Raw genomic sequence first — 110,183 nt, 5'->3', positions numbered from 1 at the left:
ATGCTGCCGACGTTCAGGTAGGGGTGCTTGATACCTGCCACGTTTGAAGTGATCTGCTCATACAGCGTGTTTTGCGCATACAGCGCGGTCAGGATCTTGTTGGCACCTTGCAGCGCGTCAATGCCGGTTTCGGGAATGGCCGCGTGCGCCATCTTGCCGTGTACCGTGACTTGCATTTGGAGGCAACCGTTGTGTGCAGTCACCACTTGGTAGCTGAAACCCGCGGCAATCATCAGGTCGGGCTTTGTGAGCTTGTTTTGCAGCAACCAGGCCGGGCCCACTTCACCACCAAACTCTTCGTCGTAGGTAAACAGCAGCTCCACATTGCCATGCAGGGCAATGCCCAGCGATTCCAGCGCACGCACGGCAAAGGCGTAAGTGGAGAAGTCGCACTTGCTCACCGCCGCCGCGCGGCCGTAAATTTTTCCGTTTTCAATCTCACCCCCGTAGGGGCCGTGCACCCAGCCTTCACCGGGAGGCACTACATCGCCGTGGGCGTTGAGCGCAATGGTGCGACCTACGCCGTATTGGCGGCGCACGACCAGATTGGTAATGGTTTGCAGACCGGCGGCCTTGACCAACTCGTGGGGAACGGCGTGGCGCTCGGTTGTCAGTCCCATGGCGTCCAGCAAGTCGGCAGCGCGCTCGGCGTGTGGTGTGTTGTTGCCTGGAGGGGTATCGGTGGGAACCTGAATGAGTTGCTGCAGGAACTTCACCTGCTCGTCAAAGTGCGTGTCAATCCAGGCGTCGAGTTGTTCGTGGTGGTTCATGGGTGTTCCAGTCAAAAGCAAAGGGCTGAAGGCACAGGCCTCAGCTTAGCTCTTGCGCCAGAGAGTTGAGAAGGTGTTCAAACGCTTGCACGGCAAGCTGCATGTCGTCGCTGCTGGTGGACTCCAGCGGGTTGTGGCTGATGCCTGCGTTCTCACCGCGTACAAACAGCATGGCCTGGGGCAGAAGGTCGTGCAGCTTCATGGCGTCATGGCCCGCGCCGCTGGGCATGCGGTGCAGCGGCAGGCCCAGCGCTGCGACCGCAGCTTCCCAGCGTTGCTGCCAGGCGGGAGCGCTGGGGGCGGCGCTGGCACGCAGGGTCTCGGTCAGGTGGTAATGCAGGCCGCGTGCCTTGGCTATTTGCTCAATTCTTGCCAGCACATCGCTGGCCATGGCATCGCGTTGCGCATCGGTGGGTGCGCGCAAGTCCAGCGAGAACTGGCAGCGCCCGGGCACCACGTTGATGGAGCCGCCAGGCACATTCAGGATACCTACGGTGCCCACCGAATCGCTGTCGGCAGCGGCACGGCTTTCGACGTAGAGCATCAGCTCGGCGACACCTGCAGCCGCATCGCGGCGGCGGTCCATTGGCGTGGTTCCAGCATGGCTGGTCATGCCCAGCATTTCGCCGGTATGGCGCACGCTGGCGTTGATAGAGGTGACGATGCCCAGCGGCAAGTTCAACTCGCTCAGCACCGGCCCTTGCTCGATATGCACTTCCACAAAGCCCATGTAGTCAGAGGCAATGCGCTTGAGCTTGGGGATGTCGTCAATGCAGAGCCCCGCCTGTTTCATGGCCTGGCGCATGCTGATGCCATCGGCATCCACCTGATCGAGCCAATCGGGCTTGAAGTCACCGGTGAGCGCGCCGGAGCCGAGAAAAGTGGCTTTGTAGCGCTGGCCCTCTTCTTCAGCAAAGGCAATGATTTCCAGATCGAAGGGCAGGCGCTTGTTGGCTCTTTTAAGCCCTTGCACGCAAGCCAGCGGCACAAAGATACCCAGGCGTCCGTCATACTTACCTCCATTGCGCACGGTGTCATAGTGACTGCCGGTCATCAGGGCCTTGGGGCTTGCGCCCGTGCCCTTGTAGCGCCCCACCACATTCCCTACAGCGTCGATATGCACTTTGTCGCATCCGGCCTCACGCATGTTGTTGCTGATGCGCTGTGCGCAGGCGCGGTGGGCGTCGGTGAGGTAGGTGACGGTGAGCTGGCCCAGTTCGGCGTAGCCGGGGTCGCTGTACTGCGCCAGGGCTTCCTGCCAGTCCCATACCAAATTGCCACGCTCAATCGACCTACCGAACCTGTCGTTGAGGCGAATCTCGGCCATGCGGTGCACATTTCGCAAGCCTTCCTGAAACTCATGGTCAGGGTGACTCTGCAGTCGCCGCTCAAAGGTGGCCATGATCTCGGCTTTTTGCAACCCCAGACCGCGCGGCCCACGCAGCGCGAGAATAAAGGGAAAACCAAACCTGGCGTTGTAGTCACTGTTGAGCTGCTGGATCTTTTCAAATTCAGCGGGCGTGCAGTGCGTGAGACCTGCCTTGTTCGGCTCATGGGTGGATTCGACGGTGAGGCTCTTGTCCGCCAAGGCCCTGCCCGCCAGCTCAGGGTGGGCGCGCAGAAGTGCGAGTTGTGCGTCCTTGCCGGCATTCGTCGCCACCTGGCAGAGCGCATATTTGAACTGCGCCAGCGACCGGAAGGGACGCTGCTGCAGGGCCGCGCGGGCAATCCAGGGGGAGTGCTCGTACAGGCCGGCGACCATGGCGCGGGCGTCGTCCAGCGAGGCTGCGTTAAGTTGGTCCAAAGTCAAAGGTGGAGTTGCCATGGCATGAATTTTCGATTGGCATCCACGGTCGCAGCCGACACTTCTCGGGATCAGTCGCGTAAAGCCGACAGAAACTGCCGCAGCTCGGGTGTCTGCGGCCGGTTAAAAATCTCGTCCGGCGTGCCCGCTTCGTGGATCAGCCCCTGGTGCATGAACACCACGCGGTCGCTGACCTTGCGGGCAAAGGCCATCTCATGGGTGACCAGAATCAGGGTCATGCCATCAACGGCCAGCATCTCCACCACCTGCAGCACTTCGCCCACCAGTTCCGGATCCAGCGCCGACGTAATTTCATCGCACAGCAGCACGGTGGGTGCCATGGCCAGCGCACGGGCAATGGCCACGCGCTGCTGCTGCCCGCCCGAGAGTTGATCGGGCATGCGGTCAAACAGGCTGCCCAATCCCACGCGCTCCAGCAGCGCTTGGGCGCGGGCTTTGGCCTCCTCCTTGGGCAAGTCCTTGACCAGGGTCGGGGCCAGCATCACGTTGCGCCCGGCGCTCAGGTGCGGGAACAGGTTGAAGCTCTGAAAAATCATGCCCACCTGCTGGCGCAGCTCGCGCATGGCGTTGGCATCGCCGTGTTGCAAGGCCTGGCCGTCCACGGTCAGCGTGCCACGCTCAAAGGTCTCCAGGCCGTTGATACAACGCAATAGCGTGCTCTTGCCCGAGCCGCTCTTGCCGATGATGCTGACCACTTCCTTGCGGCCCACCTGCAGGTCAATGCCCTTGAGCACTTCGGTGGCGCCAAAACTCTTGTGCAGGCCACGAATGTCAACCAGCGCAAACGGGGAATTCGGTGATGTAGTCATAGCTCAGGCCAAACGGCGGTTTTCCAGCCGCTGGCTCCACCACGACAGCGGGTAGCACAGGGCAAAGTACAGAAGACCCACAAAGATGTAGGCCAGAAACGGTTGGTAGGTGGCGTTGGAGATCATCTGCCCGGCCTTGGTCAGCTCCACAAAGCCGATCACCGAGGCCAGCGCCGTGCCCTTGATGATCTGCACCAGAAAGCCCACCGTGGGTGCAATCGCCACGTGCAGCGCCTGCGGCAGGATCACATGGCGCATCTGCTGGGTAAAGTTCAGCGCCAGGCTGGTGGAGGCTTCCCACTGGCCTTTTGGAATGGCGTTGACGCAACCGCGCCAGATTTCGGTCAGGTAGGCACTGGCATACAAGGTGAGGCAAATCGCCGCCGCCACCAATGGCGAGGTGTCCATGCCCAGCAGGGCTAGACCAAAGTAGACCAGAAAGAGCTGCATCAAGAGCGGCGTGCCCTGAAAGATTTGCACATACCAGGCTACCGCCGTGGCCGCGCCGCGCAGCTTGGCAAAGCGCAGCATGAGCAGGCCCAGGCCAACCAGGCCACCGCCAATGAAGGCAATCAGCGAGAGCGCCGCCGTCCAGCGCAGCGCCCCCAGCAAAAAGGTGAAGATGTCCCAGAGAGAAAACTGAACCATGTGGCCCCCGTTAACGGCTGGAAAAGATGAAGCGCGGACCGACCCAGTACAGCAACTGCCGCAGCGCAATGGCCAGCAGCAGATAGATGCCGGTCACGATGATGTAGGACTCAAAACTGCGGAAAGTGCGGCTGGAAATCAGGTTCGCCGCCTGCGAGAGTTCTTCCGCCGAGATTTGCCCGCACACCGCCGAGCCCAACATGACGATGATGATCTGGCTCACCAGCGCCGGCCAGATACGCGCCAATGCTGGCGGCAACACCACGCGCGAGAAGGTTTGCCACGGGGTCAGCGCCAGGCTCATGGCCGCTTCCAACTGGCCCCTGGGGGTGGTCTGCAAACCGGCGCGCACGATCTCGCACGCATAGGCCCCCAGGTTCAACACCATGGCCAGCACGCTCGCCATTTCCACCGACAGCCGCAGCCCCAGCGAAGGCAGGCCAAAGAAGATGAAGAACAGCTGGATGATGAACGGCGTGTTGCGCACCAGTTCCACGTAGGCACCCACCACCCGTTTCAGCATCGGGCCGCCATGCAGACGCGCCCAGGCACAGGCCGTGCCCGCCAGCGTGCCCAGCAGCGCCGAGAAGGCGGTCAGCGTCACCGTCAGGCCCAACCCGCGCAAGAGCATGGGCCACTGTGCCAGCACGGTGCCAAAGTTGAATTCAATCATGGCGACTCAAAAGTGTGGTGCGCGTGCTGTTGCGACTTACTCAGGCAACACGCCGGTACCGCGGCCCAGCCATTTTTGTGAGTATTTCTCCAGCGTACCGTCGGCCTTGGCCGCCAGCAGGATTTCGTTCACCTTGGTCATCAGCGCGGTTTCGCCCTTGCGCACGCCGATGAAGTTGGGCGAGTCTTTCAGCAGCAGCTTGTATTCGGCCTGCACCTGCGGGTTCTTCTGCACGGCAGCGGCAGCCACGGCCGCGCCGGTGGCCAGCAACTGGGTTTGTTGCGAGATGAAGGCGGCCACGGTGGTGGCATCGTCTTCAAAGCGCTGGATCTTGAGCGTGGGCGGGGCCACCTTTTGCAGCACGTCGTCCTGAATGGTGCCGCGGGTCACGGCAATGCTTTTGCCCGCCAGATCGTCAAAGCTCTTGATGCTCAATGCCTTGGGGCCAAACACGGCCTGGAAGAACGGTGCGTAGGCCACGGTGAAGTCGATCACCTTCTCGCGCTCGGGGTTCTTGCCCAGGGCCGAGACGATCAAGTCGATCTTCTTGGTCTGCAGGTAGGGAATGCGGTTGGGCGTGCTCACCGGCACAAGTTCGGCCTTCACGCCCAGCTTGTCGGCAATCAACTGCGCCGTGGCCACGTCCACGCCGGTGAGTTTGAAGTCCGGGCCCATGTAGCCATAGGGCGGAAAGTCGGAGGCCACGCCCAGCGCGATGGACTTCTTGGCCAGGATCGAACTCAGCGAATCATCCGCCGCATGGGCCGGTGTGGCCAAAGACAAAACGGCGCTGGCAAACACACCAGCCAATGTAGAAAGCAGTTTGAATTTCATGGAAGGTTCCTGTTCAAGATAAGTGGATAAATGGGACATGCCAAGCCTTGCGCAAGATGTGTGCCACCTGTTTGGCCTGGCATTGCCCTTGCAAACAGATGGTGGACAATATGAAATATCTGTTTCTCAAGCATTAATTCATGAAAAATGTGTTTCTACTTGGTGCAAACGCCCCGTTTTGGGGAAGTCAGCACCAAAACCAACCGGTCGCCTTGTCATGACCCAGATCATCACCCTGCGCGAGCGCATCCAGGCCCACTACGAGGCGCTGTCCCTGGTGGACCGCAAGCTGGCCGACGTGGTGCTGGTCCATGAAAAAGACCTGCTGGCCTACAGCGCCACCGAGCTGGCGGCGCTGGCCGGTGTCTCCAAGGCCAGCACGGCGCGCTTCTTCAAGCGCCTGGGCTTTGCCGACTTTCTGGCGTTTCGCCAGCATCAGCGCAAGAGCGCTCCTCAGCCCTCGCCTTTGGGTCGCGTGGCGCAGCAAGGCCTGCGCGCCAACCCCTTGCAGCAGCACGTTGCGCAGGATGCACAGCAGTTACAGGCGCTGGCCGACGCCGTAACCGATCAAAGCGTGCAGCAGGCGGCCAAGTTGCTGGCGGGTGCGCGTCGCGTCTGGGTGGTCGGTTACCGCAACGGCTACATGACCGCGTCCTATGCGCGGGCGCTGCTGTCGCAGGTGCGCGCCGAAGTCCACCTGCTCAACGAAGGCGCTGGTGAAGATGCCGAGCTGCTGGCCGAAATCCAGCGCGGCGACGTGCTGCTGGCCATGGACTTTCGCCGGCGCACCCGCCGTCTAAGCCAGGTGGTGGGCATTGCCTGTGATGCCGGTGCCGCGCTGGTGCTGGTCAGCGATGCGCGTGTCTCCACGCTGGCGGCACGCGCCCAGGCCCTGTTCATCTGCCCGCCGCAGGGTGAGGCCATTTTTGACTCCTATGTGGGAGTCATCAGCCTCATCAACTACCTGGCCACCGCCACGCTGGCCCACCTGCCCCAAAAAGCCCGCGCCCGCATGGCCGCCATCGAACAAGTCCATGCCCAACTGGACGACCTGGAACCCTCTCTTTAAACCAAAGCACGCCCATGCCACAACTTGCAAAACACCCGTTCACTCTGCTGCCCAATGCTCGCTTCCAGCAAGCCGAGCCCTATGGCGCACATCGCAGCACCCTACTCAGCGCAAGCGCCCTGGCGCAAGCGCAGACCGTCATCACTTCATGGCCGGGTTACACCGTGACCCGCCTGTGCTCGCTGCCTGTGCTTGCCCGCACGGCAGGCGTGGCCAGCATCCACTACAAGGACGAAGCTACCCGCTTTGGCCTGGGCAGCTTCAAAGGGCTGGGCGGGGCCTATGCCGTGGCGCGCCTGCTGTGCCGTGAGCTGGGCCAGCGCCTGGGCCGCCCGGTGAGCCATGCCGATCTGCAGAGTGACCCCGCGCTGCGCCAGGCCTGCGGCGACATCACCGTCACCTGCGCCACCGACGGCAACCATGGCCGCTCGGTGGCCTGGGGCGCGCAGATGCTGGGCTGCCGCTGCGTCATCTACATCCACGCCACCGTGAGCGAGGGGCGCAAGGACGCGATTGCCCGCTACGGCGCGCAGGTGGTGCGCACCGCGGGCAATTACGACGACTCGGTGCAGCAGGCCGACCGCGACGCAAAAACCAATGGCTGGTTTGTGATCTCTGACACCTCCTACCCCGGTTACATGGACATTCCCCGCGACGTGATGCAGGGCTACCAGTTGATGGTGCACGAGGCGGTGAGCGCCCTGCCGCAGTGGCCTACGCACGTGTTTGTGCAAGCCGGCGTCGGCGGTTTTGCGGCGGCGGTCTGCGCCTATTTCTGGGAACGCAGCGCCGAGCAGCGCCCGGTGTTCGTGGTGGTGGAGCCCGAGCGGGCCGACTGCCTGCTACAAAGCGCGCGCGCCGGTGCCGTGGTCGCTGTCAAGGGCGACCTGGACACACTGATGGCCGGCCTGGCCTGCGGCGAAGTCTCGCTGCTGGCTTGGGACATTCTGGCCACCGGTGCCAACGCCTTTTGCACCATCCCCGATGCCGCCGCCGTGGACACCATGCGCCTGCTGGCCAGCCCGCAGGGCGGTGACCCGGTCATCGTCGCCGGTGAGTCCGCCGTGGCGGGCCTGGCCGCGGCCCTGCTCGCCGCGCACGACAGCACTGCCCGCGCGTCACTCGGCCTGGGGGTAGAGAGCCGCGTGCTGCTGTTTGGCAGCGAGGGCGATACCGACCCCGCCCTGTACCAGCAACTGGTGGGCCGCAGTGCAGCCCAGGTGCTGCAGGATGGGGCCTCTGTATGACATCACCACAGATCAACGCAGGGCGCCTACTAGCCAGCCTGCACGCGCTGGGCCAGATCGGTGCGCTGCCCGGCGGCGGTGTCAACCGCCTGGCCCTGAGTGATGCCGACCGCGAGGGGCGCGACTGGACCGTGGCACGCATGCGTGAGCTGAGCATGCGCGTCGACATCGACGCCATCGGCAACATCGTCGGCACCTTCCCCGGCACCGAAGACCTGCCCCCGGTGATGGTGGGCTCGCATATCGACACCGTGCGCACCGGCGGCCTGTATGACGGCAACTACGGCGTGCTGTCTGGCCTGGAAGTGGTGACCGCGCTGCGCGAGGCGGGCGTCCAGCCCCGCCGCCCGCTGGCCGTGGCCGTGTTCACCAACGAAGAAGGCGCACGCTTCCAGCCCGACATGATGGGCAGCCTGGTCTATGTCGGCGGCCTGCCCCTACCAGACGCGCTAGCCACCTGCGATGCCGACGGTGTGTCGGTGCAGGCCGAGCTGCAACGCATCGGCTACCAGGGCACAGCCCCGGTTGGCGCACCGCTGGTGGATAGCTATGTGGAGTTGCACATCGAGCAAGGTCCGGTGCTGGAACAACTGGGCTTGCAGATCGGTGTGGTCGAAGGTGTGCAAGGTATCTCATGGACCGAGTTCACCGTGGAGGGCCAGTCCAACCACGCTGGCACCACGCCCATGGCGCTGCGCCACGATGCCGCGCTGGTGGCCGCACAGGTGGCGGTGTTTATGCGCGCACTGAGCGCACGCCTGGGTGGCCGCCAACTGGCCACCGTGGGTGCGGTGCGGCTCAGTCCGAACCTGGTCAACGTCATCGCGCAAAAGGCCGTGTTCACCGTGGACCTGCGCAACACCGACAGCGCCGCGCTGGCCCAAGCCGAAAGCGATTTACACGCCTACGCCCAGCAAGCCGCGCAGGCCGAGGGTGTGCGCATCACCAGCCGCACGCTGGCCCGCTTTGAGCCCGTGGCCTTTGACCCCATGGTGGTCAATCTGGTGGAGCAGCAAACCCAAGCCCTGGGCTGCACTTACCAGCGTATGCCCAGCGGCGCCGGGCACGACGCGCAAATGCTGGCCCGCGTCTGCCCCAGCGCCATGGTCTTTGTGCCCAGCGTGGGCGGCCTCAGCCACAACGTGCGCGAGCACACAGCACCCGCCGACCTGCAACGCGGCGCGCAAGTGCTGCTGCAAGTGGTGCTGGCGCTGGCCAACCGACCTTCCCAACTTCTACCCTTGAACTTCTATGCCCCGCTACCTTAACGTCGCCCTTGGCCAACTCGGCCCCATCCAACGTGCCGACTCCCGCACCCAGGTGGTGGCGCGCCTGTGTGAGCTGATGCGCCAGGCCCACGCCGTGGGTGCACAACTCATCGTCTTCCCCGAGCTGGCGCTCACCACCTTCTTTCCGCGCTGGTACATCGAAGACGAAGCCGAGATCAACAGCTTCTTTGAGCAATCCATGCCCAACGCCGCCACGCAGCCGCTGTTTGATTTATCCAAAGCGCTGGGCGTAGGCTTCTACCTGGGCTACGCCGAGCTGGCGCAAGAGGCCACGGGCGCGGTGCGCTACAACACCTCCATCCTGGTGGACCGCAGCGGCCAGATCGTGGCCAAGTACCGCAAGGTGCACTTGCCCGGCCACAAGGAACACGAGCCCTGGCGGCGCTTCCAGCATCTGGAGAAGCGCTACTTCACTGCCGGAGACGGCTGGGAGGTAACGCAGGCCTTTGGCGGCGTCGTGGGCATGGCCATCTGCAACGACCGGCGCTGGGCCGAGACCTACCGCGTGATGGGCCTGCAAGGCGTGGAGATGGTGCTGATCGGCTACAACACCCCGGTGCACAACGCCCCGGCGCCAGAGCATGACGACCTGTCACTGTTCCACAACCAGCTCTCCATGCAGGCCGGTGCCTACCAGAACGGCACCTGGGTCGTGGGCGTGGCCAAGGCCGGTGTGGAAGAAGGCGTGGACAGCATCGGCGGCAGCTGCATCATCGCCCCATCCGGCGAGGTGGTGGCGCGCTGCCTGACCAAGGGCGACGAGATGGCGATTGCCCGCTGCGACCTGGACTTTTGCGCCATCTACAAACGCACCACCTTCAACTTCGACCTGCACCGCCAGCCGCAGGCCTATGGGCTAATCACGCAGCGCAAGGGGGAGACGTTGGGGGCGGATGGGACGGTGTGGGCTGCACCGTCTGGGGTTTGAGGGTGCTATTGATTGTGTAGCTGCTTGCGCAGTGTTGACGGGGGCTAGAGACTTATTTTGTTTGAATGATCCCGCTGTGGTGGGGCTGGCGGATCGGGTATCCGTTCTCTGGCCCACGCTCGCGGGCGGGCGCTCTGGGTATGCCAGCGTGCTGGTGTCAACGCGGTTGCAGGTGTGCCAGCGTTGCGGCCACCGCGAATGGGGCCGCCGAACGGACACCCAATCCACCAGCCGAGTGGCGGTGTGGGTGGAACCCCGCTTGTAAGCTGTTGCGGAGTTGAATTTATTTGGTCGGATAAACTGGGTTGACCAGGATATCAGCCGGTCACGTTAGTCGGCAAAGCCTGTCACATGTCATGAACTTGCTTCCACCCTTTGACTCAAGTGCGCTAAGCAGACTCGCTGAACGCACGGAATACGAAACATGGTTTCTCGAGGCTGTGTACACACTGGTCGAGCAGGAACTGTTTCCAACCTGGCCTGATGCGGTGGTGTACCCCGTAGACAAGTCGAAGGCTCAGTTCCTTGCGTATCTACGCGGCAACATTATCTTGGGTGATTGGCGGTCCGGTTTTTTGAACGCAGGCGCGCCTCTTGTCTTCGTTTCGACCTTCAAGCTTCTCGACATGCTCATCGAGTGGATCCTTGAAGAAAATGGGATACCTCCAACGTTTCGCTTTCAGCAGAAACTGCAAAACCTCAAGAGTTCACTCATCTTCCCGCAATTCATTGAATCCCGCCCTTGGCTGAAGGAACGCCTCACAGGCCTTTACAGCACCCTCGAACCGCTTCGCGGAACGATCATTCATGACAGACACTTCACTGCAACAGACGGTGCGGTTCGAGTGTCCAGTTCGAGGAAGGGCATCATAGGGTCGGCCATCGACATTAGTGCTACTCAGCTCAGGAAGCTCACAGTTACCATCATGAGTGTTCTCAGGTATGTTGACGGTACTTGGCAACTCGATGAGTTTCGGGAAAAGATATTGCGCCACGAGTTGGATGAACTTGTGACGCTACATGGATTGCCTCTTATTGGCCAGAAGCTTCCCTTCCACACGTGCGTGCGGGTGTATTTGAAAGGCTCAGATCCGTTTGATGTCGATCCGATGGTCATACGAAGAGATATCGCTACGAGATATGTCGATCAGGACTGCTCTTTTGACTTGCGCGTACTAATGGTCAAGGGCCACGAAGTAGTTGATGCCTACCTTTTCCCCTGGACTCTCGTTGCAACTGCACGCTCCGACTGGCACCAAGGAATTGATGCTCAACACTTCAGAACCACAATACCCGAAGACATCAAGCCTGACCATTTTGATACCGGTTAACCCACGCATGCACCGAACAGTCGAAAGCTGTGGGGAAAGGGGTCAGGCTCAGGCATTCGGCGGCATCCTGGGCATGGCCATCTGCAACGACCGCCGCTGGGCCGAGACCTACCGCGTGATGGGCCTGCAAGGTGTGGAGATGGTGCTGATCGGCTACAACACCCCGGTGCACAACGCCCCCGCGCCGGAGCATGACGACCTGTCGCTGTTCCACAACCAGCTCTCCATGCAAGCCGGTGCCTACCAGAACGGCACCTGGGTCGTGGGCGTGGCCAAGGCTGGTGTGGAAGAGGGCGTGGACAGCATAGCCGGCAGCTGCATCATCGCCCAGTCCGGCGAGGTAGTGGCGCGCTGCCTGAGCAAGGGCGACGAAGTAGCCATTGCCCGCTGCGACCTGGACTTCTGCGCTGTCTACAAACGCAGCACCTTCAACTTCGACCTGCACCGGCAGCCGCAGGCCTATGGGCTGATCACCGAGCGCAAGGGAGAGACGTTGGCGGCGGATGGGACGTTGTGGGCTGCCTCGTCCGGGGTTTGAAGGTGCTATTGATTGTGTAGCTGCTTGCGAAGTATCGACGGGGGCTAGAGGCTGATTTTGTTTGAATGATCCCGCTGTGGTGGGGCTGGCGTCAACGCGGTTGCCGGTATGCCAGCGTTGCGGTCACCGCGAATGGGGCCGCCGAACGGACACCCAATCCACCAGCCGAGCGGCGGTGTGGGTGGAACCCCGTTTGTAAGCTGTTGCGGAGTTGAATTTATTTGGTCGAATAAACTGGATCAGCCTGAATACCTGACGATCTACATCTCGTCTTCGACCTGCCAACTTCCATCGCAACACATCCATGTCTCAGAAAATTCTCTCATCCCTTTTCGCTCAGAAGTCTTGGGCCAATCGCGAACTGTTTGACGTATTGGCCTCGATGACGTCCACGGATCAAGCGGCTTCGTTGCACACGGCGATCAGGACGCTCAACCACATCTACGTTGTCGATCGAATCTTTCGCGCCCACTTGGCTGGCGAGAAGCACCCGTACACGGCGACGAATACGCCAGAGACACCCGCACTTGGTGAGCTTCATATCGCTGTCGCCGAAACCGACCTCTGGTTCGAAGACTATGCCTCCAAGATCACTGGCCAAGCACTGGCGGAGAGTCTTTCATTTCAGTTCACGGATGGTGACTCGGGAAGCATGACGCGAGAGGAAATGCTGTTCCATGTGCTCACCCACGGGTCTTACCATCGCGGCAACGTTGGCCAAATACTCAAAGGCATCTCGGTCGCGCCACCGCGTGATTTGTACACCAAGTTCTTGCATGTCCACGAGCCAGCACGCCGGGAGGCCGAATAAACTACGTGGATGCACCAGGCAATACGCATAACCCTTTCGGGGTGGCATTTTGTTGCTGTCGATCATTACCCTGACGAGGTGCTGCTTGTTGAGGTTGACTCAGCTCCATTCATCCATTGAGGACGCCTCCAGCCACCATGCACTACGCCGCCTTCTTCCGCAACCTGAACCTCGGCCGCCCCAACGCGCCAACCAAGGTCCAGTTGGAACAAGCCTTCCTTGACGCAGGCGCGCAGGAAGCGGCCTCGTTCCTGACCAACGGCACGCTGGTGTTTTCCGTGGGTGCAAGACGCAGTCCGGATCGCGTGCTCGCCAAGGCCAGCAAACTTCTCAACTCCGTCTGCGGCCTGGTTGAGCCAGGTTTTTTGCGTTCGGTGCCGTACCTGGCTGGGCTGGTGGCGGCCGACCCGTTCGCCACCGTGGTCGATGCGTCCGTGTACGAGTACTGCGTGACCTTTCTGCACCCCGCTGCGGAAGTGCCGGCCACGCTGTCGTTGCGTTCTCGACGCGGGGACGTGGAGGTGTTCCGCTTCACCGGCACCGAGGCCTTGAGCCTGAGCCGCAAGATCGGCAACACCGCCGGGAGCCCGAATGCCTTGCTGGAAAAGCAGCTCGGCCTGCCGGCCACCACGCGCAACTGGAACACGGTGCGGCGCTTGGCTCTCGCACACTCCTGACAGGAACTGACAGTGGCGCTCCTTACGCTTGCGCTTGTGCATGTCGCACAAACAATCTAAAAAAAATGGAGTTACCTATGATCAAGACTGTTGAAGCATTCACCTACAAGCTCGCGGTTGGCACTGTCCCGTCCGCCTTTGTGGCTGCGAATGGGAAAGTCAACGAGTGGTTGAAAAAACAGCCCGGATTCCTGAAACGAGAGCTGTCGCAGTTGGAAGATGACAGTTGGCTGGATATCGCTCACTGGAAGTCGGCTGCTGAAGCCAAGCAAGCCGGCGAGAAGTTCATGACCGAACTCAGTGACTGCGAGTGCATGAGCATGATTGACCCCGATTCGAACAAGATGTCACACGGCGAACTTCACCTCGCAATTTAGCCACACTGTCATGAGCAAAGCCGAGCGCCTGTTTCACCTCTATGCATTGCTGCGTTCGCGGCGTACCGCCATGACGGCGGAAGCCATTGCGGCCGTCCTGGAGGTAAGCGTTCGCACGGTGTACCGGGATGTGCAGGCGCTCTCGCAATCCGGCGCTCCCATCGATGGAGAGGCGGGCGTTGGTTATCTGCTGCGCCCGGGCTTTGATCTGCCGCCGCTCATGTTTACGCCTGAGGAACTGCTCGCGCTGATGGTGGGCGCGCGCATGGTGCAGGCCTTTACCGATCCTGACCTGGCGCGCTCGGCACGCCAGTCCGAGCAAAAAATCCGCTCCATCCTGACCGATTCGCTGAAGTTGAACGCCGAGCGCCAGCCCTACCGCATACCCATACTCGACAGCGATGACGGGCTCAGAGAGGTGCACCGTACCTTGCGCCTGGCCTGCGAGGGACGCAAGAAGGTGCGCGCTGTCTATTGCGACGAACAACAGCAGAGGACCGAGCGCGTCCTGTGGCCCTTGGGCATCATCGGCTGGACGGGGCGTTGGACGCTGCTGGCGTGGTGCGAGACCAGAAGCGACTACCGCAACTTCCGCTTCGACCGCTTTGATGCGGTCGCGTGCCTGGATGAGAGGTTCCCGCCCAGGCCCGATGTGAACATCACGCACTATTTCGAGACCGTCCTGGGCGTGCCCGACAAGGACTGATGCAAGCACAAGCATGGCTGAACCACTCAAAACCCAATTCGGCACGGAGGTCCCCGTGCGGATCGCCGCAATGATCTCGCGCGCATGGCACGCCTTCGACCAGGATGCGTTCCTCAAGGATGCGCTGGACGGATACACATCGCTTGAGCTGATGCCGCGCGGGCGCTGGATTGCGCAGGCGCTGCATCGGCATCTGCCGCAGGACTATGAGGTCGCGCTTGCGGTCTTGATGGACTCCATCGGGCCAAAGCTGGACGGCACGGAAGACTTTGGGATGGCCTCTTTTTTCTACCTCCCGCACACCTGTTTTGTGGCGGCCTTTGGGCTGGATCACTTTGAGGTTTCGATGCGCGCCCAGTACGAGTTGACGCAGCGCTTCACTGCCGAGTTCAGCATTCGCCCGTTTCTGGAGCGGCATCCGCAGGCCACCCTGTCGCGCTTGAAGGACTGGGCCAGCGACCCGAGCCCGCATGTGCGCCGCCTGGTGTCGGAGGGCACGCGCCCTCGCTTGCCGTGGGCACTCCGCCTGCGCGCCTTTCAGCAAGACCCGCAGCCCGTGCTGGCGCTGCTGGAGCTGTTGAAAGACGATCCTGAACTCTATGTGCGTCGTTCTGTTGCCAACAGCTTGAACGACATCGGCAAAGACCATCCCTTGTTGCTGGTGGAGACGGCACGCCGCTGGCTGGTGGATGCGCCGGATGAACGGCGCTGGCTGGTGCAGCATGCGCTGCGCTCGGCCGTGAAACGTGGCGAGGCTGGTGCGCTTGGCGTGCTGGGCTTCGGGGTTAGCGCGATGGTGTCGGTCAGCGGGGCACGCATCGCCCCCCAGCGCGTGGTGATGGGGGGAGCAGTGACCATTGCCTTTGACGTGTGCAACACAGAATCACGTCCGCAGCGGGCGCTGGTGGACTTGCGCGTTCACTTCGTCAAGGCCAACGGCAAGAGCAGTCCCAAGGTATTCAAGTTGAAGGTGCTTGACCTCCAGCAGCAGACCACCGTACGGCTGAGCAAAACGATTTCCTTGGTAGTGATGACAACGCGAAAACACTACCCAGGCGTGCACCAGGTGGATGTCGTCATCAACGGAACCACTCAGGCGCTGGGGCAATTTGAACTCGCCCATGATTGACCGTGATAACCCAAGCTGCCCTCGGTATCAGTGGGCCATCTGCAACGACAGCCTCTGGGCCGAAACCTTCCGCGTGATGGGCCTGCAAGGCGTGGAGATGGTGCTGATCGGCTACAACACCCCGGTGCACAACGCCCCGGCGCCAGAGCATGACGACCTGTCACTGTTTCACAACCAGCTCTCCATGCAAGCCAGTGTCTACCAGAACGGCACCTGGGTGGTGGGTGTGGCCAAGGCTGGCATGGAAGAAGGCGTGGACAGCATCGGCGGCAGCTGCATCATCGCCCCGTCCGGCGAGGTGGTGGCGCGCTGCCTGACCAAGGGCGACGAGATGGCGATTGCCCGCTGCGACCTGGACTTTTGCGCCATCTACAAACGCACCACCTTCAACTTCGACCTGCACCGGCAACCGCAGGCTTATGGGTTGATTACGCAGCGCAAGGGGGAGACGCTGGCGGCGGATGGGACGCAAACGAGCTGACTTGCTACATTGCCAACTTAGCTGCCGATCACCACGAACTGCAGCTGACGTACGACATCGTCAGCGCCAGGCAGACGACAAGGCGCCAGCCACCAGGTAGTCCACCAGCTGGCGGCCGGCATCCGCCAGCGCGCCCTGGTTGAGAATGGTGTGGTCGGCGCGCAGGTCTTTGAAAAGCGCATTGCGCGCCAGCCGCCGGCTGACCTCATGGGGCGCATCGCGCCCGCGCTGTTCCAGCCGGCTCGCCAGCTGTGCGGCGTCGGCGACGATTTGCACCACCCGCACCTGCGCGGTTGCGTCCAGACCGCTCGCATGCGCGCGCGAGCCGTTGACCACCACAATCTTCCCGGCGGCGACCTGCGCGGCATAACGCGCCTCAATGCCGTAGTGGAATCCATGCGCCTCCCAGCGCCAGACCAGGCCACCGGCAGCCATCGAATGCTCAAATTGCCGCACGGTCACCGGGTCATGGTCCGAGCCTGGCAGTGCGGGGCGGGTGACCATGCGCCGGGCAAAAACAATGTCCTGCCGCGCGGCCAGCTGCGTTGCGGCCCAGCCCATCACGCTGTCCTTGCCGGCACCCGAGGGGCCGCACACAAACACCCACAGGCCGCTCATGCGCTTAAAGCCACATCGGCCATTCGCTGGAACGGCTGGCCCGGCGCCGGTTCCACAAACAGGCACAAGCGGTCCAGCACCAAGGGAGCCGTCGCATTGAGCTGTGCCACGGGGGCGGCCACCGCCTGCAACACCCGTTGCGCCGTGGGCCGTGCCAGGGGTCCGCTCAGGGTCAAGTGAAATCGGAAACATTCCAGCACGTAGGGGTAGCCGTACTGCTGCAGCAGTTCCTGTTCACGCGCGTCGAGCTGTTCGACCCGGCGGCGCGCCAGATCAGCCTCGGACAAGGGTCTGCGCAAGTCATCGAGCGTGGTGACACAGGCTGCGGCCAGCGCCATCAGTTCGTCAGACCCCAGGGCGGGCACCAGTGCCACAAAGTCGCCCAGCATGACCGCCTGCATCGGCCCCAGCAGCACCGGCTTGCGCGTGGCCGCCAGCGCACGCAGACGCGCTGTCAAGTCGGCTGCGTTGTGGCTGCCGCTCAAGCTGAACGGCGCCTTCAAGGTGGCATGAAAGCCATAGCGGCGTGGCTGCGCGGTGATCTCCCGCAGCTCGACCGGCCCGATCTCGGCCAGTGCATGCTGGACTTTGTTGACATCCTCGCACTCGTCGCGGCCCAACCAGCGGCTGCCGAACTCCCACCACGGCGAGCCCTGTTCCGGCGCGAAATAAACGGCGTAGCGCGGCTTCATGCGGTGCCTCCCGCGTTCACCACCAGTTGCACCCGATCACCACAAAAAACCGTCTCGCCATATTTGATCGGCGTGCCGTCCATGTCCACGTCAAGGCATTCCACACACAGCAGCGGCCGGGTGCCGGGCTGCCTGAGCAGGCGCGCCGTCTCGTCGTTGGGCATCTGCGTGGTGATGCGGCTTTGCTCGCGCACATAGTCCTGCACGCCAAAATGTTTGAGGATGTCAGTGGTGCGGGTGCCCTCGGCCAGCATCTCCAGCAAGCCCGCAAAGCGCAATGCCGGGTAGTAGGCGGTGGCCAGGCCGATGGGCGCGTCGTTGGCCTCGTCGAGCATCTCCACCATCAGAACTTTGGCCCCCTTGTCCAGCTTGAGTTCTCGCGCTGCACGCTCGGGCGCCGGCATCTCGCGCGCGGTCAGCAACTGTTTGCTGGGCAACAGGCCCTGGCGCAGCAGGTTTTCACTGAAGCGGGTGCGCCTTGAGAGCGCATAGTCCATCAACTCGTGCTGCACAAACATACCCCGCCCCGGCTCGATACGCAGCAGGCCTTCGCTTTGCAGCGCGGCCACGGCCTGGCGCAGCGTGTGGCGGTTGACGGCAAAGCGGGCAGACAGCTCGACCTCGCCGGGCAGGCGGCCGGTGCCCGCATAGGCACGGTCACGAATTTCGGTCGTCAGGGTGTCCGCAATCTGTCGCCACACGGCCACGCCGCTGCGCCGCCCGGGGCTGCTGGTGGTGAGTTGTTCGAATGTCATACGTCTTCTTTGTCCATGAAGTGAACTACTTGCAGGGTCATCCTGCTGCGATGGGCCTGCGCTGATTCCCCACTTTAGTGACTGATTTAGACATCTGTATGACAAACGCGGTCGTCGCAAGAAAATATATAAAAAAACAGGCTCTAGCCGCCGTCAATCATGCATAAGTAGCTACTGAATATATAGCAGATTGAGCGCCAGTGGCAAGTCAGCATTCGTAGTTTGACTGTCATAAATCTTTCATGTTGACGAAGTCAACTACCTGGGTTGCACATCGTATTCAAGCCCATGTGCCCCGGCTCCCAACTTGACTGACTGCTCTAGACATCTGTATGACAAGCAACATCCTAACAAGCGACTACCCGACGCGACTGGCATGGCTGGCGGTGCTGGCGCGCGCCACCCTGACTCAACTCGAAGACATGCTGCCTGCAGCGGGCGAGCTGCCTGAGCTCAAGCCCGTGCGAGCGCCGGAAATCGGCATGGTGATGCTGCGTGGCCGCGTGGGTGGCACCGGCAACCCCTTCAACCTGGGCGAGGCCAGCGTGGTGCGCTGCGCCGTGCGCCTGGGGAACGGCCCGCTGGGCGTGTCCTATGCGCTGGGCCGCGACAAGCGCCGCGCTGAACTGGCGGCGCTGTTTGACGCCCTGCTGCAAGACCCGCAGCATCACGACGACTTGCAGCGCGACCTCATTGCGCCACTGGCCTTGGGGCAGGCCCAGGCCCGGGCACAAAAGCAGCGCGACGGGGCCGGCTCCAAAGTCGAGTTTTTCACCTTCGTGCGAGGTGAGGCATGAACGGCGCACAGACCCTGGCGCCCGGTCTGCTTGATGGCGTGCATGACAGCCAGCAGGCCTTTCGGGCGGTGCTGGACGCGCTGGCCCGACCGGGGCAAGTCCGCCGCATCGGTCCCGCTCTGCCCGATGTGGCGCTGGGTGGGGCCATGGCCCGCTTGCTGCTGAGCCTGAGCGACGACGAAACGCCCGTGTGGTGGCAGCGCGCCGATGCGGGCCTGCAGCACTGGCTGCGCTTTCACACCGGTGCGGGGCTCGCCGAGCGGCCGGAGGCGGCCAGTTTTGCGGTGTTCACCGGCATCCATCAGGGGTTCGCGCTGAGCGACTTTGCATCCGGCACAGCGGCGGCGCCCGAGTTTTCCAGCACCCTGCTGATCGAACTGCCTGGCCTGGCCGATGGCCCGGCGCTGGAATGGCGCGGCCCCGGCATTCGGGACGTGCAGTGCGTTGGTCTGCAAGGCTTGCCCGATGACTTCTGGGCGCAGTGGCAAGCCAACCACGCGGCTTTCCCGCGGGGTGTTGACATTGTTTTTACCTGCGGCGAAGACGCGCTGGGCCTGCCCCGCACGACGCGGGTGCGTCGATTGGAAGGAGTCTAGGATGAAACCCCCACGCTCATCACTTCGTGTATTCACTGCCCCCCGAGGGGGCGCAGGCTTCCCTTGGGGCGGCCCGGCGGGAGCCTGATATGTATGTTGCAGTAAAAGGCGGCGCCGCCGCGATTGAAAGTTCCTGGCGCCTGCTGGAGGCCCAGCGCCGGGGCGACACCGCCATTGCCGAGTTGTCGGTGGCGCAGATCCGCGCGCAGCTCTCGCTGGCGGTGGACCGGGTCATGAGCGAAGGCTCGCTGTACGACCCCGAACTGGCGGCGCTGGCCATCAAGCAGGCCAGCGGCGACCTGATGGAAGCGATCTTCCTGCTGCGCGCCTACCGCACCACCTTGCCGCGCCTGGGTTACAGCGAGCCGCTGGACACCGCGCGCATTGCGCTGGTGCGGCGCATCTCGGCCACGTTCAAGGAGGTGCCGGGCGGCCAGCTGCTGGGGCCGACCTACGACTACACCCAGCGCCTGCTGGACTTTGCCTTGCTGGCCGAAGGCGAAAACACCGGCCACTCGCCCGCTGCCAGCGACACCGCGCCGGACTGCCTTGCCAAGGCGTTCACAGACCCGTTGGAAAAGTACCTCGCCATTGAGACGCCATCGGCCACCGTGCCCCGCATCAACGAGCTGCTGGCGCGCGAGGGCCTGCTGGAAACACCGCAACCGTTTGACGCCGCCCCACCGGGCGACCTGACCCGTGATCCCTTGATGTTCCCCGCCGACCGCGCCCTGCGCCTGCAGGCGCTGGCGCGTGGTGACGAAGGCTGGCTGCTGGCCATGGGCTACTCGACCCAGCGCGGCTACGCCAACTCACACCCGTTTGCCGGCGAAATCCGGCGTGGCTTTGTCAGTGTGGAACTGGTGCCGGATGAGCTGGGTTTTGCCCTCGACATTGGTGAGCTAGAGATCACCGAGTGCCAGATGATCAACCAGTTCAGCGGCAGCCGCGAGGTGCCGCCGCAGTTCACCCAGGGTTACGGCCTGGCTTTTGGCGGTGCCGAGCGCAAGGCCATGGCCATGGCGCTGGTGGACCGGGCCCTGCGCGCCGACGAACTGGGCGAGCCGCGCGTGGCCCCGGCGCAGGACGAGGAGTTTGTGCTGTCACACGCCGACAACGTCGAGGCATCCGGTTTTGTGCAGCACCTCAAATTGCCACACTACGTGGACTTTCAGGCCGAACTGGAGCTGGTGCGCAAGCTGCGCGCCGCCCATGCCGCGCCGGCACGTGACAGCGCCAGCGCTTTCAACCCCACCCAGCAAGAGGCGGCATGATGGATCAACACTACAACTTTGCCTTTCTGGACGAGCGCACCAAGAAGCACATTCGCCGCGCCCTGCTCAAGGCGGTGGCGGTGCCGGGCTACCAGGTGCCCTTCGGTTCGCGCGAGATGCCTTTTGCCTATGGCTGGGGAACCGGTGGCGTGCAGATCACGGCCAGCATCATCGGGAGCAGCGACGTGCTCAAGGTGATCGACCAGGGCTCGGACGACACCACCAACGCGGTCAACATCCGGCGCTTCTTTGCCCGCACCACCGGCGTGACGACAACCGAGAAAACGCGGGAGGCCACGTTGATCCAGACGCGCCACCGCATCCCGGAGGCGCCGCTCACCGAGTCGCAAACGCTTGTCTACCAAGTGCCCATGCCCGAGCCACTGTCCAAGCTGGAACCCCGTCGGCGTGAGACCATCAAGATGCACGCTTTAAGCGAATACGGCCTGATGCATGTGCGCCTGTACGAGGACATTGCGCAGCTCGGTGCCATCTCGCACGCCTATGACTATCCCGTCATGGTGAACGAGCGCTACCTGATGTCGCCCTCACCCATCCCCAAATTCGATAACCCCAAGATGCACATGAACCCGGCCCTGCAACTCTTTGGCGCCGGTCGCGAAAAACGCCTCTACGCCATCCCGCCCTACACGCCGGTGCGCAGCCTGGACTTTGAGGACCACCCGTTTGAGGTGCAGCGCTGGGACCATGCCTGCGCCCTGTGCGGCGCCAGCGAGAGCTACCTGGACGAGATGATCGTGGACGACGCCGGCAGCCGCCTGTTTGTATGTTCGGACAGCGACTACTGCGAGGAGCGGCGCGATGCCGGGCAGGTGGGCACCCAGCAGGCCGTGACTTTGCATGATGCCTTGGCCACGCCCTCTGAGGCGGTGACGCCAAGTGAACAGGAGGCCGCATGAGCGCCGCGCCGGGCCGTCCCCAAGCAAGCTCGCACCGCAGTGCGCAGCACGAAGGTACGCCAGTGATCCCGCCGGTGTTGTTGTCGGCGCGCCAGGTCGGCAAGGCCTTTGTGCACCAGGGCCAGCCGCGCTGGGCCTGCCGTGGCGTGAGTTTTGATCTCTACCCCGGCGAGGTGCTGGCGGTGGTGGGAGAGTCCGGTTCGGGCAAAAGCACGCTGCTGCGCCTGCTGGCGGCGCGCCTGGCTTGCGACGAAGGATCGGTGCATTACGACGTGCGGGCCGAGTCCCCCAACGAATCCGGGAGCGAGTCCACGGGCCTGGTGGATCTGGCCGAACTATCGGAAGCACGCCTGCGCTGGCTGGCCCGCACCGATTGGGGTTTTGTCGAGCAGCATGCGCGCGACGGCCTGCGTATGAACGTCTCGGGTGGCGCCAATGTGGGAGAGCGCCTGATGGCCCTGGGGGCCAGGCACTACGGCCATCTGCGCAGCGAGGCGAGCTCGTGGATGCAACGCGTGGAACTCGACGCCGGCCGCATGGACGACCTGCCCGCCACCTACTCGGGCGGCATGCAGCAGCGCCTGCAGATTGCCCGCAACCTGGTGACGCATCCGCGCCTGGTGTTCATGGACGAGCCCACCACGGGTCTGGACGTCTCCGTGCAAGCCCGCCTGCTGGACCTGCTGCGTGAGCTGGTGGACGAGTTGCAGCTGGCCGCCGTGGTGGTCACGCACGACCTGGCGGTGGCGCGCTTGCTGGCGCAGCGCATGCTGGTCATGAAAGACGGTTGCGTGGTGGAACAAGGCCTGACCGATCGCGTGCTGGACGACCCCCAGCATCCCTATACCCAATTGCTTGTTTCCTCGGTACTGACGCCATGACCGCTCTCATAGAAACTCTTTGCCTGTCCAAAACCTTCACGCTGCACGGGCGCGGCGGGCTGCAACTGCCGGTATTTGCCGGCATTGATTTGAGCGTGCACCCCGGCGAATGCCTGGCCCTGACCGGCCACTCCGGCAGCGGCAAAAGCTCCTTGCTGCGCTGCCTGTACGGCAACTACGGCGCCAGCAGTGGCGAGGTGCGCATTCGCCATTCAGGCGATTGGGTCAGCCTGTCCAGCGCCGCGCCGCGTGAGGTGTTTGAGGTGCGTCGCCGCACGCTGGGTTATGTCTCGCAGTTCCTGCGCGTCATTCCGCGCGTCTCGACGCTCGACATCGTGGCCGACCCGCTGCGTCGGCTCGGCGTCGGTGCCGAGGAGGCCCGCGCACAGGCCGCACAATGGCTCAAACGCCTGAACCTGCACGAGCATTTGTGGCATCTGCCACCGGCCACCTTTTCCGGCGGCGAGCAGCAGCGCGTCAACATCGCCCACGGCATGATCACCGCCCCGCCGGTGCTGCTGCTCGATGAGCCCACCGCCTCGCTGGACGCCGACAACCGGCACGTGGTGGTGGAACTGATTCATGCCGCCCGCGCACAGGGCAGTGCCATCGTTGGCATCTTTCACGACGACGAAGTCCGCGCGGCCGTGGCCACGCGCTGCTTTGACGTCGAGCAACACCGAAACCCGGTTTGATATTCAAGGAACACATTTTATGAAGCAACGCATTTTCCGCAACGCCCGCATCGTCACCCCCGACAACGAATTTACCGGTTGCTTGGTGGTTGAAGACGGCATCATCCGCAGCATGGACAGCGGCAACACGTCCGTACCCGGCGCCCAAGACTGGGCTGGCGACTGGCTGCTGCCCGGCCTGGTGGAGGTGCACACCGACAACCTGGAGAAGCATCTGTCACCCCGCCCCGGCGTGTTGTGGAACGCCCACTCGGCCATGACGGTGCACGATGCACAGTGCGCGGCGGCGGGCATCACCACCGTGCTGGACTCGGTGGTGATCGGCGACCTGGACGACGACGGCACGCGCAGCCAGACGCAGCACACGTCCATCGCCGCGCTGCACCAATGCCATGAAGAAGGCCTGATGCGGGTCGAGCACCTGCTGCACCTGCGCTGCGAACTCTCCGCGCCCGACATGCTGGAGGTGTTTCACGAATACGCCGACGACTCGCTGCTGGCACTGGTCAGCATGATGGACCACACGCCGGGCCAGCGCCAGTGGCGCGACCTGAAAAGCTACCGCCGCTACACCGAGCGCAATGGCAGCTACAACGACGCCGAGTTCGCGGCCATGATTGCGCAGCGCAAGGCGGACCAGCAGGCCTTCTCGCTGCCACACCGGGTGGAAATTGTGCGTGAGTGCCAGGCCCGCGGCCTGCCTTTGGCCAGCCACGACGACACCTTGCTCAGCGACATTGCCCAAGCCGTTGCAGAAGGCGTGGCGATGTCGGAGTTCCCGACCACGGTGGCGGCGGCGCAGGCGGCGCGTGCGGCGGGCATGGCCATCATCATGGGCGGGCCCAATATGGTCAAGGGCGGCTCGCACTCGGGCAACGTGTCGGCCGCCGAGCTGGCGCAGCTCGATTTGCTGGACATTTTTTCGTCCGACTACGTGCCCAGCAGCCTGCTGCTGGGCACTTTCATGCTCGGGCAGCTGGAGGGCTGGACGCTGCCCAAGGCGGTGCGCACCGTCACGGTCAATCCGGCGCGGGCGATTCGCCTGCAAGACCGTGGCGACGTGGCGCCGGGCCAGCGTGCCGACCTGCTGCGCGTGCGCATGAACCGCGTCGGCATGCCTGTCGTGCTGGAAGCCTGGCTGGCTGGCAAACGGGCTTTCTGAAACCTTGCGGGACAGACCGCAGCTCGCGCGTTGTGAGCCAGCTCTGTCCTCAACTGATCAAAGGTATTCACCATGCACTACACCCACATAGCCGCCCATAACCTGCCACCCCCTGCCAGCTTGGGGCTGGCGCCGACCCTGTCGGCCAGCGCCATCGTGCGCGACTGCCGTTTCGGCCGCTACACGCAGGTCGGCGAACAGACGCGCATGGGAGACTGCTTGCTCGACGATTACGCCTACGTTCAGCACAACTGCGACCTGATGTCGACCGATATAGGAAAGTTCGCCAACATTGCGAACATGGTGCGCATCAACCCCGGCTTTCACCCGATGGAGCGGCCCACGCTGCACCACTTCACCTACCGGCCCACGATGTACGGCATGGACACGCAGGACGATGCCGACTTCTTTGCCTGGCGTTTGCGCCAACGGGTGGTCATCGGCCACGACACCTGGATCGGCCACGGTGCGGTGATCATGCCGGGGGTGCACATTGGCAACGGGGCCGTGGTCGGCAGCAACTCGGTGGTGACCAGGGATGTGGCGTCATATGCCATCGTCGCCGGTGCGCCGGCCACGGTGATCCGCCAGCGTTTCCCCCGCGCCATTGCCCAAGCCCTGGAAGCCACCGCCTGGTGGGACTGGGACCACGACACGCTGACCGAGCGCATGCCCGATTTCAAGGACATGCGGTGTTTCCTGGCGAAATACGCGCCTTGAGATAGTGCCCCGAGAACCCGGGCACCGGTGCCGGGCTCGGAAGAAGGTCAAAGATTCATTTAACTTATTGCATTTTTGGGTGTTCCCGATTACATTAAAGAGGCATAATTAATACTTCTTTAAAGGACAAACCATGTCTGCATGCTTCGCTACCACCATTGACCTGCGCCGGGTCGCGCCGCCCGCGCGACATTCGCTGATATTCAGCAGCTTTTCAGATTTGCTGCCGGGCCAGTCACTGGAACTGATCAACGACCACGACCCGCAGCCCCTGAATGAGCAGTTTCAGATGCGTTCCCCAGGTGTTTTTAGCTGGAGCTACCTTGAAAAAGGTCCGCAAGTGTGGCGGGTTCAAATCGGCAAGAATGCCGCCAGCGCTGCGTCCGGCGCGTCCGACAGCTGCTGCTCTGGTGGCGCCTGCTGCGGCTGAGCCCCACAAGGCGCCTCATACCCAGTGCAGTCGGCCTAAGGCCCACCCAATTGACCTACATCATTGGACTTGGCAGCAAGGTCTGATACCCTTGTGTCTTTAGATTTGTCGGCCTTTTGGGGCGGACAGCGATGCACCGGTCAAAGGTGGTCCACAATCCCACAACCATGATGAATACCATTTTGGACAACTCCCTTGTTCCCCCGCTGGCTGTGCCTGTCGCCGCGTCGATGGAGCTGGTCTGCCCGGCTGGCAGCCTACCCGCGCTCAAAGCGGCGGTTGACAACGGCGCAGACTGTGTTTACCTCGGCTTTCGCGATGCCACCAACGCGCGCAATTTTGCCGGTCTGAACTTTGACGAAGCCGCCATTGAGACCGGCATTCGCTACGCCCATGACCGGGGCCGCAAGGTGTTTGTGGCGCTTAACACCTACCCACAGGCCGCCAAAGCCGAGCTCTGGCAACGCGCGGTCGACCGCGCCGCGCACAGCGGGGTCGATGCCGTGATCTTGGCCGACCCCGGCATGATGGCTTACGCTGTCAAACACCAGCCGCAACTGCGCCTGCATTTGTCGGTGCAGGGCTCGGCCACCAACTACGAGGCGCTTGATTTTTATTACCAGCACTTTGGTATTGCGCGCGCCGTGCTGCCGCGCGTGCTCTCGCTCACGCAAGTCGAGCAGGTGCTTGAAAAAACCTCGGTCGAGATCGAGGTTTTTGGCTTCGGCAGTCTGTGCGTGATGGTGGAGGGGCGCTGTGCGCTCTCAAGCTACGTGACCGGCGAAGCCCCCAATACCAATGGTGTGTGCTCACCGCCCAAAGCGGTGCGTTGGGTGGAAACGCCGCAGGGCCGCGAGTCGCGCCTGAACGGCGTCCTGATTGACCGCTACGCCACGGGCGAAAACGCCGGTTACCCCACGCTGTGCAAAGGCCGTTTTGATGTCGGTGATGAAAAAAACTATTACGCCATTGAAGAGCCCACGAGCTTGAACACCCTGTCCTTGTTGCCCGAGCTGATGCGTATCGGCGTGCGTGCCATCAAGATCGAGGGCCGCCAGCGCAGTCCCGCCTACGTGGCGCAAGTCACCAAAGTGTGGCGCGAGGCGATTGACAGTTGCCGCACCAACCCACAGCTTTATGCCGCCAAACCCGCCTGGATGAGCAGCCTGGACAAAGTGGCCGAAGGCCAACAGCACACGCTAGGCGCCTACCACCGGCCATGGAAATGAAGGACGCACGAAAAGCCACCCCAGCGTCGTTGCGCTGTCTTGTCGTACGTTCCGTACTGTCTGCGGCAGCGCGCCTGGCTGGGACGGCGTTGCGTACGTCCTCAACATATTGAACTTCAAGATGAAATTAGCTTTAGGTCCGATCCTGTACTACTGGCCGCGCGACGAGGTGCTGGCTTTTTATGACGCCGTGGCGCAGTCGCCGGTGGACATCGTCTACCTGGGTGAAGCGGTGTGTTCGCGCCGCCACGAGGTGCGGCTCAATGACTGGCTGGACATTGCCGCCGCTTTGCGCGATGCGGGTAAAGAAGTGGTGCTGTCGACCCAGGTGCTGATCGAGTCCGGCGCCGATGTGACGGTGTTGCACAAAATTGCTGCCAACGGTCAATTCATGGTCGAGGCCAACGACATGGGTGCAGTGCACTGCCTGGAAGGCAAAGTGCCTTTTGTCGCCGGGCCGCACCTGAACATCTACAACGTGCCGACGCTGCAATGGATGGCGGCTCTGGGCATCAAGCGCTGGGTGATGCCGCTGGAGATGGGGCGCGATGATCTGGCGCTGCTGCTGGCCGGTTGCCCGCCGGGTGTGCAAACCGAGGTGTTTGCCTATGGCCGCATGCCGCTGGCCTTTTCTGCCCGCTGTTTCACCGCGCGCCACTGCAATTTGCCCAAGGACGATTGCCAGTTCAAATGTATTGAGCACCCGGATGGTTTGGTGATGCGCACGCGCGAGAGCGAAGAGTTTCTGGTGCTCAACGGCATCCAGACCCAATCGGCCCGCGTCCACAACCTGCTGGCGGAGTTGCCGGCCATGCGGGACATGGGCGTGGATGTGGTGCGTATCAGCCCGCAGTCGCGGCATACGGTGCGCATTGTCGAGCTGTTCCAAGCGGTGATCCAGGGCCGGATGGGCGTGACTGCGGCCAGCACTGAACTGGCCGCGCTGATGCCGGAAAAAGCCTGCAATGGCTACTGGTACGGCCAGCCGGGGCTGGAGCAGGTCGCTGCAAGCCCGGAACAGGTGTCCTAGCTATTCAAGGAATTCAAGATGAGCGCAAAACCGTTGCTGATTCCCACCCCGCTGGGGGCCATGTTGGGGCGCTTGCCAGCCTACCCCGGCTCCCTGTTCTTTGTGACCGGGCTCAATCTGGCGCTGAGCAAACAATTGGCCCCTGACGTCACGCAGATGTTGCTGGGCAAAAAACTGCGCCTGCGCGTGACCGACGCGCATTGGGCCTTTGACTTTGAGTGGCGCAACAAGCACTTTGCGGCGTGCCAGAACGTGGGCGAGGCCGATCTCACCATCAGCGCCAGCGCGCATGACTTCGTGCTGCTGGCCCGGCGCCAGGAAGACCCCGACACGCTGTTTTTCAGCCGCCGCCTGGCCATGGAAGGCGATACCGAGCTGGGCCTGCTGGTCAAAAACACCATTGATGCCATCGAGCTGCCGATGGTGAATCTGGAGCCCTTCAAGCCGGCACAGGTGCTGGCACGACTGCGCGCCCGCTGGACGCTACGGCAATCCCATTGAAGCGCGTCATCGTCGCCATCTCGGGTGCCAGCGGCGCCGTTTATGGTGTGCGCTTGTTGCAGATGTTGCGTGGCATGCAGGGCGTGCAAACCCACTTGACGGTGTCCGAGGCCGGTTGGCTCAACGTGCAACAGGAGCTGGACATGGCGCGCGCCGAGGTGGAGGCCCTGGCCGACGTGGTTTACCCGGTGCAAAACGTGGGTGCAGCGATTGCCAGCGGCTCGTTTCAATGTGACGGCATGGTGGTGGCGCCCTGCGCCATGCGCACGCTGGCCGCCGTGGCGCTCGGCCTGTCCGACAACCTGATCACGCGCGCGGCTGACGTGATGCTCAAAGAACGGCGCCGTTTGATTTTGATGGTGCGTGAAACCCCCCTGAACCTGGCGCACCTGCGCAACATGACCAGCGTGACCGAGATGGGCGGCATCATCTTCCCACCCGTGCCCGGCTTCTATCACCGCCCACAGTCAATCAACGAGATGGTGGATCACAGCGTGAGCCGGGTCATTGATTTGCTGGGTCTGCCGCAACCCGACGCGACGCGCTGGACGGGCCTGGCCTCGTAGACCGACAATTCCTCCGCTCCGTTTCACCGCCCTCAACACCATGGCCTACCGCGACCTCAGAGACTTCATCACCCAACTGGAACACCTGGGCGAACTCAAGCGCGTCCAGGCCGAGGTTTCGCCTTATCTGGAGATGACCGCCCTGTGCGACCGCACCTTGCGCGCGGGCGGCCCGGCCTTGCTGTTTGAAAACCCCACCGGCCACAACACGCCGGTGCTGGGCAACCTGTTTGGCACGACACGCCGCGTCGCTTTGGGCATGGGCGTAAACGACGTGAGTGAGCTGCGCCAGTTTGGCCACGTGCTGGCCAGTCTCAAGGAGCCCGAAGCCCCCAAAGGTTTCAAGGAGCTGATGGGCCTGGGCAGCCTGGTCAAAACCCTGTGGGCCATGGCTCCCAAAGAACTGCGTAGCGCACCGTGCCAGGAAATTATCTGGGAAGGGGCGGACGTCGATTTGGCAAGGCTGCCGATTCAACATTGCTGGCCCGGCGATGTAGCCCCGCTGATCACCTGGGGCCTGGTGATCACCCAAGGCCCGCACAAGGCACGACAAAACCTGGGCATTTACCGCCAACAGGTACTGGCCCGCAACAAGGTCATCATGCGCTGGTTGGCCCAGCGCGGTGGCGCGCTGGATTTCAAAGAGCACGCGGCCCTGAACCCCGGCCAGCCCTACCCGGTCTGCGTGGCCCTGGGTGCCGACCCGGCCACGATTCTGGGAGCGGTCACGCCGGTGCCCGACTCTTTGAGCGAATACCAGTTTGCCGGGTTGCTGCGTGGCAGCCGCACCGAGCTGGTCAAAGCCCTGGGCAGCGAGCTGCGCGTACCCGCCTTTGCCGAAATCGTGCTCGAAGGCCACATCTACCCGGACGCCACGCACGCCAGCGGTTTCGAGCACGCGCTGGAAGGCCCGTTTGGCGACCACACCGGTTATTACAACGAACAGGACTGGTTTCCGGTCTTCACCATCGACCGCATCACGCAGCGTCGCGACCCCATTTACCACTCGACTTACACCGGCAAACCGCCCGATGAGCCCGCCATGCTGGCGCTGGCTTTGAACGAGCTGTTTGTGCCGTTGCTGCAACGCCAATACCCCGAGATCACCGACTTCTATCTGCCGCCCGAGGGCTGCAGTTACCGCCTGGCCGTGGTGCAGATCAAGAAGTCCTACCCCGGCCACGCGCGCCGTGTCATGTTTGGCATCTGGAGCTTTCTGCGCCAGTTCATGTACACCAAGTTCATCGTGGTGGTCGATGACGACGTCAACATCCGTGACTGGAAGGACGTGATCTGGGCCATCACCACCCGGGTCGACCCGACACGCGACACGCTCCTGGCCGACAGCACACCGATTGACTACCTGGACTTTGCCTCACCGGTGAGCGGCCTGGGCAGCAAGATGGGGCTGGATGCCACCAACAAATGGCCGGGCGAGACCAGCCGGGAATGGGGCCGGCCATTGACCATGAGTGCCGACGTCACGGCCAGGGTGGAGCAGGTTTGGCAGACGCTGGGACTGTGAATCAAATTGGGCTCTGGCACAGGCCCGCTGTGGGTGGGGTCCTGATTCAACGATGCGATGAGCCGTGCGGATTTTGCGGATCCAGGTAGCGTTGCTTGAAGTACTGCCGAACGGTATTCATGGCAGGACTCATGCTTGCGTCGGCGCGCCACGCCAAGCCCACATTCATACTGGGAATGCTCTCGACCGGCTTGATCGTCTCGATCCGCTTGCCTTCCAGGGACCAGGGGCGATAGACCATGTCGGACAAAATTGCCACCCCCAGATCGTTGGCAACCAGGCTACGCACGGCTTCTATCGACTTGGTGTTCAAGGCGACGTTGGGCTCAAAGCCATGCAGATGCCAATAGCGAAGAGCCGAGTCGGCAGCCTCATCCACCGTCAGCATGATGAAGGGCTCTTGCGCAATGTCGGCAAAGCTGACCTGTCGTTTTGCAGCAAAACGATGCTGCGGCGAAACCCACAAGCGGCGCTGTGAGCTGAACAAAGTCTCGGTCTGAATGGCTGGGTTGCGTACATTGGACGTGAGCAGCATCGCCATGTCGTAGTTTTGCGCCAGCAAACCAGATTCAATCGTGTCCCGGTCAAGCTCGAGCATGCGAATGCGCAGCGCCGGATACAGCAACGACAAACGCTGCAGATGATCCGGCAAAAAGTAACCCATCACGGTGTAGGTGGCGGCAAGTGTCAGTTCCCCACTGACGGGCGCAATTTCCTGCGGCATGTTTCGCGCATCGTCCACGGCCGCCAAAATGGCGTAGGCGCGGGTCAAAAAATGCCTGCCGTTGTCGGTCAGCTCCATGCCGTGAGATTGACGAATAAAAAGCTTGTACCCCAAGCCTTCCTCCAGGTCGCGTATTGAGATGGTGACGGCCGATTGCGACACCGACAACTCAACGGCAGCACGGGAGATTTGCCCCAGCTCAGCCGTTGCCGCAAAGTATTTGATTTGTCGCAGTGAAAAACGCATCTCAAATCAACCGTAACGTTGTAGGGAGAGGAACAAGCATGATATATAAAAAACTAATACTAGCACCTTAAAAAATAAAATTATCTTTTCTTGTCACAAACTCGTAACTTTGCGTACCTGAACAAGGGCTTGTCATGAACAAGCGGCAATTCAAGCCAAGTACACGAACAAAGATGGGCGAAACAATGAAAAGAGTGATGGATTTGAATTCGGACATGGGGGAGGGCTTTGGCCCATGGAGTATCGGAGAGGGTGCAGACGAAGCCATCATGAGTCAGATCAGTTCCGCCAACATCGCAACCGGTTTTCACGCTGGCGACCCGAACATCATGCAGCGAATGGTGTCCTATGCCAAACAATATGGGGTGGGTATTGGTGCACACCCAGGTTTTCGTGATTTGGTTGGATTTGGCCGGCGCGACATAAAGGCATCCAGCAGCGAACTGCTCAACGACGTCATTTACCAAACGGGCGCATTGCGCGAATTTGCGCACTGGCAAGGCGTGCGCTTGCAGCACGTCAAATTGCATGGCGCACTCTACATGCGCGCAGCAGTCGATGAAGAGTTTTCAATTGCCCTGATCAAAGCCCTGCAAGAGATTGAACCCAGCTTGTATCTGTACTGCATGGAAGCCTCGGTCACTTACCAAGTGGCCAAAAGAATGGGGCACCCGGTTGTGCGCGAGTTCTATGGCGACCGTAACTACGACAAAACCGGCTCCATTGTGTTCACGCGTCAGGTTGGACAACTTGACCCGGCCACCGTCGCCGCCAGGGCGCTGCGCGCCTGCACCCACGGGGTAGTTCGAACGGTTGAAGGCGAAGACATCGCCATAGATTTTGACTCCATCTGCATTCACAGTGACACACCAGGTGCGCTGGCCCTGATCAAGGCCACAAAAAATGCATTGACCAGCAACGGCATAAAGATTGCGTCGTTGTCAGAAGTTGTGCCACGCTGAATGAGCCGGCACTCAAAGGCCTATTGACCACCATCTGATTTGTTTGAACTGCACAGCACAACTTAGGAGCGCACAGCATGGCTGAAATTATTTCCCCTCTCCCCGGCACGTTCTATAGGCGACCCGCCCCGGATGCACCCAACTACAAACAAGTCGGAGACAGCGTTGCAATCGATGAGGTGATCGGCTTGGTTGAGGTGATGAAGATGTTCAACGAAGTTCGCGCTGAAGTCAGCGGCAAGGTGGTGCGCTACACGATTGACAACGAAGACCCGGTTGAAGCCGGACAAGTCTTGATGATCATTGAATAGCGGATCGAAATTGGGCCTGCCCACAACTCATCGCAAAGTCCATTTGATGACAACGACGCACAAAGTACTGATAGCCAATCGCGGTGAAATCGCCGTTCGCATTGCGCGGGCGGCACAGGAACTTGGACTGCAGACCGTTGCGGTAGTGAGTGACGCCGACACCACCAGTCTGGTCGCACAGATGGCCGATCAGGTGGTCAACATTGGCCCTGCGCATCCCGCCAAAAGTTATTTGAATGCCGATGCCATTTTGCAGGCAGCACAGTCGACCGGCGCCACCATGGTGCATCCCGGCTATGGTTTCCTGTCGGAAAACGCCGCGTTTGCGCGCCAAGTCACTCAAGCCGGACTCATTTTTGTTGGACCCAGCGCAGAAACCATCGAGTGCATGGGCAACAAATCCGTGGCACGTGAGACGGCTCAAAGAGCCGGGGTACCCACAGTTCCCGGAAGCGCCGGCACGGTCGATGATGCGGAAATGGCGGCCAAAGTTGCAGCCGAGGTGGGTTACTCCGTGATGATCAAAGCGTCAGCGGGAGGCGGTGGCCGTGGCATTCGTGTGGCGCACAGTGAGCCTGAACTTCGTCATCAGCTGCCCCTGGCGCGGAGCGAGGCGCGTGCGGCCTTTGGAGACGACGCCGTTTATCTGGAACGCTTCATCGCCAGGGCCCGGCATATCGAGGTTCAGGTCCTGGGCGATGGAAATCGGGTTGTGCATTGCTATGAGCGCGAATGCTCACTTCAAAGAAGACGACAAAAAATTGTCGAAGAAGCGCCGTCTCCGGCACTGTCGCAGATGACACGCGACGCCCTGTGTGAATCAGCTGTTCGCCTGGCGATCGCGGTGGGCTATAGCGGCGCGGGGACGTTGGAATTTCTATATGACGACGACAGTGGTGAGTTCTTCTTTATTGAAATGAATACCCGTATTCAAGTTGAACATCCGGTCAGCGAATTGGTGACCGGGGTTGATTTGGTGCGTGAAATGCTGCGAATTGCGATGGGAGAGCCGCTCAGGTTCAAACAGGAACAGATCGTCCTCAAAGGGGCTGCGATCGAATGCCGCCTGAACGCGGAAGATCCAGAGCGCAACTTCATGCCCAGCCCGGGAAGGCTGAGCGCGCTGCGCTGGCCAGGCGGACCAGGTGTGCGGGTAGATACCCATGTACACCATCCCGCCGTTTTACGATTCTCTGTTGGCAAAACTGGCCGTCTGGGACGAGGACAGGCCTGCCGCCCTGCAACGCATGCAACGAGCCCTGGCTGAAACAAGCATCGAGGGTGTCCACAACACCATTGCACTCCACCAGCAATTGCTGGCAGATCCGGCGGTCCAGAATGGGCAATTTCACACCGGCTACCTTGAGCAGTGGATGGCCCGGCGTGCGGCCGAAAAAGCCCTGGCACTGACGTCCGAGCCGACAGCTGGATTGACTGTTTAACCCACCTTCGAGCCTTTACCTAAGGAACATCAATGTCACTCCCTCCTGCACGATATTCATTTGGCGGCGACGAACACATTTTCGTGGAACTCAACCACGAGATGTCGCTGGAAGCGTTCTTCAAAGGCATGTCAATCACCAATGCCATTGCGCAGCGAAAGATTGCCGGCGTGACTGAAATTTGTCCGGCCAATGCTTCCTATCAGGTCCGTTTTGACCCCGATCTGATGGCACCTGACAAGTTGATGGAGATTTTGAAATCAATTGAAATCGAGTTGGGCGACGGTGCGCTGGAACTCAATACCCGCATCATCGAGATTCCCGTCTTTTACAACGACCCCTGGACCAACGAAACGCAACAGCGTTTTCGTGAAAGGCATCAGGACCCCACTTCAACCGACCTCGAATATGGCGCACGCGTCAATGGCTACGCGAATGTAGACGCGTTCATCGCGGCGCATGCGGCATCGCCCTGGTTTGTCTCCATGGTTGGCTTTGTGGCGGGGCTGCCATTCATGTTTCAGATGGTTGAACGTACCAAGCAGATTCAGGTTCCCAAATATCTCAGACCACGCACCGACACACCCAAACTCACGATTGGGCACGGCGGCTGCTTTGGCTGTATCTATTCTGTGCGCGGTGCGGGGGGCTATCAAATGTTTGGCATCACCCCGGCGCCCATTTTTGATCCGCAGCAAAGCCTGCCGTATGTCAAAGACTTCATGGTGTTTTTCCGCCCTGGAGACATTGTCAAATTCAAGCCCATCAACCGGTCTGAGTACGACGCTGCACTGACAAAAGTGCAGGACGGAAGCTTCGACTTGCGCATCCGTGAGGTGAAGTTTTCACTGCAGGACTTTGTTAAAGATCCGAGCGCTTACAACCAACAATTGACGGAGACTTTGTATGGCAATTAAGGTACTACAACCTGGACTTGCAACCACCGTACAGGATGCCGGTCGAATTGGTTATTACCACTTGGGCATTCCGCTTTCAGGCGCGCTTGATCAGTACTCGTTTCGTGCTGCCAATCTCCTGGTCGGAAATTCGGAAGATGCCGCCACACTCGAGATAACGATGCTCGGCCCCAAGCTGGAGTTCATGCATGATGCCGCCATCGCACTGACTGGTGCGAACTTGCCGGCCAAGCTTGACGGCGTTCCCATACCCAACAACCAAGTTGTCGCGGTCAAGGCGGGCAGCGTGCTTAGTTTTGATTTTCTGAAAGACGGCGTGCGCGCCTACCTCGCCGTGGCCGGTGGCATTGATGTGCCGGAGGTGCTTGGCAGCCGTTCAACTTACACCTTGGGGGCCATCGGTGGTTTTTGTGGAAGAAAACTCCAAGCCGGTGATGTGTTGCCCGTGGGGGCTTTTCAGGGGCCATCGCACGTAGGCAAAAAGCTGCCAGATCATTTGAAGCAAGCCTTGCCCAAGCAGGTGCAGGTTCGCGTTCTTCCCGGCTTGTATTTTCACTGGTTGACGCAGGCCTCTGGAAAGTCGTTTTTTGAAGATACATGGCAGGTGGGCCCCGAAGCGGACCGCATCGGCTATCGATTCAAGCATGGCCGTCCGCTGGAATTTGAACCCCGCGAACGCCCCTTTGGGGCTGGTTCCGACCCCTCCAACATCGTCGATGCGGGGTATCCCATTGGCTCGATTCAAGTACCTGGCGGTCTGGAGCCCATCGTTTTGCATCGCGATGCCGTGTCCGGCGGTGGCTACGCCATGATTGGCACGGTCATCAGTGCGGATATGGATGTTGTAGCGCAGCTGCAGCCAAATTTTCAAACCCAATTTGTCGCGGTTGACATGGCGCAGGCCTTGAGTGCGCGCGCCAAACGCAATCAGCGCCTGGCTGATTTGCGACAGGCTCTATTGAATTGAATTGGGTTCTTTGACATGTTCCGGCAAGTGATGACCTTACTTGTCTTCCCCGCCTTCGCACTGGTGCGAAGTTTTTTCAACCTTGGCTTTTACTTATTGGAGACTTCATGAAAAAAATATCCGCACCCACCCTGTTCGCCGGTGTCTTGTTGACGGCCTCCTTCGCGGCCCCAGCGGCGAATTGGTACCCCTATGCGGCAGAGCAGACAGAGCCCGCGTTCTCTGACACAGGTGTGAAAAAACCGATCGACTACAGCCCGCTGCCCAAAGCATCAAAAAAATGGAAGCTCTGCGTTTCATTTCCCCACATGAAAGATGCCTACTGGCTGGGTGTTGACTACGGTGTGGTTGAGGAAGCCAAGCGTCTTGGTGTGTCGGCTCAGGTACTCGAAGCCGGTGGTTATACCAACTTGAACAAGCAAATTTCGCAAATTGAGGATTGCGTCGCCGGCGGCGGTCAGGCCGTGGTTATTGGCGGTATTTCTGCGGACGGCCTGGTCAATCTGGTCAAGTCACTCAAAGCCAAAAACATCCCAACCGTCGATGTCATCAACGGCATCAATTCTCCCGACCTGACCGCAAAGTCGCTTGTGTCCTTCTACACGATGGGACAAGAGGCGGGCGCCTATTTGGCCAAAAAGCATCCCGCCGGAAGCGCCAAGGCTGTCGTCGCGTGGTTTCCTGGACCCGCTGGCGCTGGTTGGGTGGAAGCCGCCAACAAAGGTTTCGCTGAGGCTGTCAAGGGCAGTTCCCTGGAAGTGATGGCCCCGATCTATGGTGATACAGGCAAGGAAGTCCAAGCCAAGTTGGTTGAGGACGCCTTGCAGTCGAACCCCGCCATCCGCTATATCGCAGGCACAGCAGTCACCGCCGAAGTGAGCCAAGGCATCGTGCGCGCGCGCAACCTGAAAGACAAAGTGCAAGTGATTTCGTTTTATTTGACCCCCGACGTCTACGCCGGCATTGAAAAGGGCACGATCATGGCGTCTCCCGCTGACGCCATGGTGATTCAAGGGCGCATAGCGATCGATCAAGCGGTGCGTGCCCTGGAAGGCAAGGACCTGATCAAGCACGTGGGGCCCAAGATTGTCACGATCGACAAAGCCAACTTGAAGCAGATTCGCCGTGATGATGTCTTGCCACCGGCATCGTTCAAGCCATTGTTTGAAGTCAAATAGTGGAAACCTGCCGTGTGGGCAAGGTGCTTGTTGAGTTCACGTTTCCGGTGACATCAAAAATGACTTTGTTCAAGCAGCAGGTTAACGTGAGATGAGCGATGTTTTATTATCCATTGAAGGACTGTCCAAGAAGTTTCCAGGTGTGCGCGCGCTGGACGGGGTGGATTTTGAGTTGCTTGCAGGCGAGGTTCATGCCATATTTGGTGAGAACGGTGCTGGCAAGTCCACCCTGATTTCCATTATTGCCGGAGCACAGCCGCAAGGCAGTGGAATCATTCGGATGCACGGCGAGGAACTTCGATTTTCCTCCGTCGCTGATGCCAGGCGACATGGCATCAGCGCCGTTTTTCAAGAGTTCTCTTTGGCGCCTCATCTGACGGTTGAAGAAAATTTGTGTCTGGGGGAAGAGCGACTTCATCAACGCTTCGGCCTGCTGCAGTTGTCAGCCATGTCGCGTCATGCAAGCGCGCTCCTGCAGCGACTGAATTTTGATATTGATCCTCAGAGAGTCGTTGCCACTCTGTCGCGCGCAGAGCAGCAAATGGTCGAAATCGCCAAGGCTTTGCGCGCAAAACTGTCCGTGTTGATCCTCGACGAGCCAACGGCATCGCTGACAGAAAGAGAAAGTGAGCAGTTGTTTGCAACGGTGCGAAGTTTGAAGCAACAAGGCGTAGGCATTATCTACATCACCCATCGAATTCAGGAGATCAAACGCCTGGCTGATCGCGTCACCGTACTGCGTGACGGGAAACACATTGGTGTCGTCGATGCTGCGACGACCACTGAAGCCAAACTCATTGAAATGATGGCTGGACGCACCGTCGAGAAGATTTATCCCTCCATTGCGGCAAATCCGGGACGCACTATTCTGGAACTTTCGCAAATGCGTGGCGGCGTCGGCATTGACGTGGACCACTTCGTTGCACGCGAAGGTGAAGTCGTTGGCGTTGCCGGCTTGGTCGGTTGCGGGAAATCAGAATTGCTGCGCATGGCTTTTGGTATTGAGCCGATGAAGTCTGGCGTCGTCAAACTCGATGGTCAGACCATCAAGAAGCCGACGCCACGGCGCATGCTCGACGCCGGTGTTTTTTATCTTCCACCGGACCGTCGGGAAGAGGGCTTGATGCTGTCGGCCAGCACGGCCGACAACATCTCGCTCAACGCATTGACGCAGCAACCGATCCATTTCCGGTCCGGGTTTTTATCACTTTCCGCGGAGAGAACGGTAACGCGCGACATCGGCCGGCGGGTAGACATTCATCCGTCAAATATGCCCCGTGCCACCGCGCTTCTATCCGGCGGAAATCAACAGAAAGTCTTGTTCGGCCGGGGTTTGACACGGTCCATCAAACTGTACATTTTTGATGAGCCAACCGTGGGTGTTGATGTGGGTACGCGCAGCGCAATTTATTACCTGATCAAAGAGTTGTGCGAAAAGGGCGCCGCGGTGATCCTGATTTCATCTGATTTACCTGAAATTTTGCACCTGTCGCACCGCGCCTACGTCATGCGCTCCGGTCGTATAGCAGCTGAAATCGATCGCAGTTGTCTTACCGAAGCGGCAGTGCTGCAGCATTTTTTTTAGCCGGCCACGTCAATTAAGGTCATTCAGAATGAGTTCAATCGTTCCCGAGAACAATCCGAGTTCAGCGCACAAGTCCTCAGCTCGTGACTGGATCATGAAGATATTCTTGCACTGGGGTGTCATGCCCTTCCTGCTCGTGATAGCAGTCGTCACCTTCAGTCTGATGTCGTCCCGTTTTCTGACGACCGACAATTTGATCAATTTGTTTCGCCAATCGGTGTATCTTGTATTGGTTTCCCTGGGTCAAATGCTGGCGCTGATTTCGGGCGGGTTTGACCTGTCTGTCGGCACCATTGTTGCCGTTTCATCCGTCGTATCCGCTTTGACCATGGGCGCTTTGGCCCTCAGTTTTCCTGACGCCATCTGGCTGGTGATCACTTTGGGGTGTCTGGCAGGCTTGGGGGCAGCCATGTTGATTGGAATGGTCAACGGCGCAGGCGTGGCGGTGTTCGGCGTCTCGCCTTTCATCATGACACTTGGCATGCAGTCCATTGGTTTTGGCATCGCCTTGTTTTTGACGGCCGGTGTTCCTGTCTCGAACCTGCCGGATACCCTGGGAGATGTTTTCGGCTTTGGCGTGCTGCTTGGGGTTCCTGTGCCAATCTTGATGATGCTGCTGATTCTGGCCTTGATGTTTGTTCTGCTGAATTACTCTGCGTGGGGCAGGCATCTGTATGCCGTGGGTAGCAATCCAAAAGCAGCTTTGCTGTCCGGCATTCGGGTCAAGCCAGTCCTCATCAGCGCTTATGTTTTGTGTGCCTTGATCGCCGGCGTATCAGGTTTGCTGCTAACGGCAAGAACGGCGTCCGGCGATGCCAACCTGGGTGGTTCGATGGCACTTGAATCCATTGCCGCCTGTGTCATCGGTGGGGTTTCACTGCGGGGCGGCATTGGTCGGCTGGAAAACGTCGTGTTGGGTGCGATATTTATTGGCCTGGTGCAAAACGGAATGAATTTGGCGCAAATCGGCTCGTACCTGCAAATTGTCGTGCTCGGCGTGCTGCTGATTATTGCCGTCGTCTTTGATCGCATCCGTCAGAAACGCCTGTACCGGCTTTAGCCTGATGTGGGCTTATGAACCAAATTGGCCTCTAGCCCCCGTGAAATATCGAAATGTAGCTACCAAATAGGTAGCAATAGATCGCCGCACCAAAGTCTTCGAGTCAGCTCGAGCGCGGCGCCAGCAAAGTCTGCGCGTGATGCGCCAGATGATCGGCCATGAAGGTCGAGATGAAGTAATAACCGTGGTCGTAACCGGCATGGCGGCGCAGCGTCAAGGGTTGCCCCGCCTTGGCGCAGGCGGCTTCAAACAGATGCGGATTCAATTGCGTGGGCAAGAACTTGTCGGCCAGCCCCTGGTCGATCAGGATGCCCGCCGGGTAAGGCGCAGTGCTGCACTCGCTCATCAGTGCGCTGGCATCGTGTGCCGCCCATTGGGTCGTGTCGGCACCCAGGTAAGCCGCAAACGCCTTGTGCCCCCAAGGGCACTGGGTGGGCGCGCAGATCGGCGCAAAGGCGGATACCGACTTGAACAGGCCAGGGTGCCGGAGGGCCAGGGTCAAGGCACCATGGCCACCCATGGAGTGACCCGAAATGCCCAGGCGCTGGGCGTCCACCGGCAACGCTGGCGCCAGCAGCGGCAGCAGCTCCGAGATGAGGCAAGTCTCCATGCGGTAGTGCCGGGACCAGGGCGCTTGCGTGGCATCCAGATAAAACCCGGCACCCACGCCGAAGTCCCAACTCTCGGCCTCGCCGGGCACACCGGCGCCGCGCGGGCTGGTGTCCGGCGCAATCAGCGCCAGGCCCAGCTCAGCGGCCACGCGCTGCGCACCGGCCTTGGCCATGAAGGTTTCTTCGGTGCAGGTCAGCCCGGCCAAATACATGACCGCGGGCACGGTTTGGCTGCGGGCTTGCGGCGGCAGGTAGACCGAGAAGCGCATGGGCAAGCCAATCACCGTGGAGACGTGCCGGTAAAAACGCTGCACGCCGCCAAAGCAGGCGTGCTCGCTCAACAGTTCCAGCGCTGCCATCAGAACAGCACCACGCCGCGGATCGATTCGCCGCTCTTCATCAAGTCAAAGCCTTTGTTGATGTCTTCCAGCGGCATGGTGTGGGTGATCAGGTCGTCGATGTTGATCTTGCCTTCCATGTACCAGTCCACAATCTTCGGCACGTCGGTGCGCCCGCGCGCGCCGCCAAAGGCCGAGCCTTCCCATTTGCGGCCGGTCACCAGCTGGAATGGCCGGGTGCTGATCTCGGCACCGGCTTCGGCCACGCCAATGATGATGCTGCGGCCCCAGCCCTTGTGCGTGCACTCCAGCGCCTGGCGCATGACCTTGGTATTGCCGATGCATTCAAAGCTGTAGTCGGCGCCGCCGTCGGTGAGCTGCACTATTGTCTCAACCACGTTGTCGACTTCCTTCGGGTTGATGAAGTGCGTCATGCCGAACTTGCGCGCCATCTCCTGGCGGGCCGGGTTGATGTCGACGCCGATGATCTTGTCGGCGCCCACCATCTTCGCGCCCTGAATCACGTTCAGGCCGATGCCGCCCAGGCCAAACACCACCACATTGGCACCGACTTCCACCTTGGCGGTGAACAACACGGCACCAATGCCGGTGGTGACGCCGCAGCCGATGTAGCAGACCTTGTCGAACGGCGCGTCCTTGCGGATCTTGGCCAGCGCAATTTCAGGGACAACGGTGTAGTTGCTGAAGGTGGAGGTGCCCATGTAGTGAAAGATGGGTTTGCCGTCCAGGCTGAAACGGCTGCTGGCATCGGGCATCAGCCCTTGGCCCTGGGTGCCGCGAATCAGCTGGCACAAATTGGTCTTGCGGCTCAGGCAGTACTTGCACCGGCGGCACTCGGGCGTGTAAAGCGGAATGACGTGGTCACCCTTTTGCAGCGAGGTGACGCCCGGCCCCACATCGACCACGATGCCCGCGCCCTCGTGGCCCAGGATCGCCGGGAAGATGCCTTCCGGATCGGCGCCCGAGAGCGTGTAGTAGTCGGTGTGGCAAATGCCGGTGGCTTTGATTTCGACCAGCACTTCGCCGAATTTGGGCCCCTGCAGGTCCACGGTTTCAATGCTCAGGGGGGCGCCGGCTTTCCAGGCGACCGCAGCTCTTGTTTTCATGGGAATGTTCTCAATATGAAATAGAAATACTGTAACGCCGATGGCGGCCGCCGAAAGTCGGCGCGAACCATGCCAGATTCGCCGCCCCGCTTTCCCATTTGAGCTGCCACATACGCTCGAAAGGAACCGCGCATGCGCATGAACCTCCCAGTCACCCAGCGGGAATTTGATTACCCTGCTGAACACATGCTTGTCTCCACGACAGATAGCAAGGGTTTCATCACGCACTGCAACCGCGCGTTCGTCGCCGTCAGCGGCTATACCTACGATGAGTTGATCGGGCAAAACCACAATTTGATACGCCACCCCGACATGCCCGCAGCAGCTTTCAAAGACTTGTGGAGCAGCGTCGGGCGGGGCCGGCCCTGGACCGGCATGGTCAAAAACCGTCGCGCGGATGGCGACCATTACTGGGTGCAGGCCAACGTCACGCCGATCATGGAAAACGGCAAGCCCCGAGGCTACATGTCGGTGCGGATCAAGCCCTCACGCCAGGAAATCAAGGCCGCCGAGGGTCTGTATGCGCAGATGAATGCCGCCCAAGAATCGGGCAAGCTGCCGTTCCACCTGCAGGGCGGCCAGGTGCACTACAAGGGCGTGCGGGGCATGGCCGGGCGCATCCGGCGCATGACGCTGACCAGCCGCCTGGGCCTGGCGCTGGGCTTCATGATCGCACTGGGCATGCTGCCGCAATGGCTGGACCTTCAGGGCATGTCGGGCCTGGGCCTGAAGTTGGGCAGTTTGCTGGCCGGCGCCGCGCTGGTGCTGCTCTGGTTCCACAAAAACTTTGACACCGCGATGGGCGAAGCCGGGCGTTTTGCCGACGATCTGGCGGGCTGCAATCTGACCACGTCCGTTGCCACCCACTTTCCGCCGCCCCTGGATTCCCTGATCCGCAGCTTGCGCCAAATCCAGGCCAACCTGCAAGCCGTGGTGGGCGACGTGCGGGGCGAGATTGCGAGCTTCACCCGGTCGGCGGCAGAAATTGCGGCCGGCAGCCTCAATCTCTCGGCGCGCACCGAGTCGCAGGCCAGCAGCCTGCAGCAGACCGCTGCCTCCATGGAGGAAATCTCCAGTACCGTCAGGCAGACGGCGGACACGGCCGCGCAAGTTTCGGCACAAAGCGCCATCAGCACCCGTGTGGCCACGCGAGGCGGTGAAGCCATGCACCAGGTCGGACTGGCCATGCAGGCCATTGAGTCCTCGTCGACCGAGGTGCGCGAAATTGTTGACGTGATTGAGGGCATTGCCTTTCAAACCAATATCCTGGCACTCAATGCCGCGGTGGAGGCCGCCCGTGCCGGCGAGCAAGGGCGAGGTTTTGCCGTGGTGGCCGCCGAGGTGCGGGCGCTGGCCACGCGCAGCGCCGTGGCAGCCAAGGAGATCCGGACCCTGATCGCCCAATCGGTCGACCAGATTTCACAGGTTACCCAGCAGATGACCGGCGCCGGCGACACCATTGATGAGGTGGTGCAATCGGTCCGGCAGGTGGGTGAACTCATCCAGCAGATCAGCAACACCACGCAGGAGCAATCCTTGGGCATTTCGCAGGTCAACGAAGCGGTCATACAGCTCGATGCGGTGACCCAGCAAAATGCAGCGCTGGTGGAAGAATCGGCGGCCTCGGCCAACGGACTCAGTGACAGCGCCGTCACGCTGGCGCGCTCGGTGCAGGTGTTCCGCCTGGGTTGACCCGCTGTGTTTTCCTGGCCCCGGCGGGCAGGGAATCACGGCCGCGCCGTGTGAGTGTTTTGGGCTTCGGCATCAATGTCATTTGCTATTAATAACATAGCTGCTTGCGTTTATTCGACGGGGGCTAGAGGTCTATTTGACCTATAGACTTGCTGACCCGACCGGGGGCTGTTCCAGCTGCGAGGCTGAACTCAGCAGCTCCTGCTGCAGCCAGTCGCGCAAGGCGACCAGCGGCGGCCAATCCTGGAGCTCGGGTGGATGCAGCAACCAAAAGGTGTCTGCACCCTGGTCCGCCAGCGCAATCGGCGACAGCTGCACCAGCCGCCCGTCGCGCAAGGCATCGGCGGCCAACAGTTGGCGGCCCAGCGCCACCCCCAAACCCTGCTCGGCCGCCAGCAGCAGCATGCCCATGTCGTTGAACACCGCCACCGGCTTGATGCGGCAGCGCTGCCCGGCCAGGGCGAACCAGCGGTTCCACCGCTGGGCCTCGCCCAGCAAAGGCTCATGCACCAAGGCCGCCGGGTCGCCACCCGCCAGGCGCCGCGCCACCTCGGGGGACGCCACCACGATCAGCGGCGAGTCGATCAGGCAGGTAGCCGTCAGCCCCTGCCAGGGGCCTTTGCCCTGCCGCAAAGCGGCGTGATAACCCTCGCGCTGAAGATCGATCACCTGGAGCGAGGTGTGCAAATCGATCGCGATGCCGGGATGCTGCTCACGCCAGCGCGCCATGCGCGGCAACAGCCAGTGCTGCGCGAAGGACGGCAAGGTGGTGAGGCGCAAGCTTTGTTCCGTGCCACTGGCCGCCAGCGCGGCCGCGCGCACGCCCGCATCGATTTGTTCCAGCGCCGGCTCCACCGCGCCCAGCAGCGCCGCCCCGGCGGCATTGAGCACCACGCGGCGGCCACGCCGGTCAAACAGGGCAAACCCGAGCTGCTGCTCCAGCACACGCATCTGTTGACTGATGGCGCTGTGTGTCAAATGCAACTGCTCGGCCGCCGCGCGCAGATTGGACAGCCGGGCAACAGCCCGGAACGTGGGCAAGGTTTGAAGTGGGATACGAGGCATGCTGGTAAGTATATCTAACCATATTCACCACAATTTATCGCTTTTATTGCGGTTGCTGGGTAGCTATGCTTACCTGACATTCAACGAGGAGTCCAACATGAACCTATCCAGCTCCTGCACAACGCTGCCCTTGGCGCCAGCCGAAGACCCCTGGCTGGCCCGGCTCCTGCGGCGCACCGCACGTACCAGCGGGCGCTACCTGGCCACGTTTTGGAACCTGCGCCTGGGCCGGCCCGCAGTCGAAGGCCGGCGCCTGCCAGTGCGCGAGATGAGCACCGACATGCTTCGCGACCTCAACCTGCAACACTGCTTTCATGCGCAGCGTGAACTGGATCGCTACGAGCAAACCAGGGCGGGCTTGCCGCTCTCGCATTTTTAGTCAAACCACCTTCGCCTCGAAGCTGCGAATCTGATACAGCGCCTCACTCAGGCTCATCTCACCCGCTTCCAGGAGCTTGCCGACCAGATGCTCGGTCAGCGGCTTGAGCCGTGCCAGCACGGCCTTGGTTTCGCCGTACAGGCGCTCGCTCTGGGCTTCCATGATGCTGCGTGTCTCCTCGTCCACCTCCCCGCTGCGACGGCTATCCTTGGCGAGCGAGCCGAAATTCAGGCGGGTCTTGCGGTACATGCCCATCTCACCCACGGCGTGGTGCAGCAACTGCGTCACGCGGGTGATGTCGTTGTGTGCGCCGTTGGTCGTGCCTTCTTCGCCAAAGAACAGTTCCTCGTTGGCCATGCCGCCCAGCAGCACGCGCACGTCGTGTTCGATGTCGCTCTTGGTCTTGAGCAGGTTGGACCCCTGCTTGTGAAAGACGAAGCCCAAGGCGTTGGTGCGTGGGTTGGCCTTGAGGGAAATCTTGATGGTTTTCATGTCGGCCAGGATCTGCTCCCAGTTGCTGTTGGGCAGCTGGCGCTCGTGCTCCAGGTCGACCAGGAAGTGGCCCCATTCGTGCACGGCAATGATGCGGCGATCGCGCGCGCGTTCCTGGGTGGTGTTGGTGTTGACGTTGCCCACCAGCACGCGTTCCGCGGCCTGCATCAGGGTCGCGGCGTCGATCATCTCGCCCGCCTGCACGGCCGCGATGCCAGCCTGATTGACGATGGTTTCCAGGTCGGCCGGGCTGCGGCCCTCGGTCACGTCCACCAGGTGACGCAGGTCAAGGTCGGGCAGCACCTTGCCGGCGCGCTGGCTCAGGTAGTGACCGATGATCGCCAGCCGCTCTTCCCGGTTGGGCATGCGAAAGTCGACCTTCATCTGGAAGCGCCGCAGCATGGCCTCGTCCATCTCCATGGTTTCGCTGTTGAAGTTGCTGGCCACGATCCAGATGATCTCGGCGTCGTTCTTGCTGCGCACGCCATCGAGCACGGACAGCAGCGTGTTGGCGGTGTCATCGTCGAATTTGCGGCGACCGCCGCGCTTCATGAAAAGGTCCTGCGCCTCGTCCAGGAAAACGATGCAGTGCTTGCGCCGCTTGGCCATGGCCATGATGCGGCTGAGCGTGTTCGAGCCACCGGCCACGAAGCCCGTTTCCAGGTTGGCGGCGGAATGAAACAGGATGGGCAGGCGCAGCTCCTTGGCCAGGTAGCTGGCCAGCTTGGTCTTGCCGGTACCGGCCGGGCCGCTGAACATCACATTGAAAGGCTTGCTGATCCCGTACTCGGCATACGCCGCGCCGCGCTCATACTGGTCCTTGATCTGGGCCACCTCGGCCTTGATGTCATCCATGCCCACCAGGTCGTCGATGGAGCCGTGCACCTGCGCCGGCTCGATGAACTTGAGCGACTTGAACTGACCCTTGAGCTGGAGATACAGGAAGGCCAGCACGCCGAGCATCAGCGTGGCCGACAAGACGCCGCTGACACCTGCTTTCCAGCTGTCCTTGCCAGCCTGTGGGCGGGCGCCGGCAAAGCGCTGGTCCAGACGTTCGAACAATGCAACACCGCCGGGCTTGAGCTCGCTGCGCGGAATAAAGGCCAGCTTGGCGCCCCACGGCGCGGTGACGGCCTTGTCGGTGAAGATTCGGGTCTCCATGTCGCTGGGGTAATAGGCGTACTGCCGGCCCTGCGATTCGATCAGGATGATGCGCTCCGATGCGTTCCACAGCAGCGGCTCGTAGACCACCGTGATGCGCTCGACCGGCTTGCTTTCCAGGAAGCTCGGCAGCGAGCCGCTGCCGAAGACCACGGGTAGCTTGTCATTGAGTTCCCACACCCCCTCGCCCGCCTGCCCGGCAACAGTCATGGTCTTGACCTGCTCGGCCATGGCGGCCTGCTTCTGGATGAGGGTGAACGAATAGATGGCGGTGGCCGGAATCAGGACGGCCAGGACCAGCACAGTCAACTTGACGATCACCGGTTGGATCACGAACCAGTCCAGCAGTCGACCGGCGGTCTTCTTGATGACGGGCCAAGAACCCGTCGAGTCCGCCGCAGCGTCGCTGGGTTTCGATAAATCTGACATGGGACAGTCCTTCGTGGTCGGCGCCACGCCAAGTTCCGGGGCCGCAACACAGGTTTCACGGTCACGCCGGACTGAAGCCTCTTTGACGGTGCGGCTGGGGAAAGAGTCTCAAAGAACCACCGGCTGACGATTGGCGTCTGATTCAGGCATCAAGATTCCGATCGCTATGCTACGCCCAAATTTGTCGGCCCGTGTGTGCGCTGGCATACCGACAGCTCCGGCCGGGGACGGTACAACACTTACGCGTGTGCAGTGGATTACCTTCAGGCACGCGAATCGTTTCTTTCACTCCGTCAGCCCTCAAGAAAGGGGAATTTTTATGAACAGCATCATCTACATCGTCGGACTGGTCGTCGTCGTTCTCGTCATCATGTCGTTTTTCGGACTGCGCTAAAGCTTCTGATCGGTCACCGCCAGAGTGGAGCAGGGGGGGCTGGCACCCGTTGCATTCGAACTGTCCTGGCCCCGACTCCTCGTCTACGGGCGGCGCGGCCAGCGGTGCTTCGGGGACTGGAGGCGACCACTTTGGGTTTGAGAGCTCAAGTCGCTTTCAGGACAAGGAGGACGGCTGGGTTCGAGGTGTGTTGTCGTCGATCTCCCAGTCGGCCTGGTCAGCCACTTCGTAGTGCGCTCGCCCGCTGGACTTGGCACGGTACATGGCGGCGTCGGCCGCATTGACCAGGGAAGCGGGGTCGTCCAGCATGGCGTCAGGCAGCGCACACGCCACGCCTATGCTCAACGTGACATACACCGAGGTGGGTGAGGCGGCGTGCGCCACACACTCCTGCTGCATCAGGTCCAGGCACATTTGGGCGATCTCGCAAGCATGGGCCATGTCGGCGCCGGGCAGTAACAGCACAAATTCCTCACCGCCGTAGCGCGCGACCAGTTCGCCAGCCCGGCGCACGCAACGGCTGAGCACGCTGGACACCCGCCGCAGGCACTGGTCGCCGGCCAGATGCCCATAGTTGTCGTTGTAATTCTTGAAGTGATCAATATCCACCATCAAGAGGCTCAAAGGCGTGCGGCCGCGAGCGGCACGCTGCCATTCGACGGTCAGGGCTTCGTCAAAACGCCTGCGGTTGGCCAGACCGGTCAAGCCGTCCATGGCGGTTTGTTGGGCCAGGCGCTGGTTGTTGGCCTCCAGCACCTTGCCTTTGAGGACCAGTTCCGTGACGTCGACCCAGGCAGCCACCAGATAGCCCTCGGATGTTCGGGTTTCGTAGAAATTGACCCACTGGTTGCGCGTGAGTTCTTTCAAGGTGTGCGCCTTGTGCGTCCCACGCGACGCCAGACGCTGGGCCAGCCACTCTTGCTCGCAGCCGATGGCCGCCGGGATCGCCTGTCGTTTCAGCTTGGCGCGCATCAGGGCTTCAAAGGTCTGACCGATGTCTGCTGGCGTGTGGAAGCCCTTGTAGATCAGGTTGATTTTTTTGTTGTAGAGCACCAGTCGGTCGTGCTCGTCCCAAATCTCCAGGCCCACGTCCAGCGTGTCCAGGCTGGAGGCCAGCAATTGGCGGGCTCGTCGAGTTGCACGCGTCGCGGTCCGTAGTTGGCGCCACAGCAAGACGGCGGCTGCCAGCCCACACAGTGCTGCGCCCAGTCCGAGCCAGATCGGCCCCTGCAGCGACGAGGCGCGCGGTGTCTGGCTGGCCCACCACCACGCCGCCGTTTCAAACACGAACGCCAACATCAGGGCCAGCAACACCAGCCACAGGGACTTGTTAGGATTGCGCGAGGATTTCATCGATGGTCACAGGGACGATCAAATTATCTGGTCAGTTCGCTGTCACTTCATGTTATTTATCAAACGGAATCGAGTTCAAGTTCTATTTTGATGCGGCAGGCTGGGGCTGGATGTTCCCAACAGGCGACCGAGCGAAACCAGCGATTTGTTTGATGAGCCAAATCGGCTGCCAGCCCCCGCCAGACAAGTGTTGACAACTATGGAATATATAGCTTCTCGTCGGTTGGCTGTGGCCCGCTGCTTCAGTTTCCGCGGACGGGCCAACACGGACAGCAAGGTTTTCAGCTTGTCAGGACAATGCGACTTTCAACGACAACACACCAGGCTCGCATCATGTCCCGTCCCCTGAAAATCGATTTCGTCTCCGACATTTCCTGCCCGTGGTGCGCCATCGGTTTGTCGGCACTGGAGCAGGCGCTGGACCGGCTGCAGAACGAGGTTGCCGCTGAACTGCATTTCCAGCCGTTCGAACTCAACCCCCAAATGCCCGCCGGTGGTCAAGACATCGGCGAGCATCTGGCGCAGAAGTACGGCTCCACGCCCGAGCAGCAGACGCAGATTCGCGACACCATTCGCCAGCGCGGGGCCGAGGTCGGTTTCAGTTTCAACCCCGCCGGGCGCGGCCGCATCTACAACACCTTTGACGCGCACCGCTTGCTGCACTGGGCCGGACTCGAAACACCGAGCCGGCAACCCGCGCTGAAGAAAGCGCTGCTGGTGGCCTGCCATAGCCAGGGCCAAAATATGGAGTCGCACGAGGTTTTGCTGGCTGCGGTGGCGCAGGCGGGTCTGGACGTGGCGCGCGCACGCGCCATTCTGGCCAGCGACGAATTCGCCCCCGAGGTGCGCGAGCGCGAAGCGTTCTACACCAGCCAGGGCATCCACTCGGTGCCGACGGTCATCATCAACGATCGGCATCTGATCTCCGGTGGTCAGCCGGTAGCGGTGTTCGAGCAGGCGCTGCGCCAGATCGCGGCGAATCAGCCGGGCGACTGAGGCTTGCGATGCCACCCTTCATTTCCGGGCGTAGTTAACCAGGACTACCGTCGCATTTGCTCAAAGGTTTTCGGCAGATCCATCGCGCCTGAACGGATTGCGCCGCGCCAGTTCCTCCAAGTAGCCGTGGATGCCTTCGTCTTCACGCGCCAGGAAACGCCCGACTGCGGCCGCAAAGGCCGGATGCGCCAGCCAGTGGGCGCTGTTGGTTTTCACCGGCATCAGGGCCCGCGCCATTTTGTGCTCACCCTGCGCGCCGCCTTCGAAACGCTGGTAGCCGTGTTCTATGCACCAAGCCAGCGGCTGGTAGTAGCAGGCCTCAAAGTGCAGGCAATCGACCTGCTCCAGCGCCCCCCAGTAACGGCCATAGGCAATTTTCGCCCGCGTTTTTTTACCAAAGTCGCCGTTAACCCCTTTAATTACGCCACTTAGTGCTATCAAACTAGAAGCAATAGGACGGCCATTGCGCTCGGCCACAAAAAGCAGCCAGTGCTCTGCCATGGTGTCAGCCATGCGCTGGAAGAAGTCGCGACTGAGGTAGGGCGCGTTGCCGTGTTCGTCATAGGTATGTTCGTAACAACGGTAGAAAAAATCCCAGTCGACGCTGGCGATCGCTGTGCCCTGCGACCAACGAAAGCTGACGCCGGCATCACGCACCTTGCGGCGCTCCTGGCCTATCTTCTTGCGTTTTTCCCGGCTCAGCGACCGCAGGAAATCGTCGAAGTCAAGGTAACCGCCAGTGCCAGCCACGCTCATGGCTGGCGCTGGCGCCACGGTGGGAGCCCTGTTCGTCCAATGAAACTGCACGTTGTGCCGCAGCATCAAGCCGGCCGCTTCGCAGGCGCGGACATCGGCGTCGCTGGCAAACAGCAGGTGCAGTGAAGACAGTCCTTGCTCACCACACCAGGCCAGCAGGGCTTTGACCAGCAGCGTGCGGGTGTCGGCGTCCCGCGCCAGCAGGCGCGCGCCGGGCACCGGCGTGAAAGGCGAGGCGACGACGGCCTTTGGATAGTAGGCCAGGCCGAGCTGCTGGTAGGCGTTGGCCCAGGCGTGGTCGAACACATATTCGCCGTAGGATTGGTCTTTCAGGTACAGCGCGCACGCGCCAACCAACTGGCCGTGTTGCCACAGCGTGACAAAACGCGCGGTCCAGCCGGTTGCCGGCGTGGCGCTGCCACTCTCCAGCATGGCCGCGAGGTACTCGTGGCGCATGAAGGGGCTGGGTTCGTCAGCCAGATCCTGCGCGGCGAGCAGTGTGTTCCAGGCGACGGCGTCAACCTTCAGCGGCGAGTCCAGCACGCGGATGACAAAGTCCTGGTCAGGCACACCATCCTCCTTGGCGCCGGCCCAGCGTAGGTTGCCATGGACAGGCCCGGGCGACGGCCAGTTCAGGCCGAACGGTATTGCTCTTTTTCATGACTCTCAACATCAGCATGGCCCCATTGAACGAGGGTATTGGCGACAGGCCGGGCCACACGCGAAGACCTGGCTTTTGCGCTGGTCCTCTGCGCCAGCCCGTGATGATGCCGTGAATCACGTAGCCCGCGCGCCGGTCGGGTCAATGCGTGACAAGAAAACCGCCGGAGAACTTGCCCGATCACGGTTGGAGCCGCTTTTGCCATTGCCACCTGTTCGAATCGGCGGGTCTCGTTGTCAGACTGAATATTGACGAAATTCTGTCCTCCGCAAGCAAGGCAGGCGCGCAGGCGCCGAAAATCCTCTGGTTTCTACTTATAATCTAAAGCTTTGTGGCGAACGTCGCGTGTAACCTGCGTGTAATTTGAGAGCTCAATAATCATGCCGCTCTTCGAATTTGACACAGATGCCTCGGACGAACCGGGGTTCAAGCAGTTGAATGCCGAAGAGGCGCAGGCCTTGCGTGAACGCCACCCATCACTGTCACCCTGGCGGGTTGTAGTCTGGCAGGCGGCAGTGGGTTTGCTGGTGGCGTTGGGGACCTGGGGTCTGACGCAGAACCTGGTGGCTGGTGCATCTGCGGCTTACGGTGCGATGGCGGTGATACTCCCTGCTGCACTGTTTGCACGGGGTCTGTCGCGGCAGCGGAGAGCCGCCAATGCGGGCTCGGCGCTGACTGGTTTTTTTGTGTGGGAAATGGTCAAGATTGCCTTGACAGTGGCGATGTTGATCGTTGCGCCAAGGCTGATTTTGGGGTTGAACTGGCTGGCGCTGCTGGCTGGTTTTGTGGTGACGATGAAGGTGTACTGGGTGGCCGTGTGGCTGCGCCCGGTGTCTCGACAGTCACTTAATAAGAATTGACATACTGGTGAAATATGGCTGCTGAACACGCTGAAGTACACGCCCAAACGGCTGGAGAGTACATCCAGCACCACCTGCATCATCTGCAAAAGAACTTTTCTTTTGAAAATGTTGAGCAGCACAGCATTGTCGATTTCAGTGTCTTCAACTTCGACTCGCTGATCTATTCGATCCTGCTGGGTGCAATGGCCTGTTACTTTCTGTGGCGCGCGGCAAGCAAGGCAACCTCCGGTGTACCGGGGCGTTTCCAGGCTGCGGTCGAGATTCTTTCCGAGATGGTGGACACCCAGGCCAAGGGTGTGATTCATAACGCCACCAGCCGCAAGCTGGTCGCGCCGCTGGCGCTGACCGTGTTTGTCTGGATTTTCCTGATGAACGCGATGGACATGTTGCCGGTGGACGCCATTCCGGCCCTTTGGCATACGGCAGGTCCGGCCATGGGCTACATGAATTACATGCGCGTTGTGCCCACCGCCGACCTCTCGACCACCTTGGGCATGTCAGTCAGTGTGCTGTTGGTCTGCCTGGTCTACAACGTCAAGATCAAGGGCCTGGGCGGCTGGATTCACGAGTTGTTGTCGGCACCGTTCGGTGATAAATTCTTCTTGTATCCGGTTAATCTGCTCATGCAATTGATCGAATTTGCCGCCAAGACCGTGTCGCACGGTATGCGACTTTTTGGCAACATGTTTGCCGGTGAGCTGATTTTCATGTTGATCGCCTTGATGGGCGGCACATGGGCCTGGCAGTTCAACCCCTTGTCGGGTTGGTTCTGGCTGGGATTTGGGCATGTGATTGCGGGAACTGCCTGGAGCATTTTCCACATTCTGGTGATCACGCTGCAAGCCTTCATCTTCATGATGTTGACGCTGATTTATGTGGGACAGGCCCACAGCTCACACTGATCGTTTTAACGCTTTCTTTTCTTTCTTTTTTTCTTTTCTGTACTTTAGGAGCAATCATGGAAAACATTCTCGGCCTCGTCGCACTGGCTTGCGGCATCATCGTTGGTCTGGGCGCATTGGGCGCCTCTATCGGCATCGCGCTGATGGGCGGCAAATTTCTCGAGTCCTCAGCACGTCAGCCTGAACTCATGAATGAGTTGCAAACCAAGATGTTCATTTTGGCTGGTCTGATCGATGCCGCCTTCCTGATCGGTGTGGCGATTGCCCTGCTGTTTGCCTTTGCCAAGCCTTTCGCCATCTAATCTTGCTTCAACTTTCACGCTTGAAAGGGAATAAGCAGTGAATATCAATTCAACCCTGTTCCTGCAGGCCATCGTTTTTGCGATCCTGGTGTGGTTCACGATGAAATTCGTGTGGCCGCCGATCACAAAAGCATTGGACGAGCGGGCACAGAAAATAGCCGATGGCCTCGCGGCCGCCGACAAAGCCAAGTCCGAGCTTTCTTCGGCCAACAAGCGTGTGGAAGCCGAGTTGGCATTGTCACGCACCGAGACCACCGCGCGCCTAGCCGATGCGGACCGTCGCGGTCAGAGCATCGTCGAAGAAGCCAAATCAAAAGCAACCGAAGAAGCCAACAAGATCATTGCGGCTGCCAAGGTTGAAGCCGAGCAGCAAAGCAACAAGGCGCGCGAAGTTTTGCGTGAGCAGGTGGCGGCGCTGGCGGTCAAGGGCGCCGAGCAGATTCTGCGCAAGGAAGTCAATGCCAGTGTCCATGCTGATTTGCTTGGCCGTTTGAAGTTGGAACTGTAAGAGGGCAACCATGGCTGAACTCGCCACTATTGCCCGCCCCTACGCCGAAGCCTTGTTCAAGGCTTCGTTATCCGACCTCAATGGTGCGGCGGTTTGGGTAGAAGAACTGGAAACAATTGCCAAAAATCCGCAATTGCTCCAGTTTGCCGACAACCCGAACGTCACAGCGGCCCAGGTGTATGAATTGATTGCCGGCATCGCCCAAGGGGCTTTGCCAGCGATGGCGCAAAACTTTCTGCGCACCGTGATTGAAAACGGACGCTTGAGTGCTTTGCCCGAAATTGCGGCACAGTTTCGTGTCATGAAGAACGCCCAAAGTGGTTCATCGGACGCTGTGGTGTACAGCGCGTTTGCCATTGACAGCACGGCCCTGGCCGAACTGGCAGCAACGCTGGAACAGCGCTTCGCGCGCAAGCTCAATGTGTCGGTTCAATTGCAGCCTGAATTGATCGGCGGCATTCGCGTGGTGGTGGGGGATGAGGTTCTTGACTCTTCTGTCAAGGCCCGTCTGGAACAAATGAAAATGGCATTGACCGCTTGAGGCACACGCCTCTCGTTGTCGGGCCTAATTAACGAAAGAAGGAAAGAGTCATGCAACTCAATCCCGCAGAAATTTCTGAACTGATCAAGAGCCGTATTGAAGGCCTGACAGCCGGTGCGAACATTCGCAATCAGGGCACCGTCGTGTCGGTGACCGACGGCATTGTCCGCATTCATGGACTGTCGGACGTGATGCAGGGCGAAATGCTCGAATTCCCGGCCGACGCCGAGGGTCAGCCCAGCTACGGTCTGGCGCTGAACCTGGAGCGTGATTCGGTCGGCGCCGTGATTTTGGGCGCTTACGAGCACATCTCGGAAGGTAATACCGTCAAGTGCACGGGCCGTATCCTGGAAGTGCCGGTGGGCCCCGAGCTCAAAGGCCGCGTCGTCAACGCCCTGGGGCAACCGATTGATGGCAAAGGCCCGATCGACGCCAAGATGACCGACGTGATTGAAAAAGTGGCGCCGGGCGTGATCGCCCGTCAATCCGTGAGCCAGCCGATGCAAACCGGCTTGAAGTCCATTGACTCCATGGTGCCGGTCGGCCGTGGCCAGCGCGAACTGATCATTGGTGACCGTCAGACCGGCAAGACCGCGGTCGCGATTGACGCCATCATCAACCAAAAGGGTCAGAACATGACCTGCGTTTATGTCGCGATTGGCCAGAAGGCCTCCAGCGTCAAGAACGTGGTGCGCTCGCTGGAGCAAGCGGGTGCCATGGAATACACCATTGTGGTGGCAGCCACCGCGTCCGAGTCGGCCGCCATGCAGTATGTAGCCGCCTACTCTGGCTGCACCATGGGTGAGTATTTCCGCGATCGCGGCGAAGACGCGCTGATTGTGTATGACGATCTGTCCAAACAAGCCGTGGCTTACCGTCAGGTCTCCTTGCTGTTGCGTCGCCCGCCAGGCCGTGAAGCCTACCCCGGCGACGTGTTCTACCTGCACAGCCGTCTGCTGGAACGTGCCGCTCGCGTGAACGAGAAATACGTTGAAGACTTCACCAAAGGCGCCGTCAAGGGCAAGACCGGTTCTCTGACCGCCTTGCCGATCATTGAAACGCAAGCCGGCGACGTGTCGGCTTTCGTGCCGACCAACGTGATCTCGATCACCGACGGCCAGATCTTTTTGGAAACCTCACTGTTCAACGCCGGTATCCGCCCCGCCATCAACGCCGGTATCTCGGTGTCGCGCGTCGGTGGTGCCGCCCAGACCAAGCTGATCAAGAACCTGTCGGGCGGCATCCGTACCGACTTGGCCCAGTACCGTGAGTTGGCGGCGTTCGCGCAGTTCGCCTCTGATCTGGACGAAGCCACCCGCAAGCAGCTGGAGCGCGGTGCCCGCGTGACTGAATTGCTCAAGCAAGCCCAATACAGTCCGCTGCCGATTTCCTTGATGGGCGCCACGCTGTTTGCCGTGAACAAGGGCTACCTGGACGATATCGCAGTCAACAAGCTGCTGTCGTTTGAGCACGGCCTGCATGGCTACCTGAAAGACAAACACGCTGCGCTGCTGGCCAAGCTGGAAGCCGACAAGGCCATGGACAAAGACGCCGAAGCCGAACTGAACGCCGCGACAGCAGCCTTCAAGAAGTCCTTCGCTTAAGACCCCCTGTAACAAGCGAAGGAGTCTTTATGGCAACAGGCAAGGAAATACGCGGCAAGATCAAGAACTTCGAGAGCACGAAGAAGATCACCAAGGCCATGGAAATGATCTCCGTGTCCAAGATGCGTAAGGCTCAGGAGCGCATGCGCGCGGCCCGGCCGTATGCGGACAAGGTGCGCAACATCGCTGCCAATTTGGGCCAGGCCAACCCCGAGTACATTCATGCCTTCATGAAGACCAACGAAGCCCCCGTCGTTGGCATGATTGTGGTCACGACCGACAAGGGTTTGTGCGGCGGCCTGAATACCAACGTGCTGCGCAGCGTGACCAACAAGCTGCGTGATCTGCAGTCAGCGGGCATGTCGGCGCAGACGGTCGCCATCGGCAACAAGGGCTTTGGTTTCCTCAACCGCATTGGCGCCAAGGTGGTGTCACATGTGACCCAGTTGGGCGACAAGCCGCATCTGGAGCGCCTGATCGGCCCGGTCAAGGTGCTGCTCGATGCCTACGCCCGGGGTGAGATCAGCGCGGTCTATCTGTCCTACACCAAGTTCATCAACACCATGAAACAGGAAGTGGTGCTGGAGCAATTGTTGCCCTTGTCGGCAGCCCGGATGCAGGCTGAAACCGAGGCCAGTGAGACCGCCTCTGGTGCCAAGCATGGCTGGGACTATATCTACGAACCTGATGCACAGTCGGTCATTGATGACCTGCTGGTGCGTTATGTCGAAGCGCTGGTTTACCAGTCCGTCGCCGAGAACATGGCCTCGGAACATGCTGCCCGCATGGTCGCCATGAAGGCAGCGACCGATAACGCGGGCAACGTGATTGGCGAGTTGAAACTGGTCTACAACAAGACCCGGCAAGCCGCGATCACCAAGGAATTGTCCGAGATCGTCTCCGGGGCTGCCGCGATCGGGGCCTAGGCCCGCAACGCAGTCCGATAGCAAGATTCAAACTGATTGGAGCAAAGCCAAATGGCTCAAGATACACAAACGAACACAGCAGTTCAGGGAAAAATTGTCCAATGTATTGGCGCGGTGGTTGACGTGGAATTTCCACGCGATCAGATGCCCAAGATCTATGACGCCCTCAAGCTTGAAGGCTCGGCATTGACCCTGGAAGTCCAGCAGCAGCTCGGCGACGGCATTGTGCGCACCATTGCGCTGGGTTCCTCCGACGGCCTGCGCCGCGGGCTGATGGTGTCCAACACCGCCAACCCGATCATGGTGCCGGTCGGTACCGCCACACTGGGTCGCATCATGGACGTGCTGGGCACGCCGATTGACGAGCGTGGCCCGGTGAGCACTGAAAAATATGCCTCGATTCACCGCAAGGCGCCAACCTATGACGAACTCAGCCCGTCACAGGAACTGCTGGAAACCGGTATCAAGGTGATTGACCTGGTGTGTCCGTTTGCCAAAGGCGGCAAGGTCGGTTTGTTCGGCGGCGCTGGCGTGGGCAAGACCGTGAACATGATGGAACTCATCAACAACATCGCCAAGGCACACTCCGGCTTGTCGGTATTTGCCGGTGTCGGTGAACGTACCCGCGAAGGCAATGACTTTTATCACGAAATGGCCGATTCCGGCGTCGTGAACCTGGAGAACCTAGGCGAGTCGAAAGTGGCCATGGTGTACGGCCAGATGAATGAGCCGCCGGGCAATCGTCTGCGCGTGGCGCTGACCGGTCTGACCATCGCCGAGTCCTTCCGCGATGAAGGCAAGGACGTGCTGTTCTTCGTCGACAACATTTACCGCTTCACACTGGCCGGTACCGAAGTGTCGGCCCTGCTGGGCCGGATGCCTTCCGCCGTGGGTTACCAGCCAACGCTGGCCGAAGAAATGGGCCGTTTGCAGGAACGCATTACCTCCACCAAGGTGGGTTCCATCACCTCCATCCAGGCCGTTTACGTGCCCGCCGATGACTTGACCGACCCGTCCCCCGCCACCACCTTTGCCCACCTGGATTCCACCGTGGTGCTGAGTCGTGACATTGCTTCGCTGGGTATTTACCCGGCTGTGGATCCGCTGGACTCCACCAGCCGCCAGCTCGACCCCAATGTGGTCGGCCAGGACCATTACGAAACCGCACGCGCCGTGCAGGGCACCTTGCAGCGCTACAAAGAGTTGCGTGACATCATTGCCATTCTCGGCATGGACGAGCTGGCCCCGGAAGACAAGCTGACGGTGGCCCGTGCCCGCAAAATCCAGCGCTTCCTGTCGCAACCGTTCCACGTGGCTGAAGTGTTCACCGGTTCGCCCGGCAAGTACGTCAGCCTGGCGGAAACCATTCGCGGTTTCAAAATGATTGTGGCGGGCGAGTGCGATCATCTGCCGGAACAAGCCTTCTACATGGTCGGTACCATCGACGAAGCGTTCGAAAAAGCCAAGAAGATCTGATATGAACACCATCCACGTTGATGTGGTCAGTGCCGAAGAGTCCATCTTCTCCGGTGAGGCGCGCTTTGTCGCCTTGCCGGGGGAAGTCGGCGAGCTCGGCATCTACCCGCGCCACACCCCGTTGATATCGCGCATCAAGGCGGGCTCGGTGCGCATTGAAAAAGCCGATGGGAGCGAAGAGTTTGTCTTTGTTGCCGGCGGTCTGCTCGAAGTGCAGCCCAACTGTGTGACGGTCTTGTCAGACACCGCCATTCGCGGCAAGGATCTGGACGAGGAAAAGGCCAACGCTGCCAAACTGGCCGCTGAAGAAGCCATGAAAAATGCCAAGACCGATATTGATCTGGCACGGGCAACCTCCGAACTGGCGGTGATGGCAGCGCAGATTGCGGCGTTACGCAAGTACCGTCAGAAAAAATAGCTGGAATTCGACAACCACCAGGCGCTTGGCTCATTCAGGCGACGTGAGAGGCCCGGATCTGAAAAGACCCGGGCTTTTCTGCTTTTGGGGCCGAATCAATTCAATATCGGCGCATCCGGCAGTTCGTTCGGATTGACCTCGTTGGCGCCTAACGGAAAGTGCTGCACCAGCAGCGCGGACACTTCGGCCAAGGCGTTCGTCAGGCCATCTTCAAACTGCGCTTGTTTGAAAGCGGCGCTCATGCGCGTCACCAAGGCGGGCCAAACCGATGGATGAACACGCCCGTTGACTCCGCGATCCGCCACAACCTCAATCGCGTGCTCGGCCAGCAACAGGTAGATCAGCACGCCATTGTTGGCGGCGGTATCCCAGACGCCGAGTTGGCTAAAAAGGTCCAGGGCGCGCTGGCGGGCGATTTGCCGCGTTGGTGCATTGGTCCACAGGTAGCTCAGTGGCAGCCCCGCTTCGATATAAATCCTGACTTCGCCTGAATGGCGTTGCTCGCTCGCAGCCACCCGCTGCTGCAGCCGCTGCAGCATGTCGGGCGCACTGGCGTGCTGCGTGGCCGACTCATCGACCCAGCGATGTCTGAAAATGCGCTTGATTCGGTTCAACATCACCAGCGTCCCGAGGCACCACCGCCACCAAAGTCACCACCGCCGCCGGAGCCAAAGCCTCCGCCGCCAAAACCACCCCCAAACCCGCCACCGCCAGCACCCCAGCCCCCATGGCGACCAACGCCGCGTCCGCCGCCGGGCATCAAACCCGAGAAAAGAGCGAACACAAACCCGACCAGCGCCGCCAGTGCTGCGATTGCCAGGCTGGCGGTGACGAGCAGGGCAATGCCCCCGACGAGCCCACCGGTTGCCAGAGACCCCAGCTTGGTACCGAAAATGCTGCGCGCCACGGCGCCCACCACCGGGACGGCAAAGAACATGAAGATGGCAAGGTCCGTCCATTGAAAACCGTTTTTCACGCCGCGGACAGCCGCCACGGGCACGGGCAGGGCCTCACCCTTGATGAGCGCCATCAGTTGATCCACCGCCGCGTCGAGTCCACCGGCGAAGTCCCCCTGCTTGAAACGCGGGGTGATGGCCTGGTCAATGACGCGCTTGGCCGCCAGGTCGGGAATGGCGCCCTCCAGCGTCTTGGCAACTTCAATGCGGACCCGCCGGTCGTCTTTGGCCACCACCAGCAAGAGTCCGTCGCCGATCTCCTTGCGGCCTATTTTCCAGCTGTTGGCGACCCGGTTGCTGTAACTGGCGATGTCCTCGGGCTGCGTCGTTGGCACCAGCAGCAGCACCATTTGCGTGCCCCGGCTCTGCTCAAAGGCGGTGAGTTTGGCCTCCAGCTGCTGCACTTGCACGGCGTTCAGCGTGCCGGTGGCGTCCATGACATGGGCAACCAGCGTCGGCACCGCCAATTGCGCCTGCGCCTGTGACAGCAAAAGCAGCAGGCCCACGCTTGCTACGGCCAGCCAGCGGCCGAGGCGGCGCAGTTGTGCCGGCCAGCGTTGCAGCAGAAACAGGGGTCTCATCGGTGTGACAGACGCCGGCCTACTTCTTGTTGAAGTCGACCACCGGCGGCGTTGTGATCGCCGCTTCATTTTGCACGGTAAAGCTGGGTTTTGGCTGGTAGCTAAAGACCATCGCCGTCAGGTTGCTGGGGAAACTTCGCACCAGCACGTTGTACGCCTGGACGGCCTGGATATACCGGTTGCGCGCCACCGTGACGCGGTTTTCGGTGCCTTCGAGCTGCACCCGCAAATCCGAAAAGCCCTGGTTGGCTTTGAGACTGGGGTACTGTTCGGACACCGCCATCAAGCGGCTCAAGGCCGAGCCCAGCTCGCCTTGTGCCGCCTGAAACTTGTTGAAGGCTTCCGGGTTGTTCAAGGTTTCTGGCGTCACCTGGATCGAGGTCGCCTTGGCGCGCGCCTCAATCACCTTGGTCAGCGTCTCCTGCTCAAACGCGGCCTCGCCTTTGACGGTTGCCACAATGTTGGGCACCAGGTCAGCGCGGCGCTGGTATTGATTGAGCACCTCGCTCCAGGCCGACTTGGTCTGTTCGTCCAGGCGTTGAAAATCGTTATAGCCACAGCCGGTCAGGGACAGGGCAGTCAACAGAATCAGGAGCCAGCGTGTCATATAAATCTCCAGCGTGAAGAACGCAACCTTAGCATAAACACGCATTGCAATCTGGCCCTGACTGTGCATGCTGAGCCAGGCAAATGCTCACGCCGTCAATACGCGGCGAAAGCACGGCAAAATCATCCCCCACCGCCACAGAAATCCATCATGTCCAAAGCCAAAAAACAAGCCGCCTCCGTGGGCGGTAGCGCCGACGAAATCGAGGCCAGTTTTTACGAGGCACTGCAAACCGCCGACATCGATAAGCTCATGGCCTGCTGGGCCGATGAGGATGAAATTGTGTGCGTCCATCCAGGTGGGCCACGACTGGTGGGCCTGGGCGCCATCCGGGCTGCTTTTGATGCCATTTTCAACAATGGCAGTATCCGGGTGCAGCCACAAGCGGTACGCAAGATTGAGTCGCTGGCCAGCGTGGTGCACAACGTGCGCGAGCGCATTGAGGTCCTGACCGAGGACGGCCTGGTGCAGGCCTTTGTCATTGCCACCAACGTCTACCACCGAACGGCGCAGGGCTGGCGCATGGTGGCCCACCATGCCAGTCCGGGGTCGCAACAGGAAGCGCAAGACGGCAGTGAGATACCGCCCGTGTTTCACTGACAACTGAGCTTCCAGTCCAAAACCGCCATGTGCAACTTGGCCATGCCGACACAAATTCACACCACCTGACGCAGGGACTTTCTCCATGGATGACATTGTCAAACAAGCCTTGCTCAAATGGCCCAACGTGCCCGACTGCTACGGCTGGCTCGGCCTGGATGCGCGCGGCAACTGGTTCATGCGCGACGAACGCGCCCAGGCGCAGGGACCGTTTGCAGGCGGCAGCGCGGCCGGCAAGGGCTCAGAGCTGAAACACGACAAACTGATCGAGTTCATCCAGCGCAATTACCAGCCCACTACAGAAGGGCAGTGGTTTTTCCAGAACGGACCGCAGCGCGTCTACGTCGAACTAGAAGCCACGCCGCTGATCTGGCGCGTCAACCATGACCTGTCAATTCAAGATCATTGCGGCAGAGCAGCCTCAGTGCAGCACTGCCTGCTGGACGAGTTGGGGCATGTCTACCTTGACACTTCGACCGGCTTTGGCCTGGTGCACAGCATGGACATGGACTACGTGGCGGACGCCGTGCTGCAGGGCCTGTGGCAGCCACAGGATGTGCTCCACGCTGATTTACCGAGCCGCTTCAACTATGTGCCGAGTCCATATTCACTTCAAAAAGCATAGCTGCTTAGGCATATTCGACGGGGGCTAGGGCCTTATTTTTCTTAAATCCTGCCAAAGGCATAGCCGTCGGCCACGACCAGACCCTCGATGCGCTCAATCAAGCGCAGCAAGGGCTTGAGCTCGCGGTAGCGCGCGCAGGTGGCGCGAATGTAACTGATGAAGCGAGGCGTGTCGGCCAAGTACTGGGGTTTGCCATCGCGCAGCGTCAGGCGGGCAAAGATGCCGGCGACTTTCAGGTGGCGTTGCAAGCCCATCCATTCCACCCCCCGGTAAAACTCGCCAAAGTCGTCACCCACCGCAAGCCCGGCCTTGCGCGCTTTCTCCCAGTAACGGATGGTGATGTCGAGGCAGAAATCTTCCTCCCAGCTCAGGAAGGCATCACGCATCAAGCTGGCAATGTCATAGGTGATGGGGCCATAAACCGCATCCTGGAAGTCCAGCACGCCCATCCGCTGACCCGCACCCGCGGGGGCCACCATCAAATTTCTCGGCATGAAGTCGCGGTGCACATAAACGCTGGGCCAAGCCAGGTTGTGCGCCATGATTTGCGCAAACGCCTGGTCCAGCGTGCGCCGCACCTCGCCTTCGACCGCTACACCGCGGTGGCGGGCCAGATACCAGTCAGGGAACAGTTCCAGCTCACGGCGCAGCAGCGCTTCATCGTAGGGCGGCAAAACGCCCGGCTTGGAGGCGCTTTGCCAGGCAATCAGTGCGTCAACCGCCTGCAGGTACAGGCCCTGATTGGCCTGCGGGTCGTCCCGCTTGATCACCTGCATCATGGTCTGGGCTCCCAGATCGGTCAGCAGCATAAAACCGTGGGCTGCGTCCCACGCCAGCACCTCGGGCGCATGCACCTGCGCCTGGTGCAGCAACTGGGCGACTTTGACAAAAGGCTGGCAGTCCTCCTTGTCGGGCGGCGCGTCCATGATGATGTAGCTGCCCTGAGTGCCATCCACGCGCAAGTAGCGCCGGAAGCTGGCGTCGGCGGAGGCCGTGCGCAAGGAATCAATGACCAGGCCGTGCGCGGGCGCCAGTCCGGCCAGCCAGACGCTGAAATCGGCTGCGCGCTGCGCGTCAGGCCAGATGGGTGCGGTGGCCGGGGTGGTTTCGGGTGGGAAGGCTGTGCTCATGGATAATCCATTCTACAAAGTCGAATGCTCCCGCTTCGTTTCCAACCTGTTTTCACCCCCGTTACTGCCCCTGCCTGATACGCTTCTTGATGCACGAACTTGACCTCAGGCCACACTTGGCCCGTTTTGCCCAGCGCCCGCTTGCCCTGCTGGCTTGGGCTTTGCTGCAGGGAACAAGCGTCAATGCACAGGTGGCCCAGGTCGCGCCCGACGAGCCGCCACTGCCGCTAAAGACAAGCCCTTTGCTGCAAGAGCAGGTGGCCCCCGCGCTGCGCAGCAGCCTGCCAACCTTCATCTCGGCTGAGCACATCTTCGGGCGTCCGGACCTGGAAACCGTGCTGGAGGGCCGCGCCGAGTTGCGCCGCGGCGACCTCGTGATCAAGGCCGACCGGCTGGAATATGACCAACCGAGCGACCTGGCCACAGCCAGTGGCAATGTCCTGATTAACCGCGCCGGCAACGTGTATGAAGGGCCGCTGCTGGAACTCAAGCTCGATACGTTCGAGGGTTTTTTCAACCAGCCGCGTTATTATTTTCTCAAGAATGACGCGCATGGCCAAGCCGATCGTGTCGACTTCATTGATGACCAACGGGCCGTCATCCACAACGCCACCTTCACCACCTGCCGGCGCTTGCCGGGCCCGAGCTGGCTGCCGGACTGGATTTTGCGGGCCGCCAGCATCAGCCTGGACAACGAGGAAGACGTGGGCACGGCAAAGGGCGCCTTGCTGAGCTTCAAAGGGGTGCCGCTGCTGCCGATTCCCTACCTCAGTTTTCCGCTGAGTGACAAACGCAAGTCAGGCGTCCTGCCACCGATCCTGGGGCTGGACAATGTCAATGGGGCCGAAGTGAGCGTGCCCTACTACTGGAACATCGCGCCGAACCGGGATGCCACTTTCACGCCGACGCTCATGAGCAAGCGTGGCGTCAATCTGAGCAGCGAGCTGCGCTATCTTGAGGCGGACTATGCGGGTCAAGTGCAGCTGGACTTGATGCCGTCTGACCAGTTGCGTGACAGCACTCGCTGGGGTTTGACTTACACGCATCAGGCCACATTGCAGAACAGTTGGACGCGGCCGTTCACCGCCGGCGGTGTGGCCTTGAACCTCAACCTGAACCGGGTCAGTGACGACAATTACTGGCGTGACTTCACCCGCGCCTCAACCGGATCGCTGACCCAGCGTCTGCTCACCAACGACGCCAGCCTGTCCTGGACCGAGGGCAATTTTTCCAACACGGTGCGCACGCTCAAATGGCAAACCCTGCAGGACGTGAGCGCCCCCATCACGCCACCCTATGACCGTTTGCCGCAGTTGGCCACGCGTTATGCCCGCAGCAATGTCGGCGGATTTGATTATTCAGTGGATGCGGATTACACCCGGTTTCAGTCTGAACGCAGTCTCACCCTGCAGCCCAATGCCCAACGCGTCTTCTCCGTGTTGCAGCTCAGCCGACCTTGGGTGACTGCCGCCGGCTTCATCACCCCCAAGCTGCAGCTGAACGTCAGCAACTATCAATTTGACACGCCACTGAGTAACGGGGCTAGGGCGGCGAGCCGCGTCGTGCCGACCCTCAGTGTGGACAGTGGCCTGGTGTTTGAACGCGATGCCCGCTATTTCGGCATGAATTTTCGCCAGACCCTGGAGCCCCGTGCGTTTTACGTCAACACACCGTTTCGCGACCAGCGCCTGTTGCCCAACTATGACTCGGGCGCTGTCGATTTCAACTTTGCCACCATCTACACCGACAACGCCTTTGTCGGCAACGACCGCATTTCTGACAGCGATTTACTGACGCTGGGCGTGAGCACACGCCTGCTGGATCCAGCCACCGGAGCGCAGGTTGCACGTTTTGGTGTCGCACAACGCTTGCGCTTTAGAGACCAGAACGTCACCTTATTACCGACTGACGCGCCAGTGACCGACCGGATCAGCGATTTGCTGCTGGGAGCAGCGGTCAACTGGGATCCGAAATGGGCTTTCGACTCGACCGTGCAATTCAACCCCACCACCAAGCAGTCGGTACGTTCCACCATCGGCGCGCGCTACAGCGCGGGCCACTACCGAACCGTGAGCGCGGCTTACCGCTACCAGCGCGAGTCCAGCGAACAACTCGACATCGGCTGGCAGTGGCCGATCAATGACTTGTGGGGCGAGCGCGGGCAGGAGTTGGGCGCTGGCCGGGGTCAAGGCGAGGGGCGCTGGTACAGCGTCGGGCGCCTCAACTACAGTATGCAAGAACGCAAGCTGGTCGATGCCGTGCTCGGTTTTGAGTACGATGCGGGTTGTTGGCTGGGTCGTATTGTGTTGGAGCAACTGCAAACCAGTACCGCATCGGCCAATCAGCGCATCATGTTCCAGCTTGAGTTTGTCGGCTTGACCCGCTTGGGCGTGAACCCATTGAAGTCCTTGAAAGACAATATTCCCGGTTACCAGTATCTGCGAGAGCAAACCAGCCCTCCCAGTCGTTTCAGCAACTACGATTAATCCATCATGAACCATCGCCTTGTGGCCCTTAGTGTGGCCAGCCTTGCCCTTCTTGCTCCCTTGACTGTACCGGCGCAGGGCTTGCGGCCATCCTCGGCAACTGTCGGCGCCGGTGTTCTTGCGCCCGCGAGGGTACCCGCTGCTACCGGGCTGGCGGCCGACTACATCGTGGCGGTGGTCAACTCCGAGCCCATTACCAACAACGAGGTGCGCGCCGCCCTGCAACGCGTGCTGCAGCAGTTGGCCCAGCAGGGCAACCCACAAGTCGATAGCAAAACCTTGGTGCGCCAGGTACTGGAGCGCCTCATCAACGAAAAAGCCCAGCTGCAACTGGCCCGGGAGTCCGGTATTGCGGCGGACGAAGCAGCCATTGACCAGGCCGAGCAGAACATCGCCCGGCAAAATCAGCTCACGGTAGCCGAGTTGCGCCGACGCCTGACACAGGAAGGCGGCGTGCCCGGCCAGTTCCGTAACCAGCTGCGCGATCAGATCCTGCTGACCCGCCTGCGTGAGCGTGAGGTCGAACCGCGCGCGCGGGTGTCGGAGCTGGAGATCGATCAATTCCTGCGCGAGCAACAAAGCAGCACCCCTGCGGTGCAGCAAATCAATCTGGCTCAAGTCCTGGTGTCGGTCCCTGATACCGCCACCCCGGTGCAAGTGACCGCCTTGCAGGCCCGGGCGCAACGTGCGCTGGCACGCGCACGCGCGGGTGAAGACTTTGTGACCCTGGTGCGAGAGTTCTCCGACGCCTCAGACAAGGCCAGCCTCGCCAATGGCGGCGAGCTCGGCCTGCGCACGGCAGATCGCTATCCGCCGCTTTTCCTTGAGGCGACACACAACCTGGCTGTCGGTGAAATCTCGGCGCTGGTACGTTCAGGCGCGGGCTTTCACATCCTCAAAGTACTGGAAAAGAAAAGTGCGGCACTGCCCGCCATGACGGTCACGCAGAGCCGGGCCCGCCATATCTTGTTGCGGGTCAGCCCGCAGCTCACCGAGAGCGCAGCCCGTGACAAGCTCAATGAATTCAAAAAAAGGGTTGCCGCAGGGCAAGCTGATTTTGCCGCGCTGGCCCGCGACCATTCGCAGGATGGCAGTGCCGCGCAGGGCGGCGACCTGGGGTGGGCCAATCCGGGCATGTTTGTGCCGGAGTTCGAGGCGGTCATGAACAGCCTGACGCCGGGGCAGATCAGTGAACCCTTGGTGTCCCGCTTTGGCGTTCATTTGATTCAGCTGATGGAGCGTCGCCAGGCCACCCTCAGCCCGCAGGAGCAGCGCGAGGCCGTGCGCGCCATGTTGCACGAAAAGAAGCTCGATGAAGCGTATATCAGCTGGGCGCAAGACGTGCGCGGCCGCGCCTATGTGGAATTGCGCGAGCCGCCGCAGTAAAACCGATACAGTCCTACGCTCGTGGAATGAAACACATTGCCCGCAAACGCTTCGGCCAGCATTTTCTGACCGACGGCGCCATGATTGAAGCCATCGTCGACGCCATTGGCCCCAGGCCGGGGCAGGCGATGGTGGAGATCGGACCCGGTCTGGCGGCGTTGACCCAACCGCTCGTGGAACGTCTGGGTCAGCTCACCGTGATTGAGCTCGATCGTGACCTGGCCGCGCGCCTGCGGGCGCATCCTCAGCTCGTGGTGATTGAGTCTGATGTGTTAAAGGTGGACTTTGCCCAAGTGGCGCAAGCGCTGACCACTACAAAATTGAGAGTTGTTGGCAACCTGCCGTACAACATCTCGACGCCGATCCTGTTTCACTTGCTGAACTTCATTGACGTCATCGAAGACCAGCATTTCATGCTGCAAAAAGAAGTGATTGACCGCATGGTGGCAGGCCCCTGCACCGCTGCCTACGGCCGTCTGAGTGTCATGTTGCAGTGGCGTTACGCGATGGAAAACGTCTTGCTGGTTCCGCCCGAGAGCTTCGAGCCGCCGCCTCGCGTCAACAGCGCGGTGGTTCGCATGGTGCCGCATGTCAACCCGGCCGCGGTGGATGGGCATCTCTTGAGCGAACTGGTCCAGGTGGCTTTCAGCCAGCGTCGCAAGCTGTTACGCCACACGCTGGGCCAGTGGCTGCAACAGAAAGGCTACGCGGATGAATTCGACGTGCAGCGCCGGGCGGAAGAAGTCCCGGTGGCTGAATACCTGGCCTTGGCGTTGAAATTGGCCACACACAGCCAAGCCGCCAGTCACTGACCGGCTGGCGGTCAACTTTCAGCCAGCACCTTGGCGCCCCAGCCAGAAAAAAGGCCCTCTCTTTCGATGGGCCTTCTGGAGCGGGGAAGCGGCGCTGCGATCAGGCGGCCGTTAACCAATACCCGGAATTGAAGGGGCTGCTCATGCGCAGCGCCAGTGGCGATATGTCCAACAGTTTGTCAGTTGGCATTTTCTCCCCGGACTCGGTGGTGAGTTCGATGCCTGACAAGGTTTGGCTGCCGACGCCGTTGCCTTTTGCCTCGTTCGCCCGTTCTGCTTGGCTGGTGTGTGCAGAACGGGCTACAGAAAAGAATAGAAACATCGGAACGGTATCTTTCGATCGGCCCAGTAGTCAGCCGCGTCGCGGAAGATATCGAGCAACTGCTCGCGCGCCTCCTTGTCAAACTTGGCATGGGCCGGAATGTGCTCCAGCACCACAATAAAGCCAGGCTGTGGGCCGGACTTGTGTAGCGGGTCGGTCATGCTGTCATACAGTGCGTCAAAATTCTTGCCGACATGCACCGACAACATGAATTGCTGAGCAATGAGATCCAGTACGTCCTGCTTGGTCTGGGCGTTGGCCAGATTGGCGTACAGAAAATGCTGGCCCAAGGATTGGGCCGCACCCTGCAACTCCGGCACACGAAAAGCCCTAATCGACTGGACAATATTTGGCCGCACGCCGCGTAGCGGCACGTCCGTTGCAGCGCGCTGCAAAGCGGCGGTTTCTTGGCTCAATGACATATTCATTCTCGCTTCACTTTTCGTAAGTAATAAACCGGTTTCACGGCACGATCCGGCGGAAGCTCGCATAGTGATCGGCGGTGTAATAACAAGCGTCAGGCGCTCTGGCAGCCCCTCCGCACACAATGCGCCGGGCTCCCCGGGCATGTAAATTCGGTGTTGCGACGGTATATTCACGGTAGTAACCACGCTTTTGGAGTGGCAGCAAACGCTCACGGTTGCCAAACACCACACCATCTTTTTCATGCGCAAACGGACCGCCTTGATGAATCAGGTCGTAGGTCTGCACGCCTTGCTTGGGTAAAGCGGTCACCGCGATGGCAGTGGCAGCGTCTGCCGGGGCAGGCCCTTTGGCCAGCACCCCTGCACAGGCGAAAATCGCAGCAAGAAAAAAGCTGGTAAGTACTAACTTAGAGCTTTTCAGACGCAACATGAACAAGACACCTCTCGCAAGACTCCGGGTTAACCCGTAATTTCAAGGTGTGTAGTGTCGCGTATTTACGAAAATAATGCAAGCGTCTGCCTAAAAAATAGGCAGACACAAAGCATCAAACAGCTTACTAAGTTAGTGCTAGCTTAGGCTTTAGAGCTCAGCGGCTGGCGTTTGCGTCGGCCACAGTGAGGGCCGTCATATTCACAATTCGACGCACCGTGGCACTGGCGGTCAAGATATGCACCGGTTTGGCCGCGCCCAGCAGCACCGGACCAACGGCGATATTGCCACCGGCTGCTGTCTTGAGCAGGTTGTAGGCAATATTAGCGGCATCGATATTGGGTAACACCAGAAGATTGGCGTCCCCCGCCAGTGTGCTGTTGGGCATGAGGGCTGCGCGGGCTGCGCCATCGAGCGCCACGTCGCCATGCATTTCGCCGTCCACCTCCAGCCACGGCGCCTTGACCCGCAGCAAGTCCAAAGCCTCGCGCATCTTCACGGCGCTGGGTTGGTTGCTGCTGCCAAAGTTGGAGTGCGACAGCAAGGCGGCTTTGGGCCGAATGCCGAAGCGCACCATTTCCTCTGCCGCCAGAATTGTGATCTCGGCCAGTTGCTCGGCAGTGGGATCGTAGTTGACGTGGGTGTCCACTATAAATAGCTGGCGCTCGGGCAACATCAGGCAATTCATGCAGGCATAGGTGTTGACGCCAGTGCGTTTTCCAATCACCTGATCCAGATATTGCAGGTGCATCGCCGTGGTGCCCCAGGTGCCGCAAATCAGCCCATCCACATCACCCTTTTGTAACAACATACTGCCAATCAGGGTCAGGCGTCGGCGCATCTCGATCTTGGCAACCTGGGCCGTCATGCCCTTGCGCTCGGTCATGCGGTGGTAGGTTTGCCAGAAATCGCGGTAGCGATGATCCTGCTCCACATTGACGACGCTGTAGTCCTGCCCCTCTTCCAGGCGTAAGCCAAACTTATTGATGCGCTCGGCAATCACCAGCGGACGGCCAATCAGCGTGGGCAGGGCCAAGCCTTCGTCCACCACAATCTGGGCCGCGCGCAGCACACGTTCATCTTCACCCTCGGCATAGGCGATCCGCTTTTTAAGCGCACTTTTCGCGGCGGCGAAAATCGGTTTCATCACGGTGCCCGAGGCGTAGACGAAGCTTTGCAACTTCTCGCGGTAGGCATCCATGTCCGCAATCGGGCGCAAGGCCACGCCGCTGTCAAACGCGGCCTGGGCCACCGCTGGCGCCACTTTGATCATCAAACGCGGATCAAAGGGCTTGGGGATCAGGTACTCCGGCCCAAAGGCCAGCGGCTCGCCAACATAGGCGGCAGCAACCACTTCGCTTTGCTCGGCCTGCGCCAGGTCGGCAATCGCATGCACCGCCGCCATTTCCATCTCCACCGTGATGGTGGAGGCGCCCGCGTCCAGTGCGCCCCTGAAAATGTAGGGGAAACACAAGATGTTGTTGATCTGGTTCGGGTAATCCGAGCGGCCGGTGCCGATGATGGCGTCGCTGCGCACGGCCTTCACTTCTTCGGGCGTGATCTCGGGCGTCGGGTTGGCGAGCGCAAAAATGATCGGCCTGGGCGCCATCCTTTTGACCATTTCGCCCTTGAGCACACCGCCCGCTGACAAGCCCAGAAACACGTCAGCACCTTCAATGACTTCACCCAGGGTGCGCGCCGATGTCTTCTGGCTGTAAATGATCTTGTCCGGGTCCATCAGCTCGGTGCGGCCCTCGTACACGACACCGGCCAGATCGGTCACCCACACGTTTTCACGGGGAATGCCCAGTTTGACCAGCAGCCCGACGCAAGCCAGCGCTGCGGCACCGGCGCCGGAGGTCACCAGTTTCACGTCTTTCGGGTCCTTGCCGGCCACTTTCAGGCCGTTGAGAATGGCCGCACCGACCGTGATGGCGGTACCGTGCTGGTCATCATGAAAGACCGGAATCTTCATGCGTTCGCGCAACTTGCGCTCGACATAAAAGCAGTCGGGTGCCTTGATGTCTTCCAGGTTGATGCCGCCAAAGGTCGGCTCCAGCGAAGCGATGATGTCCACCAGCTTGTCAAGATCGTGCTTTTCGTTGATTTCGATGTCGAACACATCAATACCGGCGAACTTCTTGAACAGCACGGCCTTGCCTTCCATCACCGGTTTACCCGCCAATGGGCCAATGTCGCCCAGTCCGAGCACGGCGGTGCCGTTGGTGACGACCGCCACCAGATTGCCCCGGCTGGTGTACTTGTAGGCGTTATTCGGGTCTTTGACGATTTCCTCGCACGGAATGGCCACGCCCGGCGTGTAGGCCAGCCCCAGATCATGCTGGTTGATCAACTGCTTGGTCGGCGCAATGGAAATTTTGCCGGGGGTGGGAAATTCGTGGTACTCGAGTGTGGCGCGGCGCAATTCAGCGCGTTTGTCTGCGGCGGTGGCCGTTGTATGGGGCATGGGGTCTCTCCTGTTGCAAACCGTATGACCAAGAGGCCAGCCTCAGGGCGTCGCTACGGGAGTGAAATTGTAGACCGTGCCGGGTGCATCACCCTCAAGCCAACACCAGCTTGGCTTGCTCTGCGCGCCGGGCAGTTTGCGTCCCTGTCAGCGCAAAGCCGCGCACTTGATGCTGCCCGTCCATGAATTGCCACTGTCCTGACGCTTCACTGCGCCACTCTCCCGCTGTGCCGGGTGCCGGTGCGGCCACCACAATTGGCAGCGCCGGGGTCTTGATGGCGACCGGCATCAGCGCAAAAGCGACAGCGGTCGGCGTGCCCGCCAGCGTGGCTGCCAAAGCGCGTGCGGCGCTCATGATGGGCATCACATAGGGCATGGTCCGGGCGCCCGCCACCGATGTTGCCGCAGCATCAGCCGCCACGCCCCATCGCCCGGTCGCGTATTGCGCGGCGTCACCCAGGGCGTAGATATGCGGGCTACTGGTCTGCAATGTGGCGTCCACCACGATGCCGCGCTCGCAGACCAGCCCGGCGGCCTGCGCCAGCGCCGTGTCCGATTTCAAACCAATAGCACTCAACACAATATCCACGGGGGCTAGCGACCCATTTGACAGCTCAACCTGGAGGACGGACTCGACCTGATGGACACGGGCGCTCTCGGCCACCGCGATGGACCCCCCCGTTTTTGCCCAGTTGACCGACTTGACGGTCGCGCCAAAGTGCCAGCGCACGCCCAAGCCTGCCAGCGCCTGCTGCAACTGTGCGCTGGCTGATGCCGGCAACAAGGCCGTCATCGGCCCGGTCGACGGGTCAACCACCGTCACCCGGTAACCCGCTGCGGCAAGGTCGTTGGCAAACTCGCAACCAATCAGGCCGGCCCCCATGATCAGGGCATGGCGCCGGCTGTGTTCACTGGCCGACTGCAGGTTCAGCGGCGAGCCCCCGCCCACCCCCTTGTCGCCACACCCGGCGGCACGCGTCAGACGCTGGTGGAACCGGGAGAAGTCATCCAGTGAATTGATCGACTGCACCTGATCCGCCGCATCCCCCGCCAGCGGCAGTCGAATCGGCTGTGCGCCGGTGGCCAACACCAAGTGGCGATAGCTGAACTCGCCCCGGGTGCTGCGCAGCGTGCGTGTTAGCGCATCAATGACCAGCACCCGGGTATGCGCCAGCAGACGCACCTTGTGCGTCGCTGCCATCTGGGCCGCCGGCGTGGTGACCAGTTGCGCCGGTGTGCGCTGTTGCTGCAACGCGTTGGACAGCGCCGGCTTGGCGTAGAAATCTCCGCTGTCGGCCGTGATCAGCAGCACCGGCGTACGCTGGTCAAGCTTGCGCAGCTCGCGCACGGTGGTCCAGCCGGCCAGCCCGGCGCCAATGATGATGATCGGAGGTGCCATGTCGGACCTTCGGTTTTAGATCTCTACCGGCTCAAAGTCGGCCTTGGCGACGCCACAGTCCGGGCAGGCCCAGGTGTCGGGCACATCCGCCCAGCGTGTGCCGGGGGCGATGCCATCTTCCGGACGACCCGCGGCCTCGTCATAGATGAAGCCGCAAACGATGCAAAGGTAGGTTTTCATGAGTATTCCAATCAATATGAGTCAAATAGGGCTCTAGCCCCCGTGAATATTGCGCAAGTAGCTATGTTTAGTATAGCAACCAAAAGATGATTGCCAGCGCGTCACTGCGACCGGCGGTATCGCCGATCAGGCCTGGGCCTTGGCCAGTTGCGCCTTGTAATGGTTGGCGTGGCGCTCCTCTACCTTGGCCAGCGCGGCAAAGCGTTTTTGCGCTTTTTCCAGCGTCGCCCTGAATTGGGCGGCGTGCTCTTTGGATTCTCCAATTTGCTCATCCATCTCGGCTACGGCGGCGGCATGGCCCTCGGCTTCAGCGGTGGCGCGAAAACCGGGGTACATCTCGGTGTACTCGTAGGTTTCGCCGTCAATCGCAATTTGCAGGGCCTTGGCCGCTGTCATCGTGGCCTTGGGGTAAAGCAGATCCAGGTGACCAAAGGCGTGCATCACCTCCTGGTCGGCGGTGGCTTCAAAGACACGAGCGGTGTCTTCGTCACCCATTTCACGCGCCAGTTTGGCGAAATAGCGGTATTTGATGTGCGCCATGGATTCGCCCGCAAAGGCGGATTCCAGGTTGGCCATGGTTTTGATCTCGGGGCGTTGCTTGGCGGTCATGGGGAGCTCCTGTGGGTTAAAGGGTCAGTCGATAGAAGGATGCAATCAACATGGATGTAATGATAGTCTTTGTGAATACTAATTGCCAATTGACTTTAACTAATCAATTGATAGCAGCTATCGTGTTGAGTACCTCACTAACGCGTCAGGGCGGGTTCGCCCACGGTGCTGGCTGGCTGGCCGTTTGCGGCTTCCGTGTCGGTGCACAATGCCAAACTCGAAGCCCAAGAAAGAACCCCCGCCCATGTCCGCCGACGCCCTCAATCCTTTGTATCCGGCCATTGCGCCTTACCGCACGGGCCAACTGCCGGTCGATGACATCCACACCCTGTATTGGGAAGAGTGCGGCAACCCCGACGGGGTGCCGGCGCTGTTTTTGCATGGCGGGCCGGGGGCGGGCCTGTCACCCCAACACCGGCAATTCTTTGACCCGGCGTATTACCGCATCGTGCTGTTTGACCAACGCGGTGCCGGCCAATCCACGCCGCTGGGGGAGGCGCTGGAAAACACCACCGACCTGTTGATCCACGACATTGAGCGCCTGCGCGAGCAGTTGGGCATCGCACAGTGGCTGGTGTTTGGCGGCTCCTGGGGCTCGACCCTGGCGCTGGCTTACGGTGAGGCGCACCCCGAGCGCTGCACCGGCTTTGTGCTGCGCGGTATTTTCTTGTGCACGCGCAGCGAGATCGACTGGTTCCTGAACGGTATCCGGCTATTTTTCCCGCAAGAACATGCCCGCTTTGTGGCCGACATTCCCGAGACCGAGCGCGGCAATCTGCTGCAAGCCTACGCCCGCCGCCTGTTCAGCGGCAACCCGGCTGAAAACATGCGGGCGGCGCGCACCTGGAGCCGCTACGAAGGCAGTTGCCTGCACCTGCTGCCGCATCCGGAGGTGGCCGAGACGTTTGGCTCAGCCGCCGTTGGCCTGGGGCTGGGCCGGCTGGAGGCGCACTACTTCCTGCACGACGCCTTTTTGAGCGAGGATCAGTTGGTGCGCAACGTGGACCGCATCCGCCACCTGCCAGCCGTCATCATTCAGGGCCGCTACGACGTGGTGTGTCCGCCGGTGTCGGCGTGGCGGCTGCACGAAGCCTGGCCCGAGGCCTCTTTTCAGATGATTGAAGATGCCGGCCACGCCGCTTTTGAGCCGGGCATTGCCAGCGCACTGATCGCCGCGACCAATCAGTTCAAGCGCGACGGCACCTTGTAGTGCAGGCCCTTCAAGCCGCCGCGCAGCGCACAAGAACTTGGCAGCATCACCAAACCCCATCCTTAACCCACCCACTTTTTTGAATTGGAGCCGTCATGACAAGCAGCAAGAAATATGTGTACGCCTTTGAAGAGGGCGATGGCAAAAACAAAATGCTGCTTGGCGGCAAGGGGGCCAATCTGTGCGAGATGACGCAGATTGGTTTGAACGTGCCGCCCGGCTTCACCGCCAGCACCGATGCCTGCAACGCCTATCTGGAAAAAAACCAGTTGCCACCCGGCCTGATGGATGAAATCCGAACCCACATGGCCGCCCTGGAGAAGAAAACCGGCAAAGGCTTCGGCGACGCCAAAAACCCGCTGCTGATCTCGGTGCGCTCCGGTGCGGCGATGTCGATGCCGGGCATGATGGATACCATCCTGAACCTCGGCCTCAATGAGGTTTCGCTGAAAGGGCTGATCACACAAACCGGCAACGAGCGCTTCGCGTATGACGCCTATCGCCGTTTTATCCAGCTGTTCGGCAAGATCGCGCTCAACATCAGCGACGAACATTTTGACGAGCGCATGGTGGCCATCAAGCGCAAATACGGCGCGCCGCAGGATGTGGACCTGAACACCGAGCACCTGAAGGAGCTGGCGGGCGAATTCCTGGCCATCGTGCAACGCCAGACCGGCCAAGCCTTTCCGCAGGACCCGTTTGTGCAGCTCGAAATTGCCGTGGGCGCGGTGTTTCGCTCCTGGATGGGCAAACGCGCGGTGGACTACCGCAAACAATTCAGGATCACCAAAGCACAGGCCAACGGTACGGCGGTGAGCATCTGCACCATGGTGTTTGGCAACATGGGCAACGACTCCGGCACCGGCGTGGGCTTTACGCGCAACCCGGGCACCGGTGAAAACGTGATTTACGGCGAATATCTGGTCAACGCCCAGGGCGAGGACGTGGTGGCGGGCATTCGCACGCCCAAGGCGATCGCCGAAATGGAACAGGAAATGCCGGAAATTCACCGCCAGTTGATTCAGCTGCGCAGTCGGCTGGAGTCGCACTACCATGAGGTGCAAGACTTTGAATTCACCATCGAGAAAGGCATTCTGTACTGCCTGCAAACCCGCAACGGCAAGATGAACGCGCGCGCCATGGTGCGCACCTCGGTCGAAATGTTTCACCAGGGCCTCATCACCAAGGAGCGCGCGCTGTTGCGCACCGAGCCCGCCGTGCTGGAGCAACTCCTGGTGCCGCAACTGGCCCCCAATTTTCACGCCAAGTCGCTGGCGCAAGGGCTGTCGGCCTCGCCCGGCGCGGCGTCCGGCAAGATTGTGTTCGACGCCGACACCGCCGAGACGCGCGGGCGTGCCGGTGAAAAAATCATCCTGGTGCGGGAAGAAACCAAACCGGAAGACATTCACGGCTTTTTCCAGGCGCAGGGTATCTTGACCAGCCGGGGCGGCAAGACCTCGCATGCTGCGGTGGTGGCGCGCGGCATGGGCAAGCCTTGCGTATCAGGCTGCGAGCAGATCGTCATCAACGACCAGTTGCGCAGCGCCAAGGTTGGCGACACTGTTCTAAGGGAAGGCGACGTCATCACCATTGACGGCGGTACCGGCCATGTCTACGCGGGCGAAATACCGACCGTCGAAGCCGAATTTTCCGAGGAAATGAACACCCTGCTGGGCTGGGCCGACGAAGTGGCGGCGCTCAAGGTCATGGCCAATGCCGATTCACCGGTCGACGCGCTGCGCGCGCGTGAGTTTGGCGCCATGGGAATCGGCCTGTGCCGCACCGAGCGCATGTTCAACGCCACCGACCGCTTGCCGATCGTGCAGGAAATGATCCTGGCCGAAACGCTGGAAGAGCGGCAAGCGGCACTGGACCGGCTGCTGCCGATTCAGCGCGCTGACTTCAAGGGCATCTTCAAGGCGATGAAGGGCTTGCCCGTCACCGTGCGGTTGCTGGACCCGCCGATGCACGAGTTCTTACCCACTGCGGCGCAGCTTGAGCTCGAAATTGCCCATCTGCACCAATTACGCGACACCATCAAGGCCCTGGAAGACCTGCCCGAAACCCTCAAGATGCTCAACCCCAAGCTGTACCAGCAATATGCGGACGGCCTGACCCCCTTGATGGGTGCTTTGGGCACTTTCAAGAAGTCGCACATGGAGGACGAAGTCATCGCCAAAAAGGAAAAAATCCTGAAAAAAGTGCGCGCGCTGGCCGAAGTCAACCCGATGCTGGGCCATCGTGGTGTGCGTCTGGGCATCACCTACCCCGAGATCTACTCGATGCAGATCCGCGCGATTCTGGAAGCGGCTGCCCTGTGTGGCAAGCAAGGCATTGAGATCTATCCCGAAATCATGGTGCCGCAGGTGGCCACGGTGGAAGAGCTCAAGCGCATTCACAGCTATGTGCAGCGCATCCGGCAGGAAGTGCGCGCCACCCATGGCATCGACGTGCAGTTCAAGTTTGGCTCCATGCTCGAAGTGGTGCGTGCCTGCATGCGCTCCGGGCGCATGGCCGAGATTGCCGAGTTTTTCTCGTTCGGCACCAACGACCTGAGCCAGGCCACGTTCTCCTTCAGCCGTGAGGACGCAGAAAACAAATTCCTGCCCTTCTACAACGAGACCGGCATTCTGGAAGACAACCCGTTCGAGGTGTTGGACATCAAGGGCGTGGGGCAATTGATGAAAATGGCGGTGCAAAACGGCCGCGTCACCAACCCGGACCTGAAAGTGGGCATCTGTGGCGAACATGGCGGGCACCCCGGCTCCATCCGTTTTTGCCATCACATCAAGCTCAACTACGTGTCGTGCTCGGGACCGCGCGTGCCGATCGCGCGCCTGGCGGCGGCTCAGGCCAAGCTGCTGGAAGACCAGTATCGGGAACCGGTCTAAGGCCAGCGGCGCGGTGGCTCAATCCGGATTGAGCCGGCGGGTCACCAATTAGGCCCGTTACGGCTTGAGGCGCAAGGTCTTGCCGATGAATTGCAGCGCCTGGGGGCTGTCCCATTGCTGGGCGCCGACGTGTTTGGCCAGCACACGGCCCTGCGCATCAACCAGCAGGGTGAGCGGCAATTGCGCCGCTCCCAACATGTTTTCCAGCAACAACTGCTGGTCAATGTAGTGGCTGAAGCTGGTTGGGTAGCGTTTCAAAAAGGCGCGTGCCGCCTCCGGATAGTCGTCGGTCGAAATACCGATCAGCGTCACCTGCTGCCCGGTCTTGCTGCGGGCCAGGCGCTCCAGTGAGCCCATTTCCTGTTGGCACGGGCCGCACCAACTGGCCCACACATTGATGATCAGCGGCTTGCCGCGGTACTGCGACAGCTGACGCGACGGTCCGGACAGCCCCAGCATCGTCGCCTCGCGCAGAACGCTACCGACTTCCACTTCACCGGGAGTCTTTGCAGCAGCCAGGTTGGTTGTCGCCACCAGGCACAACAATATCAGCGAGAAAACTGTTTTCATGATCAAAGTTTAGCAGTCACCCAGCGGTCAGGCTTAACGAGTCAGCCCCGCATCAGCGCCTCAATGTCATCGGCTTGCACCGGCACACCGCGGCTGATCAGCTCGCAGCCGCTGGCGGTGACGATGGCGTCGTCTTCAATGCGGATGCCGATGTTGTGAAACTGCGCGGGCACACCCGCTGCCGGACGCACATAAATGCCGGGCTCGATCGTCAGCACCATGCCGGGCTGCAGGATGCGGGCTGGCCGGTCTTTGATGAGGTCACCGGTGAGTGCGTCCTTGCGCGTGCTGACCTGGCCAATTTCCGAGGGCTCGGTATAGGCGCCGCAATCGTGCACATCCATGCCGATCCAATGCCCGGTGCGGTGCATATAGAACTGAAAGTAGGCGCGCTTATCGATCACATCCTCCAGGCTGCCGACCTTGTTGCGCTCGAGCAGCCCCAGGTCCAGCATCCCTTGCGCGAGTACCTTGACGCTGGCCTCGTGCGGATCGGTGAAGCGGGCACCGGCGCGGGTGGCGGCAACGGCTGCCTCTTGCGCTGCCAGCACCAGTTCATACAGCGCGCGCTGCGGCCCGCTGAACTTGCCGTTGGCCGGGAAGGTGCGGGTGATGTCACTGGCGTAGCCGTCGAGCTCGCAGGCGGCGTCGATCAGCACCAATTCACCAGCGCGCACTTGTCCCGCGTCGGCGCGGTAGTGCAATACACAGGCATTGGCGCCGGCGGCCACGATGGAGCCGTACGCCGGGGACTGCGAGCCATGGCGGCGAAACTCGTGCAGCAGTTCGGCGTCCAGGTGGTATTCACGCACCTCCTGCCCACCCCGCAGCATGCGGGCACTGAGCTGCATGGCGCGAATGTGGGCGCCCGCGCTGATTTGAGCGGCGCGGCGCATGGTGGCCTGCTCGTGCGCGTCTTTCACCAGGCGCATTTCATCGAGCAAACCACACAGGTCACGCTGCTGCTCGGGGCACAACGTGCCGTAACGCACGCGGGCCCGCACGCTGCCGAGCCAGCCGTCAATGCGCGTTTCCAGCCCCTTGTGGGTGGCAAACGGGTACCAGACGGCATCACGGCCATCGAGCAGGCCGGGCAGTTGGGCGTCCAGGTCCGCAACGGCAAATGCCGCGTCGACCCCGAGCGCTGCCGGTGCGGCCTGCGGCCCGAGCCGGTAACCGTCCCAGATTTCGCGCTCCTGGTCTTTAGCCTGGCAAAACAAGCTCGTCTTGCCGTCGCCGGTGATGACCAGCCAGGCCTTGGGTTCGGTGAAACCGGTCAGGTAGTAAAAGTAACTGTCGGGGCGGAACAAAAAATCGTTGTCGCGGTTGCGCTGCTGCTCGGGCGCAGTCGGGATGATGGCGATGCCGTGCGGGCCGATGAGTTTGGCCACTTGCGCGCGACGCTGGGCGTAGCCCGTGTCGGCAGTTTTCGCCAGAGGTGTTGCGGTCATGGGTGGGCTCCAAAAGACGTCAAGGTTGGGCAGAGGGCGGGTTCAAATTCAAGGCGCGCAGGCGCTCGGGTGTGCCAACGTCGGTCCAGCGGCCGCCGTACAGTTCGGCAGACACGAATCCATTGTCCATGGCCGCGCGCAACAGCGGCGCCAAAGGGGCTTTGATGCCCAGCGGATTGCCGGCGGCGATGTCACACCAGGGTGATTCAAACAAGGCGCGGCGATAGAGTCCGATGGTGGAATAGGTGTAACGCGGGCGTGGATCAGCGGCGGGCAGATTAAGCGCCAGGCCGACCGGCGTTGGCCCACCCGTGTCAACGGTGCCCAGTCCAAAGTCGCCGCGCAGGTTGTGCGCCGGGTTGGGCACCAGCCACAGGTGCGCCAGCTTGTCACCAGCTAAAAAGCGCGCCACCGCCGCCGGACTGAAGACAAAGTCAGGCACATACACGTCACCGGCGAGCACCCAGAACACCTCAGCGCGGGCCCCGGCGCCGGTGGGCGGGCACAGCAACGGCAAGGCGCGGGCAATGCCCCCGGCGGTTTCCAGTGCGGCGCCAAAATCCTGGCCCTCATGGGAATATCGAATCTGCAGACTATCCTGAATTGATAGCTGCTCATGCTTATTTGACGCGGGCTGGAGCCTGAAAACATCATTAAATTGAGCGGCAATCTGCGGCCCCAGCCAAGCCGTGTTGACCACCACCCGGCCCACACCCGCGCGCGCCAGCGCCTCCAGCTGCCACTGCATCAGCGGCTTGCCGCGCACGGGCAGCAAAGGTTTCGGCGTGGTATCGGTCAGGGGCCGCATACGCTCGCCGCGGCCGGCCGCCAGCAGCATGGCAGCTATCGAAAGGTCCTCAGCAGGTGGCGGCACAAGGGACAAGGGGGTCGGCGCTCAATGCGGTGTGCGCTGCAGGGCGTTTGAGCTTACTGCTCGACAAAAGCGCGCTCAATCACGAAGTCACCTTGCTTGGTGGTGTTGCCTTCCATGAAGTCGCGCTTTTCCAGCAGGTGTTTCAGGTCGCGCAGCATGTCGGGGCTGCCACACAGCATGACACGGTCATGCGCCGGGTCAAATTTGGACAAGCCCAGATCGGTCTGCAGCTGGCCGCTTTCCAGCAGCGTGGTGACGCGACCCTGGTGAACAAAGGCTTCGCGCGTCACGGTCGGGTAGTACAGCAGCTGCTGCGTCACCATGTCGCCCAGGAACTCATGTTCGGGCAGCTCGTACGTCAGGTAGTCGTGATAGGCCAGTTCGGCCACCTCGCGCACGCCGTGCACCAGAATGACTTTTTCAAACCGCTCATAGGTTTCGGGGTCACGCACAATGCTCAAAAACGGCGCCAGACCGGTGCCGGTGCCAATCAGGTACAGATTTTTACCGGACAGCAAATAGTCGATCAGCAAGGTGCCGGTGGGTTTGCGCCCGACCACAATCTTGTCGCCAACCTTGATGTGCTGCAGGCGTGAGGTCAGGGGACCGTCCTGCACCTTGATGCTCAGGAACTCCAGATGGTCCTCATAGTTGGCGCTGACAATGCTGTAGGCGCGTAAGAGCGGCTTGCCGGTTTCAAGGCGCAGGCCAATCATCGTGAAATGACCATTGGAAAAGCGCAGGGTCGGATCCCGCGTGGTGGTAAAGCTGAACAGACGGTCAGTCCAGTGGTGAACACTTAAAACGGTTTCTTCCAAAAAGGCACTCATAACAGGTCTTTAAAATTCCAATGGACAACAGGGCGAAGGGCGGATTGTAGAACCCGAGGCCGTTCGGAGGGCATGCGGCAGACCCCGCTGCGACTCAGGGTTATCCTTCGCCCTTATGTACTCGCAACACTTCGGCTTGACGCAAGACCCTTTTTCCATCGCGCCCGACCCGCGCTACCTGTTCATGAGCGAGCGCCACCGGGAGGCGCTGGCGCATCTGCTGTACGGCGTGGTCGGCTCGGGCGGCGCTGCGGGCGGCAGCAGCGGCACCGGTGGTGGCTTCGTGCTGCTCACCGGCGACATCGGCACCGGCAAAACCACGATTTGCCGCTGCTTCCTGGAGCAGATTCCCACCGGCTGCCAGGTGGCCTACATCTTCAACCCCAAACTCAGCGTGACCGAGCTGCTGCAGTCGATCTGCGAGGAGTTCCACATCACGGTGGCACCGGCCGCCCTGCGCCCCGCCACCGGCAAGGACTACACCGACGCGCTCAATGCCTTTTTGCTCCAGCGTCACGCCGCCGGACAAAGCAGCGTGCTCATCATCGACGAGGCGCAGAACCTTGAAGCCGAGGTGCTGGAGCAGTTGCGCCTGCTGACCAACCTGGAAACCAATGAGCGCAAGCTGCTGCAGATCGTGCTGATTGGCCAGCCCGAACTGCGCACCATGCTGGCGCGCCCTGAACTCGAACAACTCGCCCAGCGCGTGATTGCGCGTTTTCACCTGGACGCCCTGACCGCGGCCGAGAGCAGCCAGTACATCGGGCATCGCCTGGCGGTGGCCGGGCACACCGGCGCGCTGCCGTTTGACCGGCCGTCCCTGCAGCGCATCCACCACCTCGCGCAGGGCGTGCCACGGCGCATCAACCTGCTGTGCGGACGCGCCCTGCTGGGGGCCTGGGCCAGTGGCCTGCAGCGTGTGGACCGGCGCGTGGTGGACAAAGCGGCGGCCGAGGTATTGCGGGCCCGACAGCGCGCACGCCTCGCCCGGCCGCAGCCCGCAGCGCACCGCCTACGCTCTGGGCGGCCTGAGCCTGGCGATCGGTGTCGCGCTGGCCGGCTGGCTGCTGTGGCGACCTCAGCAACCGGCGCAGCCGCCAGCCCCGGCCCGCGTGTCAGCCGCACCCGTTGCCGCGCCGGCACCGCGCGCGGCGGCAGCGCTGCTGCCAGGCAAGCCCGAAGAGATTGAGCCCCTGCTGGAACAACTGCCGCGCGACATCAACACCGCCTGGCGTGCGCTGGCCAGCCGCTGGAAGCTGCCGGCCCAAGCCGGCGCTGGCGACGGCGATCCTTGCCTGGCGGCCGCCGCGCAAGAGCTCCTGTGCTACCGCACCAGCCAGCTCAGCCTGCCGCTGCTGCGCCAGCTGGGGCGCCCCGGCATCCTGACACTGCAGGCCGATAACAGCGCACCACCGGTGTATGCCCTGCTGGTGGGCCTGAGCGAGCAGACCGCCACGCTGCAGGTGGGGCCCACCCTGCACCGTGTCAGGCTGGTTGCGCTGGGTCGACTCTGGCGCGGCGACTTTGCCACCTATTGGCGCGCGCCGCCGGGTTACAGCGCCGATCTGCCCGATGGCAGCAGCGGCCCGGTCATCGACCGGCTGACGACCCAACTGGCTCAGATCGATGGTGCACCAGCACCGGTTGCTGGTGCAGTTCCACAACAACTGGACCCCGCCTTGCGGGCCCGGGTGCGGGCCTTTCAGCGCGCCCAGGGTCTCAAACCCGATGGCCAGCCCGGCCCCATGACCTTCATGCAGCTTGAACGCGCCATTGGCGGGCAAGCGCCCAGCCTGCAAACCGACCCGCTCTAAAACCATGTCCTATATCCTCGACGCCCTCAAGCGGGCCGATACCGAACGCGAACGCGGCAACGTGCCCGGCTTGCACACGCGCCAACTGGCGACCCCGACCGGCCCAACCGTGCCCGGTGCGCGCAGCTCGCTCTGGCTGGCCGTCGCCGCTGCCGTGGCGCTGGGCGGCATCGGCGTCGGCCTGTGGCTCTGGCTAACACCGGCCGACACCCCGCGCCCGGTGGTTCTGAAACCGGTCGTCGTTCAGCCCCCGGTGAACGCACCGGCGCCGGTCGCAGCCGTGGCGCCAAAGTCAACACCGGCACCGACAGCAACACCCGCGGCCACAGCGACACTGCCGCCGACCGTGGCGGCGCCACCCACTCAGGTGGCCGCCTTGCCTGTCATGCCCACCACCGTCAAACCAAGACCGGAGCCCACGCGTGCCGCGCCTGCCGTTGCCACACCAGCGCCGCCCAAGGCCGAGGTCAAACCTGGGCCCATCCCCCCGGCTGCTGCGCCAGCCACCGCAGCCTTGACGGCGGTGCCGCTGCTCAGTGATCTGCCCGAAGACCTGCGGCGCCAAGTCCCCGCGTTGACCATCACCGGCGCCGTGTACTCGGAGAATCCGGCACAGCGCCTGCTCCTGGTCAACAACCTGGTGCTGGCCCAAGGCGCTCTGGCGGCGCCCGAGGTGAAACTGGAGGAAATTCAGGCGCGCAGCTCGGTGTTCAGCTTCCGCGGCACGCGCTTTCGCGTCGCGCATTAGCCGCCGAACTTGCAGTCCGGCCGTGCTGAATTGACGAGCCGTTCTGGTGTTATCGCAACGCCAGAACAGCGCAAGCGCCCATTTCGGAACGCCTGACGGTATCAATCGTTGCGCTTGCCCTTGTTGCCGTGCTTGCCGCCCTGGCCCTGGCCCTTATCCCAGTGCTTGGGTTTCTTCTGTTTTTCCATCTTGATGCTCTTGTAGTTGTCATCGCGCTGCCAATAGCCGGGTTGGCGCACATAGATGTTGTTACGCTGCTCCCAGTGATCCGGCGCCCAGCGATAGCCCTCGCGCTGAACGATGGTGCGTCCGCGCACCCAGACGTGACGATCACCCATCAGCACCCAGTAACCCGGCGCCCAGGCGTAGCCCGGCGCGATGACAGGCCTGACTTCATACAGCGGTGCCGGCGGCGCCAGGTTGATGTTGACGCTGACTTGCGCAAATGCAGGCACGGCAACGGCACTGGCCGCCACCAACACGGACAGCACGAGATGCCGGACTTTATTGCTTGGTTTCATGATTTTTCCTTTGTTCATTGACAGCCCAATGATGACAGCTTGTGCCCGCACGATCCGTGCGCTGGTTCACATAAGGCCCAGGGCATAAATATTTTTTGTCATGTGCGCTAGCGCACGGAATGAATGCTGAGGTCTGCGTAATCTTGCCATCAGTCGTCACGCGACGGTCGGGGTTCAAGCCAAGGGCTGGGCCTACCAAGCGGCTGCGAATGCGACGCTGCACTAGCGCTGGTCTGATCTGCCAGCGTTAATTTTTTCAGAAACCGATCAGGCTGGGTCGCTAATCACGAGAACGTGTGCAGTTGTCCTGGTTCAAATCAAAGGAATCATCATGAAGTACTCGAATCTATTGCTCGCCACGGCGGCATCGTTGGCATTGGCTGGATGTTTTTCCCTTCCCGCAGGCCCGGCCGGCCCCCAAGGCGCAACGGGCGCAACCGGTGACACGGGCTACACGGGCGCCACGGGTCGCACCGGCGGCACGGGTGCAACCGGTGCCACTGGCTATACCGGCGCAACCGGCGGCGCTGGCGCAACTGGCGATACCGGCGCGACTGGCTACACCGGCGCGACTGGCAGCACTGGAGCCACTGGCCGGACCGGTGCCACAGGCAGCGTGCCCGCTGGCACCGTCGTGATTGTGCCGGCTCAGTAAAGAGGGCCAGGGCGGACACTGCCTGCTACCTGCAGGTCCGCCCCGCCGGCCGTGCCCGCAAGGGCGACGCTGCCGCTACGGTTTGTCCCGCAAAGATGATGAGAAAACCCGCTTTGTAGGTGCGCTCGCGCACGCTGCTCACTGGCTCGGGAGCAGATAATTCTTCAGTTCACTGGATTTTTTCGTTCCGTGGCCTTGAAAAAAATGCCCCTATCGCCCTCCTACCACGCCATGACTCTGCCTCGTTCGCTTAAATGGATTGCTGGCGCTGTCATCGCGCCCGTCGTGCTGGCGCTTCTATTCATCGCAATTTTCGGCTGGAACTGGCTGCGCGCGCCGATTGAACGCATGGCGCTGGAAAAAACCGGTCGGGTGCTGGCCATCAACGGCGATCTGCGCGTGACCCTGGGCTGGCCCCGGCCGCGCCTGCGGGCCAACGCGGTGACATTCGCCAATCCGCTCTGGACCCAGGAAAAGCAAATGCTCGCCGCCGACGCGGTGGAGATCACGCTCGACCTGTCTCAGTTGTTGGGACGCAAGCTCGTGTTCCCGGAACTGCGGCTGGAGCGACCGGTGGTGTTTCTGGAGCAGGGCACCGAGGGGCGCAAGAGCTGGTTGCTGGACCAGCAGCAACAGGACCCGGGCGCACGCATCCAGATCGACCGCCTGACGCTGGATCAGGGTACGCTCGGCTATGACGATGCGGTCCAAAAAACCAGTATTCGGGCAGAGCTCGCCAGCTTGACGCCGCCCGCAGGAAGCACGGCCGACACCGGCTTGACTTTCAGCGCCCACGGGCGCTACAAGGGCCAGGCGCTCACGGCGCAGGGCAACGGCGGGCCGGTGCTGGCCTTGCGCGACGAGAGCACACCCTACCCTTTGACAATTGACGCCAGCGTGGGCCACACCCGCGTGCGCGCAGAGGGCAGCGTCACCAGCCTGCTCAAATTTACCGCTGTGGATCTGGCGCTGGCACTCAGCGGCGACAACCTGGCGCAGCTCTATCCCTTGCTCGGCATCACCTTCCCGGCCACCCGCAGCTACGTGACGGCCGGCCACCTGCTGCACAGCGGCAACAGTTGGCGCTACGAGAAGTTCTCGGGCCGCATCGGCACCAGTGACATCGCCGGCTCGCTCCAGGTCAAAACCGGTGGCCAGCGCCCGGCGTTGACAGCAGAGCTGACCTCCAGTGTGCTTGATCTGGCAGACCTGGGACCGCTGATCGGCTCGCGCCCCGGCAGCGTGCAAGCCGCCAAACAGGCGGCCCGGCAATTGCCCACCGAACCGCCTCAGACCGCCGCAGTCACACCTGCGCAAGCCCGTGTGCTGCCTGACCAGTCGTTCAACACCGAGCGCTGGCGCAGCGTGGACGCCGAGGTGAGCTTGCGGGCCAAGGCCCTCAAGCGCGAGAAGGAGCTGCCACTGGAAGACCTGGTGGCCCATTTGAGCCTGCAGGATGGCCTGTTGACGCTCGATCCGCTCAATTTTGGCCTGGCTGGCGGCCAGCTCAACAGCGTGGTCACACTCGATGGGCGCACCGATCCGATCACGGCGCACGCCAAGGTGCGGGCCCGAAAGATATTGCTGGCCAAGCTGTTTCCGACCGCTGAGCTGAACCAGGCCAGCATCGGCCAAATCAACGGCGAGTTCGACCTGGCCGGGCAAGGCAACTCGGTGGGTCGAATGCTGGCAGGTTCCAATGGCAAGGTCGGACTGGTCGTCTCCGGCGGCGAGATCAGCAAGTTGATGATGGAAAAAGCCGGTCTGCATTTGTGGGAAATACTGCAACTGAGCCTGAGCGGCGACCGGCTCATCAAATTGCGTTGCGCGGTGGCCGACTTTGAGGTCAAGAACGGCAAAATGCAAACCGACGCACTGGTGCTGGACACCCAGGTCACCACCCTGCTTGGCAGCGGCAACGTCGATCTGGCGCAGGAGCGGCTGGACCTGACGTTCAACCAGAAGACCAAGGCCACCAGTCCCCTGGCCTTGCGCAGCCCGATCTATGTGCGCGGCAGTTTTGCCAAGCCCGAGCTGGGCGTCGACAAGACGCGTGTCGCGGTGCGCGCCTTGGGTGCGCTGGCACTGGGCGTCGTCAATCCATTCCTGACGCTGCTGCCCTTGATCGATGCCGGTCCGGGCCAGGACAGCGATTGCGGGCAACTGGTGCGCGATGCGCGGGCGCTACCGCACCCAAAGAGTCAAAAGAAATGACCCTGCACACCCTGCTTCGCAGCGCGGCGACGGCTGTCGGCGCGCTCGCGTTCGCCGCGTGCGCCACACTGCCTGACACCGACGAGCTGATCCAGCGCCACGCGGGACAGGCGGCCCGGTTTGAGACGGCCCGCGGTGCGCTCCCGGCGCAGAAAAGCGCCGCCATTCTGGCGCAGCTCAAAAGCCAATCGGGCGACATCGATATTCTGGACAAACAAATCGCGCTGGAGCAGGCCGTCAACGACAGCCCGCTGGTCCTGGGCAACAAAGTCACGCTGTTGCAGGACGGGGCCGCGACCTATCCGGCGATGTTTGCCGCCATCCGCAGCGCGCGCGACCATATCAACCTGGAGTCCTACATCATCGAAAACGACGAGGTCGGGCGCCAGTTCTCCGACCTGCTGCTGGCGCAGCAGGCGCGTGGTGTTCAGGTCAACGTCATCTATGACAGCGTGGGCGCCCTCAATACGCCCAAGGCCTTTTTTGAGCGCCTGAAGCAAGGCGGCATTGAGGTGCTCGAGTTCAACCCGATCAACCCGCTAACGGCCAAGGGGCCGTGGATGATCAATCACCGCGACCATCGCAAGCTGCTGCTGGTGGACGGCCGTATCGCCTTCATCGGCGGCATCAACATCAGCAGCGTCTATGGCTCCGGGTCCATCCCAAGTCGCTCCCACAAGGCGGCCGCCAACACGGACGAATGGCGCGATACCGACCTGCAGATTGAAGGTCCGGTGGTCAGCGAATTTCAGAAATTGTTCCTGCAGACCTGGGAAAAGCAGCGCGGACGTCCACTGGCGACCAAGAATTATTTTCCGGCGCTCAAGGTGCAGGGTAAAGACATCGTGCGCACCATTGGCAGCACGCCCGACGATCCGTTCAGCCTGATGTACCTGACGCTGATATCGGCGATTGGCAATGCGGAAAAACAAGTGCACCTGACCCAGGCCTACTTCGTGCCCGACCCGCAGTTGCTGCAAGCTTTGGTGGCTGCCGCCGGTCGCGGCGTCGATGTCAAGCTGATCCTGCCGAGCCACTCCGACTCCGGGCTCGTCTTTCATGCCGGACGGGCTCATTACACCGAGCTGCTCCAGGGTGGCGTCAAGCTGTATGAGCGCGTCGGCGGGCTGCTGCATGCCAAAACCGCCGTCATCGACGGCGTCTGGTCGACGGTGGGCTCCAGCAACCTGGACTGGCGCAGCTTCCTGGACAACAACGAGATCGACGCCGTGGTGCTGGGGCAAGAATTTGCCCAGAAAATGGAAGCCATGTTTGCCAGCGACCTGCAGGCGTCCCAAGCGATCGATCTGCAAGGCTGGCAACATCGCCCGCTGCAGTTCCGGATCAAGGAGTGGCTGGCGCGGGTCTGGGAGCGGCTGCTTTAAGGCCCGGCACGCCAGCGCCGCGCACCGATAATCGCGCCATGCCTGTTGACGAACCTTTCTTTGACCCACCGATAGCGGCACGCCCGATCACGCCGGAGCCGGTGCTCCCCAGCGCCCGCTTCCTGTACACGCATCCGGCGCACTTGATGGCGCTGGGCTTTGGGTCCGGCCTGAGCCCCCTGGCGCCCGGCACCGCCGGCACCTTGTGGGCCTGGCTGACGTTTGTGCTGCTGCAACCCGGGATGAATGATGCGCGCTGGGCGCTGCTGATTGCCCTGTCACTGCCGCTGGGTTGGTGGGCCTGCAGCGTCACGGCGAAACACATGCGGGTGCTCGACCCCAGCAGCATTGTGTGGGACGAGATTGCGGCCTTCTGGCTGGTGCTGTGGCTGGTCACCCCGGCCGGTTTTTGGGGCCAGCTGGTGGCCTTCGGCCTGTTCCGCTTCTTTGATGCCGCCAAGCCCGGCCCGGTGCGCTGGGCCGACCAACTGTTTCATGGCGTCAACGTCACCAGCGACCCGGCCGCCTGGCGCAAGGCCGGTTTCGGAATCATGCTCGATGACCTGGTGGCGGCGGCCTGTGCCCTGCTGGTGATCGCTGGCTGGCGTTATTTCCAATGACTCAAAAACTATCAAAATCAGAGCTATCCACGCAGTATCTATGCGGGCTAGTGGCCGATTTGATGCTAAGAAATAGACTGAAGCTGGTGACGGCTGAAAGCTGTACCGGCGGCATGATTGCGGCCGCCTGCACCGATCTGGCCGGCTCCAGTGACTGGTTCGAGCGCGGCTTTGTCACCTACTCCAACGAGGCCAAGACCGAGTTGCTGGACGTCCAGGCGCAACTGCTGCTCAGCGAGGGTGCGGTCAGCGAAGCCGTGGCGCGGGCCATGGTGCGCGGGGCCTTGGCGCACGCGCACGCGCAAGTGGCGGTCGCCGTGACCGGCGTGGCCGGCCCCACCGGCGGCAGCCCGGCCAAACCGGTCGGCACGGTCTGGTTCGGCTTCGCCGTGCCGGGCCAGGTCATCACCGAAAAGCGCCACTTTGACGGCGATCGGGCTCAAGTGCGCGCCGCTACCGTGCGGCATACCTTCACCAGGCTGGTGGAGTTGCTGGGCTGACTCGTTTTTTGTCACCGCTTCATTTCCAGCGCCGACAACTCCAGCCCCTCAATCTCCTGCAGCGATTTCCCCGCAATCCCCTGCAAGTCGCCATACATGCCCACGGTCGCGCCCATCACGCGCTCAATCTGCTCCTGGCGCTTGGCCCATTGCTTCATGATGACTTTGCGCTCTTTGTCCAGGTCGTCCTGCATGGATGAGAAGGCCTCCACAATCGCTTCCACGCGCTGCCTGAAGCGCGGGCCGGTGAGGTACTGGTAAACCATCTCGGTCTTGGTTTGCATGCCGTCAGACAGGGCGCGGGTCTGGCTGATTTGCAGCAAGGCCTGGCGCAGCATGATGGCCACGGGTATTGCCACGCGTGGGGACGTGATCCAGACACCGTCCACCAGGTCAAACGTTTCCACGCCTTTGGGCAACACCTGGCTGACCAGCACGCAGACTTCGGCCTTGGCGCAGCGCTGGTCTTCACGCAGCTTGGGCAGCCAGCCGTCGCTCCAGTTGCGGGTACGTTTGGATTCCCACAGGATGCTGCCGCAGAGAACGCCGCTCTGGCTGTTGACGCGGTGCAGGGCGTCGCCGCCAAACTCGCCCTTGGGCACCGGCTCAATCAGGTCAAACGGAAATTTGGCACGCAGCAGGTTTTCCAGCTCCAGCTCTTGCACTTCGCCTTGCAGTTGCTGCGAGCCCTGCTCGGCTTTTTGCTTGAGTTCTTCAATCTTTTGCTGCATGGAGGCGATGGTCTGGTCTTTTTCGGCCACGCGCAGCTTCATGCCGTCTTCGGCTTCACGTTTGGCCAGCGTGCGCACTTCGCTCAAGCTGGTCTGCACGCGCTTTTCAACGGTCAGGTCCAGCTCGCGCTTGGCGTCGTCGAGTTCGCGTTGCTGCTTGATGACCTCGGCTTGCGCCTGCTGGGCCTCAGCCAGCTTGGCGTCTTGCACCGTGAGCACGCCTCGCAGTTCCGCCAGTTCACGGGCTTTGGCTTCCAGCTCGTTGGCCGCTGCCGCCCTGGCCTTTTTCGCCTCTTCTGCGGCAACGCGGGACCGTTCGGTTTTGAGCTGGCTGGCGACCTGGTCGGCCACCTGCTCGTCCAGATCACGTTTCGCATCCGTCAGCGCTTTTTCTTTTTCGCGCATGGCGCTTTCGCGCTGGGCGATGTCGTGGTCTTTGCGGGCCAGTTGCGCTTCGAATTGCTGGCGGGTGGCGGCCAGCAGCGGCGCTGCCAGCGACTCGGTCAGTTTGATTTCTGTTCTGCAGTTGGGGCAGATGATGGTGGGTTCGGTCATGGTGATCATGACCTTAACTCAGAAAACGATTTGCAGCGTCATTGACACTCAAAAATACCCGCGTCGCACGGATCAACTTTGACGGCATTCCCCGGTCAGACCCCGACAGCGCCAGCCCGTGCTGGAAGCGGGGAAAAAAAGACGTGCGGCAGTGGCGCCATCCGGACCGACAAGCCGCCGCTTGCGTTACTTGCGGCCAACCACCAACAGGAACACACCCAGAATAATGCCGCCGGCACTGACGATCAAGGGCACGTTGACGGTTTGCTTTTCTTGCACCTTGAGTTCCAGCGGGCCCAGCTTCATGCCGGTCGTTTCCTTGGTGTAACTGAAGCCGCCAAAGGCCAGGCCGAGGCAACCGGCGGCGATCAGGATGATGCCTATCATTTTGGTGGGGTTCATGGGTTCTAGCTCCTAAAAATGTGAAACGACTCGTTAATGCACTGCGCCAGCTTCATGGTAGCGGATACCAGCCACCACGGGCACTGGAAACGAGTGCAGGCCAAACAAAAAGAAATACCTCGTATGTGCGCAGACGCACAGATCGCCGTCGGCGAAGTGGCAACAATTCAAAGAACTTGAGCTCATGGTCAGCGGGTCGACAAAGCAGAAATTCACCCCGCCGGCCAGCCCCTATTGATGGAGACTTTTCACATGCGAACCAGATTTGAATTATTGGCTTTGAGCACCGCGCTGGCGGCCTTGACGGCGCTGTCTGTCGGCTGCAGCAAAGCGCCGGAGGCGACCGGCGCATCGGCGTCAGGCGCGTCGACGCCGAGCACGACGGTCGGCACCGTGATTGACGACAGCATCGTGACCGCCAGCGTCAAGGCGGCGCTGCTGGCCGACCCGGACCTCAAGGGTTTTGACTTCAAGGTGGTCACCCGCAAGGGCGAAGTCCAGCTCAGCGGCTTTGTTGACAAACAGACACAAATCGACATCGCCGTCACGGTCGCTGGCGCAGTGACAGGGGTCAAGAGCGTCCAGAATAATGTCAGCCTGCGCAGCGTAGCGCCGACGGTTGGCGGCAAGGTGGATGACACCTTGATCACGGCCAAGGTCAAGACGGCTTTGCTGGCCGACGAGAGCATCAAGAGCCTCGACATTGCCGTCATCACGCGTCAAGGTGACGTTCAACTCAGTGGCTTTGTCAACAACCAGAGCCAGATTGATCGCGCCATCGCGGTGGTCAGCGGCATTGCCGGCGTGAGCCATGTCAGCAATGAAATGAGTATCAAAAAGTAAACCCGTTAAACAGTCACGTCTAAGGAGATTTTTATGAAAACCATGAATAAAGCCGGATCAGTTCTCGCCCTGGCAGCGCTGCTGGCGCTCGGCGGTTGCCAAAACATGACCCCCCCCAATACCTACGACAGCGGGACGGCTTACCCGCAGTCCAGCTCCGGCGCAGGCGCCTACACCGGTTATGGCGTGGTGCAGTCGATTGACCTGGTCCGCCAGGGCGGCAGCACCGGCATCGGCGGCGCCATCGTGGGCGGTGTTGTGGGCGGCATCCTCGGCCATCAGGTGGGTAGCGGCCAGGGCAACACCGCCGCGACCGTACTCGGCGCGGCCGGCGGCGCCTATGCCGGCCACGAAATTGAAAAACGCAACCAGCCGCAGGCCGATGCCTACAAATTCACCATCCGCATGCGTGATGGTTCCTACCAGACCGTGACGCAAACCAGCATCGACGATATTCGCGTCGGGGACCGCGTGCGGATCGACAACGGCGTCGCGCGCCGCTATTGATTGACGCGGGAGGCAAGCTTTGAAAACACCAGCGGCCCATGCGATCGTCTTGGCGATCGGTCTGGCTTTGAGTGTCGGCGCCATGGCGCAAGGCATGACAAAAGTCCAGTACGAAACCGCCAGGACGGGTGTGAGCGCGGAGCTCAAGCTGGCCAGGGCCGCCTGCGACTCTTTCTCCGCCCATGCCAAGGACCTGTGCCTGGCCGAGGCCAGTGGCAAAGAGAAAGTCGCGACGGCGGAACTCAATGCCAGATTGGCACCGTCAGAACAGGCCAGCTACAAGGTACGCCTGACCCGCGCCGATGCTCAATACACCTTGGCCCGGGAGAAATGCGATGACCTGGCTGGCCATGCCAAGGATGTCTGCGTCAGGGAGGCCAAGGCGAAGGCGGTGACGGCCAAGGCCAATGCCAAGGCGCATATGCGGACCGCCGTTGCGCACGATGCCGCCTACGACAAGACCCGCAAGGCGCAAGGCGTGGCGGACGAAAAGGCGGCGCAGGCGCAGGCCAAGGCTGATGACATAAGTACTGCGGCGCGCACCGATGCCGTCAAAGAAAAGAGCACGGCCGCCTACACCGTCGCGAAAGAAAAATGTGATGCCTTGGCAGGGGACGCCAAGGGCAATTGCGTCAAGGATGCAACGGCGCGCTCAAGCAAGCCGTGAAGTTGCATTCAAACGGGTGCTGATTCCCTTTAAACCAGTTTTTCAACATGAAGGAAACACGATGAAAATCATCCAAAAATATTCAGTCGGCGTGCTGGCAGCAGCACTTGTCGTTCTCAGCGGTTGTGCCGGCATGACCCACCAGGAAAAGGGCACCGCCGCCGGTGCCGTCATCGGTGGCGTCGTCGGTAGCGCCTCCGGCGGCGGCGTTTTGGGCACCGCGGCTGGCGCGGCAGTGGGCGGCGTGATCGGTCACGAAGTGACCAAGTAAACATCAGGCTACAGCGCCAGCCAGCGGCAGGTTGAAAAACCTGCCGCTGGCTTTTTTTTGACCGCCTGCGCCATGCGGACCAGGTCTGGAGCCAAGCCCCGCCAGCGGCGGTGCCTGGACCATAAATCAATTCAATCCATCCAGTCGATCCAAGCGTTAACCCGGTTGGCTGCAGGCCGGCATGAGGGGACGACTGCGTCAGCGCAAGTCCACTTCCCTGCGACGTTAAGATTCACCCCGGCCTGAACCGCATGCAGGTGCTGGTTGAGGCGTCACGCATCCACCCACTTTTTGAATTGAAAACACCATGCCTTTATTCAACTGGACCGTCAAAAGCGCCAGCGTTTTGCAGCAGGGCGGCGTCATTGCCCCCGATGAGCGGCTGCCGTGGCCGCAAACCGCCGTCATGGGCATGCAACACGTGATCGCCATGTTTGGCGCCACCGTGCTGGCCCCGATCCTGATGGGCTTTGACCCCAATCTGGCGATTTTGATGAGCGGCATCGGCACGCTGATTTTCTTTGTTGTCACCGGCGGCAAAGTGCCCAGTTACCTGGGCTCCAGTTTTGCCTTTATCGGCGTGGTCATTGCCGCCACCGGCTATGCGGGCAAAGGACTGAATCCGAATATCGGCGTGGCGCTGGGCGGCATCATTGCCTGCGGCGCCGCCTACACGGCCATCGGCCTGCTGGTGCAGGTGGTGGGCACGAACTGGATTGAAAAGCTGATGCCGCCGGTGGTCACCGGCGCCGTGGTGGCCGTCATCGGGCTGAACCTGGCCAGCGTGCCGATCAAGAACATGGCGGCCAGCAACTTTGACAGCTGGATGCAGGCCGTCACCTTTGTCTGCGTGGCACTGGTGGCCGTGTTCACGCGCGGCATGGTGCAGCGTTTGCTGATTCTGGTCGGCCTGATCGTGGCCACCGCGGTGTACGCCGTGTTGACCAACGGGCTGGGCTTGGGCAAGGCGCTCGATGTGTCGACCCTGCTGAACGCGGCCTGGATCGGCGCCCCCGGCTTTGCCGCCCCCGTGTTCGAGCCCAAGGCGATGTTGATGATCGTCCCGGTGGCCATTATTCTGGTGGCCGAGAACCTGGGCCACCTCAAGGCCGTGTCCGCCATGACCGGCAAAAACATGGACCCTTACATGGGCCGCGCCTTCATCGGCGACGGCATCGCCACCATGGTCAGTGCCAGCGCGGGCGGCACCGGCGTGACCACCTATGCCGAAAACATCGGCGTCATGGCCGCCACCAAAATCTACTCCACCGCGCTGTTTCTGGTGGCGGCTCTGCTGGCGGTGGTGCTGGGCTTTAGCCCCAAGTTCGGTGCGATCATCGCGGCCATTCCACTGCCCGTGATGGGCGGCGTGAGTATTGTGGTGTTTGGCCTGATTGCCGTGGCCGGCGCCCGTATCTGGGTGCAAAACAAGGTGGACTTTGCCGACAACAAAAACCTGCTGGTCGCTGCGATCACGCTGATTCTGGGCACCGGCGACTTCACGCTCAAGTTTGGCGGTTTTGCCCTCGGTGGCATCGGCACCGCCACCTTTGGCGCCATCTTTCTGTACGCGCTGTTGAATCGCAAGCGCTAAAGTCTTATACAAAATCGGGCTCTAGCTCCCGTGAAATATGCTTAAGCAGCTATTAATCTAATAGCAATAGACGGACTGGGTTGGCGCTCGCCAACCCAGCGCCTGCCAGGCCTCACTTGGCGCCCAGCAGCGCGGACTTGAGTGCGTCGTCAACCGGCTTCTCGCCCAGCCAGATTCGCAAGACGGCGTTGTAGAACGCGGCATCCGGCAAGGCCTCGCCCAAGGGCTTGCCGTTCAATTGGCTCACCGTGCCGGTGGCGGGCAGCCAGTCCAGCGTGATCACGTCGCCCTTCTTGACCACTGGGACGGTGGTGAACATTTTTTCAAACTTCTGCGTTTGATCGCTGACTTTGGCTTTTTCTGCCGCGTTTGAATTGTTGTTCAAACCCGCAACAAAGGTCTTGGCCAATTCGTCGCTGGCGACTTCGCGCAGCATGACAATCGTGACGCGCTTCGGACCGGCCAGCGCCTGGATGTCACTGGGTGTTGTCTTGTGGTCCGTCAGGTACAGCCCCATGGCATAAACCTTGAAAACGAACTTGGTGCGCACGCCCGCGCCGTTGAGCTTGAGCGGCTGGCCCTCGACCGTGACCGCCTCGTCAATTTTGACGCCGCCGACTTCTGCCGCCCAACTGGGCAGCACGCTGACCAGTGCCAGCAGTCCGATCGCCAGCAGTTGCTTGAGGCTGTTTCGAGTGCTCATGATTTTTCTCCGGGAGTTGATGAGAGGGGACTACAAAAAGGGATGGGCGGCACGTAGCCTGGCCACCAGCGCTGTCAACGACGGATCGGCCAAGGCGGGCGAGCTGCTGTCTTCGATCAGCGATCGGACCAGGCGCGCCAGCGTGTCCGTCTGCGGCGTCAAGGGCCCGAAAAAATGCGGCCTGTCGCCCACGGCCAGCAGCAGGGTCGGAAAGTCTTCCACGTCCAGCGGGTCCAGCAGCTCGGCCTCGTCTTCGACGTCAATCCACAGAAACCGCACGCCGGGGAATTGCGTCTGCACCTGGGCGAAGCGCTGGCGATAGTCGCGGCACACGCCACACCACTCGGCGCACAGGCAAACAACGAGGACGGCGGCGGGCGACGGCAGGGCGGCAGGGGTCATGAGGTGATGATCACAGAAGATGTTGCGCCTATTTTGCGATACCTTGACCGCCAATAGACGCAATTTAAATATATGGCACATTAGGCACCGATGTTTGCCAGCCCTTTTCGCGCGATGACTGCCCTTTGGTGGAGCGTCCTTCTTTTGATCAGCGCGGTCTTGGGCTGGGCGCTGACCGCACTCCATTTACCGGCAGGCGTGCTACTGGGTTGCATGCTGGCGGGCATTGTGCTGTCGTCCCAGGAGATTCGGCTTGGCATCCCCACCACCCTGTTTGCGCTGGCGCAAGGGGTGGTTGGCTGCCTGATGGCCAAAAGCCTGCAGCCCTCCACGCTGGCCAAGGTGGCCAGTGACTGGCCCATTTTTCTGGGCGCCACGTTCTCGATCGTTGCTGCCAGCGCGGCCTTGGGCTGGCTCCTGATGCACCGCCAGGTGTTCCCGGGAACGACGGCGGTATGGGGCCTGGCACCGGGTGCGGCCTCGGCCATGGTGCTGATGGCCGAGGCGTACGGGGCCGATGTGCGGCTGGTCGCCTTCATGCAGTATTTGCGCGTGGCCGTGGTGACGGCGGTGGCCGCGCTGGTCGCGCATTTCTGGACCACACGGGCCGCGCCCATGACACCTGAAGTGCATTGGTTTGCGGTGATCAACCCAGGCGACCTGGGCTGGACGCTGCTGCTCGCCTTTGCCGTTTCAAGCATCGCGGGCTGGCTGCATATTCCCGGAGGTCCGATGGTGGTTCCGCTGGTTCTGGGGGCGGCATTGCAGGCCATGGGCTGGCTGGTGATTGAACTGCCACCCGCGCTGCTGGCCGTTTCCTATGCCGTGATCGGCTGGAGCATCGGCCTGCGTTTCACCCGTGCCATCCTGCGGCACGCCTTGCGTGCCCTGCCCGCGGTGCTGGGGTCGATCTTTGCGCTGATGGGGGTGGGCCTTGTCATCGCCGTGGGGCTGACCCAATGGGCCGGTCATGACCCGCTGACGGCCTATCTGGCCAGCAGTCCTGGCGGTGCCGATTCCGTGGCCATCATCGCCGCCACCAGTGCCGTCGACGCCGGCTTCGTGATGGCGATGCAACTCGCGCGCTTTCTGATGGTGCTGGTCTTGGGTCCGCGCGTGTCCAAATTTGTTGCGACGCAATCACGCACCGACCGATGAGTTCAATTGACCTTCCATTTTCCCGAGAGCTACGGTGCGAGTGGGTCGACCGGCGCCCGAGGTCTAGTCCCGCTTGCGGGGGTGAAAAACCAGGGGTTTGGCCAGCAGTCCGTCTGTCGGGCCACGCTTGTTGCCCTGCTTGACGTTGGCTGGCGCTCGATCACAGCCGCTGCAGTGACAGCCGGCTGGCGCCCGTGCCGCCTGCTGCAGGTAACCGGCGAGTGAGCGCGGCAAGGGCCAGCGCAGCAGACCCTGCGCCAAGCTGCGGCGCGCGGCTTGCGGCAACAGGGCCCAGGCCGCATAGATAGAACTGCCAGCGACCAGCAGCAACACCAGCAAGGATTGCAGCCACATCGCCCTAGCCCCCCAACCACAAAGTGATGCGATAAGTCGCAAACGCCGCCGCATAGGCCAGCACAAACAGGTACGCAGCCATGAACAAGGGATAACGCCAGGAGTTGGTCTCACGCCGCACCACCGCCAGCGTGGACAGGCACTGCGGCGCAAACACAAACCAAGCCAGCAGCGCGTAGGCGGTGGCCAGGGACCAGCCCTGCGCAATGACCGGCGACAAAGCATCGGCCACCGAGGCGTCGACGCCCGACAGGGCATACACGGTCCCCAAGGCGCCCACCACCACTTCACGCGCGGCCATGCCGGGCACCAGCGCAATCGAGATTTGCCAATTGAAGCCAATCGGCGCGAAGATCCACTGCAGCGCATGGCCCATCATGCCGGCAAAGCTGTACTGGATGGCCGGGCCCTGGGCTGCATCCCAGCCGGCTGGTGGTGCCGGATAGGTGGACAGAAACCACAGCACCACCATCAGCGCAAAGATGATGCCGCCGACCCGGCGCAGGAAAATGTGGGCGCGCTCCCACAGGCCCTGCGCCAGATTGCGCAGGCTGGGCCGGCGGTACGGCGGCAATTCCAGCATCAGCGGCTGGTAGCCGTCTTTCATCCAGACCCGCTTGAAGACCCAGGCCACGCCCATGGCCGAGACGACGCCGGCCACGTACAGGCCAAACAAGGTCAGGCCGCGTAAACTGAGCCCGCCGAGGCGGCGCTCCGGCACAAAAGCGCCAATCAGCAAGGCATAGACCGGCAAGCGGGCCGAGCAGGTCATCAGTGGCGCCACCATGATGGTGGCCAGGCGGTCTTTCCAGTTGGCAATGGTGCGCGTGGCCATGATGCCGGGAATGGCACAGGCAAAGCTGGACAAGAGCGGAATGAAGGCGCGCCCGGACAAGCCCACTTTGCCCATCAGGTTGTCGAGCAGGAAGGCCGCGCGCGGCAGGTAGCCCGAGTCCTCGAGCAGCAGGATGAAGAAGAACAGAATCAGGATCTGCGGCATGAACACCAGCACACCGCCGACGCCGGCCACCACACCGTCCACCAGCAGGCTGCGCAAGGGTCCGCTCGCCATATGCGCCAGAATCCAGTCGCCCACGGCGGCCATTGCGCCCTTGATCGCGTCCATCGGCCAATTGGCCCAGGAAAAAACAGCCTGAAAAATCAGGAACAACACCGCCGCCAGCACCACCAACCCCCACACCGGGTGCATGACGACGGCATCGAGCCGGTACTGGAACCGCCCCAGCGTCGGGGCAAGCGGCGCCACCAGGGCCAGGATGCGGCGCACTTCGCGCTGCAAGTCGGCCGAACTGGCGGAGGCCGTGCTGGCGGGCGCGCTGGGCCAGGGCTGCGCCAGGTGTTGTTCCAGTTGGGCCAGCAGCTGGGCGTGGCCGTTGTGTTTGATGGCCACGGTTTCCACCACCGGCAGCCCCAACTCGATCGCCAGACGTGCCAGGTCAATCTTGAGCCCTTGGGCGCGCGCCACATCCGCCATGTTGACGGCCACCAGCAGCGGCCGCCCCAGCCGCTTGAGCTCGAGCACCAGGCGCAAGTTCATGCGCAGGTTGGTGGCATCCACCACGGCCACAATCGCATCGGGCGTATCTTCGCCAGCGCGGCGGCCCTCGATCACCTCCAGCGTCACCTGCTCGTCCGGCGTGGCGGCGGTCAGGCTGTAGGCCCCCGGCAAATCCACCACCGACACCGTTTGGCCGTTGTGCAAATGGACCAGACCGACCTTGCGCTCGACCGTGACACCCGCGTAATTGGCCACCTTTTGGCGCGCCCCGGTGAGCAGGTTGAAGAGCGCCGTTTTGCCGCAATTGGGGTTGCCCACCAGCGCAATGCAGCGGATCGGGAGTGTCGGCTCGACGCCAAGAGATTGGGACATAAGAACCTCAGTTAACGCAGACATCCATCGCCTGCACTTCAATACATTGGGCTTCAAGCAGGCGCAGGGCAAAGAGCGTCTCGCCGACCTGCACCGCCAGCGGCTCGCGCCCGCCCGGGCCACGGCGCAACACCTGCACCGGCTCACCGGCGATAAAACCCAGTTCACCCAAACGTCGCAGCGTCGCCGCACCGACGTCGGCGCTGGACGGCAGCACCCGCTGAACAACAGCGTGCGCACCGTTGGAAAGTTGAGATAAGAGCATGGAACAGCCTATGGAAAATGGGTAAAACGCGCCTGAAAGCAAGCGTCTAAATGAGAGTGTATCTCATTTAGATCAAAACAAACTGCCTCTCCCGTGGCCACCTACGGCGAGTTTGACTTAGCGCAAACTCGCGCCGAACAAGTCTCGTCCCTCTAACTTCCCGCCTCGGGGTCGCCGAGGTCGCCGCTATAGTTGCCAGCGGCCTTTCTACCCACCCGAGGTGTTTCTCATGCTGCTGCTCAATCCACGCCATCTGGTTCGCAACTATCCCGATCAACGCTCACGCGAGATCATGGAGAAAACGGTTGCCTTCTTCGAGAAAACCGGCCTGACCAAGCTCAAAGCGGATTTTCATGGCGCGGTCTGGTATGAGGATTTCCTCAACTTCTGCAAGGAAGAAGGCATTTTTGCCTCCATGATGACGCCCGCCGAGCACGGCAAGGAAGGCGAACACGCGGTCTGGGACACCTGGCGCGTTTGTGGTTTTGCCGAGATTCTGGGCTTCTATGGACTCCCCTACTGGTACGCCTACCAGGTCTCGGTGCTGGGCATCGGCCCCATCTGGATGAGCAAGAACAAGAAGGCGCAGGCGAAGGCGAAACGCCTGCTTGACGAAGGCGGCATTTTTGCCTTCGGCCTGTCCGAGAAAGAGCATGGCGCCGACATCTACTCGTCCGACATGATCGTCACCCAGCTGGAAGACGGCAGTTACCGGGCCTGCGGCGGCAAGTACTACATTGGCAACGCCAACCAGGCGCGCATGGTGTCCACCTTCGGCAAGATGGCCGATACCGGGGAATACATTTACTTTGTCGCCGACTCGCAGCATCCCAAGTACGAACTGGTGAAAAACGTGGTCTACAGCCAGAACTACGTCGCCGAGTTCCGTTTGCATGATTACCCTTTGACTGAAGAAGACATCCTGCACCACGGTGACGATGCCTGGAACGCCGCACTCAATACCGTCAACGTCGGCAAATACAACCTCGGCTGGGCCTCCATCGGCATTTGCACCCACGCCTTTTATGAGGCTTTCGATCACGCCGCCAACCGGCATCTGTACAAGCTGACGGTGACGGATTTTCCACATGTGCGCCAGCTCTTTACCGATGCCTACGCGCGCCTGGTGGCGATGAAACTGTTCGCACTGCGCGCGGCTGACTACATGAAGGCAGCCTCCAACGAGGACCGGCGCTATCTGTTGTTCAACCCGATCCAAAAAATGAAGGTCACCACGCAAGGTGAAGAGGTCATCAACCTGCTGTGGGATGTGATTGCCGCCAAGGGTTTCGAGAAAGACATGTATTTTGCGATGGCCGCCGTCGAGATTCGCGGCTTGCCCAAGTTGGAGGGCACGGTGCATGTCAACATGGCGCTCATCATCAAGTTCATGGCCAACTACTTCTTCGCGCCAGCCGAGTATCCAGAAGTGCCGCGCCGCGATGAGGGCAGCAACGACAGCTTCCTGTTTGACCAGGGCCCGACCAAGGGCCTGGGCAAAATCAAGTTTCACGACTATCACATCGCCTATGACAGCGTCGATTCCCCTAACCTGAGCGTTTTCAAGGCGCAGATTGAGACCTTCAAACAAATGGCGATGCTGGCGCCGCCCACGCCAGCGCAGGCCAAAGACATCGACTTCCTGCTGACCGTGGGCGAGATGTTCACGCTGGTGGTGTATGGCCAGTTGGTTCTGGAGAATGCCAGGATTTACAAGATTGAGCCCGAATTACTTGATCAAGTATTCGACTTCATGGTGCGCGACTTCTCCAAGTTCGCGCTGCAGATGTACTCCAAACCCAGCAGCACCGAAGGCCAGATGGCGCAGTGCCTGAAGATGATCAGGAAACCGGTGACCGACGACGTGCGCTACGCCAGGGTCTGGAGCGAGCATGTGAGCAAGATGCAGGGGCAGTACAAGATGCCCGATTGAGGCGCCAAATTACTATAAAAGTAGTAGCGTATGACGCCCGTTTGACAGGGGCTGGCGTCTGTTTTTGTTTATAGTGACGATCCTTTGTCTATTTGGAGCCTGGATGCTTATCTGGAAACGACCGATCTCGGTGGCTGAACTCACCGCGATCAGCGTCAACACGGCGGTTGACCACCTGGGAATGGAATTTCTGGAGGTGGGTGAGGACTTCATCCGGGCGCGCGTGCCGGTGGATCACCGCACCCAGCAGCCCTACGGTTTGCTGCACGGCGGCGTGAGCGTGGTGCTGGCCGAAACCCTGGGGTCATGTGGCGCCGCCTACGCCAGCCCGGCCGGGCAACTCGCCGTCGGGCTGGACATCAACGCCAACCACCTCAAGGGTGTCACCAGCGGCTGGGTCACCGGCACCGCCCGCCCGGTGCACATCGGCCGCACCACCCAGGTCTGGCAGATCGACCTGCAAAACGACGCCGGTGAGCTGACCTGCGTGTCGCGCATCACGATGGCGGTGCTGCCGCCGCGTTAAACCTCCGACAGGTCGCCAACCTTCGGCAGAATCAACGCTTGAACACGTGAACCCAGAACCTTTTGACATACAGCGTCTGTTGTCGGCGCTGCCGCTCTTCAGTGATCTGTCCCAGTTGGAGCGAGAACGTATCGCCCGAGGATGCCGCTTGGTGCGTCTGGCCCGTGGCGAGATGTTTTTTCGGGTCGGCGAAGCGTGTGAGGCGTTCCACGTCGTGGTGTCCGGGCAGATCAAGCTTTACGTGTCATCACCTGCCGGCCAGGAGAAGGTGATCGAAATCATCGGCCCGGGCCGAAGCTTTGCGGAGGCCCTGGTGTTTCTCGGGCAGCCTCACATCGTGAATGCGCAGTCACTGACGGACACCTTGCTGGTCAGTGTTGCCAAGGCCGCCGTGCTGGCTGAAGTGGAGCGGGACCCGCGCTTCTCGCTGCACATGCTGGCTGGCATTTCCCGTCGCCTTCACAGCTTGATTCATGACGTCGAGGGCTATGCCTTGCAAAGTGGCATGCAAAGACTGATTGGCTACTTGCTGCGCGATGTGGAGGCGGCAGTTGGCCATGGTAGTGGCAACGTCAGCGTCAGCGTTCATTTGCCCGCCAGCAAGGCAACAATTGCCTCCCGCCTGTCACTGACGCCCGAATATTTTTCTCGTGTACTGCACGAGCTCGAAACCCAAGGGCTGATTCAGATCGACAAGCGCGAGATCCGGATTCTGGACGTGCACCGACTCGCCAATTTCGAGTCACATTGACACGCTTGGGCGCCCCAAGTGAACGCTTCAAGGGTCGGCGATCAACTGATCGTGCCCATTCTTAAGTCATATTAAGTTAATACCAACCGGACCGGTTTACAGTTCTTCACATTCATTTAAGGAGAACGTCATGCGTCGAATCGGTCGATTTGCAGCCCCAATGGGATGGGCAATTGCCTGTCTGCTGTCGCTGTCCCTTGCCGTCCCGGCATTCGCTGTTAATCAAACGGCCGCCAAAAAAGTCGGCGCCGATCAGATGATCAAAAAGTCGCCAGCCGATGCGGCGATCGGGAAAAAATGCATCAGTTGCCACGGCGCCGAGGACGATCCGGGCATCTACGGCGAGTGGAAGAAGAGTAGCCACGCCGCCAAGAATGTGGACTGTTACGACTGCCACAAGGCCAAGCAAGGCGAGAAAGCCGCCTTCGCGCACCATGGCGCCTCTATTCAGGTGATCGTCACCCCCAACACCTGCGCCAATTGCCATGCCGCCGAGGTGGCGCAGCAGCAGCGTTCGCACCACGCCAAGGCCGGCAATATTCTGGCCTCGCTGGACAATCTGCTGGGCGAGGTGATTGGTGGACCGGCCGCCGTCAATGCCGGCTGTCTGCAATGTCATGGCAGCACCGTGGTTCTCGACGACAAGGGGCGTCCGACGCCGCAAACCTGGCCCAATACCGGCATTGGCCGCATCAATCCGGACGGCTCATTGGGATCTTGTTCGGCCTGCCACGCCCGCCATAGTTTCTCGTCGGCGCAGGCGCGCACCCCCGACACCTGTGGCAAATGTCATTTGGGGCCGGATCATCCGCAACTCGAAATCTATAACGAGTCCAAACATGGCATTCTCTACCGCGCCAAGATCAAGGAAATGAACCTGGATTCCAAGAAATGGGTGGTGGGCGCTGACTACACAGCGGCGCCGACTTGTGCCACCTGCCACATGAGCGCCACCCGCGAGCAGAAGGTCACGCACGACGTGGGTGAGCGTATTTCCTGGACCCTGCGGCCTGCCATCTCCACCAAACTCAACATGATTCGCCTGAGCACCGGCGATGAATTCGATCAACCAGAGGGCCAGCCCTTGCCCAAAGTGGGTGACGAGGTCAAAGGCGCCAAAGTGACCGAAATCCTGACCTGGACGCAACGCCGGGACAAGATGAAGGACGTCTGCGTCGCCTGCCACAGCGCCAATACGGTGGCGGGCCAATACAAGCAGTTTGATGACCTGGTCGAGCTTTACAACGACAAATATGCCAAGCCGATTGCGGCTGTCATGAAGGAACTCGAAGACAAGGGCTACCTGACGCACCAACCCATGGACGCAAAAATCAAGTGGACCTGGTTCGAGATCTGGCATCACGAAGGCCGCCGCGCCCGTCACGGTGCTGCCATGAACGGGCCGGACTACACCTGGTGGCATGGCATTTACGAAGTCAGTCAACACACCTATTTCAAGTGGATTCCCGAACTGAAAGAGGTGGTTCGCCAGAAAGACGGCAACGAAGATTTCGCCAATGCACTGCTGGACAAGCATTTCAAACCGATTGCCGGCCATGACTGGTTCTTCAACGGCATGGGCAAGGATGCGATTGAAAAAGTGCGCAAGGGCTATGACGAGCGCTATGGCAAAGGCGCCTTGAAATAAGTCTGTCACAACGGGTCGCTGAACGGCTCTTCTGCATAAGAGGGGCCGTTTTCTATCCGGCCACAAAGGATGGGAAAACCATGTATTCAACAATTCGGCAGCGTACGCTGCTCGGCTGTGCCGCGCTGATCACCGGGTTTGTGATTTGGTCAGCGCAAGGGGCTGCGCCAAATACCCTGATCGCGCTAGGCGATCAACAATGGGCCGCGGGGCAACTTGAACTGGCGCAGAAGACCTTTGAACACGCAGTCAAAGCAGAGCCCCGCTCGGTCGACGCGCATATGAAGCTGGCTGGTTTGCAGCTTTCCCGCCAGGAATTCAAGGCCTGCATCGAGACCTACCAGCGAGCAATCGGGCTCGATGCAAACAATGCCAGAGCCTGGCTGGGCTTGGGATTCGCGTATCTTCACACCGGTCAAAATGACTTATCACTGGCCGCTTTGGACGAGGCCATTCGCATCGATCCCGGCAACCAGGAAAAATTGGCCCCGGTGCTGGCGAAGCTGGGCACGCCTTGACCGTTTGCAACAGTGGTCCGTAGTCGTCCAAAGCCAACTCGGCCTGCTCCGGCCCAAGTGATGGCGGCAAATGCCGCTGCCGCCAGGCCTGGTCCAGAAAGAAAAAAGCGCGACTACCGGCCCAAGTCCTGAATGGCGTCGACGACCAAGCCAGTGCCAATGGCAATCAGCAGGATGTCGGAGGCGACGCGCACATAGCGGTGTCCGGCCGGAGCCACGCCCAGTTGGACGACGATGGCTGGCGGCAAGCTGTAGACCACCACATCACGCGGCAAAGGCTGGCCGAGGGCCCACTTTCGGGCCTGCCCCGGCGGCATACAACCATTGTTTTTCTTGGCCAGGCCCGGCGGGCAGCGACCCACGCGGTATTGCTCGCTGTAGTAATTGCGTATCACCGCGCGCTGGTCATCGCCAAAATGCCCAGCAGCCCGGTCCGGCCTGCCCTGCGATGGGCTGTCCTGGCGTTCCTGCACCTGGGTCTGCTGGTGCTGGCCAGACTTGCCGGGCTTGCCACCGGCCACCCAGTCCGGCTTGGCGGCCATGGCCCCAGCCGTGACCAGCAGACCCGCGAGCAGGAAGGCCGGAGCACGGCCCGTTGTGACTTGTGTGATTTTCACCATAAACCTTTTGATGAATTAAGGGAACGTGAAGTTGGTCGTGACTGTAGCACCAGAGGCCAAAGTCGGGAGTACCGTCGTCTTGTCCGCAAAGCCCGTCAAGCTGGCGTTGAGTGTGTACTTGCCGGCCGCAGCGAGGTCGGCAGTGAACACCAGTGCGCCCGGTGCCGCCACATAAGGCGCTACCAGTGGCGCGTTAACCACCAGCGGGTAGGTGTAGAGCCCCGTGGCACCGTCAACGAAGCGGCCGGCAATCTCTACCGTCGTGACGGCGCCACCCGCGAGCGTCGACGGCAGAGGCTGCAGCACGCGCACCAAGGTGTCCACCGGGGCGGTGCCGGTCACGGTTGCGCTGGTGGAGACCGCCGGGTTCAGGGCGGTGCCGGAAGTGTTGACCGAAGTCACCGTGTCTGCGGCCACGGCCACGTTGGTAACGACAGCCGTGGTGCGCCCGGGCGCTGTCAAGACCAGCGAGTAATTGCCCGGCGCGACCGGCTGCAGCATGAACTTGCCGAAGTTGTCCGGTGCCGTCGCCTTGATGACCACACCGCCCTGCTGCAGGGACACGCTGGTGTTGCCATTGGCCAAAGTCGCTGTGTCGACGAAGCCGGTGACACCAGAGATGAAGCGTGCAAGCACGCTGAGCTGCGGTTTGAGCAGGTATTGGCCCGAGTTGCCCGCGACCACGACCGATTTGCAGGCGTCAAAGTCGATCACGAAATTGGCCAACTGGTTGGGGGCTATAGTGATGTTGAACTGCTTGGCCTTGACACCGGATTGCTGGCCACTTGGTGTCTTGAGGGCAAGCTCGGTCTTGGTCGGGTCGCTGGTGAGGACGACGGAATTGGCCAGCACAGCCGTGGGATTGGTGGAATTTTCGGCCAGCACCAGCCGCATCTGGTTGTAGCTGCCGGCGGGCAGTGTGACTTCACCGAGTTCTGCCAGATCGCCGTTTTGCAGCTTGAGCAAATCCACGCGGAGCGCCGGGTTCATCACAATTTCAGACCAGCCGCTGTCGGTGTCACTGGCGCTGCCACTCTGGTGGACACGGACTTTCTGGATGGTCACATTGACGGCGTCATAGCCGCAAGCCGGGGCGTCGGTCAGTGCCAGGCGCAAGCTGCCGTTGTCGGTGCTGGCGCTGCCGCCACCACCGCCGCAGGCCGCGAGGCCCGCCACCAAAACACCACCCAGGGCCAGCTTCGAATTTCGGGATAATTTCATGGAATGCCTCTTTAAGAAATAGATAAGTCAGTACAGGGAATCGCGCTGACTCTGATTCGGCGCAAGACCTGATACCAATGATGCTGGGCGCCCTGCCTGGCGTCTGTTCGCTGGCGCACCGATTCTTTTTATTCTGTCGTGAGGAACCTGCACGTGGGCGCCAGCAGGGCGACTTACAACTGGACTTCTTCCGCAATGGCATTGGCCATATAAGCCATCTTCCTTTGCATATCCTGCCCGGTATCGGCAAAGCGCAGCGCGATGGCCCGGAATTCATCCTGAATTTCGATGAAAACATCCACCATGTCGGGGTCAAAATGACTGGCGCGGCCCTGAAAGATAATGCCCACCGCCTGATCATGGGGCAGACCGGCCCGGTACACGCGCTCCGAGATCAGGGCATCGTAGACATCGGCAATCGCCATGAGGCGCGCCGACAGCGGGATATTCTCCTCCGACAAACCCTGTGGATAACCGCTGCCGTCCCATTTTTCATGATGGGAATAAGCCAGTTCCTTGACCGTCTGAAGCAGGGGCGCCTGGTAGCCCAGGGTCAACTCGGCCTGTTCAATCGCGTCACGCGCCAGGGTAGTGTGGGATTTGATGATCTCGTACTCAGCGGGTGTGAGGGCGGCGGGCTTGAGCAAAATCCGGTCCGGAATGCCAATCGTGCCCATATCGTGCAACAGCGCCGACTGAAACAGAACCCGGCAATAGGACTCGGTCAAGGCCGCAGCAAAGCGCGGATGTTCCTTCAGACGCTGCACCAGTGCCTGGACGTACTGTTGCACCCGCAAAATGTGCTGGCCGGTGTCCGAGCTGCGCGTTCCGGCCAGTGTGACGATAGCGAAAGCCGCTACCGCCATGGCGGCATACATGGGATCAGCGGCGGGCGGCGGGCTGGGGTCGGGTCGGGTCATGGCAGGGTTTACCTTTTCAAACTTGACGGCAAGAGTTCTTTACAGTGCCAGTTTAGGCGACGACCGGGCTGTTGCGGTGATTTCAGCATCGGCCAACGCGTCTAGGGCTGGCGCGCCTGCAGCGGCATGCGGTACAGCCAGACCGGGCGGCCGTCCGGGGCAGACAAGACGGCCTGCGGCACGAGCGCAGACGCCTCGAATTCCAGGCTCACCAACCAGGCGCCGGGCTTGAGCTGCGCGCGCGCCTTGGCCACCGCGCGCGCCATGCTTTCCGGGCGCTGAAACAAATAGACCAAGGTGTAAGGCGCCCAGTCGGCGCGCCAGATATCGCCCTGACGCACGCGTGCCCACGGGCAACGCAGGGCACACAAGGCACGCAAGGGCCAGCTCCATTCCAGTCCATGCAGCTGCGCCGCCGGATAGGCTTCGCGCAGCGCCCGCAGGCCGGCACCCAGGCCGCAACCGGCATCGAGCACCAGGGCGCCCGCAGGCAGCGGCGCTTGCCCGGCCAGGTCGCGCAAGGCGTGCTCAGGGGTCGGAAACAGCGGTGCGTCGCGCCAGGCATTCAGGGGATAGATCAGCAGCAGCAACGCCAGCGGCAGCAGCCAGGCCCAGGCGGGCAGGCTCGCCGACCCCGAGAGCGCCAACGAGACGGGAAAGCCCAGGCCGATGATGGCGCGGCGCCACCAGCTGGCGGCCCAGCCACTGAGCACCACGCCCAGCGCGGCGGCAACAGCCAGCGCCACCCAGGCGGACAGCCCCAGCCGCTGCAGCCCCCAAAATGAGGCCCAGGCCGCGCCCCAAGTCAGCAGGGCCGGCAGCGGCCAACGCAGGTGGACCAGCATGTGAGGACGGTGGACAGTGGACGGGTAGACCGATGGCGCTCAAAGCACGCGGGGGCGCAGACGTGCTGCGAACCGGATGCCGGCGTTAGCGCGTCGCCGCGCGCCTGAGTTTGTCGATCAAGCCGTTAAGCTCGTCGAGTGAGCCGAACTGGATGCTCAATTCGCCCATTTCCTCCAGCCGCCCGGCCCGCTTGACGCGCTTTTTCACCCGCACTTCAACGGCGGCGGTGAGCAGGTCGGACAACTCCTCTTCGACCCGCTTCATGTCGCGCGACTTTTCCGGTTTCGGCCTGACCGAGGTCAGCGAAAAATCAGCACTCAATTTTTTGGCCAGGCGCTCGGCCTCGCGCACCGACAGGCTGCGCGCGCTGATCTGGGTCGCCGCCGTGATCTGGGTCGCCCGGTCCAGCACCAGCAGCGCCCGCGCGTGGCCCATATCGAGGTCGCCCGCCATCAGCATGGTTTGCACCGGATCGGCCAGGTTCAGGAGGCGCAGCAGGTTGCTGGCGGCGCTGCGCGAGCGCCCCACGGCCTGCGCCGCCTGCTCATGCGTGTGGCCAAACTCCTTGACCAGCCGCTGCAGGCCCTGCGCTTCTTCCAGCGGGTTCAGGTCTTCGCGCTGAATGTTCTCAATCAGCGCC

The 110,183-nt window shown here is 61.3% G+C and carries 115 protein-coding genes and 2 pseudogenes (2 of these 117 only partly in view); 73 read left to right on the top strand and 44 right to left on the bottom strand.

The genetic code is table 11. From position 1 onward, the window contains the following. The 6 genes in view from RFER_RS00840 to RFER_RS00815 are tightly spaced (at most 50 nt apart) and all read right to left on the bottom strand, a layout consistent with a single transcriptional unit that may run on beyond the window. A protein-coding gene (locus RFER_RS00840; protein WP_011462498.1) for a M20 family metallopeptidase crosses the window boundary here: on the bottom strand, positions 1-770 show its 5' portion. The gene continues 454 nt to the left of window position 1, outside the view; only the first 770 of its 1,224 coding nucleotides appear in the window; the start codon lies at positions 768-770; the stop codon falls past the left edge of the window. A gap of 40 nt (positions 771-810) precedes the next feature. Next, positions 811-2,595 carry a 2-oxo-4-hydroxy-4-carboxy-5-ureidoimidazoline decarboxylase gene (uraD, locus tag RFER_RS00835; RefSeq protein WP_011462497.1) on the bottom strand — a complete coding sequence of 595 codons (1,785 nt, stop codon included), beginning with the start codon at positions 2,593-2,595 and terminating at the stop codon, positions 811-813. Positions 2,596-2,645: 50 nt separating this feature from the next. Further along, a complete protein-coding gene (locus tag RFER_RS00830; protein ID WP_011462496.1) occupies positions 2,646-3,404 on the bottom strand; it encodes an amino acid ABC transporter ATP-binding protein in 759 nt (252 codons plus the stop codon). Between the two features lie 3 nt (positions 3,405-3,407). After that, complete coding sequence (locus RFER_RS00825; protein WP_011462495.1) at positions 3,408-4,052, bottom strand: amino acid ABC transporter permease; 645 nt, start codon at positions 4,050-4,052, stop codon at positions 3,408-3,410. 10 nt (positions 4,053-4,062) lie between these two features. Then, positions 4,063-4,725, bottom strand: coding sequence for an amino acid ABC transporter permease (locus RFER_RS00820; RefSeq protein ID WP_011462494.1), 663 nt, complete (start codon positions 4,723-4,725; stop codon positions 4,063-4,065). A 36-nt stretch (positions 4,726-4,761) separates the two neighbouring features. Beyond that, positions 4,762-5,559 (bottom strand): transporter substrate-binding domain-containing protein, encoded by a 798-nt coding sequence (locus tag RFER_RS00815; protein ID WP_011462493.1) that lies wholly within the window; start codon positions 5,557-5,559, stop codon positions 4,762-4,764. Positions 5,560-5,776: 217 nt separating this feature from the next. Here RFER_RS00815 and RFER_RS00810 point away from each other — a divergent pair, with 217 nt between their 5' ends. From RFER_RS00810 to RFER_RS00755, 13 genes and pseudogenes are all read left to right on the top strand, one after another. After that, positions 5,777-6,628 carry a MurR/RpiR family transcriptional regulator gene (locus RFER_RS00810; protein ID WP_011462492.1) on the top strand — a complete coding sequence of 284 codons (852 nt, stop codon included), beginning with the start codon at positions 5,777-5,779 and terminating at the stop codon, positions 6,626-6,628. A gap of 14 nt (positions 6,629-6,642) precedes the next feature. Further along, positions 6,643-7,875 (top strand): diaminopropionate ammonia-lyase, encoded by a 1,233-nt coding sequence (locus RFER_RS00805; RefSeq protein ID WP_011462491.1) that lies wholly within the window; start codon positions 6,643-6,645, stop codon positions 7,873-7,875. Beyond that, positions 7,872-9,143: a Zn-dependent hydrolase gene (locus tag RFER_RS00800; RefSeq protein ID WP_011462490.1), complete on the top strand. Its 1,272-nt coding sequence runs from the start codon at positions 7,872-7,874 to the stop codon at positions 9,141-9,143. The genes RFER_RS00805 and RFER_RS00800 overlap by 4 nt, the downstream gene beginning before the upstream one ends. Beyond that, a complete protein-coding gene (locus RFER_RS00795) occupies positions 9,127-10,092 on the top strand; it encodes an N-carbamoyl-D-amino-acid hydrolase (protein ID WP_011462489.1) in 966 nt (321 codons plus the stop codon). Before RFER_RS00800 ends, RFER_RS00795 begins: the two co-directional genes overlap by 17 nt. Before the next feature lie 61 nt (positions 10,093-10,153). Continuing rightward, entirely contained in the window at positions 10,154-10,357 is a 204-nt protein-coding gene (locus RFER_RS23810) for a hypothetical protein (RefSeq protein WP_166485618.1), read from the top strand. A 91-nt stretch (positions 10,358-10,448) separates the two neighbouring features. Next, positions 10,449-11,423, top strand: coding sequence for a hypothetical protein (locus RFER_RS00790; RefSeq protein WP_244095776.1), 975 nt, complete (start codon positions 10,449-10,451; stop codon positions 11,421-11,423). A gap of 7 nt (positions 11,424-11,430) precedes the next feature. After that, entirely contained in the window at positions 11,431-11,961 is a 531-nt protein-coding gene (locus RFER_RS00785; RefSeq protein ID WP_279587686.1) for a nitrilase-related carbon-nitrogen hydrolase, read from the top strand. A 304-nt stretch (positions 11,962-12,265) separates the two neighbouring features. Next, entirely contained in the window at positions 12,266-12,772 is a 507-nt protein-coding gene (locus RFER_RS00780; RefSeq protein WP_011462487.1) for a DinB family protein, read from the top strand. Positions 12,773-12,888: 116 nt separating this feature from the next. Then, positions 12,889-13,449 (top strand): DUF1697 domain-containing protein, encoded by a 561-nt coding sequence (locus tag RFER_RS00775; protein WP_244095775.1) that lies wholly within the window; start codon positions 12,889-12,891, stop codon positions 13,447-13,449. Between the two features lie 77 nt (positions 13,450-13,526). After that, positions 13,527-13,826 carry a hypothetical protein gene (locus RFER_RS00770; protein WP_011462485.1) on the top strand — a complete coding sequence of 100 codons (300 nt, stop codon included), beginning with the start codon at positions 13,527-13,529 and terminating at the stop codon, positions 13,824-13,826. Continuing rightward, entirely contained in the window at positions 13,774-14,532 is a 759-nt protein-coding gene (locus RFER_RS00765; RefSeq protein WP_244095774.1) for a helix-turn-helix transcriptional regulator, read from the top strand. Before RFER_RS00770 ends, RFER_RS00765 begins: the two co-directional genes overlap by 53 nt. 13 nt (positions 14,533-14,545) lie before the next feature. Continuing rightward, positions 14,546-15,661, top strand: a complete 1,116-nt coding sequence (locus tag RFER_RS00760) for a DNA alkylation repair protein (RefSeq protein WP_011462483.1) — start codon at positions 14,546-14,548, stop codon at positions 15,659-15,661. A gap of 34 nt (positions 15,662-15,695) precedes the next feature. Beyond that, positions 15,696-16,142: pseudogene (locus tag RFER_RS00755) on the top strand (nitrilase-related carbon-nitrogen hydrolase); the annotation flags it as partial. 60 nt (positions 16,143-16,202) lie between these two features. On the opposite strand, the gene RFER_RS00750 reads toward RFER_RS00755, so the two are convergent. The 3 genes from RFER_RS00750 to phnF are packed head-to-tail and all read right to left on the bottom strand — an operon-like array spanning position 16,203 to position 18,207. Continuing rightward, the gene (locus RFER_RS00750) at positions 16,203-16,760 is read right to left on the bottom strand and encodes a phosphonate metabolism, 1,5-bisphosphokinase (PRPP-forming) PhnN (protein ID WP_011462481.1); all 558 of its coding nucleotides are present in this window, start codon (positions 16,758-16,760) and stop codon (positions 16,203-16,205) included. Beyond that, a complete protein-coding gene (locus RFER_RS00745; RefSeq protein WP_011462480.1) occupies positions 16,757-17,452 on the bottom strand; it encodes a DUF1045 domain-containing protein in 696 nt (231 codons plus the stop codon). Before RFER_RS00745 ends, RFER_RS00750 begins: the two co-directional genes overlap by 4 nt. Next, the gene (phnF, locus tag RFER_RS00740; protein ID WP_011462479.1) at positions 17,449-18,207 is read right to left on the bottom strand and encodes a phosphonate metabolism transcriptional regulator PhnF; all 759 of its coding nucleotides are present in this window, start codon (positions 18,205-18,207) and stop codon (positions 17,449-17,451) included. Before phnF ends, RFER_RS00745 begins: the two co-directional genes overlap by 4 nt. 332 nt (positions 18,208-18,539) lie before the next feature. Here phnF and phnG point away from each other — a divergent pair, with 332 nt between their 5' ends. From phnG to ubiD, 14 genes are all read left to right on the top strand, one after another. Then, complete coding sequence (phnG, locus tag RFER_RS00735; protein ID WP_011462478.1) at positions 18,540-19,004, top strand: phosphonate C-P lyase system protein PhnG; 465 nt, start codon at positions 18,540-18,542, stop codon at positions 19,002-19,004. Then, positions 19,001-19,600, top strand: a complete 600-nt coding sequence (phnH, locus tag RFER_RS00730; protein WP_011462477.1) for a phosphonate C-P lyase system protein PhnH — start codon at positions 19,001-19,003, stop codon at positions 19,598-19,600. Before phnG ends, phnH begins: the two co-directional genes overlap by 4 nt. Before the next feature lie 89 nt (positions 19,601-19,689). Beyond that, positions 19,690-20,874, top strand: a complete 1,185-nt coding sequence (locus RFER_RS00725) for a carbon-phosphorus lyase complex subunit PhnI (protein ID WP_011462476.1) — start codon at positions 19,690-19,692, stop codon at positions 20,872-20,874. Then, the gene (locus RFER_RS00720; RefSeq protein WP_011462475.1) at positions 20,871-21,794 is read left to right on the top strand and encodes an alpha-D-ribose 1-methylphosphonate 5-phosphate C-P-lyase PhnJ; all 924 of its coding nucleotides are present in this window, start codon (positions 20,871-20,873) and stop codon (positions 21,792-21,794) included. Before RFER_RS00725 ends, RFER_RS00720 begins: the two co-directional genes overlap by 4 nt. Then, a complete protein-coding gene (phnK, locus tag RFER_RS00715; protein ID WP_011462474.1) occupies positions 21,791-22,675 on the top strand; it encodes a phosphonate C-P lyase system protein PhnK in 885 nt (294 codons plus the stop codon). Before RFER_RS00720 ends, phnK begins: the two co-directional genes overlap by 4 nt. Then, positions 22,672-23,370 (top strand): phosphonate C-P lyase system protein PhnL, encoded by a 699-nt coding sequence (phnL, locus tag RFER_RS00710; RefSeq protein ID WP_011462473.1) that lies wholly within the window; start codon positions 22,672-22,674, stop codon positions 23,368-23,370. The genes phnK and phnL overlap by 4 nt, the downstream gene beginning before the upstream one ends. A 19-nt stretch (positions 23,371-23,389) precedes the next feature. Then, positions 23,390-24,532, top strand: coding sequence for an alpha-D-ribose 1-methylphosphonate 5-triphosphate diphosphatase (locus RFER_RS00705; protein ID WP_011462472.1), 1,143 nt, complete (start codon positions 23,390-23,392; stop codon positions 24,530-24,532). A gap of 72 nt (positions 24,533-24,604) precedes the next feature. Next, a complete protein-coding gene (locus tag RFER_RS00700; RefSeq protein ID WP_011462471.1) occupies positions 24,605-25,252 on the top strand; it encodes a DapH/DapD/GlmU-related protein in 648 nt (215 codons plus the stop codon). A 133-nt stretch (positions 25,253-25,385) separates the two neighbouring features. Next, a complete protein-coding gene (locus RFER_RS00695; RefSeq protein ID WP_011462470.1) occupies positions 25,386-25,682 on the top strand; it encodes a DUF2249 domain-containing protein in 297 nt (98 codons plus the stop codon). Positions 25,683-25,852: 170 nt separating this feature from the next. Further along, a complete protein-coding gene (gene ubiU / locus RFER_RS00690) occupies positions 25,853-26,911 on the top strand; it encodes a ubiquinone anaerobic biosynthesis protein UbiU (protein ID WP_041791162.1) in 1,059 nt (352 codons plus the stop codon). Positions 26,912-27,032: 121 nt separating this feature from the next. Next, entirely contained in the window at positions 27,033-27,941 is a 909-nt protein-coding gene (locus RFER_RS00685; RefSeq protein ID WP_011462468.1) for a U32 family peptidase, read from the top strand. Between the two features lie 18 nt (positions 27,942-27,959). Continuing rightward, the gene (ubiT, locus tag RFER_RS00680) at positions 27,960-28,442 is read left to right on the top strand and encodes a ubiquinone anaerobic biosynthesis accessory factor UbiT (RefSeq protein ID WP_011462467.1); all 483 of its coding nucleotides are present in this window, start codon (positions 27,960-27,962) and stop codon (positions 28,440-28,442) included. After that, on the top strand, positions 28,439-29,008 hold the full coding sequence (locus RFER_RS00675) for a UbiX family flavin prenyltransferase (protein ID WP_011462466.1): 570 nt from the start codon (positions 28,439-28,441) through the stop codon (positions 29,006-29,008). Before ubiT ends, RFER_RS00675 begins: the two co-directional genes overlap by 4 nt. A gap of 40 nt (positions 29,009-29,048) precedes the next feature. Next, complete coding sequence (ubiD, locus tag RFER_RS00670) at positions 29,049-30,533, top strand: 4-hydroxy-3-polyprenylbenzoate decarboxylase (RefSeq protein WP_011462465.1); 1,485 nt, start codon at positions 29,049-29,051, stop codon at positions 30,531-30,533. Positions 30,534-30,579: 46 nt separating this feature from the next. On the opposite strand, the gene RFER_RS00665 is transcribed toward ubiD, so the two are convergent. After that, complete coding sequence (locus RFER_RS00665; RefSeq protein ID WP_011462464.1) at positions 30,580-31,503, bottom strand: LysR family transcriptional regulator; 924 nt, start codon at positions 31,501-31,503, stop codon at positions 30,580-30,582. Positions 31,504-31,688: 185 nt separating this feature from the next. Here RFER_RS00665 and RFER_RS00660 point away from each other — a divergent pair, with 185 nt between their 5' ends. The 8 genes and pseudogenes from RFER_RS00660 to RFER_RS00625 all read left to right on the top strand — a co-directional run bounded on the left by RFER_RS00660 (position 31,689) and on the right by RFER_RS00625 (position 39,925). Continuing rightward, complete coding sequence (locus tag RFER_RS00660; protein WP_049765712.1) at positions 31,689-32,465, top strand: 5-oxoprolinase subunit PxpA; 777 nt, start codon at positions 31,689-31,691, stop codon at positions 32,463-32,465. A 77-nt stretch (positions 32,466-32,542) separates the two neighbouring features. After that, positions 32,543-32,776 carry an acetyl-CoA carboxylase gene (locus RFER_RS00655; RefSeq protein ID WP_011462462.1) on the top strand — a complete coding sequence of 78 codons (234 nt, stop codon included), beginning with the start codon at positions 32,543-32,545 and terminating at the stop codon, positions 32,774-32,776. A 46-nt stretch (positions 32,777-32,822) separates the two neighbouring features. Further along, positions 32,823-34,218: pseudogene (locus RFER_RS00650) on the top strand (acetyl-CoA carboxylase biotin carboxylase subunit). Between the two features lie 32 nt (positions 34,219-34,250). Then, on the top strand, positions 34,251-35,135 hold the full coding sequence (locus RFER_RS00645) for a 5-oxoprolinase subunit B family protein (RefSeq protein ID WP_011462461.1): 885 nt from the start codon (positions 34,251-34,253) through the stop codon (positions 35,133-35,135). Next, complete coding sequence (locus RFER_RS00640; protein ID WP_011462460.1) at positions 35,125-36,102, top strand: biotin-dependent carboxyltransferase family protein; 978 nt, start codon at positions 35,125-35,127, stop codon at positions 36,100-36,102. Before RFER_RS00645 ends, RFER_RS00640 begins: the two co-directional genes overlap by 11 nt. 107 nt (positions 36,103-36,209) lie before the next feature. Then, positions 36,210-37,280 carry a TMAO reductase system periplasmic protein TorT gene (gene torT / locus RFER_RS00635; RefSeq protein WP_011462459.1) on the top strand — a complete coding sequence of 357 codons (1,071 nt, stop codon included), beginning with the start codon at positions 36,210-36,212 and terminating at the stop codon, positions 37,278-37,280. A 91-nt stretch (positions 37,281-37,371) separates the two neighbouring features. Continuing rightward, a complete protein-coding gene (locus tag RFER_RS00630) occupies positions 37,372-38,865 on the top strand; it encodes a sugar ABC transporter ATP-binding protein (protein WP_011462458.1) in 1,494 nt (497 codons plus the stop codon). Between the two features lie 28 nt (positions 38,866-38,893). Then, the gene (locus tag RFER_RS00625) at positions 38,894-39,925 is read left to right on the top strand and encodes an ABC transporter permease (RefSeq protein WP_011462457.1); all 1,032 of its coding nucleotides are present in this window, start codon (positions 38,894-38,896) and stop codon (positions 39,923-39,925) included. 103 nt (positions 39,926-40,028) lie between these two features. Here RFER_RS00625 and fghA read toward each other — a convergent pair whose 3' ends face one another. Then, positions 40,029-40,895: an S-formylglutathione hydrolase gene (gene fghA, locus RFER_RS00620; RefSeq protein ID WP_011462456.1), complete on the bottom strand. Its 867-nt coding sequence runs from the start codon at positions 40,893-40,895 to the stop codon at positions 40,029-40,031. Next, a complete protein-coding gene (locus RFER_RS00615) occupies positions 40,895-42,001 on the bottom strand; it encodes an S-(hydroxymethyl)glutathione dehydrogenase/class III alcohol dehydrogenase (RefSeq protein ID WP_011462455.1) in 1,107 nt (368 codons plus the stop codon). The genes fghA and RFER_RS00615 overlap by 1 nt, the downstream gene beginning before the upstream one ends. Positions 42,002-42,133: 132 nt before the next feature. Here RFER_RS00615 and RFER_RS00610 point away from each other — a divergent pair, with 132 nt between their 5' ends. Further along, a complete protein-coding gene (locus tag RFER_RS00610) occupies positions 42,134-43,693 on the top strand; it encodes a methyl-accepting chemotaxis protein (protein WP_011462454.1) in 1,560 nt (519 codons plus the stop codon). A gap of 141 nt (positions 43,694-43,834) precedes the next feature. Here RFER_RS00610 and RFER_RS00605 read toward each other — a convergent pair whose 3' ends face one another. Further along, positions 43,835-44,770 carry a LysR substrate-binding domain-containing protein gene (locus tag RFER_RS00605; RefSeq protein WP_041789967.1) on the bottom strand — a complete coding sequence of 312 codons (936 nt, stop codon included), beginning with the start codon at positions 44,768-44,770 and terminating at the stop codon, positions 43,835-43,837. An 85-nt stretch (positions 44,771-44,855) separates the two neighbouring features. Between RFER_RS00605 and RFER_RS00600 the strand changes: the two genes are divergently transcribed. Then, entirely contained in the window at positions 44,856-45,137 is a 282-nt protein-coding gene (locus RFER_RS00600; protein ID WP_166485616.1) for a hypothetical protein, read from the top strand. Here RFER_RS00600 and RFER_RS00595 read toward each other — a convergent pair whose 3' ends face one another. Together RFER_RS00595 and RFER_RS22850 are read right to left on the bottom strand one after the other, a co-directional pair. Beyond that, positions 45,138-47,219, bottom strand: a complete 2,082-nt coding sequence (locus RFER_RS00595) for an AAA family ATPase (protein WP_011462451.1) — start codon at positions 47,217-47,219, stop codon at positions 45,138-45,140. Between the two features lie 550 nt (positions 47,220-47,769). Beyond that, the gene (locus RFER_RS22850; RefSeq protein ID WP_011462450.1) at positions 47,770-48,966 is read right to left on the bottom strand and encodes a GGDEF domain-containing protein; all 1,197 of its coding nucleotides are present in this window, start codon (positions 48,964-48,966) and stop codon (positions 47,770-47,772) included. A 333-nt stretch (positions 48,967-49,299) separates the two neighbouring features. On the opposite strand from RFER_RS22850, the gene RFER_RS00580 reads away from it, so the two are divergent. Further along, the gene (locus RFER_RS00580; RefSeq protein ID WP_041789963.1) at positions 49,300-49,962 is read left to right on the top strand and encodes a DsbA family oxidoreductase; all 663 of its coding nucleotides are present in this window, start codon (positions 49,300-49,302) and stop codon (positions 49,960-49,962) included. Between the two features lie 60 nt (positions 49,963-50,022). Here the strand turns inward: RFER_RS00580 and RFER_RS00575 are convergent, their stop codons facing one another. Further along, complete coding sequence (locus tag RFER_RS00575) at positions 50,023-51,288, bottom strand: GNAT family N-acetyltransferase (RefSeq protein ID WP_011462448.1); 1,266 nt, start codon at positions 51,286-51,288, stop codon at positions 50,023-50,025. Between the two features lie 471 nt (positions 51,289-51,759). Between RFER_RS00575 and RFER_RS00570 the strand changes: the two genes are divergently transcribed. Genes RFER_RS00570 through RFER_RS00530 form a run of 9 tightly spaced genes read left to right on the top strand, consistent with a single transcriptional unit; the run spans position 51,760 to position 58,919 of the window. Further along, positions 51,760-52,239, top strand: coding sequence for an ATP synthase subunit I (locus RFER_RS00570; RefSeq protein WP_011462447.1), 480 nt, complete (start codon positions 51,760-51,762; stop codon positions 52,237-52,239). A 14-nt stretch (positions 52,240-52,253) separates the two neighbouring features. Continuing rightward, complete coding sequence (gene atpB, locus RFER_RS00565) at positions 52,254-53,144, top strand: F0F1 ATP synthase subunit A (RefSeq protein ID WP_011462446.1); 891 nt, start codon at positions 52,254-52,256, stop codon at positions 53,142-53,144. A 56-nt stretch (positions 53,145-53,200) separates the two neighbouring features. Continuing rightward, the gene (gene atpE / locus RFER_RS00560) at positions 53,201-53,446 is read left to right on the top strand and encodes a F0F1 ATP synthase subunit C (RefSeq protein ID WP_011462445.1); all 246 of its coding nucleotides are present in this window, start codon (positions 53,201-53,203) and stop codon (positions 53,444-53,446) included. Between the two features lie 37 nt (positions 53,447-53,483). Further along, positions 53,484-53,954, top strand: a complete 471-nt coding sequence (locus RFER_RS00555) for a F0F1 ATP synthase subunit B (RefSeq protein WP_011462444.1) — start codon at positions 53,484-53,486, stop codon at positions 53,952-53,954. A 10-nt stretch (positions 53,955-53,964) separates the two neighbouring features. Then, positions 53,965-54,495: a F0F1 ATP synthase subunit delta gene (locus RFER_RS00550; protein WP_011462443.1), complete on the top strand. Its 531-nt coding sequence runs from the start codon at positions 53,965-53,967 to the stop codon at positions 54,493-54,495. 50 nt (positions 54,496-54,545) lie between these two features. Then, positions 54,546-56,099, top strand: coding sequence for a F0F1 ATP synthase subunit alpha (gene atpA, locus RFER_RS00545; RefSeq protein WP_011462442.1), 1,554 nt, complete (start codon positions 54,546-54,548; stop codon positions 56,097-56,099). A gap of 29 nt (positions 56,100-56,128) precedes the next feature. Continuing rightward, positions 56,129-57,025, top strand: a complete 897-nt coding sequence (gene atpG / locus RFER_RS00540; protein ID WP_011462441.1) for a F0F1 ATP synthase subunit gamma — start codon at positions 56,129-56,131, stop codon at positions 57,023-57,025. Between the two features lie 51 nt (positions 57,026-57,076). Further along, the gene (gene atpD, locus RFER_RS00535) at positions 57,077-58,501 is read left to right on the top strand and encodes a F0F1 ATP synthase subunit beta (protein ID WP_011462440.1); all 1,425 of its coding nucleotides are present in this window, start codon (positions 57,077-57,079) and stop codon (positions 58,499-58,501) included. A gap of 1 nt (position 58,502) precedes the next feature. Continuing rightward, entirely contained in the window at positions 58,503-58,919 is a 417-nt protein-coding gene (locus RFER_RS00530) for a F0F1 ATP synthase subunit epsilon (RefSeq protein ID WP_011462439.1), read from the top strand. Positions 58,920-59,014: 95 nt separating this feature from the next. Here the strand turns inward: RFER_RS00530 and RFER_RS00525 are convergent, their stop codons facing one another. From RFER_RS00525 to RFER_RS00515, 3 genes are read right to left on the bottom strand one after another with little or no spacing between them, the layout of a single operon-like run. Continuing rightward, entirely contained in the window at positions 59,015-59,536 is a 522-nt protein-coding gene (locus tag RFER_RS00525; protein WP_011462438.1) for a TPM domain-containing protein, read from the bottom strand. Continuing rightward, the gene (locus RFER_RS00520) at positions 59,536-60,456 is read right to left on the bottom strand and encodes a TPM domain-containing protein (RefSeq protein WP_011462437.1); all 921 of its coding nucleotides are present in this window, start codon (positions 60,454-60,456) and stop codon (positions 59,536-59,538) included. The genes RFER_RS00525 and RFER_RS00520 overlap by 1 nt, the downstream gene beginning before the upstream one ends. A 19-nt stretch (positions 60,457-60,475) precedes the next feature. Next, positions 60,476-61,063 carry a LemA family protein gene (locus tag RFER_RS00515; RefSeq protein ID WP_041791150.1) on the bottom strand — a complete coding sequence of 196 codons (588 nt, stop codon included), beginning with the start codon at positions 61,061-61,063 and terminating at the stop codon, positions 60,476-60,478. A gap of 150 nt (positions 61,064-61,213) precedes the next feature. Here RFER_RS00515 and RFER_RS00510 point away from each other — a divergent pair, with 150 nt between their 5' ends. Beyond that, on the top strand, positions 61,214-61,663 hold the full coding sequence (locus RFER_RS00510) for a YybH family protein (RefSeq protein WP_011462435.1): 450 nt from the start codon (positions 61,214-61,216) through the stop codon (positions 61,661-61,663). 85 nt (positions 61,664-61,748) lie between these two features. Further along, entirely contained in the window at positions 61,749-62,288 is a 540-nt protein-coding gene (locus RFER_RS00505; RefSeq protein ID WP_011462434.1) for a DUF2946 family protein, read from the top strand. A 41-nt stretch (positions 62,289-62,329) separates the two neighbouring features. Here RFER_RS00505 and RFER_RS00500 read toward each other — a convergent pair whose 3' ends face one another. Continuing rightward, positions 62,330-63,418 (bottom strand): aminoglycoside phosphotransferase family protein, encoded by a 1,089-nt coding sequence (locus RFER_RS00500; RefSeq protein ID WP_011462433.1) that lies wholly within the window; start codon positions 63,416-63,418, stop codon positions 62,330-62,332. 89 nt (positions 63,419-63,507) lie between these two features. Between RFER_RS00500 and RFER_RS00495 the strand changes: the two genes are divergently transcribed. Genes RFER_RS00495 through rsmA form a run of 3 tightly spaced genes read left to right on the top strand, consistent with a single transcriptional unit; the run spans position 63,508 to position 68,102 of the window. Further along, complete coding sequence (locus RFER_RS00495) at positions 63,508-65,904, top strand: LPS-assembly protein LptD (protein WP_049765587.1); 2,397 nt, start codon at positions 63,508-63,510, stop codon at positions 65,902-65,904. Positions 65,905-65,910: 6 nt separating this feature from the next. Next, on the top strand, positions 65,911-67,290 hold the full coding sequence (locus RFER_RS00490; RefSeq protein ID WP_011462431.1) for a peptidylprolyl isomerase: 1,380 nt from the start codon (positions 65,911-65,913) through the stop codon (positions 67,288-67,290). A gap of 26 nt (positions 67,291-67,316) precedes the next feature. After that, positions 67,317-68,102: a 16S rRNA (adenine(1518)-N(6)/adenine(1519)-N(6))-dimethyltransferase RsmA gene (gene rsmA, locus RFER_RS00485; RefSeq protein ID WP_011462430.1), complete on the top strand. Its 786-nt coding sequence runs from the start codon at positions 67,317-67,319 to the stop codon at positions 68,100-68,102. A gap of 100 nt (positions 68,103-68,202) precedes the next feature. Here the strand turns inward: rsmA and RFER_RS23235 are convergent, their stop codons facing one another. The 7 genes from RFER_RS23235 to RFER_RS00455 form a co-directional block, all read right to left on the bottom strand. Further along, positions 68,203-68,424, bottom strand: coding sequence for a hypothetical protein (locus tag RFER_RS23235; RefSeq protein ID WP_084795411.1), 222 nt, complete (start codon positions 68,422-68,424; stop codon positions 68,203-68,205). Next, positions 68,403-68,852, bottom strand: a complete 450-nt coding sequence (locus RFER_RS00480) for a barstar family protein (RefSeq protein ID WP_011462429.1) — start codon at positions 68,850-68,852, stop codon at positions 68,403-68,405. The genes RFER_RS23235 and RFER_RS00480 overlap by 22 nt, the downstream gene beginning before the upstream one ends. Before the next feature lie 34 nt (positions 68,853-68,886). After that, entirely contained in the window at positions 68,887-69,279 is a 393-nt protein-coding gene (locus tag RFER_RS00475) for a ribonuclease domain-containing protein (RefSeq protein WP_011462428.1), read from the bottom strand. Positions 69,280-69,436: 157 nt separating this feature from the next. Further along, on the bottom strand, positions 69,437-71,746 hold the full coding sequence (locus RFER_RS00470; RefSeq protein ID WP_011462427.1) for an NADP-dependent malic enzyme: 2,310 nt from the start codon (positions 71,744-71,746) through the stop codon (positions 69,437-69,439). Positions 71,747-71,840: 94 nt separating this feature from the next. Then, complete coding sequence (locus tag RFER_RS00465) at positions 71,841-73,145, bottom strand: FAD-dependent oxidoreductase (RefSeq protein ID WP_011462426.1); 1,305 nt, start codon at positions 73,143-73,145, stop codon at positions 71,841-71,843. A gap of 15 nt (positions 73,146-73,160) precedes the next feature. Beyond that, positions 73,161-73,325 carry a rubredoxin gene (locus tag RFER_RS00460; RefSeq protein WP_011462425.1) on the bottom strand — a complete coding sequence of 55 codons (165 nt, stop codon included), beginning with the start codon at positions 73,323-73,325 and terminating at the stop codon, positions 73,161-73,163. Between the two features lie 126 nt (positions 73,326-73,451). Continuing rightward, positions 73,452-73,934 (bottom strand): rubrerythrin family protein, encoded by a 483-nt coding sequence (locus RFER_RS00455; RefSeq protein WP_011462424.1) that lies wholly within the window; start codon positions 73,932-73,934, stop codon positions 73,452-73,454. Between the two features lie 244 nt (positions 73,935-74,178). Between RFER_RS00455 and pip the strand changes: the two genes are divergently transcribed. Together pip and ppdK are read left to right on the top strand one after the other, a co-directional pair. Further along, complete coding sequence (gene pip, locus RFER_RS00450; RefSeq protein WP_041791146.1) at positions 74,179-75,144, top strand: prolyl aminopeptidase; 966 nt, start codon at positions 74,179-74,181, stop codon at positions 75,142-75,144. Positions 75,145-75,239: 95 nt separating this feature from the next. Beyond that, complete coding sequence (gene ppdK / locus RFER_RS00445; protein ID WP_011462422.1) at positions 75,240-78,035, top strand: pyruvate, phosphate dikinase; 2,796 nt, start codon at positions 75,240-75,242, stop codon at positions 78,033-78,035. Positions 78,036-78,092: 57 nt separating this feature from the next. On the opposite strand, the gene RFER_RS00440 is transcribed toward ppdK, so the two are convergent. The 4 genes from RFER_RS00440 to RFER_RS00425 all read right to left on the bottom strand — a co-directional run bounded on the left by RFER_RS00440 (position 78,093) and on the right by RFER_RS00425 (position 81,760). After that, the gene (locus tag RFER_RS00440; protein WP_011462421.1) at positions 78,093-78,605 is read right to left on the bottom strand and encodes a TlpA disulfide reductase family protein; all 513 of its coding nucleotides are present in this window, start codon (positions 78,603-78,605) and stop codon (positions 78,093-78,095) included. Between the two features lie 41 nt (positions 78,606-78,646). Further along, entirely contained in the window at positions 78,647-80,056 is a 1,410-nt protein-coding gene (locus tag RFER_RS00435) for an aminopeptidase P N-terminal domain-containing protein (protein WP_011462420.1), read from the bottom strand. A 19-nt stretch (positions 80,057-80,075) separates the two neighbouring features. Then, positions 80,076-80,894, bottom strand: coding sequence for a nucleotidyltransferase family protein (locus RFER_RS00430; RefSeq protein WP_011462419.1), 819 nt, complete (start codon positions 80,892-80,894; stop codon positions 80,076-80,078). Positions 80,895-80,983: 89 nt separating this feature from the next. Next, positions 80,984-81,760, bottom strand: coding sequence for a ferredoxin--NADP reductase (locus RFER_RS00425; RefSeq protein ID WP_011462418.1), 777 nt, complete (start codon positions 81,758-81,760; stop codon positions 80,984-80,986). A gap of 115 nt (positions 81,761-81,875) precedes the next feature. On the opposite strand from RFER_RS00425, the gene RFER_RS25010 reads away from it, so the two are divergent. The 3 genes from RFER_RS25010 to RFER_RS00415 are packed head-to-tail and all read left to right on the top strand — an operon-like array spanning position 81,876 to position 84,322. Next, entirely contained in the window at positions 81,876-82,949 is a 1,074-nt protein-coding gene (locus RFER_RS25010; RefSeq protein WP_341799106.1) for an ExeA family protein, read from the top strand. Next, positions 82,873-83,574: a peptidoglycan-binding domain-containing protein gene (locus RFER_RS25005; protein ID WP_341799105.1), complete on the top strand. Its 702-nt coding sequence runs from the start codon at positions 82,873-82,875 to the stop codon at positions 83,572-83,574. Before RFER_RS25010 ends, RFER_RS25005 begins: the two co-directional genes overlap by 77 nt. Positions 83,575-83,578: 4 nt before the next feature. Continuing rightward, positions 83,579-84,322, top strand: coding sequence for a general secretion pathway protein GspB (locus tag RFER_RS00415; protein ID WP_011462417.1), 744 nt, complete (start codon positions 83,579-83,581; stop codon positions 84,320-84,322). A 101-nt stretch (positions 84,323-84,423) separates the two neighbouring features. Here the strand turns inward: RFER_RS00415 and RFER_RS00410 are convergent, their stop codons facing one another. Continuing rightward, positions 84,424-84,843 (bottom strand): YXWGXW repeat-containing protein, encoded by a 420-nt coding sequence (locus RFER_RS00410; protein WP_011462416.1) that lies wholly within the window; start codon positions 84,841-84,843, stop codon positions 84,424-84,426. A gap of 331 nt (positions 84,844-85,174) precedes the next feature. Between RFER_RS00410 and RFER_RS00405 the strand changes: the two genes are divergently transcribed. The 5 genes from RFER_RS00405 to RFER_RS00385 all read left to right on the top strand — a co-directional run bounded on the left by RFER_RS00405 (position 85,175) and on the right by RFER_RS00385 (position 90,217). Then, positions 85,175-85,498: a hypothetical protein gene (locus tag RFER_RS00405; RefSeq protein ID WP_011462415.1), complete on the top strand. Its 324-nt coding sequence runs from the start codon at positions 85,175-85,177 to the stop codon at positions 85,496-85,498. A gap of 231 nt (positions 85,499-85,729) precedes the next feature. Further along, the gene (locus tag RFER_RS00400) at positions 85,730-87,712 is read left to right on the top strand and encodes an AsmA family protein (RefSeq protein ID WP_166485615.1); all 1,983 of its coding nucleotides are present in this window, start codon (positions 85,730-85,732) and stop codon (positions 87,710-87,712) included. Continuing rightward, positions 87,709-89,097, top strand: coding sequence for a cardiolipin synthase (cls, locus tag RFER_RS00395; RefSeq protein ID WP_011462413.1), 1,389 nt, complete (start codon positions 87,709-87,711; stop codon positions 89,095-89,097). Before RFER_RS00400 ends, cls begins: the two co-directional genes overlap by 4 nt. A 38-nt stretch (positions 89,098-89,135) precedes the next feature. Continuing rightward, the gene (locus tag RFER_RS00390) at positions 89,136-89,717 is read left to right on the top strand and encodes a phosphatidylglycerophosphatase A family protein (RefSeq protein ID WP_011462412.1); all 582 of its coding nucleotides are present in this window, start codon (positions 89,136-89,138) and stop codon (positions 89,715-89,717) included. Beyond that, the gene (locus RFER_RS00385; protein WP_011462411.1) at positions 89,714-90,217 is read left to right on the top strand and encodes a CinA family protein; all 504 of its coding nucleotides are present in this window, start codon (positions 89,714-89,716) and stop codon (positions 90,215-90,217) included. Before RFER_RS00390 ends, RFER_RS00385 begins: the two co-directional genes overlap by 4 nt. Positions 90,218-90,228: 11 nt before the next feature. Here the strand turns inward: RFER_RS00385 and RFER_RS00380 are convergent, their stop codons facing one another. Both RFER_RS00380 and RFER_RS00375 read right to left on the bottom strand, forming a co-directional pair. Continuing rightward, complete coding sequence (locus RFER_RS00380; RefSeq protein ID WP_011462410.1) at positions 90,229-91,503, bottom strand: DUF2130 domain-containing protein; 1,275 nt, start codon at positions 91,501-91,503, stop codon at positions 90,229-90,231. 186 nt (positions 91,504-91,689) lie between these two features. Further along, the gene (locus RFER_RS00375; RefSeq protein WP_011462409.1) at positions 91,690-91,905 is read right to left on the bottom strand and encodes a hypothetical protein; all 216 of its coding nucleotides are present in this window, start codon (positions 91,903-91,905) and stop codon (positions 91,690-91,692) included. 252 nt (positions 91,906-92,157) lie between these two features. On the opposite strand from RFER_RS00375, the gene RFER_RS00370 reads away from it, so the two are divergent. The 5 genes from RFER_RS00370 (at position 92,158) to RFER_RS00350 (ending at position 95,787) form a co-directional block, all read left to right on the top strand. Then, positions 92,158-92,748: a BON domain-containing protein gene (locus tag RFER_RS00370; RefSeq protein WP_011462408.1), complete on the top strand. Its 591-nt coding sequence runs from the start codon at positions 92,158-92,160 to the stop codon at positions 92,746-92,748. Positions 92,749-92,781: 33 nt separating this feature from the next. Next, a complete protein-coding gene (locus RFER_RS00365) occupies positions 92,782-93,255 on the top strand; it encodes a glycine zipper 2TM domain-containing protein (RefSeq protein ID WP_011462407.1) in 474 nt (157 codons plus the stop codon). A 19-nt stretch (positions 93,256-93,274) separates the two neighbouring features. Further along, positions 93,275-93,922: a hypothetical protein gene (locus RFER_RS00360; RefSeq protein ID WP_011462406.1), complete on the top strand. Its 648-nt coding sequence runs from the start codon at positions 93,275-93,277 to the stop codon at positions 93,920-93,922. Between the two features lie 61 nt (positions 93,923-93,983). After that, a complete protein-coding gene (locus tag RFER_RS00355) occupies positions 93,984-94,193 on the top strand; it encodes a glycine zipper 2TM domain-containing protein (protein ID WP_041789958.1) in 210 nt (69 codons plus the stop codon). Between the two features lie 307 nt (positions 94,194-94,500). After that, the gene (locus tag RFER_RS00350; protein ID WP_011462404.1) at positions 94,501-95,787 is read left to right on the top strand and encodes a solute carrier family 23 protein; all 1,287 of its coding nucleotides are present in this window, start codon (positions 94,501-94,503) and stop codon (positions 95,785-95,787) included. Between the two features lie 112 nt (positions 95,788-95,899). Here the strand turns inward: RFER_RS00350 and RFER_RS00345 are convergent, their stop codons facing one another. Together RFER_RS00345 and RFER_RS00340 are read right to left on the bottom strand one after the other, a co-directional pair. Further along, positions 95,900-96,490 (bottom strand): chalcone isomerase family protein, encoded by a 591-nt coding sequence (locus RFER_RS00345; protein WP_011462403.1) that lies wholly within the window; start codon positions 96,488-96,490, stop codon positions 95,900-95,902. Between the two features lie 30 nt (positions 96,491-96,520). After that, positions 96,521-96,892 carry a thioredoxin family protein gene (locus tag RFER_RS00340; protein ID WP_011462402.1) on the bottom strand — a complete coding sequence of 124 codons (372 nt, stop codon included), beginning with the start codon at positions 96,890-96,892 and terminating at the stop codon, positions 96,521-96,523. Positions 96,893-96,982: 90 nt separating this feature from the next. On the opposite strand from RFER_RS00340, the gene RFER_RS00335 reads away from it, so the two are divergent. Continuing rightward, positions 96,983-98,050, top strand: a complete 1,068-nt coding sequence (locus RFER_RS00335; RefSeq protein WP_011462401.1) for an AbrB family transcriptional regulator — start codon at positions 96,983-96,985, stop codon at positions 98,048-98,050. A 63-nt stretch (positions 98,051-98,113) separates the two neighbouring features. Here the strand turns inward: RFER_RS00335 and RFER_RS00330 are convergent, their stop codons facing one another. From RFER_RS00330 to RFER_RS00320, 3 genes are read right to left on the bottom strand one after another with little or no spacing between them, the layout of a single operon-like run. Next, positions 98,114-98,404 (bottom strand): hypothetical protein, encoded by a 291-nt coding sequence (locus RFER_RS00330; RefSeq protein ID WP_011462400.1) that lies wholly within the window; start codon positions 98,402-98,404, stop codon positions 98,114-98,116. Between the two features lie 4 nt (positions 98,405-98,408). Then, positions 98,409-100,295 (bottom strand): ferrous iron transporter B, encoded by a 1,887-nt coding sequence (gene feoB / locus RFER_RS00325; RefSeq protein ID WP_011462399.1) that lies wholly within the window; start codon positions 100,293-100,295, stop codon positions 98,409-98,411. Positions 100,296-100,302: 7 nt separating this feature from the next. Next, positions 100,303-100,560 carry a FeoA family protein gene (locus tag RFER_RS00320; RefSeq protein WP_011462398.1) on the bottom strand — a complete coding sequence of 86 codons (258 nt, stop codon included), beginning with the start codon at positions 100,558-100,560 and terminating at the stop codon, positions 100,303-100,305. 229 nt (positions 100,561-100,789) lie between these two features. Here RFER_RS00320 and RFER_RS00315 point away from each other — a divergent pair, with 229 nt between their 5' ends. From RFER_RS00315 to RFER_RS00295, 5 genes are all read left to right on the top strand, one after another. Then, positions 100,790-102,493, top strand: a complete 1,704-nt coding sequence (locus tag RFER_RS00315) for an acyl-CoA dehydrogenase family protein (protein WP_011462397.1) — start codon at positions 100,790-100,792, stop codon at positions 102,491-102,493. 103 nt (positions 102,494-102,596) lie between these two features. Further along, complete coding sequence (locus RFER_RS00310; protein WP_011462396.1) at positions 102,597-103,019, top strand: hotdog fold thioesterase; 423 nt, start codon at positions 102,597-102,599, stop codon at positions 103,017-103,019. Positions 103,020-103,065: 46 nt separating this feature from the next. Continuing rightward, positions 103,066-103,770, top strand: coding sequence for a Crp/Fnr family transcriptional regulator (locus tag RFER_RS00305; protein WP_011462395.1), 705 nt, complete (start codon positions 103,066-103,068; stop codon positions 103,768-103,770). A gap of 130 nt (positions 103,771-103,900) precedes the next feature. Then, entirely contained in the window at positions 103,901-105,418 is a 1,518-nt protein-coding gene (locus RFER_RS00300; protein ID WP_011462394.1) for a multiheme c-type cytochrome, read from the top strand. Between the two features lie 80 nt (positions 105,419-105,498). Continuing rightward, on the top strand, positions 105,499-105,936 hold the full coding sequence (locus RFER_RS00295; RefSeq protein WP_011462393.1) for a tetratricopeptide repeat protein: 438 nt from the start codon (positions 105,499-105,501) through the stop codon (positions 105,934-105,936). A 113-nt stretch (positions 105,937-106,049) separates the two neighbouring features. Here RFER_RS00295 and RFER_RS00290 read toward each other — a convergent pair whose 3' ends face one another. The 5 genes from RFER_RS00290 to RFER_RS00270 form a co-directional block, all read right to left on the bottom strand. After that, a complete protein-coding gene (locus RFER_RS00290; RefSeq protein ID WP_011462392.1) occupies positions 106,050-106,556 on the bottom strand; it encodes a hypothetical protein in 507 nt (168 codons plus the stop codon). Between the two features lie 15 nt (positions 106,557-106,571). After that, a complete protein-coding gene (locus RFER_RS00285) occupies positions 106,572-107,777 on the bottom strand; it encodes a DUF4382 domain-containing protein (RefSeq protein ID WP_011462391.1) in 1,206 nt (401 codons plus the stop codon). 173 nt (positions 107,778-107,950) lie between these two features. Then, complete coding sequence (locus tag RFER_RS00280) at positions 107,951-108,697, bottom strand: HD-GYP domain-containing protein (protein ID WP_011462390.1); 747 nt, start codon at positions 108,695-108,697, stop codon at positions 107,951-107,953. A 101-nt stretch (positions 108,698-108,798) separates the two neighbouring features. Continuing rightward, on the bottom strand, positions 108,799-109,542 hold the full coding sequence (locus RFER_RS00275; protein WP_011462389.1) for a class I SAM-dependent methyltransferase: 744 nt from the start codon (positions 109,540-109,542) through the stop codon (positions 108,799-108,801). A gap of 85 nt (positions 109,543-109,627) precedes the next feature. Further along, a protein-coding gene (locus tag RFER_RS00270; RefSeq protein ID WP_011462388.1) for a ParB/RepB/Spo0J family partition protein crosses the window boundary here: on the bottom strand, positions 109,628-110,183 show its 3' portion. Its footprint extends 386 nt past the window's final position; 556 of the gene's 942 nt are visible here — the last part of the coding sequence; the start codon falls outside the window, past its right edge; its stop codon occupies positions 109,628-109,630.

It is taken from the genome of Rhodoferax ferrireducens T118, from assembly GCF_000013605.1.
GTDB lineage: Bacteria > Pseudomonadota > Gammaproteobacteria > Burkholderiales > Burkholderiaceae_C > Rhodoferax > Rhodoferax ferrireducens.
Note: the sequence above shows the minus strand (reverse complement) of the source record. Positions and strands in the feature narration are given on the sequence as shown.

What these genes read in the sequence shown, in the direction of transcription:
- uraD (WP_011462497.1), bottom strand. Translation starts at nt 2,595, where the DNA reads ATGGCAACTCCACCTTTGACTTTGGACCAACTTAACGCAGCCTCGCTG.
- RFER_RS00830 (WP_011462496.1), bottom strand. Translation starts at nt 3,404, where the DNA reads ATGACTACATCACCGAATTCCCCGTTTGCGCTGGTTGACATTCGTGGC.
- RFER_RS00825 (WP_011462495.1), bottom strand. Translation starts at nt 4,052, where the DNA reads ATGGTTCAGTTTTCTCTCTGGGACATCTTCACCTTTTTGCTGGGGGCG.
- RFER_RS00820 (WP_011462494.1), bottom strand. Translation starts at nt 4,725, where the DNA reads ATGATTGAATTCAACTTTGGCACCGTGCTGGCACAGTGGCCCATGCTC.
- RFER_RS00815 (WP_011462493.1), bottom strand. Translation starts at nt 5,559, where the DNA reads ATGAAATTCAAACTGCTTTCTACATTGGCTGGTGTGTTTGCCAGCGCC.
- RFER_RS00810 (WP_011462492.1), top strand. Translation starts at nt 5,777, where the DNA reads ATGACCCAGATCATCACCCTGCGCGAGCGCATCCAGGCCCACTACGAG.
- RFER_RS00805 (WP_011462491.1), top strand. Translation starts at nt 6,643, where the DNA reads ATGCCACAACTTGCAAAACACCCGTTCACTCTGCTGCCCAATGCTCGC.
- RFER_RS00800 (WP_011462490.1), top strand. Translation starts at nt 7,872, where the DNA reads ATGACATCACCACAGATCAACGCAGGGCGCCTACTAGCCAGCCTGCAC.
- RFER_RS00795 (WP_011462489.1), top strand. Translation starts at nt 9,127, where the DNA reads ATGCCCCGCTACCTTAACGTCGCCCTTGGCCAACTCGGCCCCATCCAA.
- RFER_RS00790 (WP_244095776.1), top strand. Translation starts at nt 10,449, where the DNA reads ATGAACTTGCTTCCACCCTTTGACTCAAGTGCGCTAAGCAGACTCGCT.
- RFER_RS00785 (WP_279587686.1), top strand. Translation starts at nt 11,431, where the DNA reads ATGCACCGAACAGTCGAAAGCTGTGGGGAAAGGGGTCAGGCTCAGGCA.
- RFER_RS00780 (WP_011462487.1), top strand. Translation starts at nt 12,266, where the DNA reads ATGTCTCAGAAAATTCTCTCATCCCTTTTCGCTCAGAAGTCTTGGGCC.
- RFER_RS00770 (WP_011462485.1), top strand. Translation starts at nt 13,527, where the DNA reads ATGATCAAGACTGTTGAAGCATTCACCTACAAGCTCGCGGTTGGCACT.
- RFER_RS00760 (WP_011462483.1), top strand. Translation starts at nt 14,546, where the DNA reads ATGGCTGAACCACTCAAAACCCAATTCGGCACGGAGGTCCCCGTGCGG.
- RFER_RS00750 (WP_011462481.1), bottom strand. Translation starts at nt 16,760, where the DNA reads ATGAGCGGCCTGTGGGTGTTTGTGTGCGGCCCCTCGGGTGCCGGCAAG.
- RFER_RS00745 (WP_011462480.1), bottom strand. Translation starts at nt 17,452, where the DNA reads ATGAAGCCGCGCTACGCCGTTTATTTCGCGCCGGAACAGGGCTCGCCG.
- phnF (WP_011462479.1), bottom strand. Translation starts at nt 18,207, where the DNA reads ATGACATTCGAACAACTCACCACCAGCAGCCCCGGGCGGCGCAGCGGC.
- phnG (WP_011462478.1), top strand. Translation starts at nt 18,540, where the DNA reads ATGACAAGCAACATCCTAACAAGCGACTACCCGACGCGACTGGCATGG.
- phnH (WP_011462477.1), top strand. Translation starts at nt 19,001, where the DNA reads ATGAACGGCGCACAGACCCTGGCGCCCGGTCTGCTTGATGGCGTGCAT.
- RFER_RS00725 (WP_011462476.1), top strand. Translation starts at nt 19,690, where the DNA reads ATGTATGTTGCAGTAAAAGGCGGCGCCGCCGCGATTGAAAGTTCCTGG.
- RFER_RS00720 (WP_011462475.1), top strand. Translation starts at nt 20,871, where the DNA reads ATGATGGATCAACACTACAACTTTGCCTTTCTGGACGAGCGCACCAAG.
- phnK (WP_011462474.1), top strand. Translation starts at nt 21,791, where the DNA reads ATGAGCGCCGCGCCGGGCCGTCCCCAAGCAAGCTCGCACCGCAGTGCG.
- phnL (WP_011462473.1), top strand. Translation starts at nt 22,672, where the DNA reads ATGACCGCTCTCATAGAAACTCTTTGCCTGTCCAAAACCTTCACGCTG.
- RFER_RS00705 (WP_011462472.1), top strand. Translation starts at nt 23,390, where the DNA reads ATGAAGCAACGCATTTTCCGCAACGCCCGCATCGTCACCCCCGACAAC.
- RFER_RS00700 (WP_011462471.1), top strand. Translation starts at nt 24,605, where the DNA reads ATGCACTACACCCACATAGCCGCCCATAACCTGCCACCCCCTGCCAGC.
- RFER_RS00695 (WP_011462470.1), top strand. Translation starts at nt 25,386, where the DNA reads ATGTCTGCATGCTTCGCTACCACCATTGACCTGCGCCGGGTCGCGCCG.
- ubiU (WP_041791162.1), top strand. Translation starts at nt 25,853, where the DNA reads ATGAATACCATTTTGGACAACTCCCTTGTTCCCCCGCTGGCTGTGCCT.
- RFER_RS00685 (WP_011462468.1), top strand. Translation starts at nt 27,033, where the DNA reads ATGAAATTAGCTTTAGGTCCGATCCTGTACTACTGGCCGCGCGACGAG.
- ubiT (WP_011462467.1), top strand. Translation starts at nt 27,960, where the DNA reads ATGAGCGCAAAACCGTTGCTGATTCCCACCCCGCTGGGGGCCATGTTG.
- ubiD (WP_011462465.1), top strand. Translation starts at nt 29,049, where the DNA reads ATGGCCTACCGCGACCTCAGAGACTTCATCACCCAACTGGAACACCTG.
- RFER_RS00665 (WP_011462464.1), bottom strand. Translation starts at nt 31,503, where the DNA reads ATGCGTTTTTCACTGCGACAAATCAAATACTTTGCGGCAACGGCTGAG.
- RFER_RS00660 (WP_049765712.1), top strand. Translation starts at nt 31,689, where the DNA reads ATGAAAAGAGTGATGGATTTGAATTCGGACATGGGGGAGGGCTTTGGC.
- RFER_RS00655 (WP_011462462.1), top strand. Translation starts at nt 32,543, where the DNA reads ATGGCTGAAATTATTTCCCCTCTCCCCGGCACGTTCTATAGGCGACCC.
- RFER_RS00645 (WP_011462461.1), top strand. Translation starts at nt 34,251, where the DNA reads ATGTCACTCCCTCCTGCACGATATTCATTTGGCGGCGACGAACACATT.
- RFER_RS00640 (WP_011462460.1), top strand. Translation starts at nt 35,125, where the DNA reads ATGGCAATTAAGGTACTACAACCTGGACTTGCAACCACCGTACAGGAT.
- torT (WP_011462459.1), top strand. Translation starts at nt 36,210, where the DNA reads ATGAAAAAAATATCCGCACCCACCCTGTTCGCCGGTGTCTTGTTGACG.
- RFER_RS00630 (WP_011462458.1), top strand. Translation starts at nt 37,372, where the DNA reads ATGAGCGATGTTTTATTATCCATTGAAGGACTGTCCAAGAAGTTTCCA.
- RFER_RS00625 (WP_011462457.1), top strand. Translation starts at nt 38,894, where the DNA reads ATGAGTTCAATCGTTCCCGAGAACAATCCGAGTTCAGCGCACAAGTCC.
- fghA (WP_011462456.1), bottom strand. Translation starts at nt 40,895, where the DNA reads ATGGCAGCGCTGGAACTGTTGAGCGAGCACGCCTGCTTTGGCGGCGTG.
- RFER_RS00615 (WP_011462455.1), bottom strand. Translation starts at nt 42,001, where the DNA reads ATGAAAACAAGAGCTGCGGTCGCCTGGAAAGCCGGCGCCCCCCTGAGC.
- RFER_RS00610 (WP_011462454.1), top strand. Translation starts at nt 42,134, where the DNA reads ATGCGCATGAACCTCCCAGTCACCCAGCGGGAATTTGATTACCCTGCT.
- RFER_RS00600 (WP_166485616.1), top strand. Translation starts at nt 44,856, where the DNA reads ATGAACCTATCCAGCTCCTGCACAACGCTGCCCTTGGCGCCAGCCGAA.
- RFER_RS00595 (WP_011462451.1), bottom strand. Translation starts at nt 47,219, where the DNA reads ATGTCAGATTTATCGAAACCCAGCGACGCTGCGGCGGACTCGACGGGT.
- RFER_RS22850 (WP_011462450.1), bottom strand. Translation starts at nt 48,966, where the DNA reads ATGAAATCCTCGCGCAATCCTAACAAGTCCCTGTGGCTGGTGTTGCTG.
- RFER_RS00580 (WP_041789963.1), top strand. Translation starts at nt 49,300, where the DNA reads ATGTCCCGTCCCCTGAAAATCGATTTCGTCTCCGACATTTCCTGCCCG.
- RFER_RS00570 (WP_011462447.1), top strand. Translation starts at nt 51,760, where the DNA reads ATGCCGCTCTTCGAATTTGACACAGATGCCTCGGACGAACCGGGGTTC.
- atpB (WP_011462446.1), top strand. Translation starts at nt 52,254, where the DNA reads ATGGCTGCTGAACACGCTGAAGTACACGCCCAAACGGCTGGAGAGTAC.
- atpE (WP_011462445.1), top strand. Translation starts at nt 53,201, where the DNA reads ATGGAAAACATTCTCGGCCTCGTCGCACTGGCTTGCGGCATCATCGTT.
- RFER_RS00550 (WP_011462443.1), top strand. Translation starts at nt 53,965, where the DNA reads ATGGCTGAACTCGCCACTATTGCCCGCCCCTACGCCGAAGCCTTGTTC.
- atpA (WP_011462442.1), top strand. Translation starts at nt 54,546, where the DNA reads ATGCAACTCAATCCCGCAGAAATTTCTGAACTGATCAAGAGCCGTATT.
- atpG (WP_011462441.1), top strand. Translation starts at nt 56,129, where the DNA reads ATGGCAACAGGCAAGGAAATACGCGGCAAGATCAAGAACTTCGAGAGC.
- atpD (WP_011462440.1), top strand. Translation starts at nt 57,077, where the DNA reads ATGGCTCAAGATACACAAACGAACACAGCAGTTCAGGGAAAAATTGTC.
- RFER_RS00530 (WP_011462439.1), top strand. Translation starts at nt 58,503, where the DNA reads ATGAACACCATCCACGTTGATGTGGTCAGTGCCGAAGAGTCCATCTTC.
- RFER_RS00525 (WP_011462438.1), bottom strand. Translation starts at nt 59,536, where the DNA reads ATGTTGAACCGAATCAAGCGCATTTTCAGACATCGCTGGGTCGATGAG.
- RFER_RS00520 (WP_011462437.1), bottom strand. Translation starts at nt 60,456, where the DNA reads ATGAGACCCCTGTTTCTGCTGCAACGCTGGCCGGCACAACTGCGCCGC.
- RFER_RS00515 (WP_041791150.1), bottom strand. Translation starts at nt 61,063, where the DNA reads ATGACACGCTGGCTCCTGATTCTGTTGACTGCCCTGTCCCTGACCGGC.
- RFER_RS00510 (WP_011462435.1), top strand. Translation starts at nt 61,214, where the DNA reads ATGTCCAAAGCCAAAAAACAAGCCGCCTCCGTGGGCGGTAGCGCCGAC.
- RFER_RS00505 (WP_011462434.1), top strand. Translation starts at nt 61,749, where the DNA reads ATGGATGACATTGTCAAACAAGCCTTGCTCAAATGGCCCAACGTGCCC.
- RFER_RS00500 (WP_011462433.1), bottom strand. Translation starts at nt 63,418, where the DNA reads ATGAGCACAGCCTTCCCACCCGAAACCACCCCGGCCACCGCACCCATC.
- RFER_RS00495 (WP_049765587.1), top strand. Translation starts at nt 63,508, where the DNA reads ATGCACGAACTTGACCTCAGGCCACACTTGGCCCGTTTTGCCCAGCGC.
- RFER_RS00490 (WP_011462431.1), top strand. Translation starts at nt 65,911, where the DNA reads ATGAACCATCGCCTTGTGGCCCTTAGTGTGGCCAGCCTTGCCCTTCTT.
- rsmA (WP_011462430.1), top strand. Translation starts at nt 67,317, where the DNA reads ATGAAACACATTGCCCGCAAACGCTTCGGCCAGCATTTTCTGACCGAC.
- RFER_RS23235 (WP_084795411.1), bottom strand. Translation starts at nt 68,424, where the DNA reads ATGTTTCTATTCTTTTCTGTAGCCCGTTCTGCACACACCAGCCAAGCA.
- RFER_RS00480 (WP_011462429.1), bottom strand. Translation starts at nt 68,852, where the DNA reads ATGAATATGTCATTGAGCCAAGAAACCGCCGCTTTGCAGCGCGCTGCA.
- RFER_RS00475 (WP_011462428.1), bottom strand. Translation starts at nt 69,279, where the DNA reads ATGTTGCGTCTGAAAAGCTCTAAGTTAGTACTTACCAGCTTTTTTCTT.
- RFER_RS00470 (WP_011462427.1), bottom strand. Translation starts at nt 71,746, where the DNA reads ATGCCCCATACAACGGCCACCGCCGCAGACAAACGCGCTGAATTGCGC.
- RFER_RS00465 (WP_011462426.1), bottom strand. Translation starts at nt 73,145, where the DNA reads ATGGCACCTCCGATCATCATCATTGGCGCCGGGCTGGCCGGCTGGACC.
- RFER_RS00460 (WP_011462425.1), bottom strand. Translation starts at nt 73,325, where the DNA reads ATGAAAACCTACCTTTGCATCGTTTGCGGCTTCATCTATGACGAGGCC.
- RFER_RS00455 (WP_011462424.1), bottom strand. Translation starts at nt 73,934, where the DNA reads ATGACCGCCAAGCAACGCCCCGAGATCAAAACCATGGCCAACCTGGAA.
- pip (WP_041791146.1), top strand. Translation starts at nt 74,179, where the DNA reads ATGTCCGCCGACGCCCTCAATCCTTTGTATCCGGCCATTGCGCCTTAC.
- ppdK (WP_011462422.1), top strand. Translation starts at nt 75,240, where the DNA reads ATGACAAGCAGCAAGAAATATGTGTACGCCTTTGAAGAGGGCGATGGC.
- RFER_RS00440 (WP_011462421.1), bottom strand. Translation starts at nt 78,605, where the DNA reads ATGAAAACAGTTTTCTCGCTGATATTGTTGTGCCTGGTGGCGACAACC.
- RFER_RS00435 (WP_011462420.1), bottom strand. Translation starts at nt 80,056, where the DNA reads ATGACCGCAACACCTCTGGCGAAAACTGCCGACACGGGCTACGCCCAG.
- RFER_RS00430 (WP_011462419.1), bottom strand. Translation starts at nt 80,894, where the DNA reads ATGCTGCTGGCGGCCGGCCGCGGCGAGCGTATGCGGCCCCTGACCGAT.
- RFER_RS00425 (WP_011462418.1), bottom strand. Translation starts at nt 81,760, where the DNA reads ATGAGTGCCTTTTTGGAAGAAACCGTTTTAAGTGTTCACCACTGGACT.
- RFER_RS25010 (WP_341799106.1), top strand. Translation starts at nt 81,876, where the DNA reads ATGTACTCGCAACACTTCGGCTTGACGCAAGACCCTTTTTCCATCGCG.
- RFER_RS00415 (WP_011462417.1), top strand. Translation starts at nt 83,579, where the DNA reads ATGTCCTATATCCTCGACGCCCTCAAGCGGGCCGATACCGAACGCGAA.
- RFER_RS00410 (WP_011462416.1), bottom strand. Translation starts at nt 84,843, where the DNA reads ATGAAACCAAGCAATAAAGTCCGGCATCTCGTGCTGTCCGTGTTGGTG.
- RFER_RS00405 (WP_011462415.1), top strand. Translation starts at nt 85,175, where the DNA reads ATGAAGTACTCGAATCTATTGCTCGCCACGGCGGCATCGTTGGCATTG.
- RFER_RS00400 (WP_166485615.1), top strand. Translation starts at nt 85,730, where the DNA reads ATGACTCTGCCTCGTTCGCTTAAATGGATTGCTGGCGCTGTCATCGCG.
- cls (WP_011462413.1), top strand. Translation starts at nt 87,709, where the DNA reads ATGACCCTGCACACCCTGCTTCGCAGCGCGGCGACGGCTGTCGGCGCG.
- RFER_RS00390 (WP_011462412.1), top strand. Translation starts at nt 89,136, where the DNA reads ATGCCTGTTGACGAACCTTTCTTTGACCCACCGATAGCGGCACGCCCG.
- RFER_RS00385 (WP_011462411.1), top strand. Translation starts at nt 89,714, where the DNA reads ATGACTCAAAAACTATCAAAATCAGAGCTATCCACGCAGTATCTATGC.
- RFER_RS00380 (WP_011462410.1), bottom strand. Translation starts at nt 91,503, where the DNA reads ATGACCGAACCCACCATCATCTGCCCCAACTGCAGAACAGAAATCAAA.
- RFER_RS00375 (WP_011462409.1), bottom strand. Translation starts at nt 91,905, where the DNA reads ATGAACCCCACCAAAATGATAGGCATCATCCTGATCGCCGCCGGTTGC.
- RFER_RS00370 (WP_011462408.1), top strand. Translation starts at nt 92,158, where the DNA reads ATGCGAACCAGATTTGAATTATTGGCTTTGAGCACCGCGCTGGCGGCC.
- RFER_RS00365 (WP_011462407.1), top strand. Translation starts at nt 92,782, where the DNA reads ATGAAAACCATGAATAAAGCCGGATCAGTTCTCGCCCTGGCAGCGCTG.
- RFER_RS00355 (WP_041789958.1), top strand. Translation starts at nt 93,984, where the DNA reads ATGAAAATCATCCAAAAATATTCAGTCGGCGTGCTGGCAGCAGCACTT.
- RFER_RS00350 (WP_011462404.1), top strand. Translation starts at nt 94,501, where the DNA reads ATGCCTTTATTCAACTGGACCGTCAAAAGCGCCAGCGTTTTGCAGCAG.
- RFER_RS00345 (WP_011462403.1), bottom strand. Translation starts at nt 96,490, where the DNA reads ATGAGCACTCGAAACAGCCTCAAGCAACTGCTGGCGATCGGACTGCTG.
- RFER_RS00340 (WP_011462402.1), bottom strand. Translation starts at nt 96,892, where the DNA reads ATGACCCCTGCCGCCCTGCCGTCGCCCGCCGCCGTCCTCGTTGTTTGC.
- RFER_RS00335 (WP_011462401.1), top strand. Translation starts at nt 96,983, where the DNA reads ATGTTTGCCAGCCCTTTTCGCGCGATGACTGCCCTTTGGTGGAGCGTC.
- RFER_RS00330 (WP_011462400.1), bottom strand. Translation starts at nt 98,404, where the DNA reads ATGTGGCTGCAATCCTTGCTGGTGTTGCTGCTGGTCGCTGGCAGTTCT.
- feoB (WP_011462399.1), bottom strand. Translation starts at nt 100,295, where the DNA reads ATGTCCCAATCTCTTGGCGTCGAGCCGACACTCCCGATCCGCTGCATT.
- RFER_RS00320 (WP_011462398.1), bottom strand. Translation starts at nt 100,560, where the DNA reads ATGCTCTTATCTCAACTTTCCAACGGTGCGCACGCTGTTGTTCAGCGG.
- RFER_RS00315 (WP_011462397.1), top strand. Translation starts at nt 100,790, where the DNA reads ATGCTGCTGCTCAATCCACGCCATCTGGTTCGCAACTATCCCGATCAA.
- RFER_RS00310 (WP_011462396.1), top strand. Translation starts at nt 102,597, where the DNA reads ATGCTTATCTGGAAACGACCGATCTCGGTGGCTGAACTCACCGCGATC.
- RFER_RS00300 (WP_011462394.1), top strand. Translation starts at nt 103,901, where the DNA reads ATGCGTCGAATCGGTCGATTTGCAGCCCCAATGGGATGGGCAATTGCC.
- RFER_RS00295 (WP_011462393.1), top strand. Translation starts at nt 105,499, where the DNA reads ATGTATTCAACAATTCGGCAGCGTACGCTGCTCGGCTGTGCCGCGCTG.
- RFER_RS00290 (WP_011462392.1), bottom strand. Translation starts at nt 106,556, where the DNA reads ATGGTGAAAATCACACAAGTCACAACGGGCCGTGCTCCGGCCTTCCTG.
- RFER_RS00285 (WP_011462391.1), bottom strand. Translation starts at nt 107,777, where the DNA reads ATGAAATTATCCCGAAATTCGAAGCTGGCCCTGGGTGGTGTTTTGGTG.
- RFER_RS00280 (WP_011462390.1), bottom strand. Translation starts at nt 108,697, where the DNA reads ATGACCCGACCCGACCCCAGCCCGCCGCCCGCCGCTGATCCCATGTAT.
- RFER_RS00275 (WP_011462389.1), bottom strand. Translation starts at nt 109,542, where the DNA reads ATGCTGGTCCACCTGCGTTGGCCGCTGCCGGCCCTGCTGACTTGGGGC.